Source organism: Novosphingobium mississippiense, assembly GCF_044029535.1.
Taxonomy (GTDB): domain Bacteria; phylum Pseudomonadota; class Alphaproteobacteria; order Sphingomonadales; family Sphingomonadaceae; genus Novosphingobium.
The window spans coordinates 1,155,113-1,270,455 of record NZ_CP147003.1 but is presented as its reverse complement, the minus strand read 5'-3'; the positions used below and the strand labels follow the sequence as shown (position 1 = coordinate 1,270,455).

Genomic DNA, 115,343 nt, shown 5'->3' with positions numbered 1-115,343 from the left:
CAATCCCAATGCAGGTGGCAATCACCGCCTGAACATGCTTCGCTCGGTCGAGCAGAGTCTGCGCCAGCTAAACACCGATCGTATCGACCTTCTCTTTCTGCACGGCTGGGACGCCACGACGGCGGCGGACGAAGTCATGCGCGGGCTCGACGATCTCGTGTCTTCGGGCAAGGTCGTCTACCTTGGCATCTCCAACACCCCTGCCTGGCGCATCGCCGAAATGCAGACCCTGGCCTCCCTGCGCGCGTGGGCGCCGCTCGTGGCATTGCAAATAGAGTGGAGCCTGGTCGAGCGCACCGTCGAGCACGAACTCGTGCCTATGGCAGAGGCCATGGGCTTGGGCGTGCTGCCCTGGTCGCCGCTTGGAGGCGGCGTACTCACCGGCAAATATGGGCCGGAGGATGTCGCGGACGACGAGCAGGCGGAGGTCGCAGGAACGCGTAAAGGCGTGATCGCCTCGTCGGGACACCTGACGGGCGACGCGATCGCGCTCGGTGCGCTGGTGCGCGAGGTCGCCGCCGAAATCGGGGCGACTCCCTCCCAGGTGGCGATCGCCTGGCTGCTGCGCCAGCCGGCTTGCACAGCGCCGATCCTCGGTGCCCGGACAGCCGCGCAGCTTGAAGACAATCTCGGCGGGCTGGATGTCATCCTGACCGAGGCGCAGGTCGAGCGGCTTGACCAGGCCAGTCGGGTCGCGCCGATCTTCCCCAGCCGGTTCCTGGCCCGCCCAATGCTTCGTCAGATCATGTTCGGACGGACCGCGATCGAAAGGCGCGCTAGCGTCTAGAGCCACCCATAAGAGCAAATCCGATCACAGAAGGATCATGCCCATGACCACCACACCGGGGGCGTAATCGGCTAGTCTGTCCCACCCATCGGGGATTAGCTGGGAATTAAGCGTCGCGGGCGGGAGGCCGAGCATTCGGCTCCTGCCGAGCGGTGATCCAGCCCATTTCCATCGCCCCCAACAGCCTGCTGCGCCTGCACCTGATCGAAGACATGGAGCAGTGCCACTTCGCAATCGAGACCGAGCACAACTATCATAGCAACGTTTCGCATCCCGGCTTGGCTTGGGCAGCTATGAAACCCACTCCAAATTCAGCCGCGAATATCGGCGCCTGTTCGGCGCTCCACCGGGGAAAGATAAGGAACGGATGAATACAGCGCCGGTGAGGGGATTGGCGCTGTAGTCGTGAATTGAATATTTGTTGGTAACGACGGCCCTTCATCCTGGAATCCGCATTTCCCCACGATCCATGCGAGCAAATCACAACTTCGGCGCAATGATATCGACCAACCAATCGATGAAAATGCGCACGCGGGGCGAGAGTTGTCGGTTCCTGGGATAGAGGACCGAGATCGGTGTGGATGCAGGCGGGTGCTGGGGCATCAGTTCCACCAGCGTGCCTGCGGCGATGTCTTGCTCATAGCGATAGCGGGGGACCTGGATGAGGCCAAAACCCAAGCGAGCCAGGGCGGCGTAGCTCTCGCTGTCGGTCACGCTGACGCGGTGAGGCAAGGTCCGATAGCGGAGGTCGCCAGCGACCATAAACTCAAGTGGCAAGACCTGGCCTGTGCGTGACGAGGCAAAGCCGATCATCTCGTGCCCCTCCAGTTCATCGAGCGTGCGCGGGATGCCGCGCTGCGCGAGATAGGCACTGCTGGCCAGCGTTACATCTTTGGCAACGCCGAGGCGCCTGACGATCATGTCACTGTCCGCCACCTCGCCGCCGCGTATCACGCAGTCATACCCTTCTCGCACGATATCGACGAACCGGTCACCTTCGCCAAGGAACAGGGTCAGGCCGGGATGACGCGCCAGGAAGGCTGGTAACTCTGGCAGGATGAAAGTTCGCGCGGTCGGTCCGTGGACGCTGACGCGCAGCAGTCCGCGGATTTCCGAGCCGATGAGCGCCGCTTCAGCATCCTCGATTTCAGCTAGGATCGCCTTGCATCGGCGGTAATGGATTTCGCCTTCCAACGTCGGCGTGACCTGCCTGGTGGTTCTTTGCAGAAGGCGCACGCCGAGCCGCTCCTCGAATTGCTTCATCGCGGTGGTTGCGGTGGAACGCGGAATCCGCAGGTCTGAGGCGGCGGCGCTGAAGCTTCGCCGTTCCACGACGCGTACGAGCAGGCGCATGCTGTCCAGCTTATCCATTGTTCGCCTTTTTGGAACAGGGTTGGCATAATACTAAAATTGTTTCTTCCTGCCGTCGGAATAAATTGGCGTCAATCCACTGAAGGAGGACGACAATGACCAGCCAAACATCCCAAATCGCTCTGATCACCGGCGGCAGCCGCGGGCTTGGCCGCAACACTGCCGAAAGTCTCGCCCGGAGGGGCGTCGATGTCGTGATCACCTACAATGCGCGCGCAGACGAAGCCCAGAAGGTCGTCGCCGCCATCGAAGCCATGGGCGGCAAGGCGACTGCACTGCAACTCGACACCGGCTCAGTCGAGACATTCGCTCAATTCGCCGGCGAACTGAGGCAGCGACTGCAGGAAATCTGGGGCCGCGATCAGTTCGACTTCCTGGTGAACAATGCGGGCACATCGCATCACAACAGCATCGAGAAGACCACCGAAGCCGAACTGGATGCGCTCTACAACGTCCATTTCAAGGGTGTGTTCTTCCTGACGCAAACGCTGCTGCCGCTGATCAGGGACGGTGGCCGCATCGTCAACATCTCTTCCGGCCTGACGCGTATCATCGTTCCGGAGAGCGGCCCTTACGGCGCGATGAAGGGGGCTGTCGAAGTGCTGACCAAGTATCTGGCGAAGGAACTGGCGCCGCGTCGGATCGCTGTCAACGTGGTTGCCCCGGGGGCCATCGCCACCGATTTCAGCGGCGGGGTGGTCCGTGACAATCCGGACCTCAACAAGCGCATTGCCGACATGACGGCACTTGGCCGCACGGGTCAACCGGATGACATCGGGCCGATGATCGCGTCCCTGCTCTCCGAGGACAATCGCTGGGTCAACGCTCAGCGCATCGAGGTCTCGGGTGGTATGGCGATCTGATGGGCCAAGTGCGGCAGGCGCCGGATGCGGTGCCTGCCGCACTTCTGCCGGATGGGCTTGGGACTCACGCTTCCAATTTTGCGTCGTAGCTTTCTTTTGCCAGCTCGATCTGCGGCAGATGTTCGATGGCCCAGTCATAAACGGCGCTAAACGGAACCTGCAGTGTTCGGCCCAGATCGGTGATCGAGTACTCGACCGCGACAGGTGATGTCGCCAGCACCTTGCGCGCAATCAGGCCGTTGCGCTCCAACCGCCGCAGGGCCTGCGTCAACGCCTTGTGGGTGATGCCTTCCAGCCGCCGCATGAACTCGTTGAAGCGGGTGGGCCGTTCGCTGAGCGTGGTGAGGATCATCACCGACCATTTGTTGGCGACCTGATCGAAAAACGAACAGGCGGCGCAATCGGCAAAGTAGACTGCATCGACGCCTGCGGGCCGTGTTCCCGGCATGGCAATATCCTCCTGTATATCTGCGCACTTTAAGGTGCGTAATTGATCGTAGATTTACAACATATATCTGGATGCGGCCACGACAGGCACGAGGTGCAGGTACACGACGGACCGCATTGCGGCTGGATCTGAACGGAGAAAATCATGACGATTGAGGACAGCGGTCTTTCCCGGCGCGGTTTGCTGGGCTTCATGGGGGCAGCCGCAGCGACCGCCACTCTGGCGCCCGACGTTGGATGGAGCGCATCGCTTTCAGGCCGGACAACCGCGAAACTGTTCTACACCGACGTCGGGGCCGGGACCAATGTGATGCTGATCCACGGCTGGACGGCAGATTCGCATGACTGGTCGTGGCAATTGCCGGTCCTTGAAGGCAAGTATCGCGTCGTGGCCGTGGATCTTCGCGGACACGGTCGCTCGCAGATCATGCCATCGGGTTCCTACGATCCCGAGGATTATGTCGCCGATATCGAAGCTTTGATCGAACGGGATTTCCCCGGGCAGAAGTTCATCCTTGTGGGCCATTCGATGGGCGGGCAGATCGCGGCACGCCTCTCGGTCAAACGGCCCGATCTGGTCGGCGGAGTTATATCGGTAGACGGTTCGCTGGGATTCTCCGACGCGCTCGGCCCGATCTTCAGAAAAACGACGATGGATCTGAAGCGCAAGGATCCGGCGATCGTCGGCCCCGCGCTGTTCGAGGCGGTCTACGATCCTGCAACCGATCCGGGGATTAAACGCTGGCATGCGCGGCGGCTGCAAGGAACGTCGATCCACGCGGTGCGGGAATCGTTCGGTCCGCTGTTCTTCGGGGCAAGCCAAGTGGGACTGGGCAAGCAGAGCGAGGACTTTCTCCGGACCGTCCGGGTGCCGTTTTACCACTTATGCCGCGATCAGGAGCAGGAAGCTCGTATGCGAGGCTGGTTCTCCAACCCCAAATCGAGAGTCGAATATTGGGACCATGCCGGTCACTGGATCATGCAGGATCGCAAGGAGGACGTGACCTCCGCCATCGTCGCCTGGATCGACGCTCTATGATGGACACCGGCCGGCGGCGAAGCAGCAGTGCTACGCTCTGCCGGCCAGCCCGCAAGCGAATTGCCGCCGTGCTCGGGCGCTCGAGACATTCCGCGCGGGGCAATCCCCTCAACATATGGGGAAGTCAGGCTCCGCAAAGGCAATGGTAGATGTTGCGTGCTCGATGCGCTCGGGGCCTCCCTTCGGTGGCCAGAGCCCCACAGAATAATGTTCGCGCCGCAATCTGTTGCGTTGTTCGACAGAGCCAAAACCCCAGAGATGGGTAATGCGTGGCTCACCGTCGAGCGCATACATGGCGGTGACAAGGTGATCGGTATAGGCTCGCGCAGGTTCGATCGCCATACGCCAGCCATCCAACGTGCCCGGGAGGCCGCCAGGTGTCAGCCAGTAAGTGCGCCATTCAAAAACACCGCCATAAGCGCGCGGCTTGGGAGGCGGCAGGAAGGGGAACGGCGCGAAGCTTTCCAGTGAGAGCTTCACGTTTGCCGCTGCCGTTCCAAACGGATCGTCGCTCATTAACGCGCGATGTCGCTCCGTTCGCAGCTCTTCCAGAGTGTCAAACGATCTTAGCAACATCAGTTGGCCGATAGGGCCGATTTCTGTCTGCCACATGCCCAGAAGGGTGCCTGCCACAGCATCCTCGACCCAGGCGCGCGCGCCCGGCAATGCACCTTTGCCGGCAAATACCGATCCCTTGAGCGTCGCCACCTCGAAGAACATCGGGACTTCCTTTTCGATGGGGCCAGAGCGCCTTCGCTGTTGCGCCCGCAAGATACTGCGGCAAGCGAAGGTGGTGGCGAGAGGGCTCTGCAGTTCCAAGGCAGTTCCAGGACCGGACCTTCTCCTCGCACCGGTTGTGCCGGCGCGAAAAGAGGGCGCGGAACCTGTCATCAGCTTTATCGGGCCAGGTCAGCCCTCAACAGTCAAGGGGAGGGCGTCGCTCTCCCGAACCTCACCGAACTCCGCAAGGTATGGGGCCAGGAAGGAGTTCAGCAACGCCAGCAGCGCATCCGGCGCCTCTTCCGGTACGAAATGCCCACAATCAGGGATCACGGCGCAGTGAACATCGTCTGCAACGCTGCGAAGCTGCTCCTCCACGGCATCGCCGCATGCCAGTTGACCTGCGAACCCGAACACCGGCATCGTCAGCCTGGTTCTCATGCGCTCGCGATTGGCAGGGATGTCGGCATCGATAGCGCGATAATAATCGAAGCTTGCGCGAAGCGTTTGGCGATCGCGCTTGATGAGATCGATGTAGAAGGCCCGAACCTCGGTGGAAAGCGGATTTGGCACCGAAATTTTGGTGAACTGATAATCGAAGAATATCTCTTCTCTGCCGACCACCAGCGCCTCGTTGATGCCGTGGACGCGGCAGAAATTGTTATGCCAGAGGAAGTCGCTCAGTTGCCGGTCATCTGAGATCAGGGGAGGGGAGATCGCCACGCCCGGGATGATCGCCTCACCCAGCGCAATACGTGCAATGCGATCGGGCTGATCCGCAGCCATCGCATAGCCGACCCACATTCCGCAGTCGTGCCCGACCATGGCGAAACACTCATGCCCCAGTGCCGTCATCAGTCCGAAGAGATCGCGGCCGAGCGTCCCCTTGTCATAGCCCTCCAGCGGCTTCTCGGAAATGCCGAGACCGCGGGGATCCGGCACGATCACGGTGAACCGTTCCGCCAAGGGCAACATGACGTCGCGCCAGATATACCAATTCTGCGGCCATCCCCCGAGCAGGAGCAGCGGAGGGCCGTCGCCTCCCACCACGGCATGAAGTTCGATTTCGCCGGTGGGGATCCGATAGCTTTCGAAAACCTCGGTAAATCCGGGAGGCAAGCTGGGAACACCATGCACGGAACCGAAATCGGTGGCGGTCGGGAAAGGCAGGCGCTTCATGGGTCATGCTCCTTATATGTAGCGAACACTAAATTTAAGTCATTGCGTTCCCGCGTCAACCTGTGTTTAGTGATCGCTATGGAAAAACCTCGCCAACGTCGCTCCAGCGGCCCTCGTACCTTTGATCGGGCTCAAGCGGTCGAGACTGCGATGCGACTGTTCCGGCAGCATGGGTATGAAGGCGTGTCGATTGCCGATCTCACCAATGCCATCGGTATCGCTCCCCCCAGTCTCTATGCGGCTTTCAAAAGCAAGGCCGGTCTCTACCGCGAAGCGCTCGACCTGTACTCCGGCTTGCCTGGCGCGCTGGAAGGCATGACCGATGCATCGACCCTGGAACAGGGGCTGGAAGGTTTCTTCAACGCAGCCATTCAGGCGGTGACGGCTGAGGAACGCGGTTGCATGATCTCGATCGGCTTGGTCGAGGGTGCGGTCGAGCAGCATGAGCTGGTGATCGAACTGCGCAACCGTCGGCGAGAACTGCGCGATCGTATTGCAGAAACATTGTGCAAGTGGCTCACGCGGCCCGAGGCAGACCGACTTGCCAAGCATCTTTCCGCGCTGCTGCAGGGCCTGGCGGTTCAGGCTCGTGACGGGGCAACGGGGAGGGATCTATCTCTCACCGCTCAAGATGCGATTGCCGGCATAGTGGCAAGGCGGTCGGCGGGATATCATCGTGCGGACTGCGCGACCAATTGATCTACCATAGCATCTGAATGCTGGCGCTGGAGCCTGCCACTCATTGAACCCGCTTGCCTTTTCAGGCCAAATCCTGCCGGACCGCAAACGGGCGGATTTGCGTGTTGGGGAACCGGACATCGGAAACCTTTTCTGTCTGGTTCTGGCGGGAGTGGTCGTTCCGGCAGTCCGGCCAGAACGGCGACAATTGGGTCGGCATCTGCCGGAAGGTTTTTGAATTGCGAGCACAAGAAAGCCGCCGTTGAACTGCCTCAAATGATCGTAGGTTACGGATTTCAGATAGAGCTTAGCTATCAGTGCGCCTTGGGCGGTGAATACGGATCGGGCGTGCCTGGCATGATTGGCGGGTATCGTTTGAGGCTGGCTTCGAAATCCGCCACAATCTTCATCATCGGCCCACCGACCCAGCCATTCGGGGTCAGCGTGGCGCCATATTCCTCCTTCGGATCGTTTAGCAGATCGTAGATCTTGGGCACGCCAAGCTTCGTCGGCGCCGACCACCAGTCCCGTTCCTGCTCATAAAACGCGAGCTTCCAGTTCTTCCATTTGACCGCCTCCATGCGGTCAGCAACGAAAACGGGGAAACCTTGCCTGGCCGATGTGTTGGTGCGGCCTTCCAGGAACGCGGTCTGATCGACGCCGTCTATCGCCCGGTCCTGCGGGATCCGTGCGCCGGCAATGGTGGCAAAAGTCGTGAACGTATCCACCGAGTGGACGATCTCATTGGAGGTGCGGCCCGCCGGTACATGGCCGGGCCAACGGATGATGAATGGCGTGCGCAGCGATCCTTCCATGTGCGTGAAGTAATAACCACTCCAGGGGCCGGAGGAGCCCTGCGACGGGAATGTCGAATCCGGGCCATTGTCGCTGGTAAAGACTACAATCGTGTTGTCGCTGACACCAAGGCTGTCGAGCTTGTCCAGCAGTTGCCCGACATTGGCGTCCATTTCCGCCAGGCAATCCGCGAAATCTCCATTCCCGGTATGACCTGCGAAATCCTGGCTGGGCAGCGCAGGCACATGGACCAGAGTGAAAGGTACATAGGCATAGAACGGCTTGCCCGATTGAACGGCACGCTCCATGAAACCTGCCGTACGCCGCGTGATTTCTTGATCGATCCGGCGACGCTGATCGAGATCATAGACCTCCAGTTCGCGGCTGCGCTCTCCCTTACGCCCCTCCATGATATGCATGAAGGGGATCCCAACGGCGCGGGCGCCGGGTTGGGAGGGAAACATCGATTCATCGGTGGTACGAGGAATGCCGTACCATTCATCGAATCCCTGGTCGTTGGGCAGGCGTCCCTGCGAACTACCTAGGTGCCATTTGCCGAAAGCTCCCGTCGCATAGCCTGCGTCCGATAGCGTTTCGGCCAGCGTCACCTCCCATTGCGTCAGCCCGTCCAGAGAACCGGGAAGAGGCACCGAATGCGTGCCCGATCGGATCGCAAAGCGACCCGTCAGGATGGCTGATCGACTGGGCGTGCATTGTGCTTCGACATTGAAATTGGTCAGCCGCATGCCTTCGGCGGCGAGGCGATCGATACGCGGTGTAGGCGCGCCGCGCAGTTCACCACCGCCATAGACGCCAAGCTCGCCGTAACCCAGGTTGTCCATGAGTACGAAGAGGATGTTCGGGCGGGCGTCCGATGTGTGGGCGAGGCCCTTGGGCGAAACCGTCGCGGCAATGAGCGCGCCCAACATCGCAAGCGTCTGTCGACGATTTGCTTCCATCCATGATCTCCCCGGTTTCCGGTACGGGGATCATCCTTGAAGGCCGAGGCCACAGCCATCAGGAAAAACCCAAGAGATGCGGCGTAATCCCAGCAGTCCGCTGTCGGTTTCAGGTCCAACAGGCGCGCGTGGCCGTCACCGCGCTTGAGCAGCTGATCCGGGACCGATGTGGAATGCAGAGTTCAGGTACGTGGTTCCTACAAGCTGACGACTTGAATGGGTAGTTTGGCGATGCCCGATCGACGGCTTTAGGTGAGCCCGGACGTTGACCATTGCGGATGGGAACGACTGGGTTGGGTCGGGAACAGACACCAGCAAGCTGTGGCCGAAAGTGTCCCCTTCCGTGGTCTAGAAATAATATCCCATCAAGATAATGAGCGATGCCTTCATTTTGCCATCGCCGCCTTGACCGGCCCCAGACAGAAATTGACCAGCCCCTACATAGGGGTCGTTGCGTCCAATCATGAGGTCGGACCAGACCCTGAAGCGGCCGGTTGCCTTGTCGGACCAGAAGGCCCCGAGGGTAAGGCGCTCGGTATCGCGAAAACCTGAGCCATCTTTCATGAACCGAGCGTAGTTCGCATAGAGATTGAGATTGAACGGCAGGTGTCCGGTGTCGACGGTGCGCCCCATTTCCCCGAAAGCCATGTTGCCTCGAGCAGCGATGTTGTACGAGGAATCGTAATCGCCAACCGTGATAAGGTCGCTGCGGCCCTCATTGCGAGGATTGATTACCTGACGTGCCGCCAGAAGCTTGGCGTGCCAGGGGCCACTTTCCGCTTTCAGACTGAGCGCATAAGACCGCCTGTACCCGTTCCCGCCCGTATCGAAATTGTGGATCGTAGACAGCCACGCGGAGCCCGAAAGTGTCAGAGAACGGTGATCCGATGACGCAAGCTGATATTGGACCCGGCCGACGAACATGTTGCGCTCGGCATTGCGCGACCCGTCCGGAACATAGCTGTCGCCTTTGACGATGTTCACCGAAAAGCGCGCACTGTCGTCGCTGATGCCAAAGGCATTGGGCGCTGTCGTCGGAAAATAGCCGAGGTCCACACCAAGTGCGCTGTCCTTGTGGCTGAACGTCACGCCGGCGTTGTAGACTTCCTCGAGGCCGTAAACGAACCCCAGGCTGTTGAAGAACGCAGAGCCCCACCAGCGGTCATCGAAGGGAACCGACTGAACGCCGACGGTCACCTTCTGCTTGTCGTTCAATTTCGCACCGACATAGGCATAGACAGGAAAACTGACTTCCCCGGGATAATTGTCATAGCCGTTGGCGTGGCCGTAGATGAAGCTGCCGCCGTAGAAGCGATATTGCGCCGCGCCAAAAAGGACGGATGAATCATAATCGGCCGTCAGCAGCAGGGTATCGAAGGACAGATGGCTCGATGTCCTCCGCCCGCCGTCTGACCCGGCATCGTTGAAGCGTAGATCGTAGCGTGCACGGATCGCACCTCCGAGCTTCAATTTCGCTTGGCTTTCCGAAGGTGGGGGCGCCGGTAATGATGGTTGCGAGGCCGGACCAACGGCATCAGCACTGGAAGTGTTCGCACTTTCAGTGCCGCTTTCCGCGATTGGCGTTTCCGGTGCGTTTCCGGCTGCCGTGGGTGCAGCAGTAAGCGCCAATGCGGCAAGGGCGCTCAGCATGACCCACCCAAGTCGCTAGTGGCTGTGGCAGCAGGGCAAAGCCTGCTGATCGCGCGCTGTACGGCACAGCGCTCGTCCGATCCTGTAATCATCCTCTCGCCCTTGTTTTGTCGGCGGTTGTCTATCGCAGCCGTTCAACGCAGTTTGATATGGTATTGGGCCATCCGGTCGCGCGACCACCTGGGTCGCGGTAGGCTTGGTTGAGTTCCAAGGGACCCGCCCCTAGGCAATGCAACTCGGTTGTTGGCAGGGTGTGTAGCCCTGCGGCGCATTGCCTAGAGGTCGAGCTTCAGCTTGCCTGACTTTGCACGGGATACGCAGATACACATGTAATCGTTCTGGTCGCGCTCATCGTCGGCCAGGACGCTGTCGCGGTGGTCGATTTCGCCTTCAAGGACATTGACCATGCAGGCACCGCAAATGCCTTCGGAGCAGCCAAACTCAATGCTGAAGTTCGCTTCCTGCAGCACACCCAGGATCGACTGTTCGGGGGCGATCGTAAACACTTGTCCGGTCGAATTTACCTCGACCTCGAATGCGCCGAGCGGGGCGTCCGAGCGATCGGGCGCTGCGGCAAAGCGCTCGAAATGGATATGGGGGCGCTGCTGACGCTTACCGGCTTCCAGGACGGCCTGGAGCATCGGTTCTGGCCCGCAAACATAGATGTCGCCCTCGGCGGGATGGCTTGCAAGCAGTTCATCGATATCGCAAAAACCCGCCACTTCATCGCAATGCAAGCGGTACGCATCGCCAAGAGCCAAGGCCGTGAAGGCGTCATGAAGGGCGGCATCTGCACGCGAGCGGGTCAGGTAGACAACCCGCACATCGGCGCCGGTGGAAGCAAGGTGGCGACCCATGGCCAGGATCGGCGTGGCGCCGATCCCGCCGCCCAGCAGCAGGACAGGCGTCGCATGACCCTTGAGCGCGAAATGGTTGCGGGGGCCACCGATCTTGAGCACGGCGCCTTCCTGGAGGGCGTGCGCTGCGCGGGAACCGCCACGGCCGCCGTCCTCGCGCTTGATGGCGACAGCGACCCATTTGCCTGCCGGATCCCAGTCGCACAGCGAGTATTGGCGGATCAGCCCGTCGCCGAGATGAACGTCAATATGCGCACCGGGCTCGATGCCTTGGAAAGGTGCATCGAGGCTTTCAAAGCGAAATTCAGCGATGTCATGGCTGAGTATGGTCTTGCGGCTCAGCCGGGCGGTTGTGGACATGATCAAATTTCCTTGCGGCTGCGCCAGGCTTCGTAACGAAGGCGGGCTTTTACGCCGATGCCCACGAACGGGCGGGGCGGGTTCTGAACGGGCATGGCGGAGACGGCCTGCATGTCGTCAAGGAGGTCGCTCTCGATGCCGCTGGCCATTTCAGCAAGCAGGCGACCAGAGATCGTTCCTCGCGCAACGCCTACGCCATTATCGGTGTTCGAACTCCAGACGCGGGGGGCCATCTCGCCGAAGTAGCTGACGCGGTTTCGGGCAAGGGCCGTAACGCCGCCCCAAGTGCTTTCGAAGGGTATGTCGGCAAGCTGGGGCCAGCGGCGTGCAAGGGCAATCCGATGGCTGGTCCGCACCCGGTCAAGCGTCGCATCCGAGGCGGCATAGGTTCCGACGTAATCGTACTGATTGCGCATGAAAAGGCGTCGGTCCTGCGTCATGCGGATGGTCGTCCCGCCGATATCAGCCGGGGTGAGGCCCCAGTCGAGCTTGCCGCCAAACGATCGGAAGTGAGCGTCGCTCAAAGGACGGGTGATCGAAGCAAACGTCGCTACGGGAACGATGCGGCGCCGCATCCAACCCAGTTCCGGGGTGTAGGCACTTGTGCCGGCGATAATGCCGCCGACCTGGATCGTAATGGGGATGCCCTGGCGGCGGATTGACAGCTCGAAGCCGTCCCCGCGCCGCTGGTGACGCAGCACGGGACAACCGTCGAGCAGAACGACATTACCGGGGAGGGAATGGGCCAGTCCTCGAACGAGTCGAGCCGGATTCATCAGGATGCAGCCAGGCGTGAAAATCGCGCCCTGATAGTGGCGGGTGCCAGAGATGTCGGCAACGGCCTGACGGTCCAGCATTTTGTAAGGCTGGTTGATACTGTCGAGGATGCGGCTGAAATTCTTCATCGCCGCCATGCCGGTCTCGCCGATTGCAGCCTGAAGCTTGCCGGCCTTGGACCAGTTGCAGTCGATCGAATGTTCGGCAACGAGACGATCAAGATCGGAGATCGCCGCGGTGTTAAGCCGAACGACCCGGTTCATACGCTCCGGTTCACCGCCATCGAGATCGAACTTGTGGGGAAGGTCGATGACAAAGCCGGCATTGCGGCCCGAACTGCCCCAACCGACGGGACGGGCATCGAGGAGCAGGACCGTCTGGTCGGGATGCAGTTCTGCAAGCCGCCGTGCCGCGGCAAGGCCTGTCAGGCCGGCGCCGATGACCGCCCAATCGGCGGTTGCCGGCGGCGGCGATGTGCCCATTACCGACAATTCGGCGGGGGGAACCCAACCGCCGGGCGTGTCGGGAAGCGGCAAACGCCGGACGGTGACTGCTGAAGACATTCGATCCTCTCACGAAATTTCCTATCAAAAGAGGCCGTTCGAACGAGTCGTTCAATGCGGCAAAAACTCACACTTGATTGAGTCCAGCTCATGTGTAAGGCGCGCCAAAATAGAACATCGGATGGAGAGGTCTGATGTCGCGCCGGACCTACGATTTACCGACACTGACCACGCTGACGACGTTTGAGGCCGCAGCGCGATTGCTCAGTTTCAAGAATGCGGCGGTCGAACTGAATGTGACGCCGGGAGCAGTCAGCCATCAGGTCAAGCAGCTGGAAAGCGAGCTTGGTCTGGCGCTGTTCCGGCGGCGGCACCGCGGCGTCGAACTGACCCGGGAAGGCGGCCGCCTATTCGCGACGCTCGCGGAAAGCTTCACATCGATCTCGCGCCAATTGCGGGAGCTGCGGCAATTGCAGGGCGAACTCAGAGTGCGGATCGGCACGACGTCTGCGGTCGCAAGCCTGTGGACGTCGAGCAGCCTTGCCGCCTTCTGGCACGACCATCCCGAAATTACGATCGACCAGATGGTGTCGGACGAGGGGTTTGGAATCGCGCCGGACCTCGACATGTACATCCGGTACGGGCGCGATCACCGCAGCGATTGGCACCAGCAGCCGCTCTATCGCGACGAACTGGTCCCGGTGGCAACACCGCAAGTGGCGGCGCGCCTGCACGACGCGTCTCTCGAAACCTTGGCGGCACAGCGGCTGATCTATCTCGAATCGAGCGATCCCAGCTGGACCAGTTGGGACGACTGGTTTGCGGCCCAGGAGCATGTCGGCCCGCACTCCAACGGCTTCCGGGTGAACAGCTATCTAATCGGCCTGCATACCGCCATGGATGGGGTCGGCCTCATCCTGGGCTGGAAGCGGCTGATCGCTCCGTTTCTCGAGAGTGGCCGCCTCGAAGCCATCCGCGGTCACAGCATTCCCGCTCCGCGTCGCTTCCACCTTATCACGCGTCCAGAGGAAGAACTTAGCGAGCCGGCCAAGCAGCTTCGGGCGTGGCTGCTCGACACTATGGATGAAATCATCTCAAGCGAAGTTTAATTTTTACGCCATTGAGCGTTTTCCGCCGTGCCTCGATCCTAAGTGCGATTTTGGAGAGGCAAGGTATATCTCATGAACGTTATGACCCAGCTTGGCGGCGTGCATACGGACATTGCACGCGCTCAGGGGCTTCCCAACGCCCATTACGTAGATCAGACCGTCTTCGAAGAAGAAAAGCGTTCGGTCCTCTTCGGCAATTGGGCTGGCGTGGGTTTCGGCAAGGACGTACCCGAAGTGGGCGATGCCAAGCCGGTCGATTTTCTCGGAATGCCGCTTCTTCTCGTGCGTGACCGCAGCGGCGTCGTGAACGTGTTCCAGAACACGTGTCGCCATCGGGGCATGATCCTGGTCGATCAGCCCACCAAGATTCGCGGCGCCATCCGCTGCCCCTATCATTCCTGGTGTTACGGACTCGACGGTGCTTTGCGCACGACCCCGCATATCGGCGGTCCCGGCCAGAACACCCATGACGAGATTGACGCTAGCGAATTGGGCCTGGTCAAGGTGCCGAGCCATGTCTGGCGCGACGTCGTCTTCGTGAACATCAATGGCAACATGCCGCCTTTCGAGGAAGTTCATGCCGACCTGCTCCAGCGTTGGAGTGACTTCGATCAGCCTCAGTACCATGGCGGAGAAGGTTCGAGCTTCAAGCTGGAGGTCAACACGAACTGGAAGCTGGCTGTCGAAAACTACTGCGAGAGCTATCACCTTCCTTGGGTTCACCCGGCGCTCAACACCTATTCGCGCCTTGAAGATCACCGTAACATCGAGCACCGCGCCGAATATTCGGGCCAGATCACTCTGGTCTATCGACAGCTTGAAGACGAGAACGGTGCAAAGCTGCCCGATTTCGAAGGGCTGCCGGAATACTGGAACGAGGGCGCGGAATACGTTTCGCTGTTTCCCAACGTCCTGCTGGGCGTGCAGCGCGACCATGTTTTCGCTCTGGTTCTGCAGCCTCTCAGCCTCGAAAAGACCGTCGAGCACGTCGAGCTCTATTATGCCGAGAAGCCGGGTGAGAGCGACGAGCAGGATGCCCTGCGGACCGAGAATGCGAAGCGTTGGAAAGTCGTCTTCGAGGAAGACATCTTTGTGGTCGAAGGCATGCAGCGCGGGCGGCATGGTCAGCTCTTCGACGGTGGACGCTTCTCGCCGGCGATGGACGGTCCAACCCATATCTTCCATAAGTGGATCGCCAACCAGGTGCAGGCAGGGCGTCTTGCCGAAGGCCGCGTGCCGGAAGGTTCGGCGGCATGAGCTTCAAGAACTTCCTGGCCGGCCGATGGGTGGATGGCGATGACATCCTGGAAGTCGAGGATCCGGCGACTGGTGAAACGGTAGCGGAAGCGCCGCTTGCTGGTGAAGTAACGCTGGAGCGCGCACTCGAGGCAGCTCGCAAGAGCGCCGAACGCGGCGATCTGGCGGCGATGGTCCCACAGCGCCGCGCGGATCTGATGCGCCGCATTGCCCAGGAAATCCGCTCGATTGCCGCCGAGGGTGCCGAACTGCTGACGCGAGAAAGCGGCAAGCGGCTTTCCGACGCCAGAGCGGAGTTTGACGAGGCGGCAGCCTATTTCGACTACTACGGCGGTATGGCAGACAAGATGGAGGGCAAGCACATCCCTCTCGGGCCGAACTACGTCGATTACACCGTACTCGAACCGGTCGGCGTATCGGCGCAGGTGGTTCCGTGGAACTTCCCGGTTTCGTTGGCTGCGCGCTCGCTCGCTCCTGCCCTTGCCACTGGAAATGCCGTCATCGTGAAATCGCCCGAACTCGATCCCCTGGGATTGACGGTGCTGGCGCGCGCGCTGGAAGCTGCGGAAGTTCCGGAAGGCGCGGTATCGATTCTCAACGGTACAGGCATCGATCTGGGCGCCAAGCTGGTTGCCAGTTCACGCATCGACCAGATTGTTTTTACAGGATCGGTGCCGACAGGTCAGGCGATCCTGCGCGCTGCGGCTGAGAACGTAACGCCCTCGCTCATGGAACTGGGCGGGAAGTCGGCCGCGATCGCGTTCGACGATGCGGATCTCGACACGCTCCTCGAAAGCGTGCGCTGGGGTATTTTCTTCAACGCGGGACAAGTCTGTTCGGCGATGTCGCGACTGCTCGTACAACGTGGGCTCTACAACCGCGCCGTCGAAGCCTGCGCCGCGCTCGCCAATAGCCTGAGCGTGGGCCATGGCCTGGACGAAGCGGACCATACCCCCGTTATCTCCGCCCGTCAGTTGGGCGGCATTGCGCAGATGGTATCGGCAGCAATACGCGACGGCGCGATTGCTGCCGCAGGTGGCGCCCCTCTCGCTCGAGCCGGCCACTTCATGGCCCCCACCGTGCTGCGCGACGTGCGACCGGATTCGCGGATTGCGCTGGAGGAGGTGTTCGGGCCGGTCCTGTGCATGATTCCCTTCGACACCGAGGAAGAGGCCATAGCGATTGCGAACGGCACGGAGTTCGGTCTCGTAGCCGGTGTCTTCACTCACGACCTCTCGCGCGCCCATCGGGTCGCATCGAAACTGCGCGCGGGCCAGGTTTTCGTGAACGAATGGTTCGCAGGCGGGATCGCCACACCCTTCGGCGGCATCGGCAAGTCCGGTTTTGGGCGCGAAAAGGGCGTCGAGGCGCTGTTCAACTACGTAAGGACCAAGAACGTCGCCATCTCGCTGAAGCGATGAGCGGAATGGATGATGCTGCCTGGCAGGCGCTGGAGCGGCAGCTGATGGAAGCCCACGAACAGGGCGACACGGCGGGATTGATCGGAGCCTACACGAAAGCTGCAGATGTCATGGAGGCACAGAACCGTATTGATGCGGCCTGCTTCTATCTGACCCAAGCCTACGTTCTGGCCCTTGAAGCGGGAGCCGATGAGCTCGAAGCGCTCGATCAACGCCTGGTCGCCTACGGCAGGAACTAGGAGACGGCCATGAGTGTCAGGATTATACGTCAAGAGAGCGTGACGTTGAACGATCGCGGAGGACCACCCGGTACCGCCTTCGTCGGCCGCGCGATCGATGGCAGCATATCGTCGACGATGGGCGCAGGCTTCGGTCGTTTCGATGGCAGCGCGATCGAATGGACGCTTCTGTATGATGAGGTGATCTATGTCATCTCGGGCACTTTCACTGTCGAGGTGGACGGCGAGGTCCATGCCGCTGAGGCCGGTGACGTCATGTGGATCCCTGCAGGAACCAGCGTCATCTACGGCGGCCAGGCTGCGCACATCTTCTACGCCGTCCAGCCGGGCAATTGGGCAGAATTGCAGCGCACGACGCCGGCCTGATCCGCAAGGTCTGCCGGGCCGGAATTCGGGCGGCCGCGCCCAAGCAATGATAAAAATACGGGAGATGCCACTTTGTCTACCACCGCACTTCATGAACCGGCCGTTCTGCTGAGGCCACCCACGCAGCAGATGTCGGACAAGCAGCGCCGATTCATCACCAAGTTGACCGTCCTCATTTCGGGCGGGATGTTCATCGACGGCTTCATTCTTGGCGGCATCGGAATCCTGATGCCCTCCATTACCCAGGACCTGAATCTGTCGCTGGCGTGGCAAGGGTTGATCGGCGCGTCTGCCCTCATCGGCATTTTCCTCGGCGGCCCGCTCGGAGGCTACCTGGCCGACAAGATCGGCCGCAAGCCGATGTTCACGATCGATCTTGCCATCTTCCTGGTTGGCTCGATCGCCCAGTTTTTCGTGACTGATCCGATGCAACTGTTTGTCGTGCGCGTGCTCATGGGCGTGGCCATCGGTGCCGATTATGCCGTGGGCTGGCCGATGCTGGCTGAATTTGCGCCGGCCCGCCTGCGCGGCTTTCTCATGTCCGTGCAGGAAGTGGGTTGGTATGCGGGCTATCTTATCGCCTACGTCGCCGGTTGGGCCCTCGTGGTCTCGCACATCGCCTCCTGGAACGTCATCCTGGGGCTAAGCGCCGTTCCGACGCTGATTGTCCTGCTCATGCGTCTCGGTACCCCGGAATCGCCGCGCTGGCTGAAAAGCCAGGGCCGGACGGCTGAAGCGGAGGAGCTTGCACGCGAATACATGTGTGATGAAGGGCGCAAGGACCTCAAGGCACAGGACACGTCCGGTTCCCTGAAGATGGGACATTTGTTCTCGTCGCATTACATCAAGACCACGATCTTCGTATCGGTTTTCTGGGTCTGCAACGTAACGCCCTACTTCGCCATCAGCACCTTTGCGCCGTTCGTGCTGAACCACCTTGGGCTTGGAGATGGCCTCGCCGGCGGCATTGCGCTCAATGGCCTCGCCCTGGTTGGCGTTGTCACCGCGACCCTGCTGGTCGAGAAGATGGGCCGCCGCAAGCTCGGCATTCCCCCCTTCTTCATTTCCGCGGCGGTACTGGTCGCCGTTGCCCTGCTGGCCCACCTCTCGGCGATGATCATTGTGGTCTGCGTCCTCCTCTTTGCCTTCGTCAATGCAGTGTCGACCACACTGTGCAGCGTCTATCCAGGCGAAGTTTTTCCGACCGAGATCCGCGGCGCCGGTGTTGGATTTGCCACGGCTGTTTCACGCATCGGTGCCGCGGCAGGTACATTCCTCATGCCGCTTTCGATCGATCACCTGGGCATTTCCGGAACCATGATGATTGCCGCCGGCATCTCGCTCTTTGGCGGTGTGGTGTCGTGGTTGCTCGCACCGGAGACGATGGGCAAGCAATTGAGCGAAACATCGGCACCAACCTCGGGCAATCGCCCCAATGGGTGCTGACAGCATTAAGCTGTGACAATCACAGGCTCTCGTTCTTCCCAGAACGGGAGCCTTTTTCTACGGGGCGCTCGGCGATCGATGCGATTGCAAATGGAAAAGGTCGACAGCGATGACGAGTGAAACGCCGGCGCTCGCCAGCATGCAAATCCCCGCCTCCAAGGCACGCTCGGATGCGCGGTATAGGGATTGGTTGCTGCTGTTCTTGCTGCTGCTGTGCTGGAGTTCCAGCTTCATCGGCATCCGCTTCACAATTGACTATGCCCCGATCGCGCTCGTGGCGTTCTGGCGCAATCTCATCGCCGGGGTGCTGCTGTTGCCGCTGGCATTCATGGCAGGGCCTCTTCCCAATCTGCGGCAGATCGTTGCGCAGGCGTTCATAGGTGTCTTTGCGATGGGAGGGCTGATCCTCGGTTGCGGCTTTGCCATCGAACAGGGGGTGCCAACGGGCATCGTGGCGCTGATGTCCGACATGCTGCCACTGGCGATCGTATTGTTCTCGGTGCCCATCCTGGGCAAGATCATTTCAAGAGGAGAGGGGGTTGGCGTCGCATTGGCGGCCTGCGGTGTCATAGTGGCTTCGACAGGTGCGCTGCGTGTCGGCGAGGCGCCATTGTGGGCTTACGGTCTGCCGATTGCAGGCATGATTTCCATTGCTGTCGTGACGTTGCTGCAACAGCGGTGGCCCTGGTCGAGACTGCCGATCTATCAGAGCCTAGCGATCCAATCTCTTTCCAGCGCGGTGGTCTTCCTTGCTGTCTCGCTCTACGGTGGACGGTTGATGCCACCCGCCGAGCCGAAATTCTGGTACGGCATGACATGGCTGGTGCTTTTTGCGACGATTGGCGCTTATGGGCTCTACTACTTCTGTTTGCGAAAGCTGAGCCCCTCAAAAGTCAGCTCCGTCCTTTACCTGAGCCCGCCCGCGACGATGGTTTGGGGGCGGTTGATGTTCGGCGAACCACTCTCCCTAGCGATGGGGATCGGCCTTGGGATCACCTTGGCGGGATTGGTCATCGTCGAACGTTTTCGCGTGGAGCTAGATCCTGCTTGAGCGCGGCGGGCGGCAGGCGGCTTGTAGGTGCTTTCAAGTCGTCTCGAGGCTGTTATGGCGCAGGACCCGAATGCCCAATGGAATTTGGCAGAGCTGGAAATTGATCTAACGATTGCGCCGCAAACGCAAAGATCGAGGTGACGCTGAGCAAACCGCTTGTTTGAGCATGGCCATGCGCAACCTCAGCCTGTGCCTCATATCAAGAGCTTGCGAGGGGAGCGGTTCGCCTCGTAATTCATGCGCTTGTTCCCACCCAAATCAAAAGGCGACACTCAGCGAAGCGCGGGCGGACAAGTCGGTGCTGTCCGACGTCCGTTCCATCCGGGCGGAGATCCTCCAGGTAAAGTCGTAGCCGCCTGCCAGCATGCCGACCTCGGTGACTCAGGCGCTCTTCGCACTCTCGCCGGTGATGGTGAATGCGTCCCTGCCTTCCCGGCTGAAAGTCGCCACATGAAGCCGGTAAATAGGCTGCAGAATTTCAAGTTCGGGCCTCTGGCACCTCGAGTTGGTTGGCATTGCAGCAATAGGTCTCGGCGAAGAGCGTGAGCAGTTCCTACAGTTGCTTGCCGGTCACCTCACCTGCAGCATCACCCGCGATTACCCAGCGCCGCCGACGAAAGTTCGTTTCTGGCCAGACCTCGAGTTGCGTGCGCACGCGAAGGGGAAATGCATGGATCGGGATGACTATGGGATCGCAGTCCTTCACCCTCTTCAGCAGATCATACACGCCAAATGGCGATGGACTGACATCGCCCAATGCTCCGGCTTCCTCCAAGGCCTCGCGCGCCGCCGAGGCATGAGGCAACAGTCCGCCTACGGTCCCCCTCGGCAGCACCCAACGTCCCTTGCGGCGAGAGGTGACGAGTAGAAACTCAAGTCCGTTCTTGTCGTTGCACCGGTACGGTATCGCCGCGGACTGCACCTTCTTCATTTGCAACCTCGGTCACAACGCTCCCCCACGAGACGCCGATGTGGGGTGCGCCGTCCTTCAGGAGTCCTCGAGTTATCGTAGCGGACTTGCTGACAAAAGTCGGCCCTTAACCGCCGTGCCTTCGTTGCGGTAGGAAGAAGGACGGAGGGAAGGGCGCCTGCCCCGCGCCTGACGGACTGCGCAGTTCGTTCCGGCCTCCCGCATCGACGCTGAGCGGGATCTGCATACCGCTGGTTTCCTCCAGCAGTGTGAAGAGCTTGTGGCTCATCCGTTCAACGAGGGCTTCGTGTCCTGGTTGGGTGAGGAGGTTGTTGTTCTCAGAAGGGTCGTCGGTGAGATCGTAGAGTTCGTCCAGGTCCCAGATCCCGTGGAAGTGGACGTATTTGTAGCGGTCCTCGCGGATGGCGTGAACAGTCGGCGTCTGCGGGAAATTCCGCTCCCAATAGTATTCGTAGAGCAGTTCCTGCCGCCAAGGCGCCTTCTCGTCACGGGCCAGGGGCAGCATGTTGGAACCCGCCATGTAGGAGGGGGCCTCCAGGCCTGCAGCGGCAAGGATGGTCGGAGCGATGTCGATGTTCGCAACAACGTTCTCGACCGTACTCCCGGCGCTGAAGAGGGAAGGGCAGCGTGCGAGCAAGGGTACCCGCATCGATTCCTCGTAGGCCGTACGCTTGTCGATGAGTCCGTGCTCGCCGAACATGAAGCCATTGTCGCCCATGTAGATGATCAGCGTATCATCGAGCTCGCCGCGCTTTTCGAGCAGGTCCATGATGCGAGCGAGACCTTCATCCACCGCCAGCAGCGTTTCCATATAGCGCTTGTAGTAGTCAGCGATGTCGAGATTGCCATGATAGGCATAGTCGACCCCATGCCAGCTGTTGCGCTGGTTCTCAACCCACATCGGGCGTCCCGGCACGCCAGCCTTCATGTTTTCCGGATAGCGGAACACTTCCTTGTCGTAGCGTCCCTTGTGCCGTTCGGCGGGCAGGAATTCGGCGTGGACCGCCTTGTGCGCGAGGTGCATCATCCAAGGTTTGCCGGGATCGCGCTTGTCGATCCAATCGATAGCATAGTCAGTCAGCTCGTCGGTGATGTAGCCCTTCTGCGGCACCTTGCGTCCATCGACGTTCAGGCCGTTTGCGCTGGGGAGGTAAGTCCCCTGACCCTTGAAGCTCACCCAGTGATCGAAACCCGGTTGCGGATCGTCACCCTCGGTGCCCATGTGCCACTTGCCGATGAAGGCGGTATCGTAGCCGGCCTTCTGCAGGAATTGGGGATAGAAGATCAGGTCCGGCGGGATCGGATGGTTATTGTCGACGACCTTGTGCTGGTGGGCATAGAGCCCGGTCAGTATCGAGGCGCGCGAGGGAGAACACAGTGCCGTGGTGACGAAGGCATTGCGGAAATGGGTGCCTTCGCGTGCCAGCCGATCGAGCGTTGGTGTTTCGCCAAAATCCTGGGTTTTCATGAAACCCATCGCGTCGTAGCGGTGATCGTCGGTGAGGACGAACAGGATGTTCTTTGGCTTTATGCCCGGACGGCGTTGCAAGCGAAGGTGCTGCGTTGCGGGCGGCGCAGTCGGCGCCTTCGCACCAGCTGCCCAAGAGTAGAGCCCGAAGGCGCCTCCGGCGCCTCCCAGCAAGATTCCGCGGCGATCTAAGCTGTCAGCCATGTCGTATCTCCATTGATGCAGGCGCTGCGCGGCGCTCTGTTTTCCCGTGTTTCATGGTTTAAAAGGTGACGCGCACGCCGCCGAAGAGGCGTCTTCCGGAATCGAGGTAGTTTGCGGGCAGCCCTGTGGTGTATTCGACGATCTCGTCGCGATCGAGCAGGTTCACCCCTTCGAGAACCAACGAGGCTTGCGGAGTTACCTGGAAGCTGAGGCTGGCATCGAGGGTGCCGAACGCCCGGTTGATCCGCCCCATGGCAGGAGCCACTGCTGCTGAGGCAAGATAGCTGCTGCGCCAGGAATAAGACACTCGGGCCGCTACCGGCCCCTTCTCGTAGTAGCCAATCAGATTGTAGTTGTGTTTGGAAGCTGCCGTAAGCTGGGTGGGATCGCTATTGTCGATGTAGGTGTAGTTGGCGATTACCCCGAGGCCGTCGAGCGGACGGGGCAGCCAAGTGAACGCCTGCTGGAAATAGAGTTCCAGACCCTTGAGGTCCACACCCGATCCATTGACAAGCTGACTGACTGTGAAATCGGTCTGGATGGTCGTCGTGCCCGTAGTCCGGATGTAAGAGACGGGCAGGGATTGAATGCTGATTTCACGACGGATCAGACTTTCCAGATTCTTGTAGAATAGCGAGGCGCCGACCAGCGCATCCCGTCCGAAGTAGTATTCCACCGTGGCATCGACGTTGTTCGCCCGGAAAGGATCAAGATAGGGATTGTTGCGCGTAACCGTCAGGGCGTTGCCATTGGCCGTTGTGGTGGGCGAAATGTCAGCAAGGTTCGGGCGGGTAATCGTGCGCGAGGCAGAGAAACGCAATTGCAGCTTGTCCGTTGCCTCGAACTTTAGATTCAGGCTGGGCAGGAAATCCCAATAGGAACGCTTGACCACCAGCGGGGCTGCCGCCGGTACGCGCGTGGTCATGCCCGTCTCGACTTCCACCGTGATGCCGTTGAGATCGGGGCTAACCCCGGATGTGGTCTGGCTGGTCTGCACTGCACGCAGGCCAACGTTGCCGGTCAGCTTGCCAAAGGTCAGGTCCGCCCGTCCATAGAGCGCAAGCGTCTTTTCTTTGACGTCCAGAATGCCCGTGGCGTCGTTGGTATATGTTCCCGCGGCAATCAGCTGCTCTTTGCTGAAATTCTTCACAAAGCTCCTTGCATCAGAGCCCAGCCAATATTGCGGAAACGATGCATCGCCGCTGTAGCTGCCAAGGAATGACCCGGAACCGGCACGGATCGGAATCATGAAGGGAGCAGCGCTGAAGGAGCCTGCAAGCGGCCCCGCCGGAAGGCCACCATAGAGCTGGGATACGCCGGCAGCTGCGATTGTCAGCGTCTTGTTGTCGGCATAGACAGCGCGATCAGTGTATTTGACGCCAGCTCGCAGCGAAGTCACGCCGCGGTCGCCAAGATCGCGCCGAACATCCAGCTTCACGTCCCGCAACCGGTCTTTGGTTTCGCGGTCGAGTTCGCCGTTCAGGCTGAGCAGCCGGAAGTTGGTGGCATCGAGTTTGCGCGTGTCGAAGCCGTCGAGATAAGTGATGCTAGGGATCGAGTCTCCGGGCTTGGCGACGACTCTTACGGTGCCGGTGATGCTGTCGGCAATGTTCAGCGTGTTGCGAACCTGACGAGAACGTTGCTCAGATCCGTCGAGGACCACTGTCCAGCCGTTGCTCTCGAACTTCCCGCCAGCAACGAATGAACGGATATAGCCGTTGCGGTCCTGGTAGCGCCCGCCATCACGCAAATCGATATTGCTGACGGTGAAATCGGTCGCGGTTTCCACGCCGTCCAGGATCTCCGTCTTCGATGCGATCACGCCGCCCGATCCTGCGAAATTCTGCCAATTTTCTTGGCGCACAGCCTCTACCTTGACCCGTGTGTAAAACGCGTCAGCGTAGAGTTCGACATGGTCGCTGGGCCTGAACTGCACCGATGCGATTCCGCTGAGACGGCGGTTCCTCTCGGTGAACATGTCGTGGATGATGAGGCCCGGTATGCGTACCAGCTGATTGGGATCGATGCGACCGTCGCCATTGAGATCGTCGGCGCCGCCGCCCAGCGGCACGCCCTGCGCTTCGGTTACGGTGTTCCAACCAGTCTCGACCTGATGGGTCTGAGGCCGTCTCTCAGTATAGGATCCCCCGAGAGTGATCCCCAACCTGCCGTCTAAAAAGCTATCGGCAAACAATCCGGAAACGCGCGGCGATACCTTGCCGGAATTGCTTTCGTGCTCCGCTTGTGCCGAGAGCGTGACCACCCGACGGCCAATGTCGAGCGCGCGCGGGGTGCGGACGTTGACGGTTCCGGAAAGACCCCCGTCCTCGAGATCGGCGGTCGGAGACTTGTAGACTTCGAGCGTGCGCACGAATTCGGGAGGGAGCGCAGAGAAATCGAATGAGCGCGTGAAGCCTGCGAAAAGATCGTTCAGTGCGTTTGGCACGCTGCGCCCATTGAGCGTCACTAAGGTGAACGTGTCAGGAAGGCCGCGGATGTTGACGCTGCGCCCTTCGCCGCGCGTGCGGTTGATCTGTACGCCGCTGATCCGCTGTACCGATTCCGCAACATTCACGTCCGGATATCGGCCGATGTCTTCGGAACTAATTACGTCGACGATGCTGTCGGCGTTGCGCTTGATTCGAACTGCTTGTTCAATACCGCTACGAATACCAGTGACTACAATGTCTTGTCCCGGTGCTTCACCCGATGTGGGCAACGGTTCTGCGGTCTCTTCCGGAACCACACTGCGCTCATCGATCGAATTCGCGACAGCTTCGGCCGGAGCGAAAAGGAATGCCGATACTGCAGCACCGATCAGCCACGTTGACTGGCGGAATGGTCTGGCTGGGGCTTTGTTTGTGTTGGGAGTGGTTCGGGGGTTCACCGGCAGTTGCCAGCGAATGACGGGCGCCGACGGAGGCCCGGCGCGGCTAGCCGCGACGACTGAGAAAGACATGACTATCCTTTGCACGCACCATGACTCCAGTCCGGAGTCTGCATTTCTGAAGGGAGGGACGTCTGACGCTGTCGTCTCGACAAGTGTCACAAATATCGTTGAAAAATTTCAACTCACCACAGGAATTCTTGTCCCAGGGGAAGCGCTGCTTGCGACTCTGCGGTCCTCCGGTTCGATCGCAAGACGCGCCGCTGTCGGTCGATCCGAAGCGATCAGGCGTCGGCCAGGAACAGGATCAAAAACAACTTCGAGGCCGACGTGCGCTTTGACTATCGTCGTAGTCATTGTGAGTATTAGTAACAATATTGTGTGGATCATGGCGCCGGTCTAACGCCCATCGTTGGGCGTTGGTGCAGTCGGCGCTCGTCCAGTACAGGCTGAAGGAGTTGCTCGTTGTTAAGCGACGGTGAAGTGCGGCTCTTTTTATGCTTGCCAAGTCGCCGCGGACATTGGCCCGTTTCATTTTTGCGAAATTGTGACCGCTTCGAGGTCTCCACCGGTCAACGCAAATCCCGGCAATGCATTCGAAGGGTAGTCGCCGACCGGCGAGCCTCGATCGATTCCGACGTCGAACGTCTCATCGATGGTGAAATAGGTAGGCAGTGTCATCCCCAACTTGCCCGTGCTCTCGTTGTGTTCATCCACGCTTAGCGTGACTTGCGCGCCGTTGGCGAAGCCGGGGCCTTGATTGGCGATGTCGACGTCGATCTTGTGTTCGCCGGCCGTGAGCGGATCGGCGCTGCGCAAGTCCAGGGTCTGGATGTCGTAGGCGCGATAGCGGAACACGGCGCGGTGGTCGGCATCGATGAAGATCGTCCAGCCTGCCGATTCCCCGCCGACGGCGGCCACGACGCCTTGCGCAGCCGGGTTTGTTCGCACAGTCGCCGAAATTCCCCATGAGCGGTTCTGCACTTTGGGCAGGGCCGTCTCCGGTATGCCGACTGCGCCGGCATGGTAGGTCGCCTGCTTCATTCCCGCCGAAAGATCGGGAAGCCCGCGTCCGAAAAGGCGAGGCCCGGAGATCGGAAGGACCTGGTTGGCAGCGGCTTCCTGCTGGAAGAGGCGCTTCATTTCCTCCAGCTTTGCAGGCTCCCGCGCGGCCAGGTCGGTCGATTCCGAAAAATCGCTGCGCAAGTCGCAAAGTTGCCAGGCGTCCTTGGCGGGATCTGTGTCCTGAAGCGCCACCTTCCACGGCACCGGGCCGTGATTGGCCATGGCGAACCATCCATCGTGATAGATCGAGCGCTGGCCGAACACTTCGAAGTATTGGGTGGTGTGCCGTTCGGGAGCCCTCGGCGCGTCGAATGTGTACCGAAGGCTGACGCCGTTCATCGGTTTCTGGGCAATGCCATTGACGCTTGTTGGAGCGGAGATGCCGACAATGTCCAGAAGCGTGGGAACAACGTCGTTGATGTGGCCGAACTGGCTGCGCAGCCCGCCCTTGTCTTTAATGCCCTTGGGCCAAGTGATGACCATTGGATTGCGAATTGCGCCCAGGTGGCCGGCCATGGATTTCCCCCAAGGGAACGGCGTGTCCGTGGCCCAGGCCAGGCGGCATTCACGTGCGCATAGGCGTTGCGGGTGCCGATATCGTCCAGCCGCGCGTCGGTAATCGGCGGTGCCGGAAATCCGATCAGGCCGCGCAAGTAGTTGAGAGTACCGGCGGTTCCCCCTTCCATGCTGGCGCCATTGTCACCCACGAGATAGACGATGACGGTGTTGTCGTACTGGCCGCTGTCCTTTAGCGCCTGCACGACCTTGCCGACTTGCGCATCCGTATGGGCAAGATAGGCGGCGTAAGCCTCCATCAAGCGTGAGGAGAGCTTCTTCTCCGCGTCGCTGAGGCCGTCCCAGGTCGGAAGTTCAGCCGGGCGAGGGGTAAGCCTGGCGTCCTTTGGAATAACCCCAAGGCGCTTTTCCCGCGCAAAGATTTCTTCGCGAAGCCTGTCCCAGCCCTGGTCGAATTGCCCGCGATAGCGATCGATCCATTCCTGCGGAACCTGGATCGGTGCGTGGATGCCGCCGGTTGCCAGATAGAGGAAGAAAGGCTTTTCCGGAGTGACCGTGCTGGCGACGGATCCAGTCGATGCTGTGCGCGGCCAGGTCTTCGCTCAGGTGATATCCCGTGCCCGGTGGGCGCATGGTCGGTGTGGTGCCGTTGAACAGGGTGGGTTCGAACTCGCTCGTCTCGCCGCCGATGAAGCCGTAGAACGATTCGAACCCCTCGCCGGTGGGCCAGCGGTCGAACGGTCCCGATGGCGACATTTCCCAATCGGGTGTCTGGTGCCACTTGCCGAAGGCTGCCGTGCTGTAGCCGTTTTCGCGCAATGTTTCCGCGATCGTGGCGGTATCCTTGCCATGATAGCCGCTGTAGCCGGGGTGCGAGTCCGCCGTATTCATGACGGCGCCTATGCCGGTGGCGTGGGGGTTTCTGCCGGTCAGCAGTGCGGCCCGGCTCGGCGAGCAGATGCCGGCGGTATGAAAGCGGTTGAAGCGCAATCCGTCATGCGCCAGCGCATCCGTGTTCCCTGATTTTCTTTCGTGCGGGAACCCGAAAATTCCTTGGCGGTGCTGGGCCGGCAAGTGATCTTTCGTTGCTGCTTAAGTGTGGCGCTTCGTAATCGTCCGCAAAGTTGGACACTGCGTAATTGATTTAGCCACCCTCCTGGATGCTACGAAGTCGCCTTGGCGCTTCAATGCAGGAGGGTGACCGATGCCGATCTTTGCTGGTTTGGATGTAAGTGACAAGACCACCCACGTGTGCGTAGTCGATGCGGACGGCGTGGTTTTGAAGCGCGACGTAGTAGCCAGCGATCCTGATCTTCTCGCCAAGTGGCTCGGCAATCACTGCCCAGGTCTGGCCCGTGTCGTACTCGAGACCGGACCTCTATCGACGTTCTTGTATCATGGCCTCAACGAACGGAGCATCCCGGTCGAATGTATTTGCGCCCGTCATGCGAAGGGCGTGTTGGCAGCTCGCGTGCACAAGAGTGACGTGCATGATGCTGAGGGGCTGGCACAGCTTGCTCGAACAGGCTGGTTCAAGCGGGTGCACATGAAGGCGTCAGCAACGCACATCGACCGAGCTACCCTGCGCATTCGCGTTCAACTGATCACAACACGCGTGGCTATGGGTAACCAGCTGCGCGGACTCCTCAAGTTGTTCGGCCTGCGCCTCGGTGCTGTGCGCACGCCGGGGAAGAGGCGCGAGCGGCTCACCGCATTGTATCAGCAGCGACCAGATCTCGAGCCGCTGTTCGCGCCCTTGGTGACTTCCATGGAAATCATCGAAGAGCAGCTGCGCGCTTTCAATGGTAATTGACTCAGGCCGGGATCGCCCCCCATGACCGAATTCCGGCGCGGTAAAGACGGGAAATTCCCGGCGGCTCGGCCTCGGTAATTTCAGCCGCGCCTAATCCCCAAAATCCCCGAGGGCCACCCTCCCATCGCTGTGATTGAATGAAACCCCTTGGCGGCGACCCTGTTGTGCGGCCGTTCCAGAACTATGCGCTGCAATCGCTTGGTCTGCCCGGCGTGCTGCCTCCAGGAGGGCCCATGGCTCGATCAATTCGCCTCCACCTTCTCCTGACCGGCAACGTGTCTGCCGTTGCCGTCATCACTTGCCTGTCCGTGGAGGCCGCGTTTGGCCAGACTTATCCCGCTCCCGTCATCACATCCGGCACGGATCTGACTTACGAGCAGTACTACGATGGCAGCGTCGTTCCGATAGGGACGATCCAGGGCACGGTGACAATTCACCCGGTGCCGCCCTATCCAGCCCAATTGGGCGGCGCGGGCGTGAGCGTTTTCAGGGGCGCCGTCGTCACGATCGACCCGAACCTTGGCACGGCGGGACAGATCGCCGTCACTTCCGACTATCGCGCAGGCGCGCCCAACGACGCACTCTACATCGCGAACGGCACGGTCCATATCGTCGCCAGCAGCGCTGGCGTGCTCTTCACCGGCAATGGCGAGAGCGTGCATGGTCTCTACATGCCCGAAGCGTCGGCCGGCCCCTCGCTGCTGGAAGGCGCCAACGCGACATTCGTGACCAACGGAGATCGGGCGGACGGCTTGCGCATCTATGGCGCCAATTCCACCGTAAACCTCAAGGATACGAATATCTCTGTCCAGGGCCGCATCAGTTGGGGCCTGCTGTCGTGGGGTGGCAGTCAGGCAACGCTGACGGACTCGAACATCACTGTAGCCTCGACCATCATCACAACGACACCCGCGAACCTGGGGGCAGGTGGTGTGATCGTCTACAATGGTTCGGCAGCCACACTGAACGGAAACTCGACAGTCAACACCACGGTTGACGGCAATATCGGCCTGAGAGCCGCATCCGGTGGTTCCATCAGCACCAACACCGATCCGTTGGTGGCGGGCACCGTCTCGGTCAGTACGACCGGAGCGGCAGCCCATGCCGTGAAGATCGAGACCGCGACCGGCAACCTCAACCGACTGTCGCTGTCAACCACGCAGAACGCAACCTATGGCCTTCAAGTCTCCGGTACGTCCACGGTGACGGGCGGAAACCTGGCCGTGAACACGCTGGGAACTTCAGCCTATGGCATGTGGATTTCCGGCAGTTCCGCCGTGTCGCTCACCGGCGGGTCGATCACCACGCAGGGCACGACGGCCTACGGCGTGCTGTCCGGATCCGGTGCGGCGACCGTCAATCTGACCGACTTCGCAATCGCCACGCATGGCGCCACCGCTTACGGCATCTATGGCTGGACGGGCAGTACCACCAATTTTGCCGGCGGAAGCGTGACAACGGATCAGGCCAGCACTCCCGGCATCTACGCCAACGCAGGCACGGTGAATCTCCTGAAGAATGCCGCAGGAACCGGCGCTGCGATCACTACCTCGGGCGCCAATGCCTATGGCGCGCGCATCACCAATGGCGGCAGTTTCAATGCCACGGGCGCCACATTGCACACCACGGGCAGCGGCGCCGCAGGCATTCTGTTCGACGCGCCGGAGACGTTGGCGATAGCGCCCGGCGTTACCGCCACGCCCCCACTGCCTGTGCTGCCGGCGACCACACCGCTGCTGGATCCAACCGCGCCGCCGCCCGCTCTCGCCATAGACACGCCGGAACCGGCGGCGCCGTCGTCGGCAGGGGTCAGCGATGCCGGCCCGACTACCTTCAGCCTAGGATCTGCAGCCTATGCGCCCGCGAGCGGCGGATACAACATGGTGCTCCACGACACCTCGGTCACGTCGGACGCGAACATCGCTTTGCGGATCTACGGAGGCATCGCCAATGTCGATCTGACGGACTCGACGCTGACCGGGGCTACGGCTGCGGTCTATTCGACGGCCAGACCGGTCACTGGTGGACAACTGGGCGCAACGCTCACTCTTGATGCAAACCATTCGGTGCTGAACGGCCGCGTGGCGACGGACTCATTCAGCACGACAACGCTGAACATGAGCAATGACAGCACCTGGCATGTCACGCAAAGTTCGAACCTGACCAATCTGTCGAACACCGACAGCCTGATCGACTTTCCGATAACAGCCGCCTTGGTCGCGGCCCCCACCGACAGTGCATCCTACCGCAGCGTCACGGTTGCCGGAAACTATGTGGGCAGTAACGGCACCTTCGCGTTGAATACTTACCTTGGGACCGATGGTTCCCCATCGGACAAGCTCGTGATCGACGGCGGTACGGCAACCGGCACGTCGGCGCTGCGCATCGTCAATTCCACGGGCCCCGGAGACCTGACGACCGGCAACGGGATTCTTGTCGTCGACGCGATCAATAACGGAACAACGGCGAACGGCGCGTTCCGCCTCGGCGGCACGGTCATCGCGGGACCGTACGAGTACCTGCTATATCGGGGCAGCGTCGATGCTAGCGGGCCCGACAGTTGGTATTTGCGTTCGACGCTGGACTGCTCCGTCCCAGGCGCGCCTTCTCCGCCTTGCCCAACACCGACGCCAACACCGACGCCAACACCGACGCCAACACCGACGCCAACACCGACGCCAACACCGACGCCAACACCGACGCCAACACCGACGCCAACACCGACGCCAACACCGACGCCAACACCGACGCCAACACCGACGCCAACACCAACACCAACACCAACACCAACGCCGACGCCGACCCCAACCCCAACCCCAACCCCGACGCCAGATTACCGGCCGGAGACCTCGCTCTATGCGGCCGCGCCTGGCGTCCTGTTGAACTACGGTCGGGGACTCATCGACACGCTCCACGAACGTGTAGGCGAGGAAGAGCAGCTAAGAGGCAGCTCCGCGCTGGGGATCGGCAGTTTGCTCAACGGAGTGTGGGGGCGTTTTACCTATCGCGAGGCAAACGCAAGGGCCACCCGTGGCGGCGCGCTTGCTGTAGGGCCGACGTACAACTCGGATTACTACGCATTTCAGCTGGGCCTCGACCTCTATCGCAATGAGGAGAAGCAGGCGGACGGCCGGACCGGCAATCGCGACCACGCCGGCATCATGGGCGCGGTGGGCAGCACCAGCACAGATGTCGAGCACCACCTGCTCAACCTCGCGATTCCAGCCGGAAGCATCAAATCCGACAATATCTCGGTCGGCGCCTACTGGACGCATTTCGCGCCAAACGGCGCCTACCTGGACGGCGTGATACAAGGCACTTGGTACAAGCTGCATATGACGCCGGCGATCCTGCCGGAAATCAAGACGAACGGGTTCGGATTTGCCGCTTCGCTGGAGGGTGGCTATCCTTTCCACCTGAGCGAGGACTGGCGGCTGGAGCCGCAGGCACAGTTGATCTACCAGACGCTCGGCCTGGACAGCTTCCAGGATATCGCGGCGGACGTGCATTATCGCAACCTCAACTCGCTGGTCGGGCGGGGCGGCTTGCGACTGGCAAGCAGCGGCCGAGGCCAGGGCTGGATCCGCGCGAACGTCTGGCATGAATTCCTCGGCAAGGCGGAAACCGACTTTTCCTCGGCACATGGCGACGTTCCGTTCCGCGCCGATCTGTCGACCACCTGGTGGGACATCGGCGTGGGCGGCTCCATCCAGCTAAAACCCAGGCTCACCCTGTTCGCTTCCGGCGATTACAACCGCGCATTTGATGGCGATTTCGATGCCGTAGAGGTTCGCGGCGGGCTGCGATTCAATTGGTGAGCGACGATAACCGCGAACCGTCGACTTTAGGATCGCCAATCGCCATGGGTCTCGGTTGAGGTGTTTGGCGATCCGCTTCGACCGATCCGGACGACTGCATTAGGTGAGACCGGACGTTGATCGGCGCGAATTGGAACGATTGGGTTTGGGTCGGGAACTGCACACGTTTGCGATGTAGTCCTAAGCTCCTGAAGACAAAAAGATCAGGCACGCCACAGCAGCTAACGCGAAAAGCGCTATCACGAGGCCCAGCATTTTGGGCGAGAACTGTTTGTGCGTCGTGAACGGAGGGCCAGCCTGGTCGGCAGAGCGTCCGCCGGGTATTCTCGCCCGATCTGGGGCGCCCCAGTAATCGGTGGGGGATAGCATATCCGGACCGCTTACCTGGCTTACAAGCGCAAGCCTTTCAAACGCGACCGCCATCCTTTGCTCGTCGATGTATCTGCCGATCGCTTGGCTTTCCAGATCATCGTTGGCGGATATGGGCAGTCGTTGGAGGAGCCGGCCGATCTGGGCATCCAGATCATGCAACCGGTCCATCGCTTCCAGCACGCTGCGCCTGTCGCCCTTTCTCAGAGCAAGCTGAAGGCGCGTGAGCGATAGGCTGTTGGCCCGGCAGATCTGCAAACCGAGATGAATATCCTTGTAGGGAACAGCCTCTTCAGTACGGGGAATATCGTGATCTCGGCGCTCGGGTGAACAGGTGCTCATAGTCATCTCCGCTTTTCCATGCGCCTGCTGAAGCGAATAGGCGCCTTTGGAGAGACGGGAAGCGGTCTGAGATTGACTGAGCGCTCCTCGGGCCAAGACGGTGTGAATGCCGAAGCGCTTCTCGAAGGACACTGATCAGACGGATTGCGATAGGCGGATAGGACATGGCAGGGAAATCGGCCTCGGCGCAGATACGACCTCTCGACCATCGCGAGCAACGCGTGCCATCATCGATGCATGAGCAACCTCGAAGTGGCAGCGAGAAGTCTACGAGAGCGACGTCGCAGCGGAACACCGACAGTCGCTTATGTCATCGAAAGACGATCTAATCGCCCAGGCTCGCCAGCGTAACGCGGGTCGCGAAGCGGAATTGATCGAGTCTCTCGTGGACGCCAGGCTTCATACTCACCCTAACGCCTTCGAGGTGCTCACACCGCCAAACCCGGACTGGCACCACCTTGTTCGCGACATGGGCGTTCCTACGCTCCTTCTGATTGGAAGTGGTGGTGTTGTGTCGGTAGACACCGCAGCCGAGCTGCAGCGCCTTAATCCGTTGTTACGCTACGAATTGATCCCGGATGCAGGCCACGGCATGCCTTACGATGTCCCGGAACGGGTGGGTGGCGCTGTATCTGCCTTCGCCGCCGGTACCGCCGCCATCGAATACGGTGCTATCCCCATTTGATAATCGAAGTCGAACGATGTCAGACCGTTTCGTCCAGGGTGACGGAGCGCCGGTTCCCGCTTGTCTGCCGCCCCAGTGGAACGTCGACAGTTTGGTCATATCCAGTCAATCGGCGCGTACGCAGGTGGCAACTCGTTCTCAAACCGCAGGCGATCTGGCCGAGATCGCCGACGCGAAGGCCGACCGCATCACTTCTCAGCACAAGTTTTTCCGCGAGTGGGAATGTGACCATTTCGCAGATCTGGGCTGGTGGCGTCACACTGGGTTCAAGCAGGAAGGACTCGAGGAATTGCCGGGTCGGCGTCGGGCGGTACGGCGAATCTCGCCCGCGATGCAGGCGAGGATGTCCGGCGTTTCGGTCGTCTTCGGCGTGCGCACGATGTTCTGACTTTTGTCCGCGCCTGGCAGGGCGTCGCCAAAGCGCGCGACGCGGCCGTTCACGCGTTTTACGCTCTAATAGCCCCGTCCACGGTCAACCTCGCCGCGAAGAGGGCTGTCGGCCAGGTGCCCGCGCACATTTTCGATCAGCGAATGCACGGCCGTTTCGATGCGCGTGACGCCGGCGATATGCGGCGTGATCACCACCCGCGGATCGCTACGGAAGGGATGATCGCGCGGTAGCGGCTCGACTTGCGTGACATCGAGCATGGCGGCGGAGATCTGGCCCGATTGCAGGGCCGCAGTCAGGTCTTCTTCGATGAGATGGCCGCCCCGCGCCGCATTGATGAGACGCGCGCCGTGCGGCAATTTGGCAAACAGCTCCGCCGAAAGGATCCCGCGCGTGTCGTCGGTCAGCGGCAGCAGGCAGACGAGAATGTCCGTGCCGGCCAGAAAGGCGTCGAGCGCCTCGGCGCCCGAAAAGCACTCTACGCCTTCGATCGCGCGTGGACTGCGATTCCACCCGCGAAGGCGGAAGCCCAATGGCGCCAACATGCGCAGCGATGCCCGGCCCAGTTCGCCCAGACCCATCACGCCGACGCTGCGCTCCTCACAAAGCAGCGTCGGCAACTGTGTCCATTCGCCGCGGCTTTGCGCCTCGCGATAGAACGGCAGGTCGCGGTGCAGGGCGAGTGCGGCGGTGGCGACATATTGCGCCATTGTCGTGGTGATGCCCGGCTCAATCATGCGGACGATGCGCACATGATCGGGCAGGCGCGACAGGTCCAGCTGATCCACGCCTGCGCCGATGCTGAACAGCACTTCGAGTGCCGGCAGCGAGGCGATCAACGCGTCGGTCAACTGCCACGCGACGAGGTAGCGGATGTCTGCCGGATTGCCGATCTCCGGCCAGTTGCGGAATTCGACTGCGGGAAGGGCGTGGCGGAATTCGGCCTGCCAGAGCTGCCCGCGTTCTTCGGGGCCGACGTGGAGGATCGCGGTCATCTTTGGGAAAATCCTGATTGGAAACCGCTTTAGCGGTTGATTCGTTTGGGCCGCAAGGCATCGCGCATTGCGAAGCTGGAACTGATGCGCGTCACGCCGGGCAGGCGGGAGAGCACTTCGCCATGGATCGCCTCGTACGCGGCGACACTTTCGGTGCGCAGGCGCAGCCAGTAATCGACGTTGCCTCCCATCAGGAAGCATTCGCGGATTTCGGGGCATTGCCGCACGGCATTTTCGAAGCGGGACAGATAGTCCTCGGTCTGGCGCTCCAGCGTCACCTGAACCACTACGTCTACCCCGCGCATATCGTCGTTTTCCGGCCCGGTAATCACGGTGTAGCCGCGAATGACTCCGCGATCCTCCATGATGCGGATACGCCGCAGGCAGGCCGAAGGCGAGAGGCCCACTTCCTGCGCGACTTCGGCATTGGGCTTGCGCCCATCGAGCCGCAGGACGCGCAGGATCGCGCGATCCACATCATCGGGAGTCCATGGCATGATCTATCAAAACCTTCGCATGATGGCGCCAAATTTCGCATATCGTAGCGGATCGTGCGAATAATTGGCAGCCTATTTGAAACAGGGTGCGATAGCCTCGCTCCATTCCGGCGCCCGTCCAATTGGGAGATGACCGGTTGGGAAAGGAACGATCGTGGTTGCAGGAGCCCGCCTGACAATCGACCTTGAGGCATTGGCCGCGAACTATCGGCTGATCCGCGACCGCGCGGCGCCGGCCGCCGTGGGCGGCGTGGTAAAGGCGAACGGTTATGGCCTTGGTGCGGCGGAGGTCGCCCGCACGCTGATCGGCGAAGGCTGCTGCCATCTCTTCGTGGCCTTGCAGAGCGAGGCAGAGGTGCTCGTTCCCGAACTTCCCGCCGATATCCCGGTCTATATCCTCAACGGCCTGTTGCCGGGCGGCGAGCGGGCCTGCGCAGCGTTGGGTGCGATCCCTGTGCTCAACTCGTTGGACCAGATCGAGCGCTGGTCGGCCGAGGCGGCCACGCGCGGCGGGCAGCTGCCGGCGGTGCTGCAGGTCGACAGCGGGATGTCACGCATGGGCCTGCCCGCAGACGAGATCGAGCAGCTTCTGGCCCGCCCCGAACTGCTTGGGTCCATCGACCTGCGGTTCGTCATCAGCCACCTTGCATGTGCAGACGAACCCGGCGATGCCGCCAATGGCGCGCAGGAAGCCCGCTTCCGCGCGATCGCGGCGCATTTTCCCGGCGTTCCGCTCGCGCTCGACAACAGTGGCGGCATTTTCCATGCGCGCGACCATTTCGATCTCGTGCGCGCGGGCATCGCGCTCTACGGCGGCGCGCCGCATGGCGAGGCACCGAACCCGATGCGGGCGACCGTCGCGCTCGAAGCGCGCATTGCTCAACTGCGCACGATCCCGGCCGGAACCGGCGTCGGCTACGGGCTTACCTTCCAGACCACGCGCGAAACCCGCATCGCCACCATTCCGGTGGGCTATGCCGATGGCTGGCCGCGTTGTCTGGGCAACCGGGGCGCTGCCTATATCGCCGGTATTCGCGTGCCGGTTGCCGGGCGCGTATCGATGGACAGCATCACGCTGGACGTGACCGATGTGCCGGACGAGCACCTCTATCCCGGCGCACCGGTCGAACTGCTGGGCCCGCACCAGAGTATCGATCAGGTCGCCGCCGACGCGGGCACCATCTCCTACGAAATCCTCACCCAACTCAGCCGCCGCTACGAACGGGTCTATCTCCCCGCCGCCGCCAGCGTGCGCATTCGGAGCATTGCCCCATGAAGATCGCCATTCTCGGCAGCGGCGTCATCGGCGTCACATCCGCCTGGTATCTGGCCGAGGCCGGGCACGAGGTCGTGGTGATCGACCGGCAGGACGGTCCGGCGCTGGAGACCAGCTTCGCCAATGCCGGCGAGATTTCGCCCGGCTATGCCTCGCCCTGGGCGGCACCGGGCATTCCGATGAAGGCGGTGCGCTGGCTGATGATGGAGCACGCGCCGCTGATCCTGCGCCTCCATGCCGACATGGCGATGCTGCGCTGGCTATTCGCGATGCTGGGCAACTGCAACGCGCGCGATTATGCGACCAACAAGAGCCGCATGGTGCGCCTTGCCGAATTCAGCCGCGACTGCCTGATAACCCTGCGGCAGGACACTGGCATCACGTATGACGAGCGGATGCAGGGCACCCTGCAACTGTTCCGCGAGCAGAAGCAACTGGACGGGATCGGCAAGGACATCGAAGTCCTGAAGGCTGATGGCGTGCCCTTTGAAGTGCTCGACAAGGCCGGCTGCATCGGCGCCGAGCCGGGGCTTGCCAGCAGCGCAGCGCCGATCGCCGGTGGCCTGCGCCTTCCGAATGACGAAACGGGCGATTGTTTCAAATTCACCAACGCCCTTGCCGCGATGGCCGCCGCCAAGGGCGTGCGCTTCCTCAACGGTACGACGGTCAGGCGACTGGTCGAGGAAGGCGGGCGTATCACCCACGTCGAGACCGATCAGGGCAAGCTGGCGGCGGACGCCTATCTCGTCGCCATGGGCAGCTTTTCCCCGCAGCTGGTCGCGCCGCTGGGGATCCGCCTGCCGGTCTATCCGGTGAAGGGTTATTCGCTGACGGTGCCCATCGTCGATGAGCCGCGCGCGCCGGTCTCCACGCTGCTGGACGAGAGTTACAAGGTGGCGATCACCCGTCTGGGCGATCGCATCCGCATTGGCGGCATGGCGGAGATTTCGGGCTTTTCCCGCGCTCTGCCACCCACGCGCCGCGCCACTCTGGAACATTCGGCGGGCACCCTGTTCCCCGGTGCGGGCAACATGGCAGAGGGCAGCTTCTGGTGCGGATTGAGGCCGATGACGCCGGATAGCACGCCGGTGATCGGCGCGACCAAGGTGCCGAACCTGTTCCTCAACACCGGGCACGGCACGCTGGGCTGGACGATGGCCTGCGGATCGGCCCATGTCATCGCCGATATTATCGGCGGTCGCCAACCGGCCATCGAAACAGCCGATCTGGCGATCAGCCGCTACTAATCCCCAAATCCTCTCTCTCTCTCGGAAGGACCAGACATGACCATTACCCGCATCGACCAGGGCCCGCGCATGAGCGAGGCCGTGATCCACGGCGATACCATCTACCTCGCCGGCCAGATCGGCGCCCCGGGGGAGAGCGTGACCGCCCAGACCAAGGCCGCTCTGGCCGAGATCGAGGCGTTGCTGGTGCAGACCGGCAGCAGCAAGGACCATCTGCTGATGGCGACGATCTGGCTGGCCGACATGAACGACTTCGAAGAGATGAATGCCGTCTGGGATCCGTGGATCGCCGGCCATGCCGCCCCGGCGCGCGCCACCGGCGAAGCGAAGCTGGCGACGCCAGAGTACAGGGTGGAGATCATCATCATCGCCGCGAAGGCTTGATCAGAGCAGTTTCCGTTCCGAAAGCGCCCCAGTCGGTGGCGGACGTTCCCGTCACCCCATCCGGTTCATGGAGGCCTGCCGATCGCCATGATCGGCGGGCCTCATTGTTTGCGGGGAGGGGCGATCATCGACTTAGCAGAGGGGCGCCAGAGATCAGATTCGCGGAAAGCATGTCCGCGACTCACCGCGCCATCGTCCGGGCGATGCGGCGGCGGCCGACCTTCGCGGGCTTGGCCAGGGGGCGGGGTGCTGTGGCGATCGCGGAAGATTCGAGTTTCGCAATAAAGGCTTGCGTCGGCCGTTTCCGCGGCATCCGGGGGCGGGGCAGGGGGCCAGAAAGTCGCCGCGAGGGCATTAACAAAATTGATTTTATAGAACGATTCTTGTCGCGTGTTTGTGCGAATTGCATTAATGTGACAGCATAAAGGTAATAAAAATATACGGGAAGAGAGTCTGATGGTTCTCGCACGATTGGTTGCAGGCGCCTTGGCGTTGGCGGTGGCCCCGAATTCGACATCGGTCGAAAAGTCGGATGTGCCCCAGCAAGTTGTCGATCAACTGGCACCGGTATCGCAACCGGCTTACGCGGCCTATGCACCCAGTTGCAGTGCGCAGTGCGGTTGGGGAGCTTTGCCCTTCGCCCGATAAGGCCAGCCTTGGCCGCAATCCCCTGATTTGAACGCGTCTCCCTGACTTGGGCGGTATGGTTCCGGGCAATTTCGTGTGACGGGCCGGTATCGTAAGATGCGGTTTCTGCGAGTTTTCAAACGAGCACTTTGCAGCGCAGTCTGATCGCTGCATTGGCGCGACCGTGCGGTCGCGCCCACCTCAGCCATCCTTCAGCGCGGCGACGATCATGCGCGCACTGCTTTCGGCTGTGCGTACCGCATCGAGCCTTGGCGCAGAGATGCTGCGATGGCCCAGCCCGAACAGGCATCCCAACAGCAGTTCCGTTGCGCCGGCCAGATCGTCACCTTGCAGCGTGGGGTTCGCAGCGCGCGCGAATTTGCCCAGATAGTCGCGAAACTGGCCGCACATCTCGCCGATCGTCTGGCCGACGCGATCGTTGCGATAGCCTTCGGCGATAATGTCGAACGACAGCGCTTCCTCCTTTGTGTCGATGACCTGAAGGAACAGTTCGGTGAACGTTTCCAGCACCGTCAGCTTGCCGCTTTCCAGTCGGCCGCGCAGTTCGTCCAGTTCCGCGATCTTCTCTTCGAAGTCGGCGCGCACGATGGCTTCGATGATCTCACCCTTGCTCTTGAACGAGCGGTAGATCAGCCCAACCGACATGTCGGCGGCCGCCGCAAGTTCCGCCATGGAAGTCTGGTGGAATCCCTTGGTGGCGAAGAGATCCTTTGCCGCGATGCGTATGCGTTCCGGGCTGGATGTCTTATGTTGCGGTGCAACCATATTTTCTTCTCTGGCTTCTTTTTTCTTGAATTCTCTGTGGCACATTTCTAGTTGCGTCGCAAGGTGAATGAGCATTCATTCACTGGCCTCCCCCCACGATCACATCGGATACACCAATGAAAAAGGCGATGATTTTCGGGCTCCTGGCTTGCGTTTCGGCGCTTTCGCTGGGTGCTTGCGGACAGCAGCAGCCTGCGGCGCCCCCGGCGCCAAGCGTCGGAACGGTCACCCTCACGACCGAATCGGCAGAGCTTACGAACGAGCTTCCCGGCCGCATTGCAGCGCTGGAAACCGCGGATGTGCGCCCGCAGATCACCGGCGTGATCCGGCGCCGCCTGTTCACCGAAGGCAGCAACGTCCAGGCCGGCCAGCTGCTCTACGAGATCGAAGATGCGCCTTATCGTGCCGCCGTCGCCCAGGCGAAGGGCTCTTTGGCGACTGCGAATGCGACGATCAACTCCACCGCGCTGCAGGCCCAGCGCTACAAGGACCTGATCGCGATCAACGCCGTCAGCAAGCAGCAGTACGACGATGCCGCCGCCGCCGCGCAGCAGGCTCGCGCCAATGTTGCGGCGCAGCAGGGCGCGCTTCAGGCGGCGCAGGTGAACCAGAACTTCACCCGCATCCGCGCGCCCATTTCCGGCCGCATCGGCCGTTCGCTGTTCACGCCGGGCGCGCTCGTTTCGGCGGCGCAGACCGATGCACTGGCGACGATCCAGCGCACCGATACCGTCTATGTCGACGTGACCCAGTCCGCCGCGCAGATCATCGATTTGAAGCAGGCGATGGCCTCGGGCGGCGTCAGCGAAGCGGACGGCGCGCGCATCCAGCTGATCCTGCCGAACGGTTCGGTCTATCCGATCGAGGGCCGTCTGCAGTTCGCCGATGTGACCGTGGATCCCAACTCGGGGTCGGTCATCCTGCGCGCGACTTTCCCCAATCCCAACGGCCTGCTGCTTCCGGGTATGTACGTGCGCGCCAAGCTGGTGGAAGGGCTTCGCCGCAACGTCATCCTCGCGCCCCAGCAGGGCGTGATCCGCGATCCGCGCGGCCGCGCCACCGCCATGGTGGTGGGCAAGGACAACAAGGTCGAAGTCCGCCAGATCGAGGTCGACCGCGCCGTGGGCGACAAGTGGATCGTCACCAAGGGTCTCAATATCGGTGATCGCCTGATCGTCGAGGGTCTGGTGAACCTGCGTCCGGGCACCGTGGTCAAGCCGGGTATGCCGCAGCAGATCACGGTTGCAAACGGCACCGGTGCAACAGGTGGGGCCAAGTAACCCATGTCCCGCTATTTCATCGACAGGCCCATCTTCGCATGGGTCATCGCTATCGTCATGATGCTTGCGGGCATGTTGGCGATCCGTTCGCTGGCCGTGGCCCAGTTCCCCGAAATCGCCGCGCCTGCCGTGCAGATCGTGACCAGCTATCCCGGCGCCAACGCCGAAACGCTGGAATCGACGACCACGCAGGTGATCGAACAGCAGCTCAAGGGCATCGACCACTTGCGCTACTTCGCGTCGTCCAGCGACGGTGCCGGCAACCTGACCATCACCCTGACCTTCGAGCAGGGCACCGATCCTGACATCGCGCAGGTCCAGGTGCAGAACAAGCTGTCTCAGGCCACGCCGCTGCTTCCGCAGGAAGTGCAGCAGCAGGGCCTGCGCGTGACCAAGTCCACCTCGACCTTCCTCATGGTCATGGCCGTCTATGCCGATGATGGCATTCACGATCAGCAGGACGCGGGCGACTTCATCGCCAGTTCGCTGCAGGATCCGATCAGCCGCGTGAACGGCGTGGGCGATACCCAGCTTCTGGGCGCGCAGTACTCCATGCGCGTCTGGCTCGATCCCTTCAAGATGGCCAATCTGGGCGTTACCGCAACCGACGTGACGGCGGCGATCAAGGCGCAGAACGCGCAGGTTTCGGCCGGTCAGATCGGCGCCACGCCTTCGCCCAAGGGGCAGGCGCTGAACGCCACGATCACCGCGCAATCGCGCCTGCGCACTGCCGATCAGTTCCGCCAGATCATGCTGCGGAACAATCCCGACGGTTCGGTGGTCCACCTTTCCGACGTCGCCCGGGTGGAACTGGGTGCGGAGAACTACAGCTTCGGCGCCAAGCTGAACGGCTATCCGGCCGCCGGTTTCGGCATCAAGCTGGCGCCCGGCGCCAACGCGCTGGACACCGTGGACGCGGTGAAGACCCAGATCGACGAACTGTCCAAGAACTTCCCGAGCTGGGTGAAGTACAAGTTCCCGGTCGATAACTCCACGTACGTCAAGCTCTCGGTCGAGCAGGTGATCCACACGCTGGTCGAAGCCGTCGTGCTGGTGTTCATCGTCATGTTCCTGTTCCTCCAGAACTGGCGCGCGACGCTGATCCCGACCATTGCCGTTCCGGTCGTCCTGCTCGGCTCCCTGGCCGTGCTCCAACTGGCCGGCTTTACCATCAACACCCTGACCCTGTTCGGCATGGTGCTGGCGATCGGCCTGCTGGTCGACGACGCCATCGTCGTGGTCGAAAACGTCGAACGCCTTATCCAGACCGAGGGGCTGAGCCCCAAGGAGGCGGCGCGCCGCTCTATGGACGAGATCAGCGGCGCGCTGGTCGGCATCGGCCTCGTGCTGTCGGCGGTGTTCCTGCCGATGGCGTTCTTCGGCGGTTCCACCGGCGTGATCTTTCGTCAGTTCTCCATCACCATCGTTTCGTCGATGGTACTGTCGGTGCTGGTGGCGCTTATCCTGACGCCGGCGCTTTGCGCCACCATCCTCAAGGGCGCGTCGGATGGTCACGGCCACGGCACGGGCCTTGGCGGCGGCAAGCAGACCGGCATCGCCGGCCTGTTCAACCGCTTCTTCCACTGGTTCAACACCACGTTCGATCGCGGTGTGGAGCGCTATGGCAAGGCTGTCGACAAGGTGGAGCGCAACTGGGGCCGCACGATGGTGGTCTATGCGCTGATCGTCGTGGGCATGGGCTTGATCTTCCTGCGCCTTCCCGGCGGCTTCCTGCCGGACGAGGACCAGGGCATCCTGATCAACCAAGTGTCGCTGCCTGCCGGCACGACCATGGAGGAAACCGAACGCACGCTCGCCCGGGTCCGCGATCACTATCTGAAGGACGAGAAGGCCAATGTGGCCGACGTCTTCACGATTTCCGGCTTCGGGTTCGTGGGGCAGGGTGAAAACGTGGGCCTTGCCTTCGTTCGCATGAAGGACTGGTCCGAGCGCAAGGGCAAGGACAACTCGGTCAGTGCCATCGCCTTGCGTGCCAACATGGCTTTCCAGAAAATCTCGGCCGGCATGGCGATCGCGTTCGCGCCGCCCGCCGTTCAGGAACTGGGCAATGCCACCGGCTTCGAGTTCCAGCTCGTCGACCGTGGCGGCATCGGCCACCAGAAAATGCTGGAGGCACGCAACCAGCTCCTCGGCATGGCGGCGGCCGACAAGCGGCTGGCGCAGGTCCGTCCCAACGGCCTTGAGGATACGCCCCAGCTGAAGCTGGACGTGGATCAGGCGGCTGCCGGTGCGCTGGGCATTGCCCAGTCGGACATCAACTCCACCATCAGCACCGCGATGGGCAGCACGTACGTCAACGACTTCATCGATCGCGATCGTGTGAAGCGCGTGTTCGTTCAGGCCGACGGGCAGTTCCGATCCACGCCTGAATCGATCGGTCAGTTCTTCGTGCGCGGCAGCAGCGGCGTGATGGCGCCGATCTCCTCCTTCGCGAAGACGGAGTGGACTTACGGCCCGGCCAAGCTTGAACGCTTCAACGGCGTGTCCTCGCTGCAGATCATGGGTGCGCCCGCGCCCGGCGTCTCCACCGGCGATGCGATGAAGGCGATCGAGCAGATGGCCACTAAGCTGCCGGCAGGCGTCGGCCTTGAATGGAGCGGCATTTCCTACGAGGAAAAGACCTCGGGCGGTCAGGCCCCGGCGCTTTACGCGCTGTCCATGCTGATCGTGTTCCTCTGCCTTGCGGCGCTTTATGAGAGCTGGTCGGTGCCGATTGCGGTCATGCTTGTCGTGCCGCTGGGCGTGCTGGGCGCGGTGATCGCGGCGACGCTGGTGGGCCTCAACAACGACATCTACCTGCAGGTGGGCCTGATCACGACCATCGGCGTCTCTGCCAAGAACGCGATCCTGATCGTCGAGTTCGCGGAAGAGAAGATGCGGGATGGATTGTCCCCGGTGCAGGCGGCGCTCGAAGCCGGCAAGCTGCGCCTGCGGCCGATCCTGATGACCAGCTTCGCCTTCATCTTCGGCGTGTTGCCGCTGGCGGTTTCCACCGGCGCGGGTGCCGGCGGCCAGAACGCTATCGGCTGGGCCGTGGTGGGCGGCATGATTTCCGCCACCATTCTGGCGATCTTCTTCGTGCCGGTGTTCTTCACCGTCGTGAAGCGCCTGTTCCGTGAACACCACGGAAACGGCGAGGCCAAGGGCGGAGACAATCTCGACGGTACGGCTTCGGCCGCGCCGCAGGAGGCATGAAAATGCGTAATGTGAAAGCGCTTACCGCCACGTCGCTGGCGCTCGCGCTGGCGGCCTGCAACATGGCGCCCAAATATGTCCGCCCCGATCTTCCCGTTCCAGAGACCAGCCCTTCGGGGCCGGTCGACGGGGTTGCGCAAGATGGCGCCACGGTTTCGGCCGACACCGCCTGGAAGGACTTCTTCACCGACCCGCGTCTGGCGCGGGTGATCCAGACGGCGCTCGACAACAACCGTGATCTGCGCATCGCGGTCGCCAATGTGGAGCAGGCCCGTGCGCAATATCGTGTGCAACGTGCGGACCTGCTGCCGACGGTTGCCGCCGGCGGCAGCGCTACCTATCAGGACCAGCCTTTCGCGCAGGGCGCCACCGGCGGAGCCGGTGGGGCGTCGGGGCGGACGGACATCTACACGGCCTCCGTCGGCATCTCGTCCTGGGAAATCGACCTGTTCGGCCGGGTCCGCAATCTGACCAAGGCGGCGCAGGAAAGCTACTTCGCCTCGGTGGAGAACCGCAATGCCGCGCAGACCGCACTGATCGCCGAAACCGCCAATGCGTGGCTGACGATGGCCGCCGATCAGGAGCGCCTGAAGATCGCCAGCGATCTGGAAAAGGCGTTCGGGCAAACGCTTGATCTGACCAAGGCGCGGTTTGCCAAAGGCATCGCTTCCGAACTGGAAGTGCGCCAGGCCCAGACGAGCTATGATCAGGCCCGTTCCGACATTGCCCTGGCGACCACGCTGGTCGCCCAGGATCGCAACGCGCTGGATCTGCTGGCGGGAACCAGCGTCGCCGCCGGCGACTTGCCGACCGAGTTGCCCGACAACGACGTCACGCTGAACAACCTTCCCGCCGAACTGCCCTCGACGCTGCTGCTGCGCCGTCCGGACATTGCGGCGGCGGAGCATCAGCTGAAGGGGGCGAATGCCAACATCGGGGCGGCCCGCGCTGCTTTCTTCCCGAGCATTTCGCTGACTGCGGCGTTCGGAACGATGAGCCTTGGCCTGTCCAACCTGTTCAAGTCCGGCAGCGATTACTGGTCGGTGGCGCCTTCCGCCAGCCTGCCGATCTTCGACTACGGCAAGAATCAGGGCAACTTGCGCTACGCCCGGGCCACGTATGACGCGATGGTCGCGACTTACGAGAAAAGCGTGCAGACCGGCTTCAAGGAAGTGGCCGATGCGCTGGCCCGCCGGGCGACGATGACGGCGCAGCTGGAAGCGCAGACCTCGCTGCGTGATGCCGCGCGCGTCAGCTACAAACTATCCGACGCACGTTTCCGGGCGGGAGTAGACGACTTCCTGACGACGCTAGCCGCGCAGCGCACCTTGCACAGTGCGGAGCAGACCCTTGTCACCACGCGGCTGACGCGGGCCAGCAACATGGTGGAGATCTACCGCACCATCGGCGGCGGATTGAACTAAGGCGCTTTCCAAGGATGGACCGGGCCGGGCTTGCTTAGAGCGTTTTCCAATCAGGTGGAATCACCTGATGATGCGGAAAACGCGGCAGACCAAAATCCTGGAGCAGTTGATCCGATGCGATCGGATCGACTGCTCCAGCCCGGTCCACCCTATGCTGGCGCTTTACCGTTTCAAAAGGCCTGCGGATTGCATCGCGCCAAGGCTGGGGCAGTCACGGTCGATAGCGGCTTGGCGGGGCGCCCAGTACGCGTTTGAACATAGTCGAGAAATTGCCCGGTCCATCATAGCCGAGATCAAGCGCGATCGCCGTGATGGAATCACCCGCTGCCAACCGTGGCAGCGCCGCCGAAAGACAGGCCTGCTGCCGCCATTCGGCAAAGCTCATGCCTGTTTCACGCCGGAAAAGGCGCGTGAAGCGGCGGCGGTTCATGGCCAGTGCGTCCGACCATTGGTCGATCGTCTCCCCCGCCTGTGGCTTTTCCAGGAAACGATGGCAGCGCTGCGCCAGCGCGGCGTGGCTAGGGAAGGGCACGACGATCGGGATGACCGGAGCCTGGGCGATCTCTGCCACCAGCAGCGCCATCACCAGTCCATCCCGTCCGTCCAGATCATATTCGGCCGGCACTTGCGATGCGGCAACCAGAAGCTGGCGCAGCAGCGGCGTGACCGAGACAACCCGGCATGTCTGCGCCAGCATCGCGCCCGCCGTATGATCGATCAGCACGCTGCGCGTCTGCACCGCGCCGACCATGCGGACCGAATGCGGCGTCCCGGCCGGGATCCACACGGCCCGCTCCGGCGGAGCCACCCACGCGCCTTCGGGCGTGCTGACCGCAACCACGCCGCTTGCCGCATAAAGGAACTGGCCACGACGATGGCTGTGTTCGGCCAGTTCGAAGGACGAGGGATAGTCGTTGCCGATGCCGACGACCGGGCGCGGCACATCTTCGAAGTCATCGGGTTGGCGATGCGGGGTCGAATGTCCCATTTGCATAATTGATTGACCCATACGCCGAAGCGGGACGATTTTAAAGCGAATAGGAGCGATCGCATAGGCCCAAGCCATGTAGGAGATACACAGAATGGCTGCGAGCAGGTCCAGCGCGTCGATGAATGGCGGGACGACGGGAACAGTGAACGGGACAGTGTTTGGCGTGATCGTCGCCATCAGCTTCTGTCATCTTCTCAATGACATGATGCAGTCGCTGTTGCCGGCGATCTACCCGGGCCTGAAGACCGATCTGAAGCTAAGCTTCGGCCAGATCGGGCTGGTGACGCTGGCCTACCAGATTACCGCCTCGATCCTGCAGCCGCTGATCGGTCTCTATGCGGACAAGCGGCCCACGCCGATGGCGCTGCCGATCGGGACGCTGTTCTCGCTGGCCGGGCTGACCGTGCTCTCCGCCGCGCACACCTATTGGCTGGTCCTTGTCGGGGCCTCGCTGCTGGGCATGGGCTCATCCGTGTTCCATCCCGAATCCTCACGCGTGGCGCGAATGGCGGCGGGTGGCCGGCACGGTCTTGCCCAGTCGCTGTTCCAGGTTGGCGGCAATGCCGGGCAGGCGCTGGGCCCGCTGGCGGCGGCGCTGGTCGTGGTGCGCTGGGGGCAGTCGAGCCTGGCCTTCTTCGCGATGCTTGCGCTGCTGTCGGGCGCGGTGCTTTGGAACGTTGCCGCCTGGTATCGCAATCATGGCCTCGACCGCCTGGCCGCCGGGGGCAAGGCAACGCCTTCGCTCGCCTTGCCGAAGGGGCAGGCAGCGCGCGGGATCGCCATCCTGCTGTCGCTGATCTTCTCGAAGTACGTCTATCTCGCCAGCTTGACGAGCTACTTCACCTTCTACCTGATCCACCGCTTCGGGCTGTCCGTGCAGAACGCGCAGCTGCACCTGTTCGCCTTCCTCGCGGCGGTTGCCGTGGGCACCGTGATGGGTGGCCCGCTGGGTGATCGTTTCGGGCGCAAGTACGTGATCTGGTTCTCGATTCTGGGGGCGCTGCCGTTCACCCTGTTGCTGCCCTACGCCAGCCTGTTCTGGACCGGGCCGCTGACTGTCGCCATCGGCCTGATCCTGGCATCGGCATTTCCTGCCATCGTCGTGTTCGCGCAGGAATTGGTGCCCGGCAAGGTCGGGATGATTTCCGGCCTGTTCTTCGGTTTCTCGTTCGGCATGGGCGGGCTTGGGGCAGCGGCACTGGGCTGGCTGGCCGACCACACAAGCATCGAGACGGTCTATCACGTCTGCGCCTGCCTTCCGGTGATCGGCCTGCTGACCGCGTTCCTGCCGCGTATCGAGAAGGCCTGACCGGCCTTCAACTGGCCTTGCGAACGAAGGGATAGCGCATCTGCGCAAGGTAGCCGCTGGGCACGGCCTCCGGCACGCCGTAGCCCTGTGGCCACTTGCCCTTGGGAAAGTAATGGGTGCCGAACAGGCGATCGAGCCAGGGGAAGTGGATCGCGAAGTTCTTGTCGATCCCTTCGGCTTCCAGCGCGTGGTGCCAGTGGTGGAAGCGGGGCACCACGATGAAGCGGCCCAGCCGGTCGAAATCGCCGCGGATATTGGCATGGATCAGCGATGAATAGACGTAGACCATGCCGATATAGGCCTGCATGACCGAGGGCAGGAAGCCCAGCGTCAGCAGCGGTAGCGAGGTGACGCCGCGCAGCAGCACGATTTCCACGAAGTGCATCCGTCCACCGGCCAGCCAGTCCATGGAGCGGGCAGAGTGATGGACGGCATGAAACCCCCAGAGGAACGGGATGCGGTGGAACAGCCGGTGGAACCAGTATTGCGCAAGGTCGGTAAGGAACATCGCGATCAGGAACTGCACGGCCCAGGGTAACTCGCTGACCGCCGCGCGAATGCCGGAAAGTGCAGTGCCGTGTGCGTTGAGATAGCTTGATGGGGCAAGGGCCAGGAAAGTGATGACCTGGACCAGCATCGAACTGATCAGGAAGTAGAACAGGTCCTCCCGCCATTCGGTGCGGAACAGGCGCTGCTTTTCACGGTGGGGAACGATGCGTTCCAGCGGTGCGAACATCAGGCCGGTAGCGATGAGGTTCACCGCGAAGAAGTCCACACCGAAAAAGATGCCCCAGTCATGCATTTCGCGCGGTTGCACCGAGGCGCCACCCAGAATGGTGCCCGCCAGCGCGACGACAAGAGCTGTAAGGCCCAGGGCTTTGCGCGGACGCAGCAGCAGGCTCAGCAGGGCAAGGGCATAAGCGCCCAGTAGCGTTGCGTGGACGACGATGCGAAACGGAGCCGAGGCCAGCACGCGCGCAAGTTCCGGTGTGGCAAACCAGTCCGGCCACCGCAATGCGGTGACGAAGCAGAACCCAGCGGCGGCAAGCAATAGTGCGAAGAAGCCTGAAAACCATCCCGTGCCGAAGCCGCGTGCCTCGATCGGGGCTTCCAGATCGCGCACCAGCTTTTTCAGAAATCCCGTCATGTCCGTTCCCCTGAAAATTCGCTGCCTTCGTATCGGCATAATCGAACGCTGTCCAATTTAATATTGTACGGCGTTCGATTTCGCGATAGCGATGCGGCATTGGCACGATCGAGAGGACATAGGTGTGACCCAAATCCTGTTGCTTGCGACCATCGTCATTGGCGTGCTGCTGCACGATACGCGGCGGCGTTTGGCGCGCATGGAACGGCTTGTCGCGAGCATGGCGTCGGATTCTACGATTGATTCGGTGCCCAAGTTCGAACCGAAGTCGGCACCGGAGACGCAGCCTGCGCCGGAACTGGCGCGTGGTGCGACCGAGGCGGCGGCGTCTCTGCCGCAGCGCGCGCCGGTCGCTGCCCGGATCGACCATTCGGCCGAACCGGTACCCGTCACGAAAGCAAAGGCGCCGGCGCCGGCCGCGCCGATCGTGCCCGACCATGCTGCCGAACTGGCATCGGATGCCCTCATTCACCAGGTCTTGGAACCGGAAACCGCGGGCTTCGGGATCGAGGACCTGTTTGGACGCAAGTTGCCGATCTGGGCCGGGGGTATCACCCTGATCGTGGCCGCGGTGCTGATGGTGAAGTATTCGATCGACACCGGATTGCTATCGCCGCTCGTGCGGATCGCATTGGGCTTCACATTCAGCCTCGCCCTGATCAGCGGTGCCGAACTGGCCCGGCAGCGAGAGGACTTCGTGCGCGATGTGCGCGTGGCCCAGGCGCTTGCCGGCGCGGGCATCGGCGGTCTCTACGCGGCGACGCTGGCGGCCACGAACCTCTACGGTCTGATCGGTCCGGGGCTTGCGTTCGCGGGGCTTTCCGCGATCACCGGACTGGCGCTGGGACTGGCGTTGCGGTTCGGGGCGCCTTGCGCCGTGCTGGGTCTGCTCGGCGGCCTGGCGACGCCGGCGGTTGTCCAGTCGGACAATCCCAGCGTGCCGCTGCTGGCCGGATATCTTGCCGTGCTTGTCGGCGCGATCACCTTGCTTTCGCGCCGCCAGCGCTGGGTCTGGCTGGGCGTCAGCGCGCTTGTCGGTGGTGCCGGGTGGAGCTTGCTGACCCTGGTCATGGGCGGTCTGGACAACGGTTCCACCCTGTCGATGGGTTTGCTGGTCATGTTGCTGGGATTCGGTCTGCCGGCCATGATGAACGAGGGTGAGGCGACGTCGATCCTGCGGCCAGCGGCTGCGATCGTCGGCGCCTTGCAGCTTGCCGTGCTGGTGGCGAACGGTCACTTCGCCCCGCTGACCTGGGGCCTCTACGGCCTGCTGTCGCTGGCATTCTGCTGGCTTGCCGACAGCACGCCGGCGATGCGCCGGACCGTCGCCGTTCCGTTGCTGACCGCACTTGGCCTTACGGCCCTGTGGCCCGCGCCAGACGGGGGACTGTTCGCGGCCGTCATCGCCGGAATCGCCGCGATCTACGGTGGATATGCCCTGCGTCAGCTGTGGCGGGCAGGGGGTAGTCTTGGCGAAGTGGGGCAGTTGGCTGCCATATCGCTGGGTGGCTATGCCATTTGCGGCGCGCGGTTCTACGAGCCGGCGATGGGTAAGGATCTGCGGTTCGCATTTCTCGCGCTGGCATTCGCGGCGCTGCCGGCACTAGGGGCGGCGCTGGGTTGGCGTCGTGCCGAACGACTGAACGATGCCCGCTTCGCGCTGCTCGCGTGTTGTGCGGGTGTCCTGTTGATTGCAGCCGGGCTGATAGGCCTTCCGCAATGGCTTGCGCTGGTGGTTTTCCCGACGATTGCCGCCGGGTTGCTGGGACTAGCGGTGGTCGGGCGGGATGAGCGCCTTGCGCGGGGCGCCTTGGGCTTCCTGGCGATGGCGGTCGCCGCGCTGGCGATTTCGGCGACCAATGGCGAACTGACACGCCTGGTGGAGACGGCTGCGGTTCCGAACCTTGGCCGGGCCCTGCTGCATTGGGGGAGCGCTACACTGGGCGCTGCGGCCTTTGCATGGCGCAATGCCGGTTCGCGCTTGCGTTTCGGCTTGCAGCCGCTGACGACCTTGCTTGGCTATGGCTTCGTGGCCCAGTTGGTACCTGCACCCTGGCTAGCCGTTGCTACGGCGGCCGCGCTAGTCCTGCTTGCGGAGGCGAACAACCGCAGACCTGGGCTGACGCTGGAAGCGGCGCTGGCCACGCTGGGCGTGGTGCTGGCGCTGTGGACGGCGGAGCCGCTGTTCCATTGGCTGGTCGCGGCCGCGATGTCGCTGATTGGCCAGCCCGTTCTGGTGACCGATCTGCCCGATCCGGCAATGGCCTTGCGCCGCCTCGTGGCACCCACTGCCGCTGGGGCCTACGCGCTGTGGGCAAGCAGGTCGCGCTTGCCCGATCAGGTTGCCGTTATCGGCACGGCAATGGTCGGCGTGGTCGCCCTTGTAAGCGGCCACATCCTCTTCAAGCAACTGTTTGCGATCGACGGTCTGGAGCCTTTCGTTCGATGCGGCCTTGGCGAACGCTGCCTTTGGGAAGCGGCCCTGATCGCGGTGGGCATCGCGATCTGGCGTTGGCTGGGGGCACGTGAAATCGCTCTGGCCTTCGTTGTGGCCGCGCTTGCGCACGGGATTTTCTACACGCTGATGCTGCACAACCCGCTTTGGGCAGATCAGGCCGTCGGGCCCTGGCCGCTGATCAACCTGCTGCTGCCCGCTTTCGGCGTTCCCTTTGTCGTGCCGGGGCTGATGGACAGGATCGTGCCTGAATGGACGCGAAGCTTCCGGATACCCGCCGATCTGGTGCGGATGGTCACGATCCTGCTGTTTGCCTTTGCGACGCTGCGCCAGTTCTTTGCGGGCACTATGCTGGGCAGCCACAATGTGGGGGCGGTGGAGAACATCGGCCGGTCCGTGTTGGCGATTGCGCTGGCCATTGGCTTCCTGGGCTGGGGCATTCGTCAGCGCCTGCGCATCTGGCGATTTGCCTCGCTCGCGCTGATGCTGGCCGCGGTGGGGAAGGTCTTTCTTCTCGACGCGTCGGGGCTGGACGGGCTGCTGCGGATCCTGTCCTTCCTGGCGCTGGGCTTCAGCCTGATTGGGATCGGCTGGCTCTACAGCCGCTATCTGAAGCCGGAGGGATCGGCATGACCGCCGCGTCTGGCCGGAAGGTCGTTCTCAGTCGACGAGCGCCGCATAGGTGGGATCGATCTCGACCGCGCGCTCGAACTCGGCGCGTGCCCGCCGTTCGTTGCCGCTGGATTGCAGCAGCCGGCCATAGGCGTAGTGGATGCGGGCCGACCCCGGCGCAAGCCGCGCCGCCTTGCCGATGTCCGTCAGAGCGCCGGTACCGTCCCCGGCATCGGCGCGCGCCAGCGCCCGGTTGAGCCACGCATCTGCGGACTTCGGCATCAGGGTGATTGCCCGGTCGAAGGCCGTGGCGGCGGCGGACGCGTTGCCGTGCCATGCCTGCGTCAACCCTTCGGCCAGGAATGCAGCCGCCTGGCCCTTTACGCCGGAAGCGCCTGGATCGATCTGGCCTCGGCAGGCGGAAAGGCTTTGTCGAGGATCATGAATGGTGCAGGTGTTCCAGTCTCCCGGCGTGGACAGGTAGCTGGCACCACGACTTTTCGTCCGTTGCGCGGTGACGACGATGCCGCGCTGGTCGTCCGCATTCGCTGCACTTTCCGCTCGGTAGCCATTGCCTGCCGGGCTTCTGTTCATCATGCCGGCCGGTGAGGGCGGAGGAGGCGGAGGCGGAGGCGGAGGAGGAGGTGGCGGGGGCGGCGGGGGCGGAGCGGCCGGAGCCGGGACAGCCACCGGCGCTACCGCAGATGGTGCGAACACGGGTGGGGCTGCCGGCGCCAATGGCACAGGCGCCGCGGCAGGTGAAGGAGATGGCGGCGCAGACGTGCGCGTCGCCGTATCGGCAGGCGGCGGCGCAACCGCGAGAGCGGGTGTCACCGTTTGGGCGGTCGTTTCGCTTGGGGGCTTGCTCTGGCCCGCTTCCTCGGAATGGATGGCAACATCAACGGACGTGACATGCGGGGAGGGCTGGATCGGCACCTGACCGCTTTCGAGCGCGCGCCATGCGACCGGCAGGCCGATCAAAAGCACCAGCGACACGGTCATCAGACCGGCCAATTGCGGACCGCCGGTCAGCCAGCGCCGTGGCGCACGGCGATTTGCCGGCACTTTCGCTGCCCCTTCGCCCCCATCAAAGCGCTGCATGGCTTGCGCGATTGCCGCCTCTCGCCCGGCCGGTGAAGCGGACGGCGGGGGCGGCAATGCTTGCGTCAGGGCCTTTTCGATGTCGTCGTCGGCGGCCATTCAACCCGTCTCCGGCAGGAGGGGCACGGCGCCAGTGCGCAGATCGTCGCGACCGGTAAAGGCAGTTGCGGGGACCGGCGCGCGGCTCCTCGTCGGTCCCCGCATCGTCATTGCCCCAGTTTCGCGAGGGAGGGAGCGGACTTGGCGGCGCGAACCATCTGCACGAACTCGGCGCGATAGCCGAACGGGTCCTGCCCGCGCGCGCCGTTGGCGATGCGCACGACATCGTCGTAGGTCATGGTTCCGCTGTAGCGCCCGCCTTTCAGCAGTTCGGCAAAGGCCGCGACGCTGGTGGCAAAGCGGGCATCTGCCGGAGCCGCATCGAAACTGCGCGCTTCCGCCCGCCGATCGATCGGTGCGGAGATCAGCCGGCTCACGTCCGACTTCGGCAGCTTGTAGCGGATCTTGACGAAGCCGTATTCGCCGCTGCTGCCGGCCGCCGCAACGGTGGGCTTGCTGCCATATCGCAAGTCCGAAATGGTGCGCGGGCCGCCCACCGGAACGATCTCGTAAAGCGCGGTCACCGTCTGGCCGGCGCCGACGTCGCCCGCATCCACTTTATCATTGTCGAAATCGTCGCGGTTGAGCATTCGCGTCTCGTAGCCGATCAGGCGATATTCCGCGACAGTGGCGGGATTGAATTCGACCTGAATTTTCACATCCTTGGCAATCGGGAAGAGCGTGCCGCTCGCCTCGTCGACCAGCACCTTGCGTGCCTCGCCCAGGGTGTCGATGTAGGACGCGGACCCGTTGCCGTTCTGCGCCAGCGCCTGCATCAGCGCATCGTTGTAATTGCCCATGCCGAAGCCCAGCACGGACAGGAATACGCCCTTGCCCCGTTCGCGCTCGATATAGCCTTTCAACTCGTCCGTGCTGGTGACGCCCACGTTGAAGTCGCCATCGGTGGCCAGAATGACGCGATTCACGCCGGCACTGTCGAAGCTCTGTTCGGCCAGCGCATAGGCCTGCCGCAAGCCTTCGGCGCCGGCGGTGCTGCCCCCGGCCTCCAGATTGTCCAGCACGGCCCGGATACGGGCCTTGTCGCTCGCTGGGGCGGGCGGCAGGGCGACCCCGGCATTGCCGGCATAAGTGACGATCGCCAGGCGATCGCGATCGTCCAACTGGTCCAGCAGCATCGACAGAGATTGCTTGACGAGCGACAGCTTGTTGGGCGCCTGCATCGAACCGGAGGTGTCGATCAGGAACACCAGGTTCGCGCGCGGCCGCGTGGCGCGTTGCAGTTCGTAACCGCGAATGCCGATGCGCACCAGCTTGCGACCGGCGGTGAACGGGCTGGGAAATACGGATACCGCATTGCTGAAGGGCTGATCGCGGTTCGGCGGCGGGGCATAGTCATAGCGGAAGTAGTTGATCATTTCCTCGGTCCGCACCGCTGCGGGCTGGGGCATGACGTTGCGGGCCAGCGACGCCCGGACGAAGGCGTAGGATGCCGTGTCGACATCGAGCGAGAAGGTCGAAACCGGTTCCTCGCGCACGAGCTTGAACGGGTTTTCGGCCGGCGCATTGAAACGGTCACGGCCTTCATCGTGATAAGGTGGCACCGCGGGTCGCTCGGGCATCGGCGCCGAACGAGCCATGAGTGGGGCTGCAACCGTCATCACGGGTGGAGGCGGAGGCGGAGGCGGAGGTGGAGGCGGCGGCGGTGAGGCCGGAGGGGCGGCGTAGCCCGGCGCAGGCGCGGCTCTCATGGCGGGCGCTCGGCCTTGCTCCTGCCGCAAATCCACGCGCTGTCCGGTCACCACAATGCCTTGCGCATCGGTTACGGCATTTTCGGGCGGACGCCCGTGATTTTGGGCACAGGACACCAGGGACAGTGTCAAGAGCCCAATTCCGGCCCAGGTTCCAGAGCGACGCGCGATAGTCAAACGAGCGGTTCGGGGCATGATGATCTCCCTCAAGGCAGCGGCACCTGATTGTCCGCATGACCTTGAGACGCCCCGTCCCGGAAAATCCTTGGAAACTATTTTCAGAATGATTTTGGCCAGCCACCCGCTCATTGCGCCGAGCCTCCCAGCGCCTTGCGGATCTCGTGCATCCGCCATGACACGGTCGCCTCGCTGACGCCCAGAATGGCACCCGCCTCGGCATGGGTAAGCTGCTGGCCAGCCACCAGCGCGGCGGTTTCCCGCAAGGCAGGCTTCATTTTCGCGATCGCGCTTCGCAGCCAGATCGTATCGTGAAGGTCGCGCCCGTCGGGCCGGCGGGCAAGGCCGGCGATAACCGCCAGGCGTTCGACCATTCCGCCAAAGCGGCGGCGCCGTCGCATCAGATCGCGGCTGGCGTTGAGCACCACGCCGCACAGCCAGGTGGTGAACTTTGCCTCGCCGCGAAAGCTTTCCAGCCGCGTGACCAGCGTGCAGCATACGTCCTGCGCGACGTCGTCCGCATCGCTGCGCGATCCGGTAAGATGCCAGGCAAGCCCATGAATGCGATCGTAGTGGCGGCGCAGCAGTGCCTCGAACGCAGCCCGATTGCCCGCTTGCGCGGCGGCCACCAGTTCGATGTCTGGCCGATCCTCGAACTCGCCCCTGCCCACAGCTTGCGTGCGCGCCCCTGTGCAAACCAGTGGGGCTCCCCGCAAGGCCGCCCCTGCCGATGCTTAGCAGATCGACTGGCCGTGGACAGGGGGATGCGCCGTAAAATTTCCAACTGTTATATCGGCATGGCCCCGATCTGGTCGACAGTCGCGGGTGGCTGGCGACAATCGCCGATCAGCCGGCATTCTCCACGGGCGTCCTATGTCGGTCTGCGATGACAGGTATCGGTTCCACCTCCCGGAACAGATCCCGCTGTCGGGCGTGAAGGCCGTATTGTGGGAACAGGAAGTTGCGAAGGTTCAGCATCGGGCGCTCCACCAGGATCGTCACGATCACGCCGGCAACGAAAGCGCCGGCATAGGACAGCGCGATCCGGAATACGGCGTCGGATGTGCCCGTCAGATGCAGGTGGTTGGCCAATACCACCGACGGCTTAACCGCGGCGTATTGAAGAACATAGATCGCGTAGGAGAACAGCCCGACATAGGCCATCCCCCGCACGAAAATCGATCGCGATATGGGTGCCGGCATGTCGTAGCAGAACAGGATGAACGATGCCGCCGTAAGGTAGACGATCGTAAGCCCTACGGAATGCATGAAATCGCTTTGTGCGTTGTAGATCGAAATTATGTAGGCGCCTGCCATCCAGCTTACCGCCAGTGGAATTTTGCAAGATCCGATCTTGTCGAACAGGTCGCGGTGAAACACGTGAATATAGCGCAGCGCCATGCCGCATGACAGCGCATCGATGCGGTATTGGGTCTGCATCATGGCATCGTTGTTGATGTGTTCCATCACCGCTATGCTGCGTGCGTAAGCGTACGGCCTCCGGCGTGTTGTCGCATCCGGCGTTGGCGCTGATGGACTTCCGCTAAGGAGTCTCTTTCTGGACTCCAGAAGGAGGCCGAGTGAAGGACCGGGTAGAGATCATCACACGCACCGAGCGGCGCAGAAAGTTTTCGGATGCCGAGAAGACGGCGATCCTCGCCGAGGCAGATGCAGACGGAGTATCGGTCCGTCAGGTCGCAGAGCGCCACGAGATTGCCGAGAGCCTAATTTACAACTGGCGATCGGCGCGTCGTCAGGCGGCGGCCATCGCCAGCGAGGCGCTCGAGTTCATTCCCTATGGCGCGATCATAACGGCGGAACCTGCGGCCGCGCCGGCGGTTCCCGAGCCCCAGAAGGCGCCGCGACCTGTTTCGTCGCCGATGCCGCCAGCGCCGGACGAACTGGTCCGACCGCATCCCGGCGCTCGCCCCGGCGCGATAGACATAGATCTGCCCAGCGGCGTTCGCCTGTCGGTGGACAGCTACGTCAACGAGAAGGCATTGGCCCGCGTTCTACGGGCATTCCGGGACGTGTCGTGATTTCGCTGGCGCCCGGAACGAAGGTCTATCTGGCGAGCAAGCCGGTCAGCATGCGGCTCGGTTTCGATGGGCTGGCTGCATTGGTCCGCCCGCTATTCGCGGTCGAGCCCTACGGCGGGCATGTCTTCCTGTTCCGCAGCAAGAGCGGCAACTACCTGAAGGCACTGCATTGGGACGGGAGCGGGCTTTGTCTGTTCGCGAAGCGTTTGGAACGCAGCCGTTTCGTCTGGCCGCCGCTCATCGACGGCGGTGTCGTACTCACCCCAGCGCAGTTTGCGCTGCTGATCGAAGCAATGGATTGGCGGCGCACAGTAGCCCCTGATCCGCCCCGCCTGCCGGTGCAGATTTGACGCGATAATCGCCGCATTTCCGGGCTTTCTGCTTGGGCGGAAGGCCGGATTCTGCTAACGGGAAGCGTGTCTCCCGACGATCTCGAACTCCCTACCGATCCCGCAGAACTGCGCGCTTTTGCGGAGGCCATGCGCGCACGTCTGGCTGTTTCGGAGCAGGCGCTGGAAGCCGAACGGGCGGACCATGACGCGACCCGCGAGAAGCTTCAGACTGCTCAAAACTCGATCAAGCTGACGGCGCTGCAGATCGAGAAGTTCAAGGTCCAGCTGGCCCGCCTCCGGCGCATGAAGTTCGGTCAATCATCGGAACGCCTTGCCCTTCAGGCCGACCAGCTCGAGTTGACGCTGGAGGATCTCGAGGCCGAGCATGCCCATGCGGAGTGTGTGATCGAGGGGCATGTGCCCGAAGATTCCCCGGCTAGGGCTGCCCCTCGCAAGCCTCGCCGTGCTCCGCTGCCCGATCATCTTCCTCGCGACGAGGTCATGCACGCAGCGCCGGATGCCGACGGCTGCTCCGCGTGTGGGGGCACGATGGGCAAGCTCGGCGAGGACGTGACCGAAGTGCTGGAATATGTCCCCGGCCGCTTCCGCGTCGTCCGTCATGTCCGGCCCAAGCTGTCCTGCAACCGCTGCGATGCAATCAGCCAGGCACCGGCCCCGGCGCTTCCTGTGCCGCGCGGCCGTGCTGGTCCCGGCCTGCTGACCCACGTTATCGTTTCCAAGTTTGCCGATCATCTGCCGCTGTACCGCCAGTCACAGATTTACGCTCGCGAGGGCGTGGAGATCAGCCGTTCGACCATGGCGGACTGGCTCGGCCAGGCAAGCTGGCTGCTGCAGCCGCTGGTCGATCGGATCGCCGACCACGTCATGGCCAGCGTGAAGCTCCACGCCGACGACACACCCGTCCCGGTATTAGCGCCGGGGACCGGGAAGACGGCGACCGGCAGACTATGGGTCTACCTTCGCGATAACCGACGATGGAGCCATCTGGACAAGCCGGCAGCGCTGTTCCGCTACAGCCCCGATCGCAAGGGCGAGCGACCGCGTGAGCACCTCAAGACATTCGCAGGCTTCCTGCAAGCCGATGCCTATGCCGGTTTCGAGCGCCTCTACGCGAGTGATCGCCAGCCAGCCCCGATCACGCCCGTCGCGTGTTGGGCGCATGCGCGGCGCAAACTCAACGATGTCTACAAGGCGGATCCGCACTCAGTTGCGCTCAAGGGCCTGCAGATGATCGGCGCGCTTTACGACGTCGAGCGGCAGATCGTGCGTGAGCCGGCGGATTTTCGTCGCAAGGCCCGTAAGCTCTCGAAGCTCAAGGCGCTGGAGTTCTTCGTCTGGGCCGATGACGTACTGTCCAAGGCATCGGCCCGGTCGCCGCTGGCCGAGGCGCTGCGTTATGCCGTGAAGCTCAAGCCGCAACTGCTCACCTACACCGACGACGGCAGGCTGGAGATCGACAATAATCCGGCGGAGAATGCCCTGCGGAGTATCTGCCTCGGCAGGAAGAATTGGCTTTTTGCTGGCGCCGACTGCGGCGGTGAGCGAGCTGCCGCCATGTACTCATTGCTCGAAACGGCCAAGCTTAACGGCGTCAATCCGCAGGAGTGGCTCGCGGATGTGCTCGATCGCATCGGCAAGGGCCACCCGATCAACCGGGTCAATGAATTGCTACCGTGGAACTGGCCCACCCCGCTGGAGTGAGCGCCCATTTTGAGTGGTCAGCTGCCGTTCCTGCGGAGAGTCTTGTCGATCATCCAGAAGTGAAGAAGCTGGATGAGAACGAACAAAGCACCAATCCCGATGAGTGTCGGAACTACCATGCCCTCTTGGCCTGGCCTCGGTTGCATGTTGAGTGACAAAACGACAAAACTCAGAAGCACACAGAATGCCAGCGCCGGAATAAAAGCGAGGGCCACTAGCCGCGGCACCGACCAGGTCACGTTCCCGTCTAGCCACCACTGCATCGGCAATCGATCTTCAAGGCGGAACCGGGCATTAGCCGATCGAGCTAGGCCACAAAGCGCCAAAGCAAAGAGAACCGCAATGATGACTAAGGTCATGCGCCAACCTCCGAGACTGGATAGCATCCTACCATGCAACAGCGGTTAGGGGGGCATTTTTCTGCGACCGACCTTTAAAATCGGACGCTTACCTGCGTGCCAGCAGCACAAGCACCATCAGTCCGGCCAACAGCCACGGCATTGGCCGGATATTTCCCGCAAAGGCAAGCACGGCGGCGTAGAGTATCGCGAAGGCCAGGTAGAACTGCTCCTCCACGGCCAGGCTCCACAGTTGGGACAGTGGCGTCGGGAAATAGTTCTGCACATGGAACAGGCACTGGAAGAAATAGCTCTGCCATGGGTGCTGCCGGATGAGCAGTTGCAGAAGGATGAAGGAATAGAGCACCGGCCAAATCTTGAACGCGCGGCGGATCAGGAAACGGCCCGGGCGAAAACCGCCCTCGTTCTCGTATTCCGAAAAAAGCAGCCCGCCGATCAGAAAGCCGCTGAGCACGAAAAACAGGTCAACGCCGGCCCATCCGATCTTGCGCCCAGGGGTCAGCAACCAGTCCAGTGGCGCGATGCCCGTCAGGGTCTGGTTGAAATGCCATCCGCAGGCCAGCAGGATGGCAATTCCCCGCAGGAAATCCAGTTCGACCTTCCGCCCGCCAAGGCTGGGCCAGCGCATCGCTTTCACAAAGCCGTTCATGAAAGAGTGCCCGCCATCGCATTCGCCTCATCAGCAAGCCGCTGCGGACCACGGGCGCTTTGCACCGTAGCCCCCTGTCGTACGTGATCGGTCGTACGTGATCTGTCGTACCCGATGCTGTCACCGGCGTTGCCGTCAGCCGGACGTCCGGTTGGCGCGATTGTATGTGTGCCCCAGCCCCGGGCAAATGGTGCAAAACGGGGAGATAAAACGGGCTCCTGTTTCCCTTGGCCGCAAGACGGGTCGAAGCCTTGTCAGCGAGTGCGTTCCGATCCTTCCCATTCCGTCGATCGCCAGATGCGTTGCTGGTACTGGCGCGGGGTCAGGCCGGTAGCGCGGCGGAAGGCGTGGGCAAGGCTGGAGGTCGATGCGAAACCCACTGCATCGGCCACCTGCTTGATGCTTTCCCGCGTGGCGAGCAGCCGCTTCACCGTCTCCAGCCGGTGGTGATGGACATACTGCCCGACGGTGCAGCCCCGGCTGCCCAGAAATCCGCGCGTAAGCTGGCGGACCGAGACGCTGCACAGCGTGGCGAGTTCCTCCAGCGAAGGCGGCATGGCATCGCGTTCCAGGCGCTCGTCAATGACGCGCAGGCGCCAGGGGGCAAGGCCACCTTGCGCGGTTTCCTCGGCGATTTCCTCGAAATAGCGGCATAGTTCGATCGTCAGCTGGGTGGCGATCGAGCCGACCAGCAGCTTGGAATCCCGGCGCGGCGTGCGGGCCTCTTCGGCAAGGCGGCGCAGCAGCAGGCGCACGGTCTGGCTGGCGATGTCCAGCGCGGCGGTGAGGCGCGGGGCGGTCCATTCCATCCGCTCCCCGAAACGGTGCTGCGCTAGCCGACCGCGCAACTCGCAGCGGATCGAATGCTGCGCTTCGGCGCCGTCCCATCGCAGCTGAAGCGGATGGCCGGGCGGCACGAAAACGATATCGCCCAACCTTTCGAAAGGATGCCTTTCAAATGCCCCGCGCGCATTGACGGGGCGCGGCGTGACGCAAAGATCGAGCAGCGCGTGGTCGCTGGCCAGCATGGCCGCGCCTCCATCCGAAAGGCTGCCGTGGACGATGGTGACTTCGGCCGAGGAAAAGCTGAGGTCGGCGCCCGCCCGCGATCGCCGGCGTCTTTCGTTCGCTTCGTCCATGCTCTCCGACCCCTTCATTACCGCGTCGCAATTTGGCCAAATATCCGCCTGACGTCCAGATCGGGATGCATCGTGCGATTGCGGAGGGGCATCGCGGCCCGCAGACTGGCGGCAAGACAGAACATTGGAGGATGCCATGCCGCAGCAGATGGCCGAAGCGCTCGACGACTTTGGCGGCCAGATTGATTGGCCACGCTTCAACGAATGGATAGCGACGCAGGATGTGTCGGGAAGCGGCCCCGTAACGGCCGTTCGCAAGCTGGCGGGTGGCCTTCAGAACAGCGTCTTCCTGATCACGCGGGGCGGCGAAGACCTGATCCTGCGTCGCCCCGGCAAGCATCTGAAGCCCAAGAGCAATGAGACCATGCTGCGTGAGGCCCGCGTGCTGACCGCGCTGGAAGGCAGCACCGTGCCGCATCCGCGCGTGCTGGCGACTTGCGCCGATCCGGAGGTGATCGGAGCATGCTTCTTCCTGATGGAGCCGCTGGAAGGCTATGCGCAGTCTGGCGAGTTGCCGGGGCAATATGCCACCGATGCCGGCTGGCGGCGCGCCATGGGGGAGGAGCTGGTCAAGGCGGCGGCGGCACTGGAGGCGGTCGACCATGTTGCGGCGGGTCTTGCCGATCTAGGCAAGCCCGACCAGTGGCATGAACGGCAGGTCGAGCGTTGGCGATCTCAGCTTGAAGGCTATGCGGTAACGCCGGGCTACGATCCGGGCGAACTGCCGCATGTCGACGAAGTGGGCCGCTGGCTGGCCGACAACCTGCCGACCGATCGCCGGATCGGGCTGGTCCATGGCGACATGCAGTTTCCCAACGTCATGTTTTCGTTGAAGGCGCCGAAGATTTCCGGCGTGCTCGACTGGGAACTGGTTTCGCTGGGGGATCCGCTGCTCGATCTGGGCTGGATCCTGTCCAGTTGGTCGGAAGCAGGCGATCCCGAAGGCAAGGCGCCGATGGTGCGGCCTTGGGACGGTTTCCTGTCGCGGCGGGAACTGGTGGAACTCTACGGTTCGCTCAGCGGACGGAACATGGCCGAGATGCCGTGGTTCTTCGCGCTTGCCTGCTACAAGCTCGCCTGCCTGCTGGAAGGGACTTACGCCGCCTCCAAGGCCGGGAAGGTGCCTGCCGAGGTCGGGCAATCGGTCCACGGCTATGCCACCTGGCTGATGACCAAGGCGCGCCAGATCACCGCGGGTTGAGGCTCGCCAAGCACCATCACGACATTTGAGGATAAGGATCACATGGACTTCTCGACCGATCCCGAATTTCAGGAAAAGCTAGACTGGATGAACCGCTTCGTGCGCGAGGAAGTGGAGGCGATGGACCTGCTGTTCCCGCAAGGCAGCGAGCAGTTCAACATCCGCAACCGCAAGGCGCGCGCGATGGCGAAGAAGCTTCAGGCGCAAGTGAAGGCGCAGGGGCTCTGGGCCTGCCACCTGACGCCGGAACTGGGCGGCAAGGGGTATGGGCAGGTAAAGCTGGCGCTGATGAACGAAATCCTTGGCCGCACGTCGTGGGGGCCGGTGATCTTCGGCTGTGCGGCGCCCGATACCGGCAATGCCGAAATCCTCGCCATGTTCGGCACGCCCGAGCAGAAGGCCCGCTATCTTCAGCCGCTGCTCGATGGCGAAATCTTCTCGACCTACGCGATGACCGAGCCGCAAGCGGGCGCCGATCCCAAGGAGTTCACCTGCCATGCCTGGCAAGAAGGCGACGAATGGGTGATCGAAGGGGAGAAGTGGTACGCTTCCAACTTCAAGGTTTCCTCCTTCGTGATCGCGATGGTCGTCACCAATCCCGAAAATCCGCCGCATGAGCGGATGTCGATGTTCCTGATCCCGTCGGACACGCCGGGGCTGGTCGATATCCGCGACGTGGCGGGGATGAACGACCCGGTCGATCACGGCCATCATGCCTATCTGCGGTTCGACAAGGTGCGGGTGCCGCTAGACGCCATGCTCGGCGGGCCGGGGCAGGGCTTCAAGCTGGCGCAAGCGCGGCTGGGCGGCGGGCGCATCCACCATGCCATGCGCGTGGTCGGCCAGTGTCAGCGGGCGCTGGAGATGATGCAGGAACGCGCGGTTTCGCGCCGTACGCAGGGCCGGCAACTTGGTGATCATCAGATGGTGAAGGCGATGATCGCGGACAGCGCGCTGGAATTGGAGATGTACCGCCTTCTGGTGCTGAAGGCCGCGTGGATCATCGATACCCAGCCGCACGGCGCCGCGCGCATGCATATCGCGATGGCCAAAGTGGCGATGGCCCGCGTCTATCACGACATCGTGCGCCGTGCCGTGCACCTTCACGGTGCACTTGGCACCACGCATGAGACGCCGCTGGCGCGCATGTGGATGGGTGTGCCGATGCTTTCCGTGGCCGATGGGCCGACCGAGGTGCACCAGGTGCAGATCGCCAACGCGCTGCTGAAGCAGGCCACCCCAGCGCAGGGCCTGTTCCCGAGCGAGCACATCCCCAGCCGCACGGCCGAGGCGGAGGCCCGCTATGCCGCCGAACTGGCCGAAATCGAGCGCGAACTGGCGGCATGACGGCGATGTCCCTGTTCGATCTTACCGGCAAGGTGGTGCTTGCCACCGGCGGCATGAGCGGGATCGGCCTTGCCTTCCTGCAAGGCTGCGCGCGGCAGGGTGCCTCTGTCGCGGTGCTGGACCGCAATACCGGGAAAGCGGCCGAGTTGGTGGCGCACCTCGAACGCCTTGGCGCGGCGCGGGTCCATGTCGAGAGCGTGGACGTGACCGACGAAGCCGCCGTCGATGCGGCCTTTGCCGGCACGCTCGCCGCGCTCGGCCGGATCGATTGCGCCTTCGCAAATGCCGGGATCAGCCACCGCGCACCGGGGTTCGACGGGTTGGAAAGCGCCGATTATCACCGGCTGATGGACGTGAACCTGCACGGCGCTTTCTACACCCTGCGCGCGGCGGTGCGGCACATGAAGGAACGCGCCGGGCGCGGCGATCCGGGCGGATCGATCGTCGCTTGCGGAAGCCTGTCGATCTATCACGGACTGCCGGGCATGGAGCACTACGCCGCTGCCAAAGCCGCCCTGCAGGCGATGATCAAGGGGCTGGCGGTTGAGATGGGGCCTTACGGCGTGCGCGCCAACATGCTGGTGCCGGGCTTCATCCTGACCGAGCTGACCGCCGACAAGCCGGAAACGAAACCGATTGCCGAACGCTTTGCGGCGATCACTCCGCTCGGCCGACCGGGCGAGATGTCGGACATCGAGGGGCCTGCGGCCTATCTCGCTTCCGATGCCTCGAAATTCCAGAGCGGCGACACGATGGTGATCGATGGTGGCCGGCTCGTGCGCAACGTTTAAAGGGGGAATTATGCCGATTACCATGGATCTTGCCGGCCGTGTTGCCGTCGTTACCGGTGGCAGTCGGGGGCTGGGCCGGGCGATCGCGCTTGGGCTGGTCGAGGCCGGCGCGGCGGTTGCGGTGGCGAGCCGCAAACGGGAAAGCTGCGCGGCATTGGTAGCGGAGATAGAGGCCCTGGGCGGCCTTGCCTCCGCCCATGCGTTCGATGCGGCATCGTGGGAGGATTGCGACCGCCTCTTCGCCGAAGTGACCGAGCGCTGGGGCGGGGCGGATATCCTTATCAACAATGCTGGAAAATCGCCGGTGGAGCCGTCCTCGCTGGAAACGTCCCAGGCTGCGTTCGATCATGTCTTTGCGGTCAATCTGCGCTCCGCTTTTCGGCTATCGGCGCTGTTCGGGGCGCAGATGGCGAAGCGCGGAGGCGGGGCGATCGTCAACGTCAGTTCCAGCGGATCGCGCAAGCCCGAGCCTTCCTTCGCGCCCTATGCTGCCGCCAAGGCCGGGCTCAATACGCTGACCGAAAGCTTCGCCAAGGAATACGGCCCCACGGTGCGGGTCAACACGGTAATGCCGGGGCCGTTCCATACCGATGGCACCAAGGCATGGTCCCGTTCCGAAGGCTTTGCCGAACACGCCCGCAAGAACCAGCCGCTGGGGCGCGGCGGGGATCCGGCGGAGATCGTCGGCGCCGTGGTCTATCTGGTCAGCGATCTTGCGTCCTATGTCACCGGGGCCTGCCTTGCGGTGGATGGTGGACATCTGGTTGCACGCGGATGAGTTGGATCTACTGTTCTAGAGCAAGACAGGATCGTCATCGGTGCTGTCGATCCGCCCGTATTTCCGGCCCATGTATCCTGCGGCCAGCATGACCACGGGAACCGGTAGCGCCAGGCAAAGCAAGGCGGCGCCGCCCTGGAAATCGCGCAAGGTCAGGTAGCCGATCAGCAATGGACCACAAGCCGCGCCGATCCGTCCAATGCCCAGTGCCCAGCCCAGAGCCGTAGCGCGGATGGTGGGTGGGTAGAATAGCGAGGCGGCGGCAATCGTGCCCTTCTGTCCTCCGCCGATGCCGATCCCGGCCAGCATGGCAGCGGCATGGAATGGCATTCCACCCCGCGCGGCGAACACGCCCAGCAGTACGATGCCGACCAGCCCCACGCCGTTCATTGCGACGAGGGCGGGGAAAGGGCCGATGCGATCGGCCCACCAGATCATCGGCAGTGCCCCCAGCGCCGTGCCCAGGGTGAACAGGGTGGTGGCGGTGACGGCGCTGGAGTAAGGCAATCCCTCGCGCGCGGCGAGCAGCGGAAGCCAGGACTGGATGGCGTAGAACAGGCCCAGTCCGATCGAGAACATGATCCAAAGCAGCACCGTTCCGGCCCGCAGACGTGGCACGAACAGCGCAGGAAGCGGGCGGTCAATCCGCGCCTTGGGCTTTTCGGCAGGCAATGCCGTGCCGAGCAGCATCGCCGTGAGCAGGGCTACCGGCACGGTCACAATCCACGCCGCGCGCCAACCCAATCGCGGCACCAGCCAGCCGCTCATCAATCCGGAGGCGAGGAACCCCAGCGAGAAAGCGACGTAGATTCCCACGACTTGCGCGCTGCGCCAGCGCGGCGTGCCGTGCCGGCTTGCGATCGCCACAGCGCAGGGCAGCGCTGCGCCAATAGCGATGCCGGTCAGCACCCGGCCGAGCATCAGCATTTCCACGTCCGGCGCCAGAATGCAGACAACGGTTGCCAGGGCGAGCCCCAGCATGGCGCCACGGATTATCGGGCGTTCGCCCATCCGGTCGGCCAACGGCGCAAGGAGGACGTATCCCGGCAGGAGGCCGACGATCGCCGACGAAAGCAGCGGGCCGATCAGCGCGCCGTCCAACTTCCAGTCCTGCACCAGTCCAGGCATCGAGAAGCTCAATGCCTGGAACGCATAACCGCTGACGAACAGGGCCATGGCGCAGTATAGAATTACCCGCAACTCACGCAGCCTGACCCACTGTGCCTGCACATTCTCTCCTGCCGTCCTTCAACCGTCACCGACGGTCCTGGCACCCCGCGGTGCCTCAGAACCGCAGGGTCATCATCGTCTGGACAAACAGGTTATCGCCATAGCCCGCGCGGCGTAAGACCTTGCCGGCGTCCACGTAGTTGACGATGCCGGCCAGCGCGACATGCGGATCGAGCGTCCATTGCGCCTTCAGGCGGCCGATATTGGCAACATGCCGGCCGGCCACGTTCTGCGTGCCGGCATAGACCTGCGAATTGCCACGATAGACGGCATCGCTTTCGTTGGGCCGCCAGTAAAAGCCGGTTTCGCCGGTCAGTTGAAGCTTTTTCGTCACCGGCACGATAAGCGTCGGGGAGACGTCCATCATATTGACGGCGCCGATGTAGTTGTCGTCGCTGAAGATGACGGTGGCGTTGTAGAGAAAGTTGAAGGAACCAACTTTTCCAGCATTGGGCCCGGCAACGTCGAACGTGCCGCCGCCGGACGCATAGTCTGCGTGGAAACCCAGCCTTGGCGCCATGGCGCCTTGGCCGAACGCGACCGACTGGTTGGTGCTGACGCCCCAGGCGTCTACCGCGCGCGTGCCGAAGCGGCCGTCCTGTTTCATGGCCGACCAGTCGAAGGCCACCGCGCCCAGATGTCCCCATAGCCGCGCGCCATAGGTTTCGCGTCGATCCTTGCCGGTCAGGCGCCCCAGAGTGCGATCGTCATCCTCGAAATGGTAGTAGAACGGATCGAGATGGATCGTCGATTTGCCCCGGGAGTTGCCGCCCGAGACAAGGAAGCTGGAATAGATTCCGCTCAGCTGCTCGCCATTGCCGATTCCGTCATCCAGCCAGCCAGTGCCCTGTTCGGTCGGCTCGAAGTAGAAGGCGGTGAAACGAAAGCGGCTCCAGTCCATGGACAGCCGGGCACCGTTCATCGAGACGCGGATATTGGGATTCTCGCGCGGGCTGATGATGAATCGCGGGCCGTCGAAGAATTCCTGTCGGCCCACCGTCATCCGCGCCACGCCGCCGGCGATCGGCGCGCGTATTTCGGCGAAGAGCTGCTGGACAATCAGGTCGTTCTTCTGGATCGGGATATGCTTGTTCTCGTTCTTCCCGAAGATCTGCCCCGACGCCAGTTCGCCGTAGAACCGCACGGCCGGTCCGATCCGAAGGTCGGCGCCGACAGTCGTGCGCGAAAGCACTTCCACGCGGTCGGTCGTATCGCTGAGCAGTGGGCGGGTGGAGAGGCTGACGCTGCTGCGCTGATCGCCGTTCAGCGTCAGCGAGACATCGCCATCCCCGTCGAGCGGAATGAACTTGAGCGGCGAGGCCCAATCGCGCTTCGCTTTCGTGCCGCGAAGGAAGCGCCAGTCTTCAGCGCCGCGCAGCATCATGTAATTCGGGCCCGTCTTCGGGCCTTGCCCGCTGGCTTCTGCCGGGTAGGGCGATTTCAGCGGATCGCCGGGAAGGGCGGGCTGCTGCGAAGTGGCCTGTGTCGAATTAGCCTGTGTCGAAGTTGCTTGGGGCGAAGTAGGCTGCGGCGTCGGGGCAACCGTCTGCGCGGAAACCGGCTGCACGTCATCGCCCGCGGCTGCGAAAGCGCAGCCCGGCATGAGCAGTCCGATCGTCACGCATCCGGTGAGGCCCCGATCGCGCAGCGGAAAGATCCGGTTGCGCATCGTTGTCCTCTGTCCGCTTATCCGAGCGGGATTTCCATGAGATCGCGACCCACCACGATCTCGCCCTTGTAGTGCTTGGCCACTTCGTCACGCCACATGGCGTCGGTGATCCAATCCATGTCGCCGGGGACGAAGTGGCTGAGTACCAGCTTCTTCGCCCGCGCACGCGTGGCGATCTGGCCAACCTGTTCGGCCGTCGTGTGGCTTTCGATCAGGTGGTTGCGGAAGGCGGGGGTGCCGTTGGCCTTCTGGACCAGACGATCTACGCCGGGGACATAGAGCACTTCGTGTACCAGAACGTCGACGTCGCGTGCAAAGTCCGCCAGCGCGGGGTTGTAGGCGGTGTCGCCCGAATAGACGACGCTGCCGTAAGGCGTCTCGAACCGATAGGCCAGGTTCTCGATCGGGGGATGCGGCGTGGTGAAAGCGGTCACGCGGACGCTGCCATCGGCCATCACGAGGCCTTGCTTCGGCGCGAAATCGTGAGCGCGCAGCAGCGTGGCGGGATCGACCTTGCCCTCATCCGCCATGCGGGTGGCGATATCCATGCGGTTGAGCCGCCAGAAATCGGCGGCCATCGCCTCGATCCCGACCGGACCATAGGCATCCACCGGCGTACGCAGCGCGCCTGCCGCCCACATGTTGTAGACGAGGTTGCCGAATTCCAGTTCGTGATCGGAATGCATGTGCGAGATGAAGATCGCGCGGATGTCGGCCAGATTGAGCCCCGCCTTCACGAACTGCGCGGTGACGCCCATGCCAGTATCGATGACGTAGACCTTGCCGTCCACCACCAGCGCATTGGCAGGATTGGAACGCGTGCCGCCGACGCGCGGGCCGCCCTTGGTGCCCAGTAGCACCAGCCTTGCACCCCTGGATTTCGCCGGTCCTGGCATTGGCGCCTGCGCGAGCAGCGATGAAGCGGACCCTGCCAGCAACGTGCCGGCAGCAGTCGTCATCGCCGTTTGCAGCAAGCTGCGGCGATTGAGCACGGGAATGCGCGACGGGGAAACCATGGAACTCCTCTCGACCTTCGAATCCAGCCCTGACCGGGCTTGTTGAGGGCGGCCTATCACCGGGATCGGTCACGGTCAATAAGAATGCGAATCGTATTCTGTTTTATGACGATCTTCCTGCGTGGCGGTGGACATCCCGCCGTCTATCGGCGATGCCGCTGTCATGACCGATGCGGCACTGGCGATCGAAATCGAGGATGATCTGGCGAGAGTGGGGGTGATGCCCGCGCTGCAATCGCGCAGCCGTACCTTGCGCGACAGGCTTATCCAGGTCTCGCTGGAAATCGCCCGCAAGGAAGCGTTCGACGATGTCAGCATCATTGATATCTGCGCGGCAGCGGGCTGTTCGACTGGGGCGTTCTATTCGCGCTTTCCGGACAAGATCACGCTGTTCAAGGCCGTGATGGTGTTTGCTGCGGTGGAATCGCGGCCATTGCTGGAAACCATCGTCCGCGAAGCCGAATTCGCGGACATCCTGCCCCGACTGGTGGCGGCGCAAGTCGAGCGTTACGTTCGTCATGCAACGTTCTTCCGGTCCGCGTTCAAGGTGAGCCTTGATGCCGAACAGGCATGGGAACCCTTCCGGCGCAATGCGTACAACCTTGCCAGCACTTATCTTGACCGCATCTTCGCCTTGCCTGGAATCGAGCGTGACAAAGTGAATGTCGAACGCGTTCGCTTTGCATTTCAGGTCATGTACGGGGTTCTGAACAATACGCTTATCAACCGCCCCGGCCCATTCGTTCTGGAAAGCGATGAATTCCCGGTACTGCTGGAAGACGCCATGATGGCGACGATGGGTTTGCCGTTGGCGCGCCACTAACCGTTCTCTGGCGCGGATGGAAAACGCTGCGTACAAACTGTGCATAGCCTGTGGACAGCGAGCCATTCGTCTGGCGCCGGCGATACGGTCCGGTTAGGAAAATTTGGGGCGTTTTCCGATCGAGTGGCATTACCTGATGGCTGCGAAACTGCTCTGGTGCGTTCCGGATCGCTCTTCGCCGTCCGGGGGGTATCGTCCTAGAAGACGTCCACGGAGATCCTCATGACCGGGGCCGAACTGGCTCTCGCCCGCAAGAATCGCGGGCTGACCGAAGCAGAACTGGGCAAGGCCATCGGTTATCGCGATCCGGCCAGGGCTGTGCGTCGGCTCGAAGCGTCGAGCCAGGTCAATTCGCGGGCGCTCACCATGATCAAGGTGGTGTTCGGGACGGTCGATCAGGATAATGTGCGGGAGCGTGGCACAAGGCGGCGCGTGGCACACCCCGATCAACTCTCTTTCGCATTCTGAGGGGGGCGCATTCTGAGGAAGGGCGGACGGGCTGCCGGCATGGAGAGATCGGGATGCGTGCACGGATCCTTCGTCTGCTGGGCGTGACTGCCGCCATGATCGGGCCCTGCATGGCCGGTATGGCATCGGCGCAGCAGGTTACCGCATCGTCCCAGGATGTCGCTTTCGCCGGGCACTATTACCTGAGTGGCGTGATGGAAACCGGATCGGAACTGTTGTTGCGGCCGGACGGGACGTTCGAATGGTATCTGTCCTACGGCGCGCTTGACCAGTTTGCCGACGGAACCTGGCGGCGTGACGGGGACACTATCCTCCTCACGGCCAGGCGACCGGCGAAGGACAAGCCACTTTTCGGCTATCTGACTACCGATCCATGGTCGGCGGAAGCGGAGGCCGGCCGGTTGGGCGCGCAGTACGATGACAAGGTGGATGCGGTTCGCGTGCGCTGTCCGTTTCTGGAGAGCGACGATGCTTCCGGTCCGACTGTCGATCCAGTTCCCGGAGCCGGAAGGGGGGCTGAAGCGCGCGAGGCAGCGTCGCAGGCGCTTGCCCAAGCGGTTGCCGCGCGAACGGCGGTAGAAACCCTTGCCCGCAGCGCGATGGCCAAGGTCACTATCGATGATGCGACGGCCGCCGACATCGAAAGCACCATGGCGAAATGGAACGACGCACGCGATCGGGCCTTGTCCGAGGCGGCCATCGCCGGTTTGCCCCGGCCGGATCTGCACGCACCGGCGTTGCCGAAAGCGTGCGATCTGCCGCCGCGTCCGGCAACTCCGGACGCTCCGCGGGACTGGCAGGGTGGCATTGCGGTCAGTGTCGTCGATCCCGCCTCGGGCCGGTTCGCGCACGACATCCACATCACGTTGCGGCTCGCGGATGGCGGCGAGGCGGCGGTGAACACGACGGGCGGCCGTGGGCTGGACCTGCTGGACGGCTCGATGGCCGCCGCCGTGGTGGGGGCGACATTGCAGGCCGATTTCGCGCCGGGGCGGGACGCGTCGTTCACCTTCGCGCCGGTGACGCGCGGCATCCTGCGGTTCTCCATCGATGCGTCGTCGCTGGATGCGGCACCTTTCGCCACGATGGTGCTGCATATCGACGGCGATGCGCTCGTGCCCGCGGAGTTTGGGCGAGGGCGTTACGAACGCGGAAAATAGCGCCGGGTGAAAGGCGGCCTCATGCGCTTGTTTCGCGGATGGGTTTACGGCATTCGAAGGGTTCACGACCGATCGGGCTGCCCGCGACGGGCGTTTCACGTTGCCGTGCAGGGGGACTGTTCATGATTTCGAAGCGTGGTTTTCTGGCCGGTGCGATGGCCACGGCGGGCATGGCCATGACCACTCGTCTTCACGCCGGCACGCCGGGGGTGATGACCGCGCCCGGTGGCCCGGCCGTCCAGCCCATTTCACGCGAGGAACACGCTGCGCGAATTGCCAAGGTTCAGGGCCTGATGCGCAAGGCCGGCGTCGGCGCGCTGATCGTCGAATCCGGATCCAGCCTGCGCTATTTTACCGGCGTCGAGTGGCACCGGTCAGAGCGCGTCACGGCGGCGGTGATCCCGGCAGACGGCGATACGGTCATCGTCACGCCCGCCTTCGAGGAGCCCAGCGTGCGCGAAACCCTGCGCGTTTCGGCCGAAGTGCGCGCGTGGAACGAGGATGAGGATCCCGAGGCGCGCATGGCCGGCGTGCTGGTCGATCGCAAGGTCGCTGGCCGCCAGGTGGCGATCGAGCCGACTTCGCGCTTCTTCATCGTCGATGCCCTGCAGCATGAGCCGGGCAAGTGGGAAGTCGTCTCGGGCGAAGGGCTGGTCAATCAGTGCCGCCAGATCAAGTCCCCGGCCGAACTGGTGCTGATGCAGCGCGCGAACGACATCACCATGGCCGCGCTGAAGTATGTTCACGGCCAGGTTCGCGCCGGCATGACGCAGGGCGACATTGCCGACCTGATGGACAAGACGTCCGCCGCGATGGGCGGACCGCCCGAATTCTCGCTGGTGCTGCTGAACGAGGCGAGCGCCTATCCCCACGGGTCGCACCAGCCGCAGACGGTGCGGGAGGGATCGGTGATCCTGATGGACTGCGGCGCGCAGGTCTATGGCTACCAGTCGGACATATCGCGCAGCTGGGTCTATGGCGAACCGACGGCGCGGCAGCGAAAAGTGTGGGACACCGTCCGGCGCGGGCAGGACATCGCGCTGGAGACGGCAAAGGTCGGCGTGCCCGTCGGCGCGATCGACGACGCCGTCCGCGCGTTCTACACGCGCGAGGGGTGGGGGCCCGGCTATCGCCTTCCCGGCCTGTCGCACCGCACGGGTCACGGCATCGGCCTGGACGGCCATGAATCGCCCTATCTGGTGCACGGGGCGGCGACACCGCTGGAGGCGGGGATGTGCTTTTCCGATGAGCCGGGCCTCTATATTCCGGGCGAATTCGGCATCCGGCTGGAGGACTGCTGGTACATGACTGCATCCGGACCGAAGCTGTTCACGCCGCTGGCGAAGTCCATCGATCAGCCTGTGTAAGCCCGCCTTACCCTCTTGCCCCGTCCCGCGTCGCGTGCGAACGGCGGGACGGAAAAAGAATGGAGAGAGTGGCGTGAGCACAGGCATCGAGATCGTCGAGAATGAGGGCATTCTCGAAATTCATATCGATCGTGCCGAAAAGAAGAACGCGCTGACCGCGGCGATGTACGGCGCGATGATCGCCGCGCTTGAAGGGGCTTCGGCGCGTGGCGAGATCGGTGCCGTGCTGATCGCCGGCAAGGGTGATGCCTTCTGCGCGGGCAATGACCTTGCCGATTTCATCTCCGGCCCCGAAGGTGCCGCGGCGGCATTTGCGTTCATCCGCGCCATTGCCCTGTTCGACAAGCCGATCGTCGCTGCCGTGCAGGGGCTGGCCGTGGGCGTGGGGACGACGATGCTGTTCCATTGCGACCTCGTTTACGCCGCGCCCGATGCCCGCTTCGTGATGCCGTTCGTCAATCTGGGGATCGTGCCGGAGGCGGGCTCCAGCCTGTTGGCGCCGGCTACCTTGGGCTATGCCAAGGCGGCCGCGATGCTGCTGCTGGGGGAGCCGATGGGTGCGGAAGCGGCGGACGCCGCCGGCCTCGTCACCGCGCTGGTGCCGGGTGGGGAATTGCTTGCCCATGCCCGGGCCAAGGCGGGGGTGCTGATGGCGAAGCCACCGCAGGCGCTGATGGCGACGCGCCGGCTGATGAAGGGCGATCCGGCGGCAGTCGTCGCGCGGATCGATGACGAGGCCCGCGTCTTCCGCAGCGCGATGCAATCCGCCGAGGCGCGAGAGGCTTTCACCGCGTTCTTCGAGAAGCGTCCGCCCGTCTTCCATCGCGATTAAGGCACTCGCATTGGCATGGTGCCGAACCATGTCGCATCTGCTGCGTTGATGCGTCGGGGATCCTGCCGTTCGGTGGGGGCCCTCCGATCGAACCAAAGGCGCCGGCGATGCAGACTGCGGACGTGTTCACGAAGCTGGAGCCCGAACTTCAGCCGGATCCTGCACGCACGGTGATAAGGCCGTTCCGCTTCGCCTATCCCGAAGCCTTCGCGCAGGGCGCGACGCGCGCCCAGAAGGTGGTCGATCGTCTGGCGGGGCTTGACCAGGACGTTCGGGAAAGGATGCTGGTCTTCGTCATGGGCCCGATGCGGACGCGCCATCGCAATGCGGAACGGACGTTCCGGTGGCAGGTGGAAAGCCTTGCGGAAGAGATCGACGTTAGCGCGCTGACGCAAAGCGACCGGCTTTTGCTGGGCGCCTATTTCAGCCAGGAATTCGCGTTCGAGGCGGCCGCTCTTTTCAATCCCAGCATCATCCCCCTGCCGGAAAGCGATGGCAAGGATCGCGCCGGCAAGGACCATGTGCGGTTCCTCCTTTCGCTGCGGGGCATCGGAGAAGGCCATGTATCCTCCGTCACCTTCCGTACCGGCACATGGGATTGCGCAACCGGCCTGACGATCGACGCCGCCAGCCCGCACTGCATGACACCCGACATTCAGAGCGACGACGAAGGGTGGGTTCGGCTGCAATGCGACGATAGCGAGAATGTGACGGAAACGGTGATCTTCCCGATCCTGCCGGACCAGCGGCAGGGCGTGGAGGACCTGCGCATGGTGCTGTTCGTGGAGGACGACGGCAGTGAGACGCTGCTGGGCACCTATACCGCCTTCGACGGTCGTACGGCGCGGCAGGGGCTGCTACGCGGCATAGACCTGCGCACTTTCGAAATGCGCACGCTGGAAGGCGCTATGAGTGGGTACAAGGGAATGGCGCTGTTCCCGCGCAAGATCGACGGCCAGTTCGTCATGCTCGGCCGTCAGGATGGCGAGAATATCTGGCTTCTCCGTTCGGACGATCTCTATCGCTGGGATGCTGGCAGTCCGATCATGGCGCCGCGTTACCCCTGGGAATTCGTGCAACTGGGCAATTGCGGATCGCCGATCGAGATCGAGGAAGGCTGGCTGGTCTTCACCCATGGCGTTGGCTTGGTGCGGGGCTATTGCATCGGGGCCTGCCTGCTGGATCGGGCCGATCCTTCGAAAGTCCTGCTGCGCACGCGCGCGCCGCTGGTGTTCCCCAGCGCCGAGCAGCACGGGGGCTATGTACCCAACGTCACCTACAGTTGCGGCGCGCTGGTCCATCGGCGCCGCGTGCTGCTGCCCTATGGCATCGGGGACCAGTTCACCGGATTTGCCGTCGCCGATCTGGACGATCTGCTGGGCACGATGGAGCCGGCTTAGTCAATCTTTCCAGCCCGGCCGTTACCCACGTCTTTGCGCGGTTTGCCGGACGTCGTCCGCTGGGCCGCCGCGCCGGCGCCGGCAAGCACCGGACCGCAGGCGGCGGACTTGGCATCGCCTATGTCCACGAAGGCCAGCAGTCCGGCGACGGGAGTCGCCAGCACTGCCAGGCCGAGTCCGGCCCCGGCGCGGCCAATCAGCTGGGGGCTGATTACATCCAGCGATGGATCGGCGAAATGGCCACGGACTCCCACCGGGGACTGGCCGGAAAACAGGCTGAACTTCTTGCCGTCTGCCCTGAAGGCCAGATCCACCGCCTCGCTGTCGAAACTGAAGCCGCCACGTCCGGTGACGACGTTCCGGCTGGTATCGATCAGGATGGGATCGGCGGCGGCGATGCCGTTGCGGACGGTGAAGCCCACCAAGCCGCAATTGATCTCGATCGGCTTCTTCAACTTGCCCTCGAACATCTTGGTTACGAAAGTGCCGATGTCCAGTTCCGCCAACTGGGCGTTCTGCGTCCACAAGGTGCCCTGCGGCATCACGAAAGCGATCCGGCCCGACGAACTGGCGAGGGAATCGTGGATCGTGTCGCCCCGGCCTTCCAGCTTGATCCGACCCTTGATCGATCCCGTGGTACCCGATTGCGCGACGCCATAGCCCGCCAGCAGCCGGCCCATCGGCGTGGGCGAAAGGCGGATATCGTAGCTGACGGCGGAAGGGCGGCGGCGCGTGTCGAAGATCAGGTCGGAGGAAACGGTGCCGCGCGCCATGGAGAACGTCAGCGGAGACAGTGCCAGCCGGCCCCGATCGAGCGTCAGCTTGAGGGAGATGTCCTGAACCGGCACGTTGCGCGATCGCACCACGCCGATCTGCCAGGTCAGCGCTGCATCGAAGCGTTGCATGGCGTCCACCGGAAGGCGCGCATCGGGCAGCACATTTCGCGGACCGGCGCCGGTAGCCGCAGCGGCGGCGACGGCGCCCTTGGCGGCGACGATATCGGGGTTGTATCCGATGAATGGCGCGGCATCGACGATGTCGAGCTGGCGCGTCTTCAGTGCGGAATCCAGCCGGAGACGCTCGCCATTGGTGACGGTAAGCGTGCCGGCAAGATCCGAATTACCGAACCGGCCGGACATTCCGGTGAAGCGATAGCGCACATCGTCCTTCACAAGTTGCGCGGTCAGGGCGTAGCGGCGAGTATGCGGGATCGTTACGTCGATGATGCTCAGCAGGTCCGAAAGATCGCGGCCTTGCGCGCGAACGTGCAGCGGAACGTTTTCCACGTCGGAGATCGAGGGCAGCTTGCCGGATACGTCGATCACATTGTTCGCAGCCCAGGCCCGCAGCTGCAGCGCATTCTCTCCCCGGCCGATCGTCTCGTCGGGGGAGAGCAGGCGTGCGTTCACGCGAAACGGCGTCTTGCGCAGCGTGCCGTCGCCACGCACGGCCACGGCCTTTCCGATCCGCGCATTGGTGGAGGTGATGGGATCCACTTCCAGGTTCGCCACGACCTGCATACGCGGATCGAGATAGCGGATGCGTGTGCCGATTACGGTGGCGCGATCGATGCGCGGCATTTCCAGCGGCTTGCCCTTGCCGGGCATACCGAACGTCCAGGTATTGCTCTGGTGTCGGGCATCCCACTCCAGGTCGGCCGCGCCCTGATCCAGATCGAGCGTGTAGATGTGCCGCCGCCCGAACAGCAAGGACAGCGGCGCGATCCGGGCATCGATGCGTCTGGCGGAGAACAGGTTCGGCTGCCCCGCCCATGCGGGATTGGCGACCTGCAGTCCCTCTGCAACGAACTTGATGCGCAGGGGCGCGAAATAGAGCTGGAAATCGCCGCCAACCGAAATCTTGCGGTCTGCCAGGGAGGTGGCGATGCGTTCGAACGGATGCTTGAGAAAGCGCCCCTTCGTCACGAACAGCACCAGCCAGATGGCGAACACGCCAGCTACAACGGCCAGCAAGACATTTCGCACGATCCGCAAGGCGTACCGATGCGGGTGAGGCGGGGGGTGCCCATCCTCGTGCGTTTCTGCGCCGTAGATGCCTGTCGTAGCGTCCATAACGACAGGAAAGCATTCCGGCGGGCCGATTTGTTTCCCGGCCCGCCCGGATTTGCGAACGATTGGTCGAAAAAATGGGGTGCGTCAGACAGGTGCCGGTGCGCTGCATCCGCTCCGCTCGGCCCTAGGCATCGCCGAAACTTGTCTCCGCTTCCGCCAGCAGGGCCTTGAGCTCGTCGGCCACGGTCCGCGCTGCGGGGGATCGGCTGCGGCCGCGCCGGCTGACCACGCAGATATCGCTGTGCGCTGGTGGGAAACCGGCGACCGTCAGCTGCACTATCCGCCCCTCGCGCAAGTCCCGGGCGAGAAACAGCGGCGAGGATATCCAGACGCAATCGCTGAGCAATACGGTTTCGCGCAGCACGTGGAAATTATCGCAGACGAAGCTGCCGGCCTGCCCACTCGTTTGCGCCGGTCCAGCCTGATGCTCGACGGCGCTGGCGGCGGGATAGAGTTCCAGTTCGCTTGCGGTCACGGTGCCCCGGCCCGCCAGCGGATGGCCCACCCGCACCATGAATGCCACCTCGATCCGGCCCAGCCGTTCCACTTCGGTGCCCGGAACCCGCCCGAGGTTCCAGTTGTTGCCCAGCACCATTTCGATCCGGTCATTCAGCAATTCGGCAACGAGCTGGTCCGGCGCGCGCACCAAGGTGCGGATCCGGATCGCCGGCCATGCTTCAAGCAGCGAACCGGCGATCCGCGGCAGGAACAACCCGGCCATCAGCGGCCCCAGCCCGATCGAGACTTGCGCGGGCTCGCCCAGCGGAAACCGCTTCAGGCTGCGCTCCAGATCGCCGGCGGCGTCGAGCAATCGCGTTGCCTGCTCCACGACGTGACGGCCCGCCGCCGTCGCGTGGACGCCGCCACGTCCCCGGTCGAACAGGGTGACCCCGTGCCGAGCCTCGAACGCGGCAATGCTGCGGCTGAGTGCGGGCTGGGTAATGCCCTGCTCCTCAGCAGCGCGGGAAAAGCTCTGGTTGCGGGCTACGGCCACGATATGCCGCAGGCGGGTGAGGTCCATGATATTCCCATCATGCATGTAATGATGCTTTGATATGCATTGGACGGCATGATCTTGCGAGCCCTATCCTGCCCGCGATGACGGGGAGGGAGCTAAGATGAAGCGCAAGTTCGGGTTGCTGATGGCAGCGGCGGTTTCGGTAATGACGACGGCAGCAGGCGCCCAGGAATCGGCTGGGCGCACCGTCCTGCCCATTCCGGCACTTCCATTCGATGGCACCGTGACCGAGAACGTGCTCGACGCCAGGGGCATGGCCCAATCGCCGGTCCGCGCGCCACAGGGTGCGCCGAATGTGTTCCTGATGATGAGCGACGATGTCGGCTTCGCCATGTCCAGTGCGTTCGGCGGCCCGGTGCCAACCCCGAATTTCGAGCGACTGGCCGCGCAGGGGCAGCGCTACAACCGCTTTCACACCACCGGAATCTGTTCCCCCAGTCGCGCAGCGCTGTTGACGGGGCGCAATCATCACGCCGTCGGCGTCGGTTGGCTGAGTGACGTGCCTTCGCCGTTTCCGGGTTACGGCGGGCGTGTCCTGCCGGAAACCGCCACGATCGCACAGGTCCTGCGGCTGAATGGCTACAGCACGGCGATGTTCGGCAAGCACCACAACCTACCTTCCAACGAGCGTAGCGAGGCGGGGCCGTTCGATGGTTGGCCGACCGGGCTGGGGTTCGACTATTTCTATGGCTTCGTCAGCGGCGACAGTGATCAGTATTCGCCGATCCTCTATCGGGGCACGCAGCGGGTCGAGCGTGACGAGGGGCAGGGCAGGCTGCTGGACAGCCGGCTTGCCGACGATGCGATCCGCTGGATCCACAACCAGAAGGCCGCCGCCCCGGACAAGCCCTTCCTCGTCTACATGGCGCCGGGCTCAACCCATGCGCCGCATCAGGCGCCGCCCGAATATATCGCGCGGTTCAGGGGCAAGTTCGATCAGGGCTGGGACGTTCAGCGCGAACAGACCTGGCGGCGCCAACTGGCCATGGGGATCGTACCCAGGGGCACCAAACTGACCCCGCGCCCGGCCGAAATTCCTGCGTGGGACAGCCTGACACCGGGACAGAAGGCGTTTGCCGCGCGCACGATGGAAGTCGCCGCCGCGCAACTGGCCTATCAGGACGAGCAGATCGGCCGGGTCATCGCCGAACTGCAACGCATGGGCGAACTGGACAATACGCTGGTGGCCCTCGTGATCGGCGATAATGGCGCCAGTGCAGAGGCCGGGCCGCGCGGCACGATCAACGAACTGCGTTCCATGGGCAAGCATGACGAGAGCGAGGCCTGGATGGAGGCCAATCTCGACAGGCTTGGCGGGCCCATGACCTATGAGAGCTATCCCGCCGGCTGGTCCTGGGCGATGAACACGCCGCTGCGCTGGACCAAGCAATATGCCTCGTTCCTGGGCGGTATCCGCAATGGGATGATCCTGTCCTGGAAGGGGCATGTCGTCCATCCCGGCACGGTTTGCGGGCAGTTTTCCCACCTTGTCGACATCGTGCCGACCGTGCTTGACGCTGCGCATCTGCCCACGCCGGAAAGCGTTTATGGCGTCCACCAGAAACCGCTGGACGGGCAGAGCCTGTTGGCCAGCCTTGCTACTTGCGATGCCGCGAAGCCGCGCACGCAGTACTTCGAGATCGGCGGCAAGGTGGGGCTCTATCATGACGGCTGGTTCCTCTCGGGCGACGATGGCCGCATGGCATGGGAGAACCTGCCGTCCGGCGGCACGCGTCCGCCCATCCAGTGGTCGCTCTACAACCTCGACAAGGACTTTTCGCAGTCCTCCGATCTGGCCGCGAAGGAGCCGACGCAGCTTCAGGCGATGATGGACCTGTGGAAGCGGGAGGCCGCGCGCAACAACGTCTTCCCGCTCGATCACCGCTTCGGCATGGCGCGCGGTGCCGCGATGATGCGCGGCAGCGGCCGCAAGCATTTCGATTTTTGGGGCAAGGACGTAAGCCTGCCCGCCAACACCGAGCCTGTGCCGATCGCCCGCAGCTTCACGCTGAATGCCGACCTTGCGCTGGACAGCAGCGCAGCATCGGGCGCGGTGATGGCGTTCGGCAGCCGGTTCGGCGGGTGGAGCCTCTATCTGGACAAGGGGCGCCCCGCCTTCGTTGCCGCCCGGTCGACCGATCCGGATGAGATCACCCGTGTGGTGGCGGACAGGTCCTTGCCGCAAGGCGCAGCCAGGCTGACCATGCGCTTTGCAGTGGACATGCCGGGCGGTCCGGCGACCGTCACACTCCGAGCCGACGGCGCGGAAATCGCCAGCGTGCGCCTGCCGACGTCCATGCTGATGGCGGCTGGCAATGGCGAAACGTTGGATATCGGGCGCGACCTTGGCGTACCGGTGACGGACTATGCCACGCCACAGGGGCGGATAGAGGGGGACATTCCGCACGTCAGTCTCGATTTCGATTGAATCGTGCTTGCCCGGGTCAGGAAATTTCATTTCGGCAATCGTTTTTCTGGCCTGACGGGGTGCCGCGTGCCATCAGGGGCGCGGCGCAGGGCCGGGATTGAAGCGAAGTGACGATGGCAGGAATCGATAATGCAACGGCGATCGGCGGAAAGCCGGTTGCGGAACTGACGGTACGCGGGGTCTTGCTGGGCGGCGTGATCACGCTGTTCTTCACGGCGGCCAACGTCTACCTCGGCCTGAAAGTGGGCCTGACGTTCGCGACGTCGATCCCGGCAGCGGTCATATCGATGGCGATCCTGCGCGCGCTGGGCAATTCCACGATTCTGGAAAACAACATCGTGCAGACTGTCGCCAGTGCGGCAGGCACGCTGGCGGCGATCATCTTCGTGCTGCCGGGTCTGGTCATGATCGGCTGGTGGCAGGGCTTCCCCTATTGGACCACGGCGGCGATAACCGGCACCGGTGGCATCTTGGGCGTATTGTTCTCCGTGCCGCTGCGCCGGGCCTTGGTGGTCGACACGCCGTTGCCCTATCCCGAAGGCCATGCGGCCGCCGAAGTGCTGCGCGTGGGCTTCGCCAGCGATCAGGGCGCGGAAGAAAGCTCCAAGGGGCTTTCGGTGCTGTTGTGGAACGCGATCGCCTCGGCCGGATTCGCGATATTGACGCAGACGCGCCTGATGGTTGCGGAAGCTTCCGTCTGGTTCCGTGCCGGATCGGGCGCGACCGGGATTTCCGGCGGCCTGTCGTTCGCGCTGCTGGGGGTGGGCCATCTTGTGGGCCTGTCGGTAGGGCTGGCGATGTTCCTTGGTCTTATCATCGGCTGGTGGGTGTTGCTGCCGATGCTGACGGCGCAGAATCCGATGCCTGCCGGTACCGTTGAAACCTGGGCGACCAGCGTGTTCAGCGCCGATGTGCGCTTCTTCGGCGCGGGCGTCATCGCGGTCGCGGCGATCTGGACGCTGCTGCGCATCGCCGGGCCGGTGCTGGGCGGCATCCGTTCGGCGTTGGCCGCCAGTCGCGCCCGTCAAGCTGGCAAAGTGCTGGAGCTGGAGGAACAGGACCTGCCGATCGGTATCGTGCTGATCGGCACGCTGGCGATGCTGGTGCCGATCGGCATCCTGCTGTCCAGCGTGCTCTCGGGCGGTGCGCTGGCCGGATCGCAGATGCTGCTGGTTACAGGCGCGTTGCTGTTCGTGCTGGTGATGGGCCTGCTGATCGCGGCAGTCTGCGGTTACATGGCGGGCCTGATCGGTGCGTCGAACTCGCCCGTTTCGGGCATCGGCATCCTCTCGGTGGTGGCTGCATCGGTCCTTCTGGCCGGCCTGTTCGGGCGTGAGCAGACGGCGGATACCACCGCGGCGCTGGTTGCTTACGCACTGATCGTGACGGGCGTGGTCTTCGGCGTGGCGACGATCTCCAACGACAATCTTCAGGATCTGAAAACAGGCCAGTTGGTCGGCGCGACCCCCTGGAAGCAGCAGGTGGCGCTGGTGATCGGCGTGATCTTCGGATCGCTGGTCATCCCGCCGGTGCTGGACCTGCTGAACACGGCCTTCGGTTTCGCCGGTGCCCCGGGTGCCGGTCCCGAAGCGCTGCCGGCGCCGCAGGCGGCGCTGATATCCGCCCTGGCCAAGGGTGTGCTGGGCGGCGACCTGAACTGGGCGATGATCGGTTGGGGCGCGGTTGCCGGCGTCGTCTTCGTGGTGCTGGACGAAGTGCTGGGCCTGATGGGCCGGCTGCGACTGCCGCCGCTTGCCGTCGGTATCGGCATCTACCTGCCGATGAGCGTGATCTTGCCCACCGTGACGGGCGCGGTGATTGGCTGGTTCTACGATCGCTGGGCGGATCGCCAGAGCGACGGGGAATTCGCCAAACGCATGGGCGTGCTGACTGCGACTGGCCTGATCGTGGGCGAAAGCTTGTGGGGCGTCGGCTTCGCCGGCATCGTTGCCGCTTCGGGCAGCGACAGCCCGCTCGCGCTCGTCGGCGATCTGGGCCAGTTGCCACTGGTCTTGGGCACGGCGGTGTTCGTGATCCTGATCGCCGTGCTCTATCGCCGGACCTGCCAACTGGCGGCGAAGCCCTGAGCCGGCTCGGCCCCGCGAGGCGGGGCCGTCGGCACACGGGATTTAGCGCAGAACCACCGGGCTGTCCGGCGCGTCCCGCAAGCGCAACAGCAGCTTGCCGTCCACCGGCTGCGGCACCTGAAGGGTCGCGCCGGTAAAGCCGGGGGGCACGGTGACCGCCTGCGCGAAGGCTGCATCTGCCGACACGGCCTCGATCAGGAAGAGATCGCGCCCGGAAAGCGTGCAGGGCGCTGCTTCGGCTTTGGCCTTCCCCTTGGCGTCGCAGCTCAGCCCCTCGATACGCGGCAGCCGCGCCAGCGTAGCAAGCGGTGCCCAGTCGCCCGCGATTCCGCCATCGACAAGGCGAAAACGCAGCGGCCCGAATGTTCCGGCGGGCAGTTCCGCCGCCTTGACGCGGGCGACAAGCACCTGCGCACTCGCCAGCGTCAGCCCTTTGCCGACTGTCAGCCGGACGGTGCCCGTGTTTCCACCCGTGTCTCCACCGGCACCGATCTCCACGACGTCCGCCGTGTCGAACCGATTGCCGGCGGCGGCCCTGACCGAGAACACGAGATCGCCGTCATCCGGCAGCAGTTCGCCCAATTCCAGCGACCGCGTGCCGGGGGTGGCCGGGCCGGGATAGACCGTGCGGCTCAACAGTTCGGCTTGCGGGCGAGGCGGCGCCACTTTGACCGGCAGCGGGAGCGTGCGCCCGTCGGCCAGCCGAACGGCTGCCTTGTCCGCCGCACCTTGGGCGGGCACGCGCGCTGCGCCCTGCGCGGTCAGCCGTAAATGGTCGACAGCGCCTTCGCGCGTCAGTCCGTCGGGGCGAAATTCGATATCGCCCAGTGTGAGCGACTGCACCTGATCGAGCCGCTGCCCGGTCAGCTCACCTTGACCGTCCCCCGCATGAATCTCGAAGCCGTCGATCCGGCTGGCCTCCGCCCGGGCCCGCAAGGTAACCGTCTCCGGGCTCTTTGCACCCTGAAGCCGCAGTTCCACCTGCAATTCGCCGGGACCGGCCGCGCCTTTGGGCACCGTGATGGCAAGGTGATGGCCATCGCGCACTTTCCATTCGAGCGGACGCGGTGCGCCGTTGCCTTGGCGGACCGAAACCTCGTCCACACAGGAGGGGGCGTTACCTTCCAGCACGACTTCGTTGTCCCGCCCGATCACCAGCGCATCGGCATCTCCGGAGACTTTCCAGGCGTTGCCGTCGGGCCGCTGGACGAGGAAGTCCGGCCCATCGAACGTCGAAAAGCCCCAACTGCCGTGCAGCTGCGCGCGCATCGATCCGGAAAACGTGCTCGGCAGCGCGTCGCCCGCCAGTGCGTAGCCGCCCTTGTCGGCGCGGGGCAGGACGGTGACGTCGGTGGTCTGGCCGGAAGCGTTGGTAAGCTTGACGCGCATGTCGTGCGCCAGCGAGGTGGAGAATATCAGTGGTGCGCCTTCGACGCCGAGCACTGCGCCGGGGCGGGCCAGACAGACAGGCTCCTTGGCGGTGCTGCGCAATTGCGGCGGAATATCGGTTTCGACCGCCGGCAGGGCTGCGACCATCACCGACTTCGGCTTCTGGAACGACGGCGCCGTGTTGAGCAGCAGCGACATCGTATCGCCGCGCCGCACAGCCAGCGTCGGCAAATAGCCGAACTGCGGGTTGCTGAAGGCGCCGAAGATCCGCGCAATATCGCGGGCAACGCCGATGTAGGCGCTATAATATCCGGCCCCGGCTTGCGGCGTGGCGCTCAATTGCAGGGCCAGATCGGTGGGCGCGCCCGTCAGCGTGTCGGCGATCGAACTGGAATGAACGTCATTGAGGACAAGTTGCTCGCGGTTTTCCAGCAGGCAGGACGCCTGCATCTCGATCACCTTGGAAAGGCAATCTTCGTTCAGCTTGATCGACAGGCTGTGCGCCAGCACCGGCGCAACGGTGCGCAAATATTCCGGCGCATTGTTGTCCTGCGCCTGGATCGCATCCATGAACGCGATAAGCCGCGAATGATCGAGAGAGGCCTGGTTCAGGTCCTTGCCGGCGCGGACGAATTCGCCTGGCTTGCCGCGCACCGCGTCGATCAGCGCACCTTCGGCGCCATTAGTGTCCGGCACCATCAGCAGCACGGCCTGACGCGCGCCCTTGGGCACGGTGAGTGAGAGCGCCTTGTCCTTTTCCTTCTCCTTCCACGTGCTGGCGGTCGCAATCCAGTCCTTGGGCGGTGGATTGGTCGCGCCGCGCAGGAAGGCGGAGACGAGCAGGAACTTCAGGCCCTGATCGGCGGGAAGCGCGGCGTGGATCGACAGCTCGTCTCCTTCGGCAAGGCTGGGGACCTGGGCGATGGGCAGCGTCTGCTGACCGCGCGTCACCTCGATCTTCAGATCCGGGCCGGTCAATTCGAATGGAGCGGGATCGGCCGCGGCCGGCGATACCGCCGCGATGCCGATCAGGGCCAGCGCCGAAGTGGCAGCCAGCCGAACCATGCGCGGGGAAAGCGAATCGTGATCGTTCATGCAGGAAGGCAAAGCGGCTGCTTCCTGACCCTTGCCTGACTGACCGGCAATGGGTGCGAAAAAATCGTTGATCCCGGCGTCGAAACGGGCCGGGTGGGAAGCTTCCGAACGGTGCCTGTCGGGCCGCATCGCCAATGGATTGGCGGCTGGGCCCGGCAGGGTCGTTCGGGCCGGATTACTTGGCAGCCGGGATCTGCGCCAGATCGGCGTCGATCTTGGCGAGGACGCTGTCCGACAGCACGTCGCCGGCATAGGCCTGCACTTGCTTCAGCGTCATGCCGCGCGCCATGTCGATCTGAGGATTGGCGACCAGCGTGGGAACGTCCTTGACCAGCACGGCCTTGGTTGCCGGATTGTCGAGAAGGTCGCCGATCGGCGTGGTTGCCGACGAATAGGCCGGGGCGGCAGCGGCGGCCGGGGCAGGAGCGGATGCGGCAGAGGCCGGAAGCGCGGCGGCGGTTCCGATGAGGCCGACGCCGGCGAGCAGGAACGGGCGAAGCAGTGATTTCATATGCCTTGCATCCCTAAAAAATCAGAGCGTTGTTCGCAACGAAGGCCCGCATCGCGGACGATCGTGCGGATGTATATTGGGCGGATCGAAACGCGGCAAGCGCGCTGGCCGGGGCCGCGCACCGCAAAGGCGATCAATCGGGCGCGGGCAGGGTCAGGACGACTAGCAGGCCCGGGCCGTCCTGGCGGTCCTCCAGTCTGATCGTGCCGCGTGCAAGCGTCATCGCCTTTACGGCGATGGACAGGCCAAGCCCGCTGCCCGAGGTTGTGGCCGGGCCGCGTTAGAAACGGCGTAGCAGCCGATCGCGGTCGTCGGCGGCAACGCCGGGGCCGCGATCGCCCACGGTGATGACCAGGTGATCGAACGTGCGCACGACGGCGATATCGATCCGGCCGCCGTCGGCCGCATGGCGCACGGCATTCTCGATCACCGCCGAAAGAGCGATCAGGAGCGAGGCCGGATCGCACTGCCAGCGCACCACGTGATAGGGCAGCACCGTGAACTCGATACCGTCACAAGGCAGATTCACCACCGCTTCGGCCACGACATCGGCAACAAGCGCGTGGACGTCGATCGAGCGGGCGGAAACGGCCGTGGCGTTCAGGCGGGCCAGCGTCAGCATCCCGCCCACCAGATGGTTGGCCCGCGTCACGGTGGCCAGCAGCCGGCCGATCTCTTCCCCCGCCGATGCGGGTGCGGTCTTGCCCAGTAGCTGAGCTTGGGCGCGGATTGCCGCCAGCGGCGTGCGCAATTCGTGCGCGACATCGTCGGTAAAGGCCTGTTCCAGTTCGTAGGCCTGCTCCAGCCGCGCGAACAGCGTGTTGAGCGCGGTTATCAGCGGGCCCAGATCGCGCGACCAGTCCTGCGGATCGAGCGGCGTCAGATCGGCCAGCGTGCGTGCGCTGAGCGAGGAGGCCAGCCGCTCCACTTCGGAAAGGCTTTTGCGCAGGGTCAGCCAGAGCACGATCATCGCCGCGGTTATCAACAGCAGCACCGGCAGCGCCAGCTTGCGCATCACCGGGCCGACGGAGAGCTTCCGCATCGCATCGCGTTCGGCCACGACGACCAGCAGGCGGGGATCGCGGCCGGGCAGTCCATAGCTGCGCCAGCGATCGCCCACTGCCGCGAAATCGTGGAGGCCGGGCTGCCGTGGCACCAGGTCCACCGGCGCGCCCCAGCCGGACTGGGCGACGGGCTGCCCCTCCCAGAACACCGCGAACATGCACCAGTCGTAGGAGGCATGGAACGCGCGCTTTTCCTCGGAGGACAACAGGGGATCGCTGGCGCTTCCGGGCCCCGTGCCCAGACCTTTCCCGCGCGCGGCCAGCACGCCGGCGGTCAGTTCGTCCTGCATCATCATGTAGAGCAGGCGTGATGCGTTCGCGAGCTGCGCGTCGGAGGCCCGGCCGATTTCCCTGCTGGCCACCGAATAGAGCACTGCGCCCATGGCCAGGCCGGTCAACGCCAGCAGCACCAGCACGCGGCGATAGAGCCGGGTGGAAAGCGACGCGCGCCTCATTTGTCCGCCTTCATCCCCTCTGGCCCGCCCACCATGTAGCCAAGGCCGCGTGCGGTGCGGATGAAGTCGCGCCCGAACTTGCGCCGCAGCGCGGAGATCGCGACTTCAATCGTGTTCGATTCCACCCACTGGTCCTGATCGTAAAGCTCGCCTTCCAGATCGGCCTTGGACACGAACCGGCGCGCACGCCGCATCAGCAGGGCAAGTACGCGAAACTCCTTGGCGGTAAGCGGCACTTCTTCGCCGTCCAGACTGGCGACATGGCCAGCGAAGTCCAGCGTGACGCGTCCCACGCACATGCTGTCGTCATGGCGGCGATCGCGCCGGCGCAGCTGCGATCGGACGCGCGCCGCCAGTTCCTCCAGATCGACCGGCTTCACCACATAGTCGTCGGCCCCGGCGTCCAGCCCGGCAACGCGGTGCGCGGTGCGATCCAGCGCGGTGATGATGATGACCGGCGTTTCGTTGCGGCCCGAACGCAGCGCCCGCAGCGCCTCTATCCCCGACATGTGCGGCAGGCCCAGATCGAGAAGGATCACATCGTAACCGGCGGTGCCGACGGCGGCCAGCACATCGTCGCCGCGCACGACGAGATCGACGACATAGCCGTCAAGTTCCAGCGCCCGCTTCATCGCGGGGCCAAGATCGGCATCGTCTTCCGCGACCAGCAGGCGGGGCAAGATCGGCTCTCCGGGCCAGGTTGGGCGCCGCAGGAAGCGGCGTGAGATGCCGGATTACGCCAGCTTTCGGGCGACCGTCAAATGGCGAAAAAACATTTCCCGTCCATCAGCTTCGCATCAGCTTCGGGGCCTAGGCGTCGCCGCTCGACCCGAAATCATGAGCCCACGCCGTGGCGGCATCGCCATGGCCTGAGGGCAGGACCGGCCTACGAAAACATGACCCTTCACAAATCTCCGCGCGAGATCGCGACCCGTTCTTCGCTGGACAGCGCTTTCGATACCTCGTTCGCCAAGTCCTCCACTCGATCGCAGCCTGGCCGATCGCAGTCCGGTCGTTCGCAGTCCGGCCTGGCGCCTTGCGTGGCGTTGATCGGCTGCGACGGTTCGGGCAAATCGACTCTGGCGCGCGATCTGGTGATGCTGCTGGACCGGCAGGCACCTACGCGATCGATGTATCTGGGGCTGGGCACCGGTGACCTTGGCCGCAAGATCGGCGAAGTTCCGGTGATCGGACGATTGGTGGAAGGGTTTCTGACCGGAAAGGCCCGCAAGGCGCACGATGGCAAAACCCGTTCCGGCCCGGAAAAGCGCTTGCCCGGCCTGTTGACGGCGCTGGCGATGTTCGGTTTTTCGCTGGCGCGGCATCGCCGCTTTCGGCAGGTGATCGATTACCGCCGCCACGGCGTGCAAGTGGTGACGGATCGTTATCCCCAGGCCGAAGTGCCCGGCACCTTCGACGGCCCCGGCTTGTCGTGGATGCGCAAGGGTTCGGGCCTGGTGGAGCGGATCGCCCGGCGCGAACGCGCGCTGTACGAGGGAATGGCGGCCTATCGGCCGACCGTGGTGATCCGGCTGAATGTCGATGTCGATACCGCGCTTGGCCGCAAGGCCGATCACGAGCGGGCGATGCTGGAGCGCAAGCTTGCCGTCGTGCCCACGCTGGGTTTCGCCGGGGCGCAGATCGTCGACGTCGACGCGACGCGGCCCTATCACGAGGTGCTGGCAACGGTCCTTGCGGTGCTGCGGCGCCATGGTCTGCAGAGCTGATGAATTCCCCCCAATATGAAGAACATTGCGCGTAACGTCATGACCCTCCCCCCCCTTATCGCCGTCGTCGGTTGCGACGGTTCCGGCAAGTCCACCGTGACCGAGGCGCTCTGCGCCTGGATGAACGAGGATCGACCCACGCGGCTCTGCCATCTTGGCAAGCAGTCCGGCAATATCGGCCGTCGCATCGCGCGTCTGCCGTTGCTGGGCGGCAAGCTGGATAAATCGATTCACACGCGGGCGCGCAATGCCCAGACGGAGAAGGGGCCCGGCCTGCTGGCGGCGCTGGTGATCTACGTCTTCTCGATGCGCCGCGTGTTCCGGTTCAATCGCATGATGCGGCTGCGCCGCGCCGGGTCCGCCATCGTGGCAGACAGGTTTCCGCAAGTGAACCTGCCTGGCCCGATGGATGGCCTGGGCCTTGCTGCCGCGCGGCGTTCGGGCCTTGTCGGTCTGCTGGCGCGCAGCGAATTGCGCCACTATCGGGCCATGGCCGCCATGCGCCCCGATCTGGTACTGCGCCTGAACGTCTCGCTGGACGTGGCGATCGCGCGCAAGCCCGATCATCGCGAGTCCTCGCTGGCACGCAAGGTTGCCGATGTGCCGCGCCTGACCTTCGAAGGCGCGCCCATCGTGGAGATCGATGCCGAGCAGCCGCTGGATCAGGTGCTGGCACAGGCAAAGGCGGCCGTTGCCGCATGCCTTGGCGCCCTGCCTGCTACTCTGTCGTCCGCTCCGTCTGCCGCTCCGGCGCGAAAGGTGGCATGACGATGGCCGCCCGTTCCTTCACCGTGAGGCACTGGTTTGCGGACGGCGTGTTCCGCACGATCGTACGGAATGCCTCCTATCTGGGGTCCGGCAAGCTGGTGGCAGCCTTGCTGGGCCTCGTGGCGCTGGCCTGCGCCGGGCGCGGCATGACTCCGGCGCTGTTCGGCACCCTGGTGATCATCCATTCCTATGCCAATGGCGTGGGCGCACTGGTCAAGTTCCAGACCTGGCAGTTCATCGTCCGCTACGGCACTCCGGCGATGGGTCGTGGTGACTTCGACGAATTGCGCGATGTTACCGGCTTCGCCTTCGGGCTGGACCTTGCCAGCGGCCTTGTCGGGCTGGTGGGCGGCCTGGTGCTGCTGCCATTCCTGGCCGACTGGTTCGACATTCCGGAAGAGGACGTGCAGATTGCCATGTTCTACTGCCTGTTGATCCCGACCATGACGGCCGCCACCCCCACCGGCATCCTGCGCGTGCTGGACCGGTTCGACCAGCTGGCCTTGCAGCAACTGGTGACGCCGATCTTGCGCGCGATCGGCGGTGCGGTGTCCTACTTTGGAAATCTGGGCTTCGTCGGTTTCGTGGTGACCTGGTTCTTGGCCGATCTTGCGGGTGACTTGTGCCTGTGGGTGATGTCGGTGATCGAACTGCGCCGTCGCGGCATCCATGGCGCCCTGCGGCCGGGGCTGGTGGGGCCCGGGCGCCGGCTGCCGGCAGCGTGGGACTTCGTATGGACCACCAATGTCGCGCATTCGGTATGGGCGGCATGGGGGCCGGTGAGCAACCTGATCGTCGGCGCCATGCTGGGCCCCACCAGCGCGGGCCTGTTCAAGATCGCCGCCACCTTCTTCGATTCCGCCAGCAAGCCGGCCGATCTGATGTCGCGCAGCTTCTATCCGGAGATCATGCGGCTCGATCCCGCCAGCCGCCACCCCTGGCAGCTGGCGATCCGCAGCGCGTTCGTTTCGGGCGGGATGGGTCTGCTGATCCTGCTGGTGGTGATCGTGGGCGGTGAGCCGGTGATCGGGCTGGTCTTCGGCAAGCGCTACATGGAAGCTTACGATCTGCTCCAGCTGATGACCGCGTCGCTGATCGTGACCATGGCCAGTTTCCCGCTGGAATCGCTGCTCTACATGGCCGGGCGGCAGCGGTCTGCGCTGGTCGCAGAGGGGACTGCGGCGGCAGGGTATGCGTTGCTGCTGTTCGTGCTGATCCACCTGTTCGGCATTACCGGCGCAGGGCTTGCCTATGTTGCGGGCGTTTCGTTGAAGGCGCTGTTCATGCTGCTTCCCACGGTCAGCGCCTATCGTCACCGGCAGAACCTGGTCTCCGTCATGACGCCTGTGAAGGGAGCGCGTGCATGACGGCTCCGCTGCAGACTTTCCCGCCCGAGACGCTGGAGGCGATGTTCCAGGCGATCGAGATGGACGATGTCGTCGATCCCGAAGTCAGCCTGCCCGATCCGATCCCGGCGGTCAGCGACGAAGCGATGATGCGCAGTTGCCTTGCCCTGGCCACGCAGTTCTGGCGCGAAAATGTGGACCGGGGGCAGATGTGCAGCCTTGTCGACGCGCTGCTGTTGTCGGGAGACCTGCCGCACGATGCGCGCGTCCGCTACAAGCACATTCGCGCTGCCTACAAGCAGATGCGCTTTGCACTGGTGCTCTATGGCCGGACACACAAGGCGCCGCTGCTGTTTCGCCTGACGGTGGCGACCATGGGGCACCTGCAGGATGCCTTCCGCAATCGGCGGCGATGGGCGGTAACGGGCTATGCGCTGGCATTGCGCATCCTGCTTTCGCCACCGGTCTGGCTTGCGGTCCGGCGCGAGATCGGCAACGTCAAGCTGGACGACGCACGGGGTTTTCGCGACTTCCACTTGGCAGAGTTCGGGCGGCTGCGCGGATGGCTGGCGGGCGGATCGCCCACCGGACATCGTTTCCACATGATGCGCAAGGTGATCAGCCGGCAGGTCGCGTTCTACGATACGATGCGCACGCTTCAGCCCGACGAGCGGGTCTATCGCATGTCCCGTTTTCTAAGCGCGATCAATGGCTTGATGGGTAGCCTGCACGACGATCTGGTCGAACAGGTCGGCGCGGGACAGCGCGATTATCATGAAGACGACGTTCCGCTGCCGCACGATATCGCGCACCGGCTGGAGGCGCTGGTCGCGCACAATCCCTTCCCGGCGGTTTAGGGCGTACGCTCATAAATGGCGCGCGCGATCATTGAGGATGCCCGGCGGGCGCCCTCAGTGATCGCGCGAACCCTGTCGCAGGCCCGTTTCGACAGGCGGGAAGGGCATCTGCGGTTCGTAGAAGGCCATTTCGCGCGCCATCACCGCGGCCTGCGTGCGGTTGCGTGCGCCCATCTTCGTCAGGATCGACTTGACCGTGGCCTTGATCGCCGCCTCGCTGAGATTCAGGTCATAGGCGATGGTCTTGTTCTGCAGGCCGTTGCGCAGGCTGTCGAGAACCTCCCGCTCGCGCGCGTTGAAGTTGAAAGCGGCGAGGCTGGCGTTGTTGGGCGCGGTCCTGCTGGTGACGATCAGCATGTGCCCGACCAGATCGATGATTTCCGGTGGGGCCACCTTCTGGCCGACGGCGACCATCTGCATCATCGCGACCAACGCCTGGCAGGGCGAGTTGATCAGGAAATAGGCATGGGCGCCGGCCATGTAGAGCGCGGCCATCTCGGCAAAATCGAAGGTTTCCACCAGCACCACCACCCGCAGGCGCGGGCAGCGCTTCAACAGGCTGCCCAGCGTGGCCGCGCCGTCCACCTCGCAAAGCGATCGGTCGACGATCAGGATCGCGTTCTCATGCCGCGCCGCTGCGGCAGGAGAAAAGGCCGCCAGATTCTTCAGTCCCTCGATGCGGGGAAAGCCGGTATCGGATAGAATTCGGCAGAGCCCTTCGTGGGCCAGAGAGTTTTTTACGGCAACGAATATCGCGGTAGACATGATGGCATGGCCCTTCGTCATGGCGCAATTCGGGGGAGGGGAGCAGGCTGGCCTATCGGGTCTTGCCCTGGACCAGATGCAGGAACGGCCTGCCGTTCCGTGGGGATGAGCCGTCCGGATATTCGATCTTTCCGTCCGGTCGCAGAATGAAGAATTCGGTGGTGTCGATCGAACCGTTGATGGTGATCGGCCAGGTGGTGGAGATGGGGACATCGTCGCCCGCGATGCGGAAGGTGTCGATGCGCCAGGCTATCACCTGATCCATGCCGTCGGGGGCGGCATTGGTGGCGGAAGCATCCCTTGCGCCTTCGGCCCCATTCATGCTCGGCGAGACGTAGAAGCCTTCGCCGGCGGAAACGCACGTCGTCGAAATAAGCTCGTGGGTCATGCTGTCCCCAACCATCGGCGCGAAGCGCGCCTCGCCCGGCGATTCTATCGCTCTCCGGCTTACGGCGACCTTACAGGGACTTTGCGTTTGGCGGCGCGGAAGGGGTAGTGCCCGGTCCCGATTGGCGACGGCGCCTACCCATCCGGCGGGAGGCTAGAAGCGTCGCCGCCATTGCCACGATGGCGATGCCGAAGCCGAACAGCACGAGATGCCCTTCGTTGATCGACAGCATCTCACCCAGCGGGCCCGCCGCAAGATAGCCCGGGGCGAACATCAAAGGCACCCACAGCACGGCCGAGGCGACGTTGGCGATTTGGAAGGGCCGCTTCGGCATCGTCAGCACCCCGGCAACGAGCGGAACCGTCGCCCGGATCGGGCCAAGAAACCGCCCCATGAATACGGCGGCGAAACCGTACTTGCGAAAGAACAGTCGGGTGCGAGCAACCGCCGGCCGGTGCCGGTTGAGCGGCCAGCGGCGATAGACCTTGGGGCCGATTCTGCTGCCGAACAGATAGGAGATCCAGTCCCCCGCGATCGAACCGACCACGGCCCAGAAGAAGATCGGCCAGGCGTCCAGCGCGTCCGCTCCGATCAGGCCGCCGATCGCGAGCATGACGGCGGTGGCGGGAACGAACAGGCCGATGATCGCCAGCGATTCCCCCAGGCACAGCAGGCCGACGACCGGGCCGGCCCAGAATCCGTGGGAGGCGACGAACCGTCCGGCCTGTTCGATCAGGTCTCCCATCTCTGGTCAGGCCGCCACGGCAACCGCGCCGATCCGGCGGTCGACGGGCCGGCGCGGGGCGAGGCCCAGCGCGTCGAGGTAGCATTCCAGCACTTGGTGCGAGGCGCTGTCCCAGTCATAGGCCGCGCTGGCCGTGCGGGCATGGGCGCCCATGCCGTGGCGCGCTTCGGCATCCGTCACCAGCCGTCGCAGCGCGGCCAGCCCAGCTTCCCGATCGCCCACCGCATATAACAGCCCCGCGCCGCCTTCCAGCAGGTTGCGGCCGCTGGGCACGTCCACGCAGACCGTCGGCAAGCCGGCGGCCATCGCCTCCAGCGTTACATTGCCGAAAGCCTCGGTCTTGCTGGGGTTGAGAAACACGTCGGCACTGGCCACCGCCCGGCCAAGATCCGCGCCCATGAGATGGCCGGCAAACCGCGCCTGCGGCAGCTTGCGTGCCAGCCAGCCCCGCTCCGGCCCATCGCCCACTACGAGCGGACGCACCGGCAGCCCTTCGTCCAGCAGGCGGCGGCAGAGGTCTGCATAGTCGGCCAGACCCTTTTCGCGCACGAGGCGGCCGAAATGCAGCACGGCAACCTCGCCATCCGCAATGCCGATCGCGCGGCGCCAAGCCATGTTCCGGTTCCTGGGACTGAACTGTTGACGGTCCACACCCCGGCCCCAGAGGCGGGTGCGCGCCGCCAGTCCGGCTTCGGCGAATTCCTGTGCAATGCCGGGCGTCGGCACCAGGATGCGGTCGCTCCGGCGGTAGAAGCGGGAAAGGTGGCGTTCCATGGCGGGGCGCAGTAGCGCGGCGCCATAGAAGGCGGCGTAAGTTTCAAAGCGTGTGTGCAGGCTGGCGACCACCGGAATCCCCGCCTTGCGGGCGTGGCGCTGCACGGCAGTGCCGGTCCAGTCCGGCGCGGAGACATGGATCACGTCCGGCGCAAATTCTATCAGGTCCGCGCGAATGGCGCGCGGCAAACCCAGTCCCAGCCGGTAGTCGCCCCGTCCGGGGATCGAGATCGAGGGGACGGAAACCAGCGTACCCTCCGGCGCGAAGGCCGGGGTCGGCGATGTGGGCGAATAGACCCTGACGGCGCAACCCTGCCGCTCCAGGTAGTTCACCAGACGGTTCAGCGCCTGATTGGCGCCATCGCGAAGGTAATTGTAATTGCCCGAAAACAGCGCGATGCGGGGGCGTCGGCTGGAATGGCCGGTCAGAAGCCCATCGGGCCAGTTGTCAATTTTCGGTATCATTGTCCGGTGCACGTTCGGCGGCTGGTCGCGGCCGCCCGGCCCAGCTATCCGCTGTCACCTTACAGCGACCTTACAGAACCGATTGCTTGGGAAGACGCACCAGTTGCGCACGGAGCATATCCCCGCGATAGAAAGGGGATGAGGTTGCTGATCGTCGAGGACAATGCAGAGCTTGCGGAGCTGATCGGCCAGCATTTGGGCCAGGCCGGCTTTGCCAACGACATCGTTGCCACGGCCGGCGATGCACGCGCGATCGTGGCGGCCGGCGATCATGCGGCGATGCTGCTGGACCTGGGTCTGCCGGACGAGGATGGCATAGTGCTGCTGCGCGAATTGCGCGCCGCCGGGCATTTCCTGCCGATCATGGCGCTCACCGCCCGGTCTGCCATTGCCGACCGGGTGGCCGGGCTCAATGCCGGCGCCGACGACTATCTTTCCAAGCCCTTTGCTGCGGAGGAACTGATCGCCCGCGTTGCCGCGCTGCTGCGGCGCGCCACGGGCGAGCAGGGGGGAGAGATCGCCTGCGGCCGGCTGCGCTACGACGTCGCTTCGCAGACGCTGCGCGTGGCGGATGCAACGATCGTGCTGGCTCCGCGTGAGGTTCAACTGCTGGACCTGCTGGTGCGCCATCGGGACAAGGTGGTGCGCAAGACCCAGATCGAATCCGCCTTTTTCGGCCTGGGCGACGAATTCTCCTCCAACGCTGCCGAGGTTACCGTGCATCGGCTGCGCAAGCGGTTGATGGCGCTGGATGCGGGGGCGGAGATCGTCACCGTGCGCGGGCTGGGGTACCTCATGCGCGCCGCGCCGGACGCGTGATGCACACGCCATCGGTCCTGCGGCGGATATTGGTCCTGCATGCCGCGGCGACGCTGATCACGGCCATTGCTGCCGCCGTGGGGGCATGGCTGCTGATCGACAGCACGGGCGATCACCTGCAACGGCAGATTCTGGACGAATATGCCGACAAGATGCAGGCGGGGCTGGAGCGCAACGCCCGGGGCTGGTCGATATCCGAAGCGGCCGCCGCCGGCCTGCGTGGCGGGGGCAGCAGCTTCAGTTTCTGGGTGGAGGATCGCGGCCACCGCATCGCCATCGAGAATCTGAAGTCCGACCCGTCGCTGACCGTGCCGACGCGCCGGGCGACAACCTATTTCCGGCGGGTTCGCGGTTCCAAGATCTATTCCGGCGTCAGCGTGCCGATGGTGCGTGAGCCGGGGAGCTGGATCGTCATCGTTCAGAACCTGGATCATCCGGACGTGATCTTCGACGATCTTCGCACCCAGATCATCATGGTGGGCGGTGGGCTGCTGGCGATTTTCCTGATCGGCCTGCTGACGGTGGATACCTATATCATCCGCCAGTCGCTGGCGCCGGTGAAGCGCGCTTCCCGCGAAGTGGAGCAGGTATCGCCGAACCAGTTGCAGCAACGCGTCAGCACCGAGGGGATGCCCGAAGAGGTGCTGCCGTTGCTGCGGGCGTTCAACGGCGCGCTCGACCGGGTGGAGGATGCGTACCGGATCGAGCGCGAATTCGCGGCCGATGCCGCGCACGAATTGCGCACTCCGCTGGCGATCCTGCGGCTGCTGGTGGAGGGATCCCCTGGCGGATATGCCGGCAAGGGGGCGCCCGTCGCGTCGGACGTTCAGACGCGAATGCTGCGGCAGATCGATGTGGTGGAAGCTATCGTCGAGCGGCTGCTGCTGGTTGCCGAAGTCGATGCGATGGCCTGCGATCCGGATGATGTGGTCGAACTGCGTGGCGTGGTGGAGGATCGCGTTGCCGCGATCGTGCCGCTGCTGATCGCGAAGGGCCACGGGGTGGAGATTGTCGGATCCGAACACGTCTTGGCCTGCGCGTCGGAGCATGTGGTGGGCCGGGCGCTGGATTCGCTGCTGGAAAATGCGGCGCGGCACACGCCGGAGGGTACCGGCATTACGGTGAGGGTCGGCCCTGGCGCCGAAGTGCAGGTGGCCGATACGGGGCCGGGCCTGAACCTGTCGGAAGCCCAGCTGTTCGGGCGTTTCGAGGCGGTTCGTCGCGATTTGTCGCGCAGTTCCGGGCTCGGTCTGGCGATTGCCAGCGAGCTGATGCGCAAGGTTGGCGGGCAGTTGGAAACTCGCGCGAACGAACCTGAAGGCACGGTGTTCACGCTGCGGTTCCGCCCGGCGTGAAGAAGTGCGGGGCGCCCGACGGACGCCCCGCATCGTTCTTACCAGGTGAAGCTGACAGTGCCCTGCACGGTGCGGCGGTTGCCGTACCAGCACCAGGAATAGGCGGCGTAGCAACTGGTCAGGTACTTCTTGTCGAAGATGTTCGTGGCGTTGAGGCCCAGCGTCACCCCGGCAAGATCGGGGCTCACCTTCGCAAGGTTGTAGCGGATCAGCCCGTCGAACACGGTGTAGGACGGCGTGTAGATCGTCGTCGTGCCGTCAAGACTGCCGGCATAGACCTTGTCGACGTGACGGACGCCGCCGCCGATCGACAGGCCCGAGAACGAGCCATCCTGCGGTTCCCACGCAAGGTTGGCCGAAATGCCGCCCTTGCCCACGGTTGCAAGGCCCTTGCCGACGTTGGCGGGGTTCACATCGTCCAGTACCTTCACGTTCTGGCGGCTGAAGGCGGCGCGGAACTTGAAATCGTAGGGCAGCGAACCGCTCGCTTCGAACTCGACGCCGCGCGAACGCACTTCGCCCGACTGGAAGGCCGCGAACGACAGCGGGTTGTAGACCACGACATTGGTCTGGTTGATCTGGAACCAGGCGCCGGTCAGCAGGATATCGGTGCCCGGGATCGCGTACTTGGCACCGGCCTCGATCTGCTTGCCGAGCGAGGGCTTGGCCAGACCGCCGCTTTCCAGCACGGCCGACTGCGGTTCGAACGAGGTGGAGTAGGTCACATAGGGCGAAAGGCCCAGGCTGGTCCGGTAAAGAGCCGCCGCGCGCCAGGTGAACTTCTTGTTGTGCTGGACCTGGCCGGCCTGCTCCAGCCGCGCCCAGTCCTGACGGCCGCTGAGCGTCACGTCCAGCGCGCCGACCGTGATCTGGTCCTGCAGGTAGATGCCCTGCTGGCGCTGGCGGGTTTCGACATAGTCCGGCGTTACGAACGTGGTCGGATCATAGTTGAAGTCCGCATCGTAGCCCGGAACCACGTAGGGGTTCGCCGGCGTCGGCATCGATCCGTAGACGGGCGCATAGCCGTTGATCGTCGTGGCCGAGCCGAAGGCGGACAGTTCGTCCGAATGGGCGACCTGACGGTCCACGCCCACCAGCACGCTGTGGCGCAGCGGGCCGGTTTCGAACTTGCCGGTCAGCTGGTTGTCGAACACCCAGCTGTTGAGGTGTTCGTTCGTCGCATAGGATGCGCGGTTGAAGTCGGTGGTGCTGCCATCGACCAGCGTGCCCGAGGTATAGACGATGCCCAGCTTGCTCTTCACGTACTGGTAACGGCCGGAAGAACGGAACGCCCAGTCCGAATTGAATTCGTGGCGGAAGATGTAGGTGCCCGCGGCCTGCTCGCGCTTGAAGAAGTCACCCGGCTCACCGCCGTAGAAGCTGGTGGGCAGTTTGCCGTTGGGATTGTCGAACAGCGTGCCGCTGGCGGGGAACACGCCATAGTTGCCGTTGAACGGATCGTGCGAATAGGCGCCCAGCACGGTGAAGGTGGTGGAGCTGCCGGCGCCGAAGGTCACTGCGCCGGAAACCGTCTCGCGGCGGCGCTTGCCGATGGTTTGCTGCGTGTCGGCACCGTTGACGCTGCCGTAAAGGCGCCAGAGCACGGTTTCACCGACCTTGCCGCCCACATCCCCATCGAACCGGTAATTGTTGTAGTTGCCGTAGGATCCCGAAACCGCGCCGTAGAAATCGCGGTCGATCGGCAGCTTGCTCTGTTCGTTGACGAAACCGCCCGGGCTTGACGAGCCGTAGAGTGCGGAGGCTGGACCCTTCACGATCTCGATACGATCCAGGCGCGACATGTCGATCTGCGGGTTGGCATAGCCGGTGGCGCTGTTGAACAGCTTCAGGCCATCGAGGTAGGTCGCCACGTCGAAGCCGCGCAGCTTGAACTGGTCGTAGACTTCGGCCGAGGCGCCGCGGGTTTCCGGCGTCACGCCGGCCACGAAGCGCAGCGCCTGGTTCAGGTTCTGGATGCCAAGGTCCGCGATGGTCGAGGAATCGATGACCGAGATCGACTGCGGCGTGTCGACGATGGGCGTGTCGCTCTTGGTGCCCGACAGGGCGACCGAGGCGGGACGGTCGCCGGTGACGATGATGTCATCGACTTCGGCCGCCGCAGCCTGCGCGGATGCGGGGAGGATGGAAATCGCCATCATGCCTGTTGCCGCGCCTGCAAGGAGGCGGCTGCGGACCGTCGTTTGAATCATTGGAAGCCTTTCGGAACTGAGTCGCGGCGGCTGGTAGTGCTAATGCGACTGCTTCGCAAGATCAGCCAAGGGCGCGGCACGAGATTGCCGGTGGGCCGAGGCAAAATGGACACAGGGCAAAGCCGGGATATGGACGGCGCAGCAGGATGCGCGCGCGATTCCACCACCGGCAGGCAGTGCGAATCGCGTTTCGGGGGCTTGGATCTGGCGGAACGGGCGGCCTGCGCCGGGTACGCTCGCGCGGGTCAGTGCTGCCCTTCGAGCTGCCGGGCTCCGGCCGGTTCGGCAACCGAATGTCCGCTGATCTCGGCCCCGGCATGGGGCGCAAAACGCAGGTTCCACAGCGTTGCCGAAAGCGAGATCGCGGTCACGATCCAGAACGCGGTCGAGAAATCGCCCAGAGCGGGCGTCTCATGCCCGTGGGCCAGCATGGAAAGGTGCAGCGCCATGGCGGCCACGCAGATACCCAGCGAGAGCATCAGCTGCTGGAAAGTCGAATAGAACGCCGTCGCGCTGCTCATCTGGCGCTTGTCGATGCCGTCATAGGCGATCGTGTTGTAGGCGGTGAACTGGAACGACATGAAGAAGCCGGCCAGTGCCAGTGTGGTAAAGATTGCCCAGGTCGGCCATTCCGGGCTGAACAGGCCGCAGACCGCATAGCCGGCCGTCGCCACCACGCCGTTGACGATCAGCGCCTGCCGGAATCCGAAGCGGCGCAGGATGCGCGGGGCGAAGCTTTTCATCGCCAGCGAGCCGATCGCGGTGGCCACGGTGATGGTGCCGCTGCGCGCTGCCGAATAGCCGAAGCCCACTTGCATCATCAGCGGCAGCAGGAACGGCTGCGCGCCTTGGGTGATGCGCGTGACCGAGCCGGCGATCACCGAAAGGCGGAAGGTATCATCCTTCAGCAGGGCAAGATCCAGGATCGCGCCTTCGTGCCGCCTGGCGTGGAAGATGTAGCCGATTCCGGCGATGACGCCGACCGCGATCAGCGCGGCTGCGAACGCGGCCTGCCCCGGCCGGCTGACCATCTCGAAGCCGAACAACAGGCAGCCCAGCGCGATGCCGCTGAGGACGAAACCGACCACATCGAAACGATGGGCGTGATCTTCGCGGACGTTGGCGATGAAGCGGCCGGTCAGCCACAGGCCCAGCAGGCCCATCGGCAGGTTGATGTAGAAGATCCACCGCCAGTCGAGATAAGTCACGATCAGGCCGCCCAGCGGCGGGCCGACTATCGGACCGATCAGCGCCGGCACCAGCAGCCACGACATCGCGCTGACCATGTCCTGCTTGGCGACGGAACGCAGCAGCACCAGTCGGCCGACCGGGATCATCATGGCGCCGCCGATCCCCTGCACGAAGCGGGACAGCACGATCAGTTCCAGCGATCCCGACTGGCCGCAGGCAAGGCTGCCCAGCATGAACAGGCCGATCGCGGTGCGGAATACCGTGCGCGAACCGAAGCGGTCCGCCAGGGCGCCCGACGCGGGAATGAAGATCGCCAGCGCCAGCAGGTAGGAGGTGAGCGCCACGCTCATGTCTTGCGGGCGTACGCCGAAATCGCGCGCCATCGTCGGCAGCGCGGTGGCCAGCACCGTCGCGTCGACGAATTCCATGAACAGGGCGGAGGCGATGATCAGCGCGATCAGGCGGTAGTTGGACGTTGCCGGGGACGTGTCCGTTTGCGGCGTCATGGCGATGGCGCCGGCGGCGGGCACGATGCCGTCGCGCACTTCGGCGTTGACCGAGGCGATACCGCGCCGGCGCGGCCTCAGCATGGGATGGAAACCCGGCGAATCGGATTGGAACGCAACATCACTGCATGCCCCATAGACCCATCGCAGGCTTCGGAAGCGATCGAACTATGCATCAGGTGTTTCGTTTAGGCGAACTGTCGGGCCGGGCTTGTGTCAAAACATTGCCGGGATGGCCTGCCAGATTGACGCATCCCGCCTGCAATGAGAGGGCCTTGCAGAAGATGCCGCCGCCGTGAGATGCACAAGAAACCGCGGTATCGGTCGAGAGAGGTGCCCTTGCCCCGTTTCCGCCCCTGGCGCCTGCCGGCGCAGGCCGCGATCCTGCTTTTGCTGATCGGTCTGGTTCAACTGGCCGGCAGCCTGCTGTTCTATCAGTCCATCGATCGCCAGACCTTGCGAGAGGACCATGCGCGGCGGATTGCCGAACTGCTGGTGGTAAGCGAACGTATTCATGCCATCGATCCGCGGCAGGTGGTGGAGGTGATGTCCACCCGCCATCTCGAAGCGGAAGTCGCCCTGCGTCCACGCGTGACCCATGCCACGACGGCCCGCCCGCTGGGCTCCATCGCGAAGGAAGTGGTGCGCTGGGAGCCGGGGCTGGCGGGGCGTGAGCTTCATCTGGCCTATTCGGGCGGACCTGCCGGGCGGCGCGATCTTGTCGGGTCGATGCGGCTGGCGGATGGGTCGTGGCTGAATTTCCGGTCGAGCGACATCGGCTCCATGTGGCCGGTGGCAACCCGCGCCATGGTACTGACCCTGCTGACGGCGCTGGCCTGCCTTGCGGTGGGACTGGCCGCGCTGGGCTTTCTGACGCGCCCGCTGCGCAGGCTGACCCGCGCTGCGGATGCCATCGGCCATGGCCAGCGGGTGGAGATCGACGAACAGGGGTCGGCGGACTTGCGCGATCTGGCCCATGCCATGAACGTGATGCAGGAGCGGATCGCCCGGCTGGTGGAGGATCAGGCCCGATCCTTCGAGGCGATCAGCCACGACTTGCGCACCCCACTGTCGCGCCAGCGGGTCGCCGCCGATCTGGTGGAAGATCGCGAGCTGGCGGAGATCATGGGCGCCAGCATCGACGAGATGGAGGGGCTGATCGGATCGTTGCAAGGCTATCTGCGGGCCCAGCACATCGCCAGCGATCCCTCCCGCGCGGACTTGCGCGCGCTGGTGGACGCCGTCGCCGCGCAGCATGGCGATCGCGTGCAGGTAACCGGCCCCGGCCACGCTGTTGTCGAGACTTACGTCGAACCAGTGCGCCTGGCACTGGGCGCTTTGGTCGATAATGCCGTGCGGTTCGGCGGCGCGGCGCAAGTCACGATCGCCCACGCGCCGGAAGGGTGGACCGTCGCGGTCGCCGACCCGGGCATCGGCATTCCGCCGCGCCACTTCGCCGATGTGCTGACGCCGTTTTTCCGTGTGGACGAGGCGCGCAGTCGCGATGTGCCCGGTTTCGGGCTGGGTATCCCCACAGCGCACCGCCTGATGATGCGGTTCGGCGGCGAACTTTCGTTCGAGGCAAGGCCACAGGGCGGGTTCGTGGCGCGGATCCGGGTGCCGGAGGCTGCTGAAGGCTGAGACCTGCGATCGCCTAGCGACGCGGATCGACCACCGTGCGCACCGGCGCCGCCGGGCCGGACATCGCGGCCATGGCATCGGCAACGCCGTCCACGCCGATCCGCTCGGCCAGCCATAGCGATACGTCGATCCGGCCATCGGCAATGGCCCGCATGGCAAGGTCCATGTCCTGCGGCTCCTCGCCGCCGGCGAACTGCACGTTCAGCCGCTTGTTCTGCGCGGCGAAGACGAACAGCGCCTCTTCTTCCATGCAGTACCCGCCCATGACGATGCGCCCGTCGAACGGTGCATCGGCGATGATGCGCGCCAACATGCCTTTCTGGCCGACATTCTCGTAGACCAGATTGGCCCGGCGACCGTTCAGGCCCGGCAGCGGGCCATAGGGGCTGGTCTCGCGCGGATCGACGGCAATGTCCGCGCCCATGGCGAGGGCGATTTCCCGCCGGCCGGCGTGGAAATCGGCGGCGACGATGGGCCCGATCCCGGCCATCCGCAGCCCGGCGATCACGCCAAGGCCGATGGCGCCGCAGCCCAGCACCAGCGGCACATCGCCGGCTTCCGGCCGGCCACGCCGCGCGTGCTCCAGGCCGACGGCCAGCGGCTCGATCATGGCGGCGCGATCATCGTCCAGCCCGTCGCTCACCTCGATCAGCATGGCTTCGTCCAGCAACATCAGTTCGCCGAAGCCGCCGGGGCATTCATGGCTGAAGCCGATCACCGAATGCCCCCCGCCGGCCCGCATGATCGGCACCGACGTGACGCGCCGGCCGGTGCGAATGGTTCGCTGGCTGCCGGGGCCGTAGTCCAGAACCTCCCCCACGTATTCGTGTCCGGGCACGAAGGGGCGGGCAAAGTCCAGCGCGGCATAAGGGCCGCCGAAACGGCGCGACAGGTCGATCACGTTCTGCCCGGCATGGAGGAAATGGGCTTCGGACGCGCACATGCCGCAGCTGTGCGTGCGCACCAGCGCCTGCCCCTTGCCCGGCACCGGCGCTGCCACATCGCCTACGCGGACCTGACCGTTCTCGATAAAGGCGGCTCTCATCGCAGGTCCTCCCGCAGGAGGGCGGCGTAGGACGGATCGCTCCGATCCCGTGCGCCCTGGTTGCGGTGTTCCATCGGTGTGACGACGCGCATTTCTTCATGATCGAACACGACCGTTCGGTGGACCAGGCCCCAGCGCCCCGCGCGCCGTTCCCAGCGATCGCAATAGCGGCCCCAGACGGCGATATGCAGCACATCCTCTCCACGCCGCGCCCGCATCGTGCCGTTGACGTAAGCCTCACTGCCTGCCCGGTCCCCATCGATCGCGACCAGCACATTGGCCACCTGATGCGAATGGCTGAGCAGGCGCGCATGATCGGCGCAGATCCGGTCTATCACGCCCTTGCCGGGGCCCTGATAGAAATCCGCGCCATAATCGGCATGGCCATCGTCATGCCAGATCGAATGGCCCAGCGGGACATCAATCCTGTCTACCGCGCGACAATAGCGATGAATGAGGTCGCGGATCGCGTCCTTGTCGGCCAGTTCATGCAGGATCGCGTCGCTCTCCATGCTCACGCCTCCTGTCCGGCCATGGCGGCGGCGATCTGCAGGATGCGGGCGCGGCGCGTTGCAGCCGACGCGCCGGCGTACCCGCCTTCATCATCCGCAAGGCCCCAGTTGCAGATCGGTCCGTGCGGCAGCCGGGCCAGCCCCAGCGCGGCGACATCATCGGCAGAGGCGCAATCGGTGGGGAAGGGGCGTCCCATCCGCTCCATCAGTTCGCGGTGCGCAGGCGTGTCAGTGCGGCCCAGAATCAGGTTCAGCACGTCCACCCCGAACGGCTTCAGTTCGGCCCAGAGCCCCTCTCCGAACACCAGATCGAAAGCCTTGCTGCCCGCGTAGGCGCTGATCCCTGGCAGTCCGCCATAGCAGGCACCTGATCCTACCAGCATGATGCCGCCGCGCCCGCGAGCGCGCATGGGGCCGGCAAAGCGATGGCAGGCGCGCATCGTGGTCATGACATTGCGCGCGATCAGCGTTTCCCAATCCGCCAGCGCGCCGTCCAGAAACGATGCGCCGTTGGGATCGGCCCCGGCGTTCAGGATCAGCAGGCCCACGTCGCGCTCTCCGGCCAGTGCGATCATGCGATCGGCCGCGTCGGCCTGCGACAGATCGATGGAGCCGGTGACGCAGGCGACGCCATGATTGCGCCTCAGTTCGTCGGCCAGATCGCGCAGCGGCGCTTCGCGTCGGGCGATCAGGATCAGGTCGAAGCCTTCCGCCGCCAACCGGCGTGCGAAGGCGGCGCCAGTGCCCTCCGATGCCCCGGCGACCAGCGCCCAGGGGCCATAGCGTTCCCGCATGTTCATCATTTTCTCTCCCGCCCGTCCGGCCTTTCATGTGCCGGATCGTTGCCGTTCGCCGGGAGGATATCGAAGCACCGAGCCATGCTGCCACTTCAATATACGGCAGACTGCCATCTCAGAATGAGATAGCAAGGCTGGCATGGAGATCAGACGCCTGCGCTACTTCCTGCGGATTGCGGAGGACGGGTCGCTCACCCGATCCTCCGGAATGCTGCGGATCGCCCAATCGGCGCTGACCCGCCAGATGCGCCTGCTGGAAGAGGATCTGGGCGTCAAACTCTTCGTCCGCACATCGCGCGGGATGACCCTGACCGAGGATGGAGAGCAGCTTCGCGCCGCCGTGGCCGCGCCGCTACGCGAGTTGGAACTGGCGCTGGATACGATCCGGCGGCCCGGGCAAGGTACGCGCCCCACGGTGGTGATCGGGCTGCCGCCGGGGCTGGCGGACCTGCTGGGGTTGCCGCTGGCGCTGGGGCTGGAACGGCGCGTGCCCGATATCGCCGTGCGCATGGTGGAGGGGCCGACGGGCAGTCTGGTCGATTGGCTCAACCGCGGGGTGATCGATCTGGCGTTGCTGGAAGATACCGCGCGCGACGGTCGGATCGAGGAGCGCCTGCTGCATCAGGAGCCGCTGCGGTTGATCGGTCCACGGGATGCCGCGCTGCAGGTGCCCGTCCGTTTCGAGGATGCGGCGCGGTTGCCGCTGATCGTGCCGTCGCACCATCTGGGCATCGGTGGCGCGATAGAGGATGCCGCGGCCGCGCACGGGCTTGCGCCCAACGTCCAGATGCACGTCGACGCGGCACGGTTGGCACAGGATCTGGTGGCCAGCGGCGCGGGCTATGCGATCCTGCCACGCAGTTATTGCGCCAAGGGAATCGGGGAGGGCCGCTTTGCAGGATGGGATCTGGCCGATCCCGAACCCGCAATCGGCTTCTACATGGCATTCCGGCGCCACCGCCGGGCGCGGAAGGGTGATTTCGACAGGTTGCAGCAGGCGGTGATCGTCATTGCCGCATCGCAGTGGGTGCGAGATGATGGGAACATCAATGCCGAGGCGGGCGGGAGATCGCGAAAGTCATAACAAGATGGCATGGCAGAGTGCGACAGGGACGCTTCAATCGCCTCTCGCCCAAACCGATATCGAGATGGAACATCGAAGGAGGTCGTCATGTCGAACGCCATTGCCACCGTATCCCTGCGCGGCACGCTGGAAGAAAAGCTGAAAGCCGCGGCGGACGCGGGGTTCGACAGTGTCGAGATTTTCGAGAACGACCTGATCGGATCGGTTTTGCGCCCCGCTGAAGCGCGCGCGCTGATGGACGATCTGGGCATCGCTTGCTCGCTCTACCAACCCTTCCGCGATTTCGAAGGGATGCCGGGCGACATGCGCCGCCGCGTCATGGATCGGGCGGAGCGCAAGTTCGACCTGATGGGAGAACTCGGAACCGACCGCATTCTCGTCTGCTCCAACTGTTCCCCCCATTCGCTGGGTGACCGCCAGCGCATCGTCGACGATTTTCGTGAACTGGGGGAGCGGGCGGCGAAGCGCGGCATCCTCGTCGGCTACGAGGCGCTGGCATGGGGCCGCCATGTCAACGATCACCGCGATGTCTGGTCGATCGTGCAGGAAGTCGATCACCCGGCCATCGGCATCATCCTCGACAGCTTTCATTCGCTTTCGCGCCACATTCCCAACGAAAGCATCCGCGAGATTGCCGGAGACAAGATCGTCTACGTGCAACTGGCCGATGCACCACTTTTGGACATGGACCTGCTGTATTGGAGCCGCCACTTCCGCAACCTGCCGGGGCAAGGCGGACTGGATCTTCCCGGCTACGTCGCCGAAATCCTGCGAACGGGCTATGACGGCCCACTTTCGCTGGAGATCTTCAACGATCGCTTCCGCTCCACCTCGTCGCGATTGGTGGCGCAGGACGGGCATCGTTCGCTGGAATATGTGCGCGATGCGGCGCAGCGGCTGCTGGGCGCGGAGACGACGATGCCCGCCCCGCAGATTCCGCTTGGCGCCGAATTCGTGGAATTCACCGCTGCCGCAGAAGATGTCGGACGGCTGGGCGAGACCTTCGCTACACTGGGCTTCGCCGAAGTCGGCCGCCATCGCACCAAGAAGGTTTCCCGGTGGCGGCAGGGGCAGGTCAACCTTGTGATCAATGCCGAGCCGAAGGGCTTCGCCCGGTCCTATCGCATTGTCCACGGCACTGCGATCTGCGCGATCGGTGTGCGGGTGAAGGACGCGCAGGCGGTGATGGCGCGCGCGGCCGCGCTGGGAATCCGTGCCTACAGCCCCGAAGGACGGCCGGGCCGGATGGCGATGCCGGCGCTGCGCGGCGTGGGCGGAAGCCTGGTCTATCTGGTGGAGGATGACGGGGCGGAGGCGCTCTGGGCGCGGGAATTCGCGGCCTTGCCCACCGATCCGGAGCGGCAGGATGCCGGAATCTACGGCATCGATCATCTCGCCGCCGTGGTCCACAATGACGAGTTCCTGTCCTGGCAACTCTACTGGCGCGCGCTGTTCGGTCTTGAAGGGCGCGATGCGAACGATGTGATCGATCCATCCGGGCTGGTTCACAGCCAGGCGCTGCAATCGCCGGGTGGGGGAGCGTTCCGCCTGACGCTCAATGCATCGGATGCGCGCGAAACGCTGTCCTCCCGTTTTCTTGCGCAAGGGCTGGGCGGCGGCTTCCAGCATGTGGCGCTGACGTGTGAGGATGTCATGGCCACCGCCGCCGCAGTGCGCGCGCGCGGTGCAGCGATGCTGGACATTCCCGCCAACTATTACGACGATCTGGAAGCCCGTTTCGGCTTCGAAGACGAAGCTTGCGCTGCCATGGAAACAGCCGGCGTGCTTTATGACGAGGACGGAGCCGGCAATCCCTATCGCCAGCTCTACAGTCGCGCGTTCGACAAGCTGTTCTTCTTCGAATTCGTGGAGCGGGGCGGGGCCTATGCCGGCTATGGTGCGCCGAATGCGGGGATCAGGCTGGCCGCGCAGAACCGCTTTCGCGAGCCGGAGAAAGTTGCGGAGTAAGGACAGGGAGGCCGGGAGAGCGTCGCTCTCCCGACCCACGTTACTTCAAAGCCCCGCAACCGGGGCATTGACGGTCAGGCCTTACCGCTTGCCGCGAAGTCCGCCAGCATCCGGGCGCTGTCTGGTTCGTGCCCGGTGAACAACGCAAAGGCATGTGCGGCCTGCATCACGGCCATGCCGCCGCCGTTCAGCGTGGCGCAGCCGACGGCCTTGGCAGCCAGCAGCAGTTCGGTTTCGAGCGGGAAATAGATAACGTCCGAAACCCACATCCGGCTGGCGAGTAAGGCCGGATCGAATGGCAGGCCCGGATGGCTCAGCATCCCGATCGGAGACGCCTGGACAACGCCATCGGCATCGGTGATGGCCTCTGCCGGGGTTTCCGCCGCGACGACTTGCGCGTTGGGGAACAGCGCACCCAGGCGCTTGGCCAGTGCCTCTGCACGGTCGCGCGCGGGATCGTGGATAGCCAGGTGGGTCGCGCCAAGATCCAGGTGGGCATAACCCACGGCCGACGCCGCGCCGCCTGCGCCGATCATCGCGACTTTGCCACGCGGCAGCACGCCCAACCCGGCCAGGAAGTGCGCGCGGTAGCCCGACCAGTCGGCATTGTCGCCGAAGGTGCGGCCATTGCGGAACAGTACGGTGTTGACCGCGCCCAGCTGCGCGGCGGCATCGGAAAGCTCATCCAGCAGCGGCACGACGGCCTGCTTGAACGGATGGGTCACGTTGACGCCGTCAAACCCCAGCGAGCCCAGCATGGTGAGGAACTGGCCCAGATCCCCGGCTGCGAAGCCCACTCTCTCGCTATCGAGGATGCGGTAGACCAGCGGCAGGCCCAGCGCGCGGGCTTCGCGCTCGTGCATTTCGGGGCTGCGCGATCCGCCGATGCCGGAGCCGACAAGGCCGCAGAGAATGGTCGCATGGGCGGGGCCTGCGACAGCGACGGCAGACTGCAACATGGTGTGGGTCCTTGGGGGAAGGGGGCGTTCAGCCCTTGGAGGGAAGCTTGATGAAGGTCACGCAGAGCCCTGCGAGCACTGCCGGCACCGCGAAGATCGCGAAGATCAACGACAACGGCACCTTGTGGGCCAGCAGCACGCCGCCCAGCATCGGGCCGATGACGGCGCCGATGCGGCCGACGCCCATCGCCCAGCCCAGTCCGGTGCTGCGCACGGCGGGCGGGTAGAAGCTGGTGGCCAGCGGATAACAACCGTTGAAACCGCCTTGAATGAAGGCGCCGATCAGGAAGGCGACCAGCAGCGTGGCCGCGATCGGCATCGCAATCGCTCCGAACACGATCAGCGCGGCGGCGGCGAAGACCATGTAGACCAGGATCAGGCGGCGCAGGTCCACGTGAGTGGCGATCAGCCCCAGAGAGGTGATGCCGACGAAGGCGCCGATGTTGTAGACCGCACCGGCATAGATCGCCTGGGTGGCGGGCAGCCCGGCCTCGACCGCCAGCTTGGGGATCCAGCTGATGACGAAGTAAAGCGTCATGAAGCCGAAAATGGTGGCCATCCACAGCAGGATGGTGCCGGCGCGCCGACCCTCGCCCAGGACGCCGCGCAGGCCGACGTCGCCACGTTCTGCCACGCGACGTTCGGGCAGTGCCTCCAGCGGGGCGCGGCCGATCGAGGTCAGCAGGCGGTTGACGCGCGGCAGCGCATTGTGCGGCTGGCGCGAGAGCAGAAAATCGATGGATTCGGGCAGCATCACCCAGACCAGCGGGAGAGAGATCGTGCACAGGATCGCCGCGCCCAGAAGCATCGCCTGCCAGCCGTGAATATCGATCTGGTGGGCGACGATGAAGCCGGTCAGCGTCGCGCCCACCGGATAGCCTGCCTGCAGGAAGCCGACCGCGAAAGTGCGGTGCTTGGCCGGGGCATATTCGGCAGTAAGCGCGGCCATCGTGGCCAGCACGGTACCGATGCCAATGCCCACCAGAAAGCGCGAGGCGACCAGTTCGGTGATGCTGGTGGCAAGGGCGGACCCGAACATCGCCGTCGCCATCATCACCAGCGAGGCGATGATCAGCTTGCGACGGCCGAAGCGGTCCGCCATCGGCGCGACCAGCAATCCGCCAGCGGCCATGCCGGCAAGGCTGGAACTGAACACCACGCCCAGGCTTTCCGGGCTGACCTTCCAGTCCGCCGAAAGGGCCGGCGCGATGTAGGAAAGGATCAGCACGTCCATGCCGTCCAGCATGTTCAGCACGAAGCAGATCGCCACGACAAGGATCTGCCGCGCGCTCCAGCCCTCGGCGTCCGCCGCGGCGGGTTTGCCGCTGACGGTCACATAGGGGCGCACGGAAACCGATCCGGCTGCGGAATATGTCGCCATGGTCTTGCCTCTTCCCATGTTCGGCGGCGCTTGGCTGCGCCGGACTCGCTGCCCGCCGCGATCTTGCGCGTCACGGGCATGGGAAGGGTGTTGCAATGGGGCAGGCATTGCCAGTGGCCATGGCGACGTCTTTCATAACGTTATGTTATGCGATCGGCGATCGAACAGCGATTCCGGGGCCTTGGCGGCAACCGGCATTCGCATGTCCTTTCTGACACTACCCCGCCGGAGTTTCCAGATGGCGCGACGTTTGCCCGAACCATAGCGTGGCGGCCTGGAAGGCGCCGTCGATGTCCGCGCCGTCGCTGGCCCAGGCGACGAAGCCGTCCGGCCGCACGAGCATGGCGCTCAGCCCCAGCCGGTCTTCGGCATCGGCGGAGAGATAGTCGATGCCCGTTCCGAACCGGGCGGCCAGCGCACGCAGGGCCGCATTGGCACCGAAATCGAGCAGGAGCCCGCACCCGTCGCGCAAATGCTCATTCACGCGACTGCCGTCCTGCAGCCGGAAATCGGGTGCGCTCAAGCCGACGAGTGGATGATCGCCGCCCAGATCGTAGCGCAGCCCCGCGCCGCCGAAGCGATCCGCGAAATAGGTCGCGCCGTCCGGCGTATCGATCAGATCGCGAATAATCGCTTCAAGTGCGCGGGAGGCGGCGGCCGGCCGCATCAGCGCCACTTGCGCGCGCGACCAGTCCAGCACACGCGCGCCCACCAGATGGCGTTCGCGCTCATAGCTGTCGAGCAGATCGGGCGGGGCTTTGCCCCGGATCGTCGCGGCCAGTTTCCAGCCGAGGTTCATCGCATCGCCAAGCCCCAGGTTCAGGCCCTGACCGCCCAATGGCGAGTGGATATGCGCGGCATCGCCTGCCAGCAGCACGCGCCCCTGGCGATAGGCGGTCGCCTGAAAGGCGCGATCGGTCCAGGTGGCGGCGAGTGTCAGGGCATTCACGGTAACGTCGGTGCCGGTGACCCGTCGCAACACCGTTTCGACATGCGCGCGGGTGATCGGGGCTGCGCGGTGACAGGCGCCACCATCGAAATCGACCATGCCGAAGATCCCCGGCCGCGCGTATGTGTACATGCCGGTGGAGGTATAATGGCGGCCGGGGTTGAGCCGGTCCGGATCGGCCAGTTCGGCCTGTACCGAGTAGCCGGTGAATTCGGGGTCGGTGCCGGTAAACCCGATGCCCGCCGCCTTGCGCACGGCGCTGCGCGCGCCGTCGGACCCGACAAGCCAGCCGCACCGGAACCGGGCCGCCCCGGCGTGGACGACGATGTCGTCGACGCTCTGCTCGAAGTCCTCGACGCTGCAATCGTGCCGGATTTCAACGCCCATGGTGTTCGCGCGGGCGGTCAGCACGGCTTCCACGCCGGCCATGTCGGCGGTGATGGTGTCGATGGCCCCGGACAGGCGATAGGGCCAGTGCCCGGTATCGATCCGGTCGCGAAAGAACTGGATGCCGGCGAAGTGGCCAGCGGGTCTGCGTTCCTGCCGCAGCCAGTGCGCGGCGGCGGGTTCGTCCCGGCCGACCATGCGCGTTTTCAGCGCATCCAGCATGTCCCGCCGGTCAAAGGCATCGATACTTGGGATCGAGAGGCCGCGCAGGCCAAACGGCACATGCTTCAACGGCGAACTGGCATCTGCGGCGCGTTCCAGCACCAGGACGGAGCAGCCGCGCAAGCGCAGTTCGGTGGCGAGGAACAGGCCAACAGGGCCGGCGCCTGCAATGATAACGTCATGATAAGTCGGGGGCATAGGGTACTCCTGCGTCGATATTCGACCGGAGCGTTCCCCATGCAGGAAACCACCGCGGGCGAACTATGGCGCGCGCAGGTGCGCACGCGTCATTCGCCGTGGGGGTCTTGTGCACGAAGCCAAAGACCAGAGCTTTCGTTACCGAAAGGACTTGGGCTGACCAGACCAAATCTGCCTTTTCCGACGCACTCCGGATAGCCGCGCGTGGACCGGGACGCAATGGCGCATCGGATCTGGGTGATAGCGGTCGACCTGAAATCAAGCATATCCAATCGGTTGTGATCAGAAGTTCGGAACCATTTTACGGTTGCCGCGTTAGATATCGGGGCTCGGTGGGCAAGATCCCTCACCAAAAAGCTGACTGAGTTCCTTGGCGCTGTCTCGGGCGATTGCCCGCAGGCTGCGGCAAGACGACCCAGACTGGCCTCGCGGGGAGGGAACACAGTCCGTGAGGCCGATTTTTTGGGTCCGGCGACGCAAAGCGCGCACACGAGTATTTTCAACTCGCGGCCATTTTCAAATCGGCTCTTCGTACGGCATGAACAATTCGCCGTGCGATGCATTTCCCTTCCTGGAAGAGAAATAGCGTCCAGGGGTGAGATGAATCTGCAGCAGTGGCTTTCGGTGGCGCTTCTCTGCGCGATGATGGCGCTCTTTCTCTGGGGGCGCTTTCGCTTCGACGTCACCGCCATAATCGCGCTGCTGGCGGGTGTCGCGACTGGGCTGGTGCCGCCGGACAAGGCCTTTTCCGGATTTTCCGACGATATCGTCATCATCGTCGCTTCCGCGCTGGTGCTTTCGGCGGCGGTGCAGCGGTCCGGGCTGGTGGAGCGGATGGTCGATCGGCTGGGGCAGCGCCTGCGCCGCCCCGGCGCGCAGCTTTTCGCGCTGACCACGATCGTCGGCGTCGCGTCCGGCCTGATCAAGAACATCGGTGCGCTGGCGATGCTGATGCCGGCGGCATCGCAATTGGCCCGCCGCAGCGAGACCAATCCCTCCCGCTTCTTCATGCCGATGGCTTTCGCCTCCTTGCTGGGCGGGTTGACGACGCTGGTGGGCACATCGCCCAACATCATCGTCAGTCGGGTGCGCGAGGATATGACCGGGCAGCCGTTCCGGATGTTCGACTATCTGCCCACCGGGCTTGGCCTGCTGATCGTGGGGCTGGCGTTCCTCTACCTTGGCCGCCGCCTGCTGCCGGAACGGCAGGCGCGCACCACGATGGGAGAGGCGCTGAACATCTCCGCCTACACGACCGAGGCGACGGTCACGGCCGAGGCATCGGTGATTGGTGCCACCGTCTCCGCCTTTCTGGAGGGGCAGGACGGCGCCATCGAGGTTACGGCATTGCTGCGCCATGGCCTGCGCGCCGAAGTGCAGCCGGATACGGAGATCGCAGAGGGGGACGTGCTGATCCTGGCGGGCGATCCCGATGCGCTGGAACGCGCGATCGCGGGAACCGGCCTGACGCTTCACGAACCGGATGAGGACCACCCCGCGCAGGACGACGTCGGCGTAATCGAGGCGGTGGTGACGGCCGGATCGGCGCTGGTCGGCTCCACCGCCGGCCGGTTGATGCTGAAGGAGCGCATGGGTCTGCGCCTGATTGCCGTCGCGCGCGAGGGGGAGCGGCTGCACAACAAGCCGGCCGGCGTCGCGCTTCAGGCGGGGGATATCATCGTGCTTCAGGGCGTGCTGCACGCCATGCCGGGCCAATTGCGCCAGCTTGGCGTGCTGCCCCTTGCCGAACGGTCGATCCGGCTGGGGCGGGAGCGCAAGGGATGGCTTGCCCTGGGCATTCTGGCTGCCGCGATGGCTGCCACTGCCACGGGGTTGCTGCCGGTGGCACTGGCGTTCTTCGCCGGCGCCGGGCTGGTGCTGATCACCGGGGCCTTGCCCGCCGAAGACGCCTATGAAGCGGTGGAGTGGCCGATCCTCATCATGCTGGGCGCGCTGATCCCGGTCAGCGAAACGCTGCAGACCACCGGGGCGTCGGATGTGCTGGCAGTGAACCTGGCCCACTTGGCGACGCACCTTCCGCCATGGGGCGCAGTGGCGTTGGTGCTGCTGATCTCCATGGCGGTGACGCCGTTCCTCAACAACGCGGCCACGGTACTGGTCATGGCGCCGATCGCCGCCGTTTTCGCGCAT

The 115,343-nt window shown here is 63.8% G+C and carries 94 protein-coding genes and 2 pseudogenes (2 of these 96 running past the window's edge); 48 read left to right on the top strand and 48 right to left on the bottom strand.

Annotation, left to right across the window (positions count from 1 at the left end; genetic code table 11):
- Nucleotides 1-787, top strand: partial view of an aldo/keto reductase gene (locus WBP06_RS24090; protein WP_395334713.1) — the 3' portion only. It extends 287 nt beyond the left edge of the window; 787 of the gene's 1,074 nt are visible here — the last part of the coding sequence; its start codon lies beyond the left edge, outside the window; it ends in the stop codon at nucleotides 785-787.
- Nucleotides 788-1,267: 480 nt separating this feature from the next.
- Here the strand turns inward: WBP06_RS24090 and WBP06_RS24085 are convergent, their stop codons facing one another.
- Entirely contained in the window at nucleotides 1,268-2,158 is an 891-nt protein-coding gene (locus WBP06_RS24085; protein WP_395334711.1) for a LysR family transcriptional regulator, read from the bottom strand.
- A gap of 95 nt (nucleotides 2,159-2,253) precedes the next feature.
- Here WBP06_RS24085 and WBP06_RS24080 point away from each other — a divergent pair, with 95 nt between their 5' ends.
- Nucleotides 2,254-3,021 carry an SDR family NAD(P)-dependent oxidoreductase gene (locus tag WBP06_RS24080; RefSeq protein WP_395334708.1) on the top strand — a complete coding sequence of 256 codons (768 nt, stop codon included), beginning with the start codon at nucleotides 2,254-2,256 and terminating at the stop codon, nucleotides 3,019-3,021.
- Between the two features lie 64 nt (nucleotides 3,022-3,085).
- On the opposite strand, the gene WBP06_RS24075 is transcribed toward WBP06_RS24080, so the two are convergent.
- Nucleotides 3,086-3,469 (bottom strand): winged helix-turn-helix transcriptional regulator, encoded by a 384-nt coding sequence (locus tag WBP06_RS24075; RefSeq protein ID WP_395334706.1) that lies wholly within the window; start codon nucleotides 3,467-3,469, stop codon nucleotides 3,086-3,088.
- A 309-nt stretch (nucleotides 3,470-3,778) separates the two neighbouring features.
- Here WBP06_RS24075 and WBP06_RS24070 point away from each other — a divergent pair, with 309 nt between their 5' ends.
- The gene (locus WBP06_RS24070) at nucleotides 3,779-4,507 is read left to right on the top strand and encodes an alpha/beta fold hydrolase (protein ID WP_395334704.1); all 729 of its coding nucleotides are present in this window, start codon (nucleotides 3,779-3,781) and stop codon (nucleotides 4,505-4,507) included.
- Between the two features lie 108 nt (nucleotides 4,508-4,615).
- Here WBP06_RS24070 and WBP06_RS24065 read toward each other — a convergent pair whose 3' ends face one another.
- A complete protein-coding gene (locus WBP06_RS24065) occupies nucleotides 4,616-5,227 on the bottom strand; it encodes an NIPSNAP family protein (protein WP_395334702.1) in 612 nt (203 codons plus the stop codon).
- A gap of 189 nt (nucleotides 5,228-5,416) precedes the next feature.
- On the bottom strand, nucleotides 5,417-6,406 hold the full coding sequence (locus WBP06_RS24060; RefSeq protein ID WP_395334700.1) for an alpha/beta fold hydrolase: 990 nt from the start codon (nucleotides 6,404-6,406) through the stop codon (nucleotides 5,417-5,419).
- A 150-nt stretch (nucleotides 6,407-6,556) separates the two neighbouring features.
- Between WBP06_RS24060 and WBP06_RS24055 the strand changes: the two genes are divergently transcribed.
- The gene (locus tag WBP06_RS24055) at nucleotides 6,557-7,105 is read left to right on the top strand and encodes a TetR/AcrR family transcriptional regulator (RefSeq protein WP_395334697.1); all 549 of its coding nucleotides are present in this window, start codon (nucleotides 6,557-6,559) and stop codon (nucleotides 7,103-7,105) included.
- Between the two features lie 293 nt (nucleotides 7,106-7,398).
- On the opposite strand, the gene WBP06_RS24050 is transcribed toward WBP06_RS24055, so the two are convergent.
- From WBP06_RS24050 to WBP06_RS24035, 4 genes are all read right to left on the bottom strand, one after another.
- Nucleotides 7,399-8,808 carry an arylsulfatase gene (locus WBP06_RS24050; protein WP_395337570.1) on the bottom strand — a complete coding sequence of 470 codons (1,410 nt, stop codon included), beginning with the start codon at nucleotides 8,806-8,808 and terminating at the stop codon, nucleotides 7,399-7,401.
- Nucleotides 8,809-9,186: 378 nt separating this feature from the next.
- Nucleotides 9,187-10,308, bottom strand: a complete 1,122-nt coding sequence (locus WBP06_RS24045; RefSeq protein ID WP_395334694.1) for a hypothetical protein — start codon at nucleotides 10,306-10,308, stop codon at nucleotides 9,187-9,189.
- Nucleotides 10,309-10,763: 455 nt separating this feature from the next.
- A complete protein-coding gene (locus WBP06_RS24040) occupies nucleotides 10,764-11,705 on the bottom strand; it encodes a PDR/VanB family oxidoreductase (RefSeq protein WP_395334691.1) in 942 nt (313 codons plus the stop codon).
- Between the two features lie 2 nt (nucleotides 11,706-11,707).
- Nucleotides 11,708-12,964 carry an NAD(P)/FAD-dependent oxidoreductase gene (locus tag WBP06_RS24035; protein WP_395337569.1) on the bottom strand — a complete coding sequence of 419 codons (1,257 nt, stop codon included), beginning with the start codon at nucleotides 12,962-12,964 and terminating at the stop codon, nucleotides 11,708-11,710.
- 215 nt (nucleotides 12,965-13,179) lie between these two features.
- On the opposite strand from WBP06_RS24035, the gene WBP06_RS24030 reads away from it, so the two are divergent.
- From WBP06_RS24030 to WBP06_RS24000, 7 genes are all read left to right on the top strand, one after another.
- Nucleotides 13,180-14,094: a LysR substrate-binding domain-containing protein gene (locus WBP06_RS24030; protein ID WP_395334688.1), complete on the top strand. Its 915-nt coding sequence runs from the start codon at nucleotides 13,180-13,182 to the stop codon at nucleotides 14,092-14,094.
- 72 nt (nucleotides 14,095-14,166) lie between these two features.
- Nucleotides 14,167-15,351 (top strand): aromatic ring-hydroxylating dioxygenase subunit alpha, encoded by a 1,185-nt coding sequence (locus WBP06_RS24025; protein ID WP_395334686.1) that lies wholly within the window; start codon nucleotides 14,167-14,169, stop codon nucleotides 15,349-15,351.
- A complete protein-coding gene (locus WBP06_RS24020; RefSeq protein WP_395334684.1) occupies nucleotides 15,348-16,772 on the top strand; it encodes an aldehyde dehydrogenase family protein in 1,425 nt (474 codons plus the stop codon). Before WBP06_RS24025 ends, WBP06_RS24020 begins: the two co-directional genes overlap by 4 nt.
- Nucleotides 16,773-16,777: 5 nt before the next feature.
- On the top strand, nucleotides 16,778-17,011 hold the full coding sequence (locus tag WBP06_RS24015; protein WP_395334682.1) for a hypothetical protein: 234 nt from the start codon (nucleotides 16,778-16,780) through the stop codon (nucleotides 17,009-17,011).
- A gap of 9 nt (nucleotides 17,012-17,020) precedes the next feature.
- Nucleotides 17,021-17,377 carry a cupin domain-containing protein gene (locus WBP06_RS24010; RefSeq protein ID WP_395334680.1) on the top strand — a complete coding sequence of 119 codons (357 nt, stop codon included), beginning with the start codon at nucleotides 17,021-17,023 and terminating at the stop codon, nucleotides 17,375-17,377.
- A gap of 72 nt (nucleotides 17,378-17,449) precedes the next feature.
- Nucleotides 17,450-18,823, top strand: a complete 1,374-nt coding sequence (locus WBP06_RS24005) for an MFS transporter (protein WP_395334678.1) — start codon at nucleotides 17,450-17,452, stop codon at nucleotides 18,821-18,823.
- A 109-nt stretch (nucleotides 18,824-18,932) separates the two neighbouring features.
- Complete coding sequence (locus WBP06_RS24000) at nucleotides 18,933-19,874, top strand: DMT family transporter (RefSeq protein ID WP_395334676.1); 942 nt, start codon at nucleotides 18,933-18,935, stop codon at nucleotides 19,872-19,874.
- Nucleotides 19,875-20,427: 553 nt separating this feature from the next.
- Here the strand turns inward: WBP06_RS24000 and WBP06_RS23995 are convergent.
- The 6 genes and pseudogenes from WBP06_RS23995 to WBP06_RS23970 all read right to left on the bottom strand — a co-directional run.
- Nucleotides 20,428-20,805: an NUDIX hydrolase gene (locus WBP06_RS23995; RefSeq protein WP_395334674.1), complete on the bottom strand. Its 378-nt coding sequence runs from the start codon at nucleotides 20,803-20,805 to the stop codon at nucleotides 20,428-20,430.
- Nucleotides 20,806-20,911: 106 nt separating this feature from the next.
- Complete coding sequence (locus tag WBP06_RS23990) at nucleotides 20,912-22,477, bottom strand: sulfatase (protein WP_395334671.1); 1,566 nt, start codon at nucleotides 22,475-22,477, stop codon at nucleotides 20,912-20,914.
- Nucleotides 22,478-22,535: 58 nt separating this feature from the next.
- Nucleotides 22,536-25,436 (bottom strand): TonB-dependent receptor, encoded by a 2,901-nt coding sequence (locus tag WBP06_RS23985; protein ID WP_395334669.1) that lies wholly within the window; start codon nucleotides 25,434-25,436, stop codon nucleotides 22,536-22,538.
- A gap of 459 nt (nucleotides 25,437-25,895) precedes the next feature.
- Nucleotides 25,896-26,945 (bottom strand): hypothetical protein, encoded by a 1,050-nt coding sequence (locus WBP06_RS23980; RefSeq protein ID WP_395334666.1) that lies wholly within the window; start codon nucleotides 26,943-26,945, stop codon nucleotides 25,896-25,898.
- Between the two features lie 218 nt (nucleotides 26,946-27,163).
- Nucleotides 27,164-27,442, bottom strand: a pseudogene (locus WBP06_RS23975) (arylsulfatase); the annotation flags it as partial.
- 67 nt (nucleotides 27,443-27,509) lie between these two features.
- Nucleotides 27,510-28,019, bottom strand: a pseudogene (locus WBP06_RS23970) (sulfatase-like hydrolase/transferase); the annotation flags it as partial.
- 130 nt (nucleotides 28,020-28,149) lie between these two features.
- Between WBP06_RS23970 and WBP06_RS23965 the strand changes: the two are divergent.
- Together WBP06_RS23965 and WBP06_RS23960 are read left to right on the top strand one after the other, a co-directional pair.
- Nucleotides 28,150-28,758 carry a transposase gene (locus WBP06_RS23965; protein ID WP_395334663.1) on the top strand — a complete coding sequence of 203 codons (609 nt, stop codon included), beginning with the start codon at nucleotides 28,150-28,152 and terminating at the stop codon, nucleotides 28,756-28,758.
- A 137-nt stretch (nucleotides 28,759-28,895) separates the two neighbouring features.
- The gene (locus WBP06_RS23960; RefSeq protein ID WP_395334661.1) at nucleotides 28,896-32,576 is read left to right on the top strand and encodes an autotransporter outer membrane beta-barrel domain-containing protein; all 3,681 of its coding nucleotides are present in this window, start codon (nucleotides 28,896-28,898) and stop codon (nucleotides 32,574-32,576) included.
- A 180-nt stretch (nucleotides 32,577-32,756) separates the two neighbouring features.
- On the opposite strand, the gene WBP06_RS23955 is transcribed toward WBP06_RS23960, so the two are convergent.
- Entirely contained in the window at nucleotides 32,757-33,293 is a 537-nt protein-coding gene (locus WBP06_RS23955; protein ID WP_395334658.1) for a hypothetical protein, read from the bottom strand.
- A gap of 301 nt (nucleotides 33,294-33,594) precedes the next feature.
- Here WBP06_RS23955 and WBP06_RS23950 point away from each other — a divergent pair, with 301 nt between their 5' ends.
- Both WBP06_RS23950 and WBP06_RS23945 read left to right on the top strand, forming a co-directional pair.
- Nucleotides 33,595-33,972 carry an alpha/beta fold hydrolase gene (locus WBP06_RS23950; RefSeq protein WP_395334656.1) on the top strand — a complete coding sequence of 126 codons (378 nt, stop codon included), beginning with the start codon at nucleotides 33,595-33,597 and terminating at the stop codon, nucleotides 33,970-33,972.
- Nucleotides 33,973-33,988: 16 nt separating this feature from the next.
- Entirely contained in the window at nucleotides 33,989-34,360 is a 372-nt protein-coding gene (locus tag WBP06_RS23945; RefSeq protein ID WP_395334653.1) for a hypothetical protein, read from the top strand.
- A 65-nt stretch (nucleotides 34,361-34,425) separates the two neighbouring features.
- Here WBP06_RS23945 and WBP06_RS23940 read toward each other — a convergent pair whose 3' ends face one another.
- Both WBP06_RS23940 and WBP06_RS23935 read right to left on the bottom strand, forming a co-directional pair.
- Nucleotides 34,426-35,355 (bottom strand): 2-hydroxyacid dehydrogenase, encoded by a 930-nt coding sequence (locus WBP06_RS23940; protein ID WP_395334650.1) that lies wholly within the window; start codon nucleotides 35,353-35,355, stop codon nucleotides 34,426-34,428.
- Between the two features lie 29 nt (nucleotides 35,356-35,384).
- On the bottom strand, nucleotides 35,385-35,852 hold the full coding sequence (locus tag WBP06_RS23935) for an Lrp/AsnC family transcriptional regulator (protein WP_395334647.1): 468 nt from the start codon (nucleotides 35,850-35,852) through the stop codon (nucleotides 35,385-35,387).
- Nucleotides 35,853-36,006: 154 nt separating this feature from the next.
- Here WBP06_RS23935 and alr point away from each other — a divergent pair, with 154 nt between their 5' ends.
- From alr to WBP06_RS23920, 3 genes are read left to right on the top strand one after another with little or no spacing between them, the layout of a single operon-like run.
- A complete protein-coding gene (gene alr / locus WBP06_RS23930) occupies nucleotides 36,007-37,128 on the top strand; it encodes an alanine racemase (RefSeq protein WP_395334645.1) in 1,122 nt (373 codons plus the stop codon).
- Complete coding sequence (locus WBP06_RS23925; protein WP_395334643.1) at nucleotides 37,125-38,375, top strand: D-amino acid dehydrogenase; 1,251 nt, start codon at nucleotides 37,125-37,127, stop codon at nucleotides 38,373-38,375. The genes alr and WBP06_RS23925 overlap by 4 nt, the downstream gene beginning before the upstream one ends.
- Before the next feature lie 36 nt (nucleotides 38,376-38,411).
- The gene (locus tag WBP06_RS23920; protein ID WP_395334641.1) at nucleotides 38,412-38,759 is read left to right on the top strand and encodes a RidA family protein; all 348 of its coding nucleotides are present in this window, start codon (nucleotides 38,412-38,414) and stop codon (nucleotides 38,757-38,759) included.
- Between the two features lie 828 nt (nucleotides 38,760-39,587).
- On the opposite strand, the gene WBP06_RS23915 is transcribed toward WBP06_RS23920, so the two are convergent.
- A complete protein-coding gene (locus WBP06_RS23915; RefSeq protein ID WP_395334639.1) occupies nucleotides 39,588-40,247 on the bottom strand; it encodes a TetR/AcrR family transcriptional regulator in 660 nt (219 codons plus the stop codon).
- A 41-nt stretch (nucleotides 40,248-40,288) separates the two neighbouring features.
- Between WBP06_RS23915 and WBP06_RS23910 the strand changes: the two genes are divergently transcribed.
- The 3 genes from WBP06_RS23910 to WBP06_RS23900 are packed head-to-tail and all read left to right on the top strand — an operon-like array spanning nucleotide 40,289 to nucleotide 46,092.
- Nucleotides 40,289-41,452 carry an efflux RND transporter periplasmic adaptor subunit gene (locus WBP06_RS23910; protein ID WP_395334637.1) on the top strand — a complete coding sequence of 388 codons (1,164 nt, stop codon included), beginning with the start codon at nucleotides 40,289-40,291 and terminating at the stop codon, nucleotides 41,450-41,452.
- A gap of 3 nt (nucleotides 41,453-41,455) precedes the next feature.
- Entirely contained in the window at nucleotides 41,456-44,668 is a 3,213-nt protein-coding gene (locus WBP06_RS23905; RefSeq protein ID WP_395334635.1) for an efflux RND transporter permease subunit, read from the top strand.
- Nucleotides 44,669-44,670: 2 nt separating this feature from the next.
- Nucleotides 44,671-46,092, top strand: coding sequence for an efflux transporter outer membrane subunit (locus tag WBP06_RS23900; protein WP_395334633.1), 1,422 nt, complete (start codon nucleotides 44,671-44,673; stop codon nucleotides 46,090-46,092).
- 211 nt (nucleotides 46,093-46,303) lie between these two features.
- Here WBP06_RS23900 and WBP06_RS23895 read toward each other — a convergent pair whose 3' ends face one another.
- Nucleotides 46,304-47,260, bottom strand: a complete 957-nt coding sequence (locus tag WBP06_RS23895) for an AraC family transcriptional regulator (protein WP_395334631.1) — start codon at nucleotides 47,258-47,260, stop codon at nucleotides 46,304-46,306.
- Between WBP06_RS23895 and WBP06_RS23890 the strand changes: the two genes are divergently transcribed.
- Nucleotides 47,202-48,392 carry an MFS transporter gene (locus tag WBP06_RS23890; RefSeq protein ID WP_395337568.1) on the top strand — a complete coding sequence of 397 codons (1,191 nt, stop codon included), beginning with the start codon at nucleotides 47,202-47,204 and terminating at the stop codon, nucleotides 48,390-48,392. The genes WBP06_RS23895 and WBP06_RS23890 overlap by 59 nt on opposite strands.
- Before the next feature lie 7 nt (nucleotides 48,393-48,399).
- Here WBP06_RS23890 and WBP06_RS23885 read toward each other — a convergent pair whose 3' ends face one another.
- A complete protein-coding gene (locus WBP06_RS23885) occupies nucleotides 48,400-49,539 on the bottom strand; it encodes a sterol desaturase family protein (protein ID WP_395334629.1) in 1,140 nt (379 codons plus the stop codon).
- Nucleotides 49,540-49,663: 124 nt separating this feature from the next.
- Between WBP06_RS23885 and WBP06_RS23880 the strand changes: the two genes are divergently transcribed.
- On the top strand, nucleotides 49,664-52,627 hold the full coding sequence (locus WBP06_RS23880; protein ID WP_395334627.1) for a DUF2339 domain-containing protein: 2,964 nt from the start codon (nucleotides 49,664-49,666) through the stop codon (nucleotides 52,625-52,627).
- A gap of 27 nt (nucleotides 52,628-52,654) precedes the next feature.
- On the opposite strand, the gene WBP06_RS23875 is transcribed toward WBP06_RS23880, so the two are convergent.
- The 4 genes from WBP06_RS23875 to WBP06_RS23860 form a co-directional block, all read right to left on the bottom strand.
- Nucleotides 52,655-53,806 (bottom strand): tetratricopeptide repeat protein, encoded by a 1,152-nt coding sequence (locus WBP06_RS23875; RefSeq protein WP_395334625.1) that lies wholly within the window; start codon nucleotides 53,804-53,806, stop codon nucleotides 52,655-52,657.
- Between the two features lie 107 nt (nucleotides 53,807-53,913).
- Nucleotides 53,914-55,404 (bottom strand): von Willebrand factor type A domain-containing protein, encoded by a 1,491-nt coding sequence (locus WBP06_RS23870; protein ID WP_395334622.1) that lies wholly within the window; start codon nucleotides 55,402-55,404, stop codon nucleotides 53,914-53,916.
- Between the two features lie 416 nt (nucleotides 55,405-55,820).
- A complete protein-coding gene (locus WBP06_RS23865) occupies nucleotides 55,821-56,363 on the bottom strand; it encodes an RNA polymerase sigma factor (RefSeq protein ID WP_395334620.1) in 543 nt (180 codons plus the stop codon).
- Nucleotides 56,364-56,538: 175 nt separating this feature from the next.
- Nucleotides 56,539-57,159: an acyltransferase family protein gene (locus WBP06_RS23860; protein ID WP_395334617.1), complete on the bottom strand. Its 621-nt coding sequence runs from the start codon at nucleotides 57,157-57,159 to the stop codon at nucleotides 56,539-56,541.
- A 113-nt stretch (nucleotides 57,160-57,272) separates the two neighbouring features.
- Here WBP06_RS23860 and tnpA point away from each other — a divergent pair, with 113 nt between their 5' ends.
- From tnpA to tnpC, 3 genes are all read left to right on the top strand, one after another.
- Entirely contained in the window at nucleotides 57,273-57,731 is a 459-nt protein-coding gene (tnpA, locus tag WBP06_RS23855; RefSeq protein ID WP_395334614.1) for an IS66-like element accessory protein TnpA, read from the top strand.
- On the top strand, nucleotides 57,728-58,081 hold the full coding sequence (gene tnpB / locus WBP06_RS23850; protein ID WP_395331926.1) for an IS66 family insertion sequence element accessory protein TnpB: 354 nt from the start codon (nucleotides 57,728-57,730) through the stop codon (nucleotides 58,079-58,081). Before tnpA ends, tnpB begins: the two co-directional genes overlap by 4 nt.
- A 129-nt stretch (nucleotides 58,082-58,210) precedes the next feature.
- Complete coding sequence (gene tnpC, locus WBP06_RS23845) at nucleotides 58,211-59,785, top strand: IS66 family transposase (protein ID WP_395334018.1); 1,575 nt, start codon at nucleotides 58,211-58,213, stop codon at nucleotides 59,783-59,785.
- A gap of 17 nt (nucleotides 59,786-59,802) precedes the next feature.
- Here tnpC and WBP06_RS23840 read toward each other — a convergent pair whose 3' ends face one another.
- The 3 genes from WBP06_RS23840 to WBP06_RS23830 all read right to left on the bottom strand — a co-directional run bounded on the left by WBP06_RS23840 (nucleotide 59,803) and on the right by WBP06_RS23830 (nucleotide 61,932).
- Entirely contained in the window at nucleotides 59,803-60,144 is a 342-nt protein-coding gene (locus WBP06_RS23840) for a hypothetical protein (protein ID WP_395331924.1), read from the bottom strand.
- 88 nt (nucleotides 60,145-60,232) lie between these two features.
- A complete protein-coding gene (locus WBP06_RS23835; protein WP_395334612.1) occupies nucleotides 60,233-60,793 on the bottom strand; it encodes an acyltransferase family protein in 561 nt (186 codons plus the stop codon).
- Nucleotides 60,794-61,047: 254 nt separating this feature from the next.
- Nucleotides 61,048-61,932 (bottom strand): helix-turn-helix domain-containing protein, encoded by an 885-nt coding sequence (locus WBP06_RS23830; RefSeq protein ID WP_395334609.1) that lies wholly within the window; start codon nucleotides 61,930-61,932, stop codon nucleotides 61,048-61,050.
- Nucleotides 61,933-62,068: 136 nt separating this feature from the next.
- Here WBP06_RS23830 and WBP06_RS23825 point away from each other — a divergent pair, with 136 nt between their 5' ends.
- From WBP06_RS23825 to WBP06_RS23810, 4 genes are read left to right on the top strand one after another with little or no spacing between them, the layout of a single operon-like run.
- Nucleotides 62,069-63,133 carry a phosphotransferase family protein gene (locus WBP06_RS23825; protein WP_395334606.1) on the top strand — a complete coding sequence of 355 codons (1,065 nt, stop codon included), beginning with the start codon at nucleotides 62,069-62,071 and terminating at the stop codon, nucleotides 63,131-63,133.
- 42 nt (nucleotides 63,134-63,175) lie between these two features.
- Complete coding sequence (locus WBP06_RS23820) at nucleotides 63,176-64,480, top strand: acyl-CoA dehydrogenase family protein (RefSeq protein WP_395334604.1); 1,305 nt, start codon at nucleotides 63,176-63,178, stop codon at nucleotides 64,478-64,480.
- Nucleotides 64,477-65,271, top strand: a complete 795-nt coding sequence (locus WBP06_RS23815) for an SDR family NAD(P)-dependent oxidoreductase (protein WP_395334602.1) — start codon at nucleotides 64,477-64,479, stop codon at nucleotides 65,269-65,271. Before WBP06_RS23820 ends, WBP06_RS23815 begins: the two co-directional genes overlap by 4 nt.
- Nucleotides 65,272-65,281: 10 nt before the next feature.
- Complete coding sequence (locus tag WBP06_RS23810; protein ID WP_395334600.1) at nucleotides 65,282-66,049, top strand: SDR family NAD(P)-dependent oxidoreductase; 768 nt, start codon at nucleotides 65,282-65,284, stop codon at nucleotides 66,047-66,049.
- 15 nt (nucleotides 66,050-66,064) lie between these two features.
- Here the strand turns inward: WBP06_RS23810 and WBP06_RS23805 are convergent, their stop codons facing one another.
- The 3 genes from WBP06_RS23805 to WBP06_RS23795 are packed head-to-tail and all read right to left on the bottom strand — an operon-like array spanning nucleotide 66,065 to nucleotide 69,964.
- The gene (locus WBP06_RS23805) at nucleotides 66,065-67,279 is read right to left on the bottom strand and encodes an MFS transporter (protein WP_395334597.1); all 1,215 of its coding nucleotides are present in this window, start codon (nucleotides 67,277-67,279) and stop codon (nucleotides 66,065-66,067) included.
- Nucleotides 67,280-67,334: 55 nt separating this feature from the next.
- Nucleotides 67,335-68,948, bottom strand: a complete 1,614-nt coding sequence (locus WBP06_RS23800; protein ID WP_395334595.1) for an alginate export family protein — start codon at nucleotides 68,946-68,948, stop codon at nucleotides 67,335-67,337.
- Between the two features lie 17 nt (nucleotides 68,949-68,965).
- Complete coding sequence (locus WBP06_RS23795) at nucleotides 68,966-69,964, bottom strand: MBL fold metallo-hydrolase (RefSeq protein WP_395334593.1); 999 nt, start codon at nucleotides 69,962-69,964, stop codon at nucleotides 68,966-68,968.
- A 121-nt stretch (nucleotides 69,965-70,085) separates the two neighbouring features.
- Between WBP06_RS23795 and WBP06_RS23790 the strand changes: the two genes are divergently transcribed.
- From WBP06_RS23790 to WBP06_RS23765, 6 genes are all read left to right on the top strand, one after another.
- Nucleotides 70,086-70,787 (top strand): TetR/AcrR family transcriptional regulator, encoded by a 702-nt coding sequence (locus tag WBP06_RS23790; protein ID WP_395334591.1) that lies wholly within the window; start codon nucleotides 70,086-70,088, stop codon nucleotides 70,785-70,787.
- A gap of 222 nt (nucleotides 70,788-71,009) precedes the next feature.
- A complete protein-coding gene (locus WBP06_RS23785; protein ID WP_395334588.1) occupies nucleotides 71,010-71,255 on the top strand; it encodes a hypothetical protein in 246 nt (81 codons plus the stop codon).
- A gap of 53 nt (nucleotides 71,256-71,308) precedes the next feature.
- Nucleotides 71,309-72,415 carry a hypothetical protein gene (locus WBP06_RS23780; RefSeq protein ID WP_395334586.1) on the top strand — a complete coding sequence of 369 codons (1,107 nt, stop codon included), beginning with the start codon at nucleotides 71,309-71,311 and terminating at the stop codon, nucleotides 72,413-72,415.
- A gap of 122 nt (nucleotides 72,416-72,537) precedes the next feature.
- The gene (locus tag WBP06_RS23775) at nucleotides 72,538-73,782 is read left to right on the top strand and encodes a M24 family metallopeptidase (RefSeq protein ID WP_395334584.1); all 1,245 of its coding nucleotides are present in this window, start codon (nucleotides 72,538-72,540) and stop codon (nucleotides 73,780-73,782) included.
- A gap of 73 nt (nucleotides 73,783-73,855) precedes the next feature.
- Nucleotides 73,856-74,614 carry an enoyl-CoA hydratase-related protein gene (locus WBP06_RS23770; RefSeq protein WP_395334581.1) on the top strand — a complete coding sequence of 253 codons (759 nt, stop codon included), beginning with the start codon at nucleotides 73,856-73,858 and terminating at the stop codon, nucleotides 74,612-74,614.
- Nucleotides 74,615-74,721: 107 nt separating this feature from the next.
- Nucleotides 74,722-76,014, top strand: a complete 1,293-nt coding sequence (locus WBP06_RS23765) for a glycoside hydrolase family 130 protein (RefSeq protein WP_395334579.1) — start codon at nucleotides 74,722-74,724, stop codon at nucleotides 76,012-76,014.
- On the opposite strand, the gene WBP06_RS23760 is transcribed toward WBP06_RS23765, so the two are convergent.
- Both WBP06_RS23760 and WBP06_RS23755 read right to left on the bottom strand, forming a co-directional pair.
- Nucleotides 76,011-78,086 carry an AsmA family protein gene (locus WBP06_RS23760; RefSeq protein ID WP_395334576.1) on the bottom strand — a complete coding sequence of 692 codons (2,076 nt, stop codon included), beginning with the start codon at nucleotides 78,084-78,086 and terminating at the stop codon, nucleotides 76,011-76,013. The genes WBP06_RS23765 and WBP06_RS23760 overlap by 4 nt on opposite strands.
- A gap of 124 nt (nucleotides 78,087-78,210) precedes the next feature.
- Nucleotides 78,211-79,107 (bottom strand): LysR family transcriptional regulator, encoded by an 897-nt coding sequence (locus WBP06_RS23755; protein ID WP_395334574.1) that lies wholly within the window; start codon nucleotides 79,105-79,107, stop codon nucleotides 78,211-78,213.
- A 97-nt stretch (nucleotides 79,108-79,204) separates the two neighbouring features.
- Between WBP06_RS23755 and WBP06_RS23750 the strand changes: the two genes are divergently transcribed.
- Both WBP06_RS23750 and WBP06_RS23745 read left to right on the top strand, forming a co-directional pair.
- Nucleotides 79,205-81,532 (top strand): arylsulfatase, encoded by a 2,328-nt coding sequence (locus tag WBP06_RS23750; protein WP_395334572.1) that lies wholly within the window; start codon nucleotides 79,205-79,207, stop codon nucleotides 81,530-81,532.
- Nucleotides 81,533-81,645: 113 nt separating this feature from the next.
- Nucleotides 81,646-83,619: an OPT family oligopeptide transporter gene (locus WBP06_RS23745; protein ID WP_395334570.1), complete on the top strand. Its 1,974-nt coding sequence runs from the start codon at nucleotides 81,646-81,648 to the stop codon at nucleotides 83,617-83,619.
- 42 nt (nucleotides 83,620-83,661) lie between these two features.
- Here WBP06_RS23745 and WBP06_RS23740 read toward each other — a convergent pair whose 3' ends face one another.
- The 4 genes from WBP06_RS23740 to WBP06_RS23725 form a co-directional block, all read right to left on the bottom strand.
- A complete protein-coding gene (locus WBP06_RS23740) occupies nucleotides 83,662-86,103 on the bottom strand; it encodes a hypothetical protein (RefSeq protein ID WP_395334568.1) in 2,442 nt (813 codons plus the stop codon).
- Between the two features lie 175 nt (nucleotides 86,104-86,278).
- Entirely contained in the window at nucleotides 86,279-86,614 is a 336-nt protein-coding gene (locus WBP06_RS23735; protein WP_395334566.1) for a hypothetical protein, read from the bottom strand.
- Between the two features lie 280 nt (nucleotides 86,615-86,894).
- Entirely contained in the window at nucleotides 86,895-88,133 is a 1,239-nt protein-coding gene (locus WBP06_RS23730) for a sensor histidine kinase (protein ID WP_395334564.1), read from the bottom strand.
- Nucleotides 88,130-88,813: a response regulator transcription factor gene (locus tag WBP06_RS23725; RefSeq protein ID WP_395334562.1), complete on the bottom strand. Its 684-nt coding sequence runs from the start codon at nucleotides 88,811-88,813 to the stop codon at nucleotides 88,130-88,132. Before WBP06_RS23725 ends, WBP06_RS23730 begins: the two co-directional genes overlap by 4 nt.
- 216 nt (nucleotides 88,814-89,029) lie before the next feature.
- Between WBP06_RS23725 and WBP06_RS23720 the strand changes: the two genes are divergently transcribed.
- The 4 genes from WBP06_RS23720 to WBP06_RS23705 are packed head-to-tail and all read left to right on the top strand — an operon-like array spanning nucleotide 89,030 to nucleotide 92,831.
- Nucleotides 89,030-89,860: a hypothetical protein gene (locus tag WBP06_RS23720; RefSeq protein ID WP_395334560.1), complete on the top strand. Its 831-nt coding sequence runs from the start codon at nucleotides 89,030-89,032 to the stop codon at nucleotides 89,858-89,860.
- Nucleotides 89,861-89,899: 39 nt separating this feature from the next.
- Nucleotides 89,900-90,628, top strand: coding sequence for a nucleoside triphosphate hydrolase (locus tag WBP06_RS23715; protein ID WP_395334557.1), 729 nt, complete (start codon nucleotides 89,900-89,902; stop codon nucleotides 90,626-90,628).
- Complete coding sequence (locus tag WBP06_RS23710) at nucleotides 90,625-91,995, top strand: lipopolysaccharide biosynthesis protein (protein ID WP_395334555.1); 1,371 nt, start codon at nucleotides 90,625-90,627, stop codon at nucleotides 91,993-91,995. The genes WBP06_RS23715 and WBP06_RS23710 overlap by 4 nt, the downstream gene beginning before the upstream one ends.
- Nucleotides 91,992-92,831 carry a hypothetical protein gene (locus WBP06_RS23705; RefSeq protein ID WP_395334553.1) on the top strand — a complete coding sequence of 280 codons (840 nt, stop codon included), beginning with the start codon at nucleotides 91,992-91,994 and terminating at the stop codon, nucleotides 92,829-92,831. Before WBP06_RS23710 ends, WBP06_RS23705 begins: the two co-directional genes overlap by 4 nt.
- A gap of 54 nt (nucleotides 92,832-92,885) precedes the next feature.
- Here the strand turns inward: WBP06_RS23705 and WBP06_RS23700 are convergent, their stop codons facing one another.
- The 4 genes from WBP06_RS23700 to WBP06_RS23685 all read right to left on the bottom strand — a co-directional run bounded on the left by WBP06_RS23700 (nucleotide 92,886) and on the right by WBP06_RS23685 (nucleotide 95,968).
- Nucleotides 92,886-93,596: a LuxR C-terminal-related transcriptional regulator gene (locus tag WBP06_RS23700; RefSeq protein WP_395334551.1), complete on the bottom strand. Its 711-nt coding sequence runs from the start codon at nucleotides 93,594-93,596 to the stop codon at nucleotides 92,886-92,888.
- Nucleotides 93,597-93,648: 52 nt separating this feature from the next.
- On the bottom strand, nucleotides 93,649-93,984 hold the full coding sequence (locus tag WBP06_RS23695) for a hypothetical protein (protein ID WP_395334549.1): 336 nt from the start codon (nucleotides 93,982-93,984) through the stop codon (nucleotides 93,649-93,651).
- 70 nt (nucleotides 93,985-94,054) lie between these two features.
- Nucleotides 94,055-94,729 carry a DedA family protein gene (locus WBP06_RS23690; RefSeq protein WP_395334547.1) on the bottom strand — a complete coding sequence of 225 codons (675 nt, stop codon included), beginning with the start codon at nucleotides 94,727-94,729 and terminating at the stop codon, nucleotides 94,055-94,057.
- 6 nt (nucleotides 94,730-94,735) lie between these two features.
- Entirely contained in the window at nucleotides 94,736-95,968 is a 1,233-nt protein-coding gene (locus WBP06_RS23685; protein ID WP_395334545.1) for a glycosyltransferase family 4 protein, read from the bottom strand.
- Between the two features lie 138 nt (nucleotides 95,969-96,106).
- Between WBP06_RS23685 and WBP06_RS23680 the strand changes: the two genes are divergently transcribed.
- Nucleotides 96,107-96,787, top strand: coding sequence for a response regulator (locus tag WBP06_RS23680; RefSeq protein WP_395334542.1), 681 nt, complete (start codon nucleotides 96,107-96,109; stop codon nucleotides 96,785-96,787).
- On the top strand, nucleotides 96,787-98,142 hold the full coding sequence (locus tag WBP06_RS23675) for a sensor histidine kinase (protein WP_395334540.1): 1,356 nt from the start codon (nucleotides 96,787-96,789) through the stop codon (nucleotides 98,140-98,142). The genes WBP06_RS23680 and WBP06_RS23675 overlap by 1 nt, the downstream gene beginning before the upstream one ends.
- A 38-nt stretch (nucleotides 98,143-98,180) precedes the next feature.
- On the opposite strand, the gene WBP06_RS23670 is transcribed toward WBP06_RS23675, so the two are convergent.
- Together WBP06_RS23670 and WBP06_RS23665 are read right to left on the bottom strand one after the other, a co-directional pair.
- Nucleotides 98,181-100,301 carry a TonB-dependent siderophore receptor gene (locus WBP06_RS23670; RefSeq protein WP_395334538.1) on the bottom strand — a complete coding sequence of 707 codons (2,121 nt, stop codon included), beginning with the start codon at nucleotides 100,299-100,301 and terminating at the stop codon, nucleotides 98,181-98,183.
- Between the two features lie 296 nt (nucleotides 100,302-100,597).
- On the bottom strand, nucleotides 100,598-102,133 hold the full coding sequence (locus WBP06_RS23665; protein ID WP_395334536.1) for a DHA2 family efflux MFS transporter permease subunit: 1,536 nt from the start codon (nucleotides 102,131-102,133) through the stop codon (nucleotides 100,598-100,600).
- Between the two features lie 249 nt (nucleotides 102,134-102,382).
- Here WBP06_RS23665 and WBP06_RS23660 point away from each other — a divergent pair, with 249 nt between their 5' ends.
- Nucleotides 102,383-103,690, top strand: a complete 1,308-nt coding sequence (locus WBP06_RS23660) for an ATP-binding protein (RefSeq protein ID WP_395334534.1) — start codon at nucleotides 102,383-102,385, stop codon at nucleotides 103,688-103,690.
- 13 nt (nucleotides 103,691-103,703) lie between these two features.
- On the opposite strand, the gene WBP06_RS23655 is transcribed toward WBP06_RS23660, so the two are convergent.
- From WBP06_RS23655 to WBP06_RS23645, 3 genes are read right to left on the bottom strand one after another with little or no spacing between them, the layout of a single operon-like run.
- Nucleotides 103,704-104,735, bottom strand: a complete 1,032-nt coding sequence (locus WBP06_RS23655; protein ID WP_395334532.1) for a zinc-binding dehydrogenase — start codon at nucleotides 104,733-104,735, stop codon at nucleotides 103,704-103,706.
- On the bottom strand, nucleotides 104,732-105,247 hold the full coding sequence (locus tag WBP06_RS23650) for a nuclear transport factor 2 family protein (protein ID WP_395334530.1): 516 nt from the start codon (nucleotides 105,245-105,247) through the stop codon (nucleotides 104,732-104,734). The genes WBP06_RS23655 and WBP06_RS23650 overlap by 4 nt, the downstream gene beginning before the upstream one ends.
- Before the next feature lie 2 nt (nucleotides 105,248-105,249).
- Nucleotides 105,250-106,050 carry an SDR family NAD(P)-dependent oxidoreductase gene (locus tag WBP06_RS23645; protein WP_395334528.1) on the bottom strand — a complete coding sequence of 267 codons (801 nt, stop codon included), beginning with the start codon at nucleotides 106,048-106,050 and terminating at the stop codon, nucleotides 105,250-105,252.
- A gap of 133 nt (nucleotides 106,051-106,183) precedes the next feature.
- Here WBP06_RS23645 and WBP06_RS23640 point away from each other — a divergent pair, with 133 nt between their 5' ends.
- Complete coding sequence (locus WBP06_RS23640; RefSeq protein WP_395334526.1) at nucleotides 106,184-107,128, top strand: LysR family transcriptional regulator; 945 nt, start codon at nucleotides 106,184-106,186, stop codon at nucleotides 107,126-107,128.
- Nucleotides 107,129-107,215: 87 nt separating this feature from the next.
- Nucleotides 107,216-109,096, top strand: a complete 1,881-nt coding sequence (locus tag WBP06_RS23635) for a bifunctional sugar phosphate isomerase/epimerase/4-hydroxyphenylpyruvate dioxygenase family protein (RefSeq protein ID WP_395334524.1) — start codon at nucleotides 107,216-107,218, stop codon at nucleotides 109,094-109,096.
- Between the two features lie 74 nt (nucleotides 109,097-109,170).
- Here the strand turns inward: WBP06_RS23635 and WBP06_RS23630 are convergent, their stop codons facing one another.
- From WBP06_RS23630 to WBP06_RS23620, 3 genes are all read right to left on the bottom strand, one after another.
- A complete protein-coding gene (locus WBP06_RS23630; RefSeq protein WP_395334522.1) occupies nucleotides 109,171-110,055 on the bottom strand; it encodes a shikimate dehydrogenase in 885 nt (294 codons plus the stop codon).
- Nucleotides 110,056-110,083: 28 nt separating this feature from the next.
- Complete coding sequence (locus WBP06_RS23625; RefSeq protein ID WP_395334520.1) at nucleotides 110,084-111,436, bottom strand: MFS transporter; 1,353 nt, start codon at nucleotides 111,434-111,436, stop codon at nucleotides 110,084-110,086.
- Nucleotides 111,437-111,653: 217 nt separating this feature from the next.
- Nucleotides 111,654-113,192 carry an FAD-dependent monooxygenase gene (locus tag WBP06_RS23620; RefSeq protein ID WP_395334518.1) on the bottom strand — a complete coding sequence of 513 codons (1,539 nt, stop codon included), beginning with the start codon at nucleotides 113,190-113,192 and terminating at the stop codon, nucleotides 111,654-111,656.
- 600 nt (nucleotides 113,193-113,792) lie between these two features.
- On the opposite strand from WBP06_RS23620, the gene WBP06_RS23615 reads away from it, so the two are divergent.
- Nucleotides 113,793-115,343, top strand: partial view of an SLC13 family permease gene (locus tag WBP06_RS23615; protein ID WP_395334516.1) — the 5' portion only. 210 nt of this gene lie beyond the right edge of the window; only the first 1,551 of its 1,761 coding nucleotides appear in the window; its start codon is at nucleotides 113,793-113,795; the stop codon falls past the right edge of the window.

Bases quoted from the DNA above. Each gene is read 5' to 3' on its own strand.
- WBP06_RS24085 (WP_395334711.1), bottom strand. From the start codon at position 2,158: ATGGATAAGCTGGACAGCATGCGCCTGCTCGTACGCGTCGTGGAACGG.
- WBP06_RS24080 (WP_395334708.1), top strand. From the start codon at position 2,254: ATGACCAGCCAAACATCCCAAATCGCTCTGATCACCGGCGGCAGCCGC.
- WBP06_RS24075 (WP_395334706.1), bottom strand. From the start codon at position 3,469: ATGCCGGGAACACGGCCCGCAGGCGTCGATGCAGTCTACTTTGCCGAT.
- WBP06_RS24070 (WP_395334704.1), top strand. From the start codon at position 3,779: ATGCTGATCCACGGCTGGACGGCAGATTCGCATGACTGGTCGTGGCAA.
- WBP06_RS24065 (WP_395334702.1), bottom strand. From the start codon at position 5,227: ATGTTCTTCGAGGTGGCGACGCTCAAGGGATCGGTATTTGCCGGCAAA.
- WBP06_RS24060 (WP_395334700.1), bottom strand. From the start codon at position 6,406: ATGAAGCGCCTGCCTTTCCCGACCGCCACCGATTTCGGTTCCGTGCAT.
- WBP06_RS24055 (WP_395334697.1), top strand. From the start codon at position 6,557: ATGCGACTGTTCCGGCAGCATGGGTATGAAGGCGTGTCGATTGCCGAT.
- WBP06_RS24050 (WP_395337570.1), bottom strand. From the start codon at position 8,808: ATGTTGGGCGCGCTCATTGCCGCGACGGTTTCGCCCAAGGGCCTCGCC.
- WBP06_RS24040 (WP_395334691.1), bottom strand. From the start codon at position 11,705: ATGTCCACAACCGCCCGGCTGAGCCGCAAGACCATACTCAGCCATGAC.
- WBP06_RS24035 (WP_395337569.1), bottom strand. From the start codon at position 12,964: ATGGGCACATCGCCGCCGCCGGCAACCGCCGATTGGGCGGTCATCGGC.
- WBP06_RS24030 (WP_395334688.1), top strand. From the start codon at position 13,180: ATGTCGCGCCGGACCTACGATTTACCGACACTGACCACGCTGACGACG.
- WBP06_RS24025 (WP_395334686.1), top strand. From the start codon at position 14,167: ATGAACGTTATGACCCAGCTTGGCGGCGTGCATACGGACATTGCACGC.
- WBP06_RS24020 (WP_395334684.1), top strand. From the start codon at position 15,348: ATGAGCTTCAAGAACTTCCTGGCCGGCCGATGGGTGGATGGCGATGAC.
- WBP06_RS24015 (WP_395334682.1), top strand. From the start codon at position 16,778: ATGGATGATGCTGCCTGGCAGGCGCTGGAGCGGCAGCTGATGGAAGCC.
- WBP06_RS24010 (WP_395334680.1), top strand. From the start codon at position 17,021: ATGAGTGTCAGGATTATACGTCAAGAGAGCGTGACGTTGAACGATCGC.
- WBP06_RS24000 (WP_395334676.1), top strand. From the start codon at position 18,933: ATGACGAGTGAAACGCCGGCGCTCGCCAGCATGCAAATCCCCGCCTCC.
- WBP06_RS23995 (WP_395334674.1), bottom strand. From the start codon at position 20,805: ATGAAGAAGGTGCAGTCCGCGGCGATACCGTACCGGTGCAACGACAAG.
- WBP06_RS23990 (WP_395334671.1), bottom strand. From the start codon at position 22,477: ATGGCTGACAGCTTAGATCGCCGCGGAATCTTGCTGGGAGGCGCCGGA.
- WBP06_RS23985 (WP_395334669.1), bottom strand. From the start codon at position 25,436: ATGTCTTTCTCAGTCGTCGCGGCTAGCCGCGCCGGGCCTCCGTCGGCG.
- WBP06_RS23980 (WP_395334666.1), bottom strand. From the start codon at position 26,945: ATGGCCGGCCACCTGGGCGCAATTCGCAATCCAATGGTCATCACTTGG.
- WBP06_RS23965 (WP_395334663.1), top strand. From the start codon at position 28,150: ATGCCGATCTTTGCTGGTTTGGATGTAAGTGACAAGACCACCCACGTG.
- WBP06_RS23960 (WP_395334661.1), top strand. From the start codon at position 28,896: ATGAAACCCCTTGGCGGCGACCCTGTTGTGCGGCCGTTCCAGAACTAT.
- WBP06_RS23955 (WP_395334658.1), bottom strand. From the start codon at position 33,293: ATGACTATGAGCACCTGTTCACCCGAGCGCCGAGATCACGATATTCCC.
- WBP06_RS23950 (WP_395334656.1), top strand. From the start codon at position 33,595: ATGTCATCGAAAGACGATCTAATCGCCCAGGCTCGCCAGCGTAACGCG.
- WBP06_RS23945 (WP_395334653.1), top strand. From the start codon at position 33,989: ATGTCAGACCGTTTCGTCCAGGGTGACGGAGCGCCGGTTCCCGCTTGT.
- WBP06_RS23940 (WP_395334650.1), bottom strand. From the start codon at position 35,355: ATGACCGCGATCCTCCACGTCGGCCCCGAAGAACGCGGGCAGCTCTGG.
- WBP06_RS23935 (WP_395334647.1), bottom strand. From the start codon at position 35,852: ATGCCATGGACTCCCGATGATGTGGATCGCGCGATCCTGCGCGTCCTG.
- WBP06_RS23925 (WP_395334643.1), top strand. From the start codon at position 37,125: ATGAAGATCGCCATTCTCGGCAGCGGCGTCATCGGCGTCACATCCGCC.
- WBP06_RS23920 (WP_395334641.1), top strand. From the start codon at position 38,412: ATGACCATTACCCGCATCGACCAGGGCCCGCGCATGAGCGAGGCCGTG.
- WBP06_RS23915 (WP_395334639.1), bottom strand. From the start codon at position 40,247: ATGCTCATTCACCTTGCGACGCAACTAGAAATGTGCCACAGAGAATTC.
- WBP06_RS23910 (WP_395334637.1), top strand. From the start codon at position 40,289: ATGAAAAAGGCGATGATTTTCGGGCTCCTGGCTTGCGTTTCGGCGCTT.
- WBP06_RS23905 (WP_395334635.1), top strand. From the start codon at position 41,456: ATGTCCCGCTATTTCATCGACAGGCCCATCTTCGCATGGGTCATCGCT.
- WBP06_RS23900 (WP_395334633.1), top strand. From the start codon at position 44,671: ATGCGTAATGTGAAAGCGCTTACCGCCACGTCGCTGGCGCTCGCGCTG.
- WBP06_RS23890 (WP_395337568.1), top strand. From the start codon at position 47,202: ATGAATGGCGGGACGACGGGAACAGTGAACGGGACAGTGTTTGGCGTG.
- WBP06_RS23895 (WP_395334631.1), bottom strand. From the start codon at position 47,260: ATGGCGACGATCACGCCAAACACTGTCCCGTTCACTGTTCCCGTCGTC.
- WBP06_RS23885 (WP_395334629.1), bottom strand. From the start codon at position 49,539: ATGACGGGATTTCTGAAAAAGCTGGTGCGCGATCTGGAAGCCCCGATC.
- WBP06_RS23875 (WP_395334625.1), bottom strand. From the start codon at position 53,806: ATGGCCGCCGACGACGACATCGAAAAGGCCCTGACGCAAGCATTGCCG.
- WBP06_RS23870 (WP_395334622.1), bottom strand. From the start codon at position 55,404: ATGGCTCGTTCGGCGCCGATGCCCGAGCGACCCGCGGTGCCACCTTAT.
- WBP06_RS23860 (WP_395334617.1), bottom strand. From the start codon at position 57,159: ATGGAACACATCAACAACGATGCCATGATGCAGACCCAATACCGCATC.
- tnpC (WP_395334018.1), top strand. From the start codon at position 58,211: ATGCGCGCACGTCTGGCTGTTTCGGAGCAGGCGCTGGAAGCCGAACGG.
- WBP06_RS23840 (WP_395331924.1), bottom strand. From the start codon at position 60,144: ATGACCTTAGTCATCATTGCGGTTCTCTTTGCTTTGGCGCTTTGTGGC.
- WBP06_RS23835 (WP_395334612.1), bottom strand. From the start codon at position 60,793: ATGAACGGCTTTGTGAAAGCGATGCGCTGGCCCAGCCTTGGCGGGCGG.
- WBP06_RS23830 (WP_395334609.1), bottom strand. From the start codon at position 61,932: ATGGACGAAGCGAACGAAAGACGCCGGCGATCGCGGGCGGGCGCCGAC.
- WBP06_RS23825 (WP_395334606.1), top strand. From the start codon at position 62,069: ATGCCGCAGCAGATGGCCGAAGCGCTCGACGACTTTGGCGGCCAGATT.
- WBP06_RS23820 (WP_395334604.1), top strand. From the start codon at position 63,176: ATGGACTTCTCGACCGATCCCGAATTTCAGGAAAAGCTAGACTGGATG.
- WBP06_RS23815 (WP_395334602.1), top strand. From the start codon at position 64,477: ATGACGGCGATGTCCCTGTTCGATCTTACCGGCAAGGTGGTGCTTGCC.
- WBP06_RS23810 (WP_395334600.1), top strand. From the start codon at position 65,282: ATGCCGATTACCATGGATCTTGCCGGCCGTGTTGCCGTCGTTACCGGT.
- WBP06_RS23800 (WP_395334595.1), bottom strand. From the start codon at position 68,948: ATGCGCAACCGGATCTTTCCGCTGCGCGATCGGGGCCTCACCGGATGC.
- WBP06_RS23795 (WP_395334593.1), bottom strand. From the start codon at position 69,964: ATGGTTTCCCCGTCGCGCATTCCCGTGCTCAATCGCCGCAGCTTGCTG.
- WBP06_RS23785 (WP_395334588.1), top strand. From the start codon at position 71,010: ATGACCGGGGCCGAACTGGCTCTCGCCCGCAAGAATCGCGGGCTGACC.
- WBP06_RS23780 (WP_395334586.1), top strand. From the start codon at position 71,309: ATGCGTGCACGGATCCTTCGTCTGCTGGGCGTGACTGCCGCCATGATC.
- WBP06_RS23775 (WP_395334584.1), top strand. From the start codon at position 72,538: ATGATTTCGAAGCGTGGTTTTCTGGCCGGTGCGATGGCCACGGCGGGC.
- WBP06_RS23765 (WP_395334579.1), top strand. From the start codon at position 74,722: ATGCAGACTGCGGACGTGTTCACGAAGCTGGAGCCCGAACTTCAGCCG.
- WBP06_RS23760 (WP_395334576.1), bottom strand. From the start codon at position 78,086: ATGGACGCTACGACAGGCATCTACGGCGCAGAAACGCACGAGGATGGG.
- WBP06_RS23755 (WP_395334574.1), bottom strand. From the start codon at position 79,107: ATGGACCTCACCCGCCTGCGGCATATCGTGGCCGTAGCCCGCAACCAG.
- WBP06_RS23750 (WP_395334572.1), top strand. From the start codon at position 79,205: ATGAAGCGCAAGTTCGGGTTGCTGATGGCAGCGGCGGTTTCGGTAATG.
- WBP06_RS23745 (WP_395334570.1), top strand. From the start codon at position 81,646: ATGGCAGGAATCGATAATGCAACGGCGATCGGCGGAAAGCCGGTTGCG.
- WBP06_RS23740 (WP_395334568.1), bottom strand. From the start codon at position 86,103: ATGAACGATCACGATTCGCTTTCCCCGCGCATGGTTCGGCTGGCTGCC.
- WBP06_RS23735 (WP_395334566.1), bottom strand. From the start codon at position 86,614: ATGAAATCACTGCTTCGCCCGTTCCTGCTCGCCGGCGTCGGCCTCATC.
- WBP06_RS23730 (WP_395334564.1), bottom strand. From the start codon at position 88,133: ATGAGGCGCGCGTCGCTTTCCACCCGGCTCTATCGCCGCGTGCTGGTG.
- WBP06_RS23720 (WP_395334560.1), top strand. From the start codon at position 89,030: ATGACCCTTCACAAATCTCCGCGCGAGATCGCGACCCGTTCTTCGCTG.
- WBP06_RS23715 (WP_395334557.1), top strand. From the start codon at position 89,900: ATGACCCTCCCCCCCCTTATCGCCGTCGTCGGTTGCGACGGTTCCGGC.
- WBP06_RS23710 (WP_395334555.1), top strand. From the start codon at position 90,625: ATGACGATGGCCGCCCGTTCCTTCACCGTGAGGCACTGGTTTGCGGAC.
- WBP06_RS23705 (WP_395334553.1), top strand. From the start codon at position 91,992: ATGACGGCTCCGCTGCAGACTTTCCCGCCCGAGACGCTGGAGGCGATG.
- WBP06_RS23700 (WP_395334551.1), bottom strand. From the start codon at position 93,596: ATGTCTACCGCGATATTCGTTGCCGTAAAAAACTCTCTGGCCCACGAA.
- WBP06_RS23695 (WP_395334549.1), bottom strand. From the start codon at position 93,984: ATGACCCACGAGCTTATTTCGACGACGTGCGTTTCCGCCGGCGAAGGC.
- WBP06_RS23690 (WP_395334547.1), bottom strand. From the start codon at position 94,729: ATGGGAGACCTGATCGAACAGGCCGGACGGTTCGTCGCCTCCCACGGA.
- WBP06_RS23685 (WP_395334545.1), bottom strand. From the start codon at position 95,968: ATGATACCGAAAATTGACAACTGGCCCGATGGGCTTCTGACCGGCCAT.
- WBP06_RS23680 (WP_395334542.1), top strand. From the start codon at position 96,107: ATGAGGTTGCTGATCGTCGAGGACAATGCAGAGCTTGCGGAGCTGATC.
- WBP06_RS23675 (WP_395334540.1), top strand. From the start codon at position 96,787: ATGCACACGCCATCGGTCCTGCGGCGGATATTGGTCCTGCATGCCGCG.
- WBP06_RS23670 (WP_395334538.1), bottom strand. From the start codon at position 100,301: ATGATGGCGATTTCCATCCTCCCCGCATCCGCGCAGGCTGCGGCGGCC.
- WBP06_RS23665 (WP_395334536.1), bottom strand. From the start codon at position 102,133: ATGCTGAGGCCGCGCCGGCGCGGTATCGCCTCGGTCAACGCCGAAGTG.
- WBP06_RS23655 (WP_395334532.1), bottom strand. From the start codon at position 104,735: ATGAGAGCCGCCTTTATCGAGAACGGTCAGGTCCGCGTAGGCGATGTG.
- WBP06_RS23650 (WP_395334530.1), bottom strand. From the start codon at position 105,247: ATGGAGAGCGACGCGATCCTGCATGAACTGGCCGACAAGGACGCGATC.
- WBP06_RS23645 (WP_395334528.1), bottom strand. From the start codon at position 106,050: ATGATGAACATGCGGGAACGCTATGGCCCCTGGGCGCTGGTCGCCGGG.
- WBP06_RS23640 (WP_395334526.1), top strand. From the start codon at position 106,184: ATGGAGATCAGACGCCTGCGCTACTTCCTGCGGATTGCGGAGGACGGG.
- WBP06_RS23635 (WP_395334524.1), top strand. From the start codon at position 107,216: ATGTCGAACGCCATTGCCACCGTATCCCTGCGCGGCACGCTGGAAGAA.
- WBP06_RS23630 (WP_395334522.1), bottom strand. From the start codon at position 110,055: ATGTTGCAGTCTGCCGTCGCTGTCGCAGGCCCCGCCCATGCGACCATT.
- WBP06_RS23625 (WP_395334520.1), bottom strand. From the start codon at position 111,436: ATGGCGACATATTCCGCAGCCGGATCGGTTTCCGTGCGCCCCTATGTG.
- WBP06_RS23620 (WP_395334518.1), bottom strand. From the start codon at position 113,192: ATGCCCCCGACTTATCATGACGTTATCATTGCAGGCGCCGGCCCTGTT.